112 protein-coding genes and 1 other RNA gene (2 of these 113 only partly in view) are annotated in these 115,343 nt (G+C 28.9%); 64 read left to right on the forward strand and 49 right to left on the reverse strand.

The genetic code is table 11. The annotated features are described in order from the left end of the window. Window positions 1–444, forward strand: partial view of a CocE/NonD family hydrolase gene (locus ACSIGC_RS15580; RefSeq protein WP_442265700.1) — the end only. Its footprint begins 1,488 nt before the window's first position; the window shows 444 of its 1,932 coding nt (coding positions 1,489–1,932); its start codon lies beyond the left edge, outside the window; it ends in the stop codon at window positions 442–444. A 99-nt stretch (window positions 445–543) separates the two neighbouring features. Here ACSIGC_RS15580 and asnB read toward each other — a convergent pair whose 3' ends face one another. Beyond that, window positions 544–2,205 carry an asparagine synthase B gene (asnB, locus tag ACSIGC_RS15585; RefSeq protein WP_442265701.1) on the reverse strand — a complete coding sequence of 554 codons (1,662 nt, stop codon included), beginning with the start codon at window positions 2,203–2,205 and terminating at the stop codon, window positions 544–546. Window positions 2,206–2,472: 267 nt separating this feature from the next. Between asnB and ACSIGC_RS15590 the strand changes: the two genes are divergently transcribed. From ACSIGC_RS15590 to ACSIGC_RS15635, 10 genes are all read left to right on the forward strand, one after another. Further along, a complete protein-coding gene (locus ACSIGC_RS15590; RefSeq protein ID WP_442265702.1) occupies window positions 2,473–4,149 on the forward strand; it encodes a glycoside hydrolase family 9 protein in 1,677 nt (558 codons plus the stop codon). A 179-nt stretch (window positions 4,150–4,328) separates the two neighbouring features. Then, the gene (locus ACSIGC_RS15595) at window positions 4,329–5,720 is read left to right on the forward strand and encodes an anthranilate synthase component I family protein (protein ID WP_442265703.1); all 1,392 of its coding nucleotides are present in this window, start codon (window positions 4,329–4,331) and stop codon (window positions 5,718–5,720) included. Between the two features lie 80 nt (window positions 5,721–5,800). Beyond that, window positions 5,801–6,382: an anthranilate synthase component II gene (locus ACSIGC_RS15600; RefSeq protein WP_442265704.1), complete on the forward strand. Its 582-nt coding sequence runs from the start codon at window positions 5,801–5,803 to the stop codon at window positions 6,380–6,382. A gap of 5 nt (window positions 6,383–6,387) precedes the next feature. Beyond that, a complete protein-coding gene (trpD, locus tag ACSIGC_RS15605) occupies window positions 6,388–7,374 on the forward strand; it encodes an anthranilate phosphoribosyltransferase (protein ID WP_442265705.1) in 987 nt (328 codons plus the stop codon). A gap of 155 nt (window positions 7,375–7,529) precedes the next feature. Further along, window positions 7,530–8,318, forward strand: a complete 789-nt coding sequence (gene trpC / locus ACSIGC_RS15610) for an indole-3-glycerol phosphate synthase TrpC (protein WP_442265706.1) — start codon at window positions 7,530–7,532, stop codon at window positions 8,316–8,318. 1 nt (window position 8,319) lies between these two features. Next, window positions 8,320–8,964 carry a phosphoribosylanthranilate isomerase gene (locus ACSIGC_RS15615; protein WP_442265707.1) on the forward strand — a complete coding sequence of 215 codons (645 nt, stop codon included), beginning with the start codon at window positions 8,320–8,322 and terminating at the stop codon, window positions 8,962–8,964. Continuing rightward, complete coding sequence (locus ACSIGC_RS15620) at window positions 8,964–9,722, forward strand: hypothetical protein (protein ID WP_442265708.1); 759 nt, start codon at window positions 8,964–8,966, stop codon at window positions 9,720–9,722. Before ACSIGC_RS15615 ends, ACSIGC_RS15620 begins: the two co-directional genes overlap by 1 nt. A 28-nt stretch (window positions 9,723–9,750) precedes the next feature. Beyond that, on the forward strand, window positions 9,751–10,926 hold the full coding sequence (trpB, locus tag ACSIGC_RS15625; RefSeq protein WP_442265709.1) for a tryptophan synthase subunit beta: 1,176 nt from the start codon (window positions 9,751–9,753) through the stop codon (window positions 10,924–10,926). A gap of 89 nt (window positions 10,927–11,015) precedes the next feature. Beyond that, a complete protein-coding gene (gene trpA, locus ACSIGC_RS15630; protein ID WP_442265710.1) occupies window positions 11,016–11,783 on the forward strand; it encodes a tryptophan synthase subunit alpha in 768 nt (255 codons plus the stop codon). A 174-nt stretch (window positions 11,784–11,957) separates the two neighbouring features. Continuing rightward, window positions 11,958–12,686 (forward strand): hypothetical protein, encoded by a 729-nt coding sequence (locus ACSIGC_RS15635; RefSeq protein WP_442265711.1) that lies wholly within the window; start codon window positions 11,958–11,960, stop codon window positions 12,684–12,686. A gap of 195 nt (window positions 12,687–12,881) precedes the next feature. Here the strand turns inward: ACSIGC_RS15635 and ACSIGC_RS15640 are convergent, their stop codons facing one another. Continuing rightward, the gene (locus tag ACSIGC_RS15640; RefSeq protein WP_442265712.1) at window positions 12,882–13,538 is read right to left on the reverse strand and encodes a DsbA family oxidoreductase; all 657 of its coding nucleotides are present in this window, start codon (window positions 13,536–13,538) and stop codon (window positions 12,882–12,884) included. 111 nt (window positions 13,539–13,649) lie between these two features. Between ACSIGC_RS15640 and ACSIGC_RS15645 the strand changes: the two genes are divergently transcribed. The 5 genes from ACSIGC_RS15645 to recQ all read left to right on the forward strand — a co-directional run bounded on the left by ACSIGC_RS15645 (window position 13,650) and on the right by recQ (window position 18,465). After that, window positions 13,650–14,072, forward strand: a complete 423-nt coding sequence (locus ACSIGC_RS15645; RefSeq protein ID WP_442265713.1) for a hypothetical protein — start codon at window positions 13,650–13,652, stop codon at window positions 14,070–14,072. 62 nt (window positions 14,073–14,134) lie between these two features. Continuing rightward, entirely contained in the window at window positions 14,135–14,917 is a 783-nt protein-coding gene (locus tag ACSIGC_RS15650; RefSeq protein ID WP_442265714.1) for a helix-turn-helix domain-containing protein, read from the forward strand. A gap of 80 nt (window positions 14,918–14,997) precedes the next feature. Next, on the forward strand, window positions 14,998–15,630 hold the full coding sequence (locus ACSIGC_RS15655; RefSeq protein WP_442265715.1) for an NAD(P)-dependent oxidoreductase: 633 nt from the start codon (window positions 14,998–15,000) through the stop codon (window positions 15,628–15,630). Window positions 15,631–15,739: 109 nt separating this feature from the next. Next, window positions 15,740–16,291, forward strand: coding sequence for a TlpA family protein disulfide reductase (locus ACSIGC_RS15660; protein ID WP_442265716.1), 552 nt, complete (start codon window positions 15,740–15,742; stop codon window positions 16,289–16,291). A 68-nt stretch (window positions 16,292–16,359) separates the two neighbouring features. Then, window positions 16,360–18,465: a DNA helicase RecQ gene (gene recQ, locus ACSIGC_RS15665; protein ID WP_442265717.1), complete on the forward strand. Its 2,106-nt coding sequence runs from the start codon at window positions 16,360–16,362 to the stop codon at window positions 18,463–18,465. 51 nt (window positions 18,466–18,516) lie between these two features. On the opposite strand, the gene ACSIGC_RS15670 is transcribed toward recQ, so the two are convergent. The 3 genes from ACSIGC_RS15670 to ACSIGC_RS15680 all read right to left on the reverse strand — a co-directional run bounded on the left by ACSIGC_RS15670 (window position 18,517) and on the right by ACSIGC_RS15680 (window position 20,130). Then, entirely contained in the window at window positions 18,517–19,134 is a 618-nt protein-coding gene (locus tag ACSIGC_RS15670; RefSeq protein ID WP_442265718.1) for a hypothetical protein, read from the reverse strand. Next, window positions 19,118–19,600 (reverse strand): RNA polymerase sigma factor, encoded by a 483-nt coding sequence (locus ACSIGC_RS15675; protein ID WP_442265719.1) that lies wholly within the window; start codon window positions 19,598–19,600, stop codon window positions 19,118–19,120. The genes ACSIGC_RS15670 and ACSIGC_RS15675 overlap by 17 nt, the downstream gene beginning before the upstream one ends. Before the next feature lie 71 nt (window positions 19,601–19,671). Further along, entirely contained in the window at window positions 19,672–20,130 is a 459-nt protein-coding gene (locus tag ACSIGC_RS15680; protein WP_442265720.1) for a hypothetical protein, read from the reverse strand. A 106-nt stretch (window positions 20,131–20,236) separates the two neighbouring features. Here ACSIGC_RS15680 and ACSIGC_RS15685 point away from each other — a divergent pair, with 106 nt between their 5' ends. The 15 genes from ACSIGC_RS15685 (at window position 20,237) to ACSIGC_RS15755 (ending at window position 30,201) form a co-directional block, all read left to right on the forward strand. Next, window positions 20,237–20,743: a GbsR/MarR family transcriptional regulator gene (locus tag ACSIGC_RS15685; RefSeq protein WP_442265721.1), complete on the forward strand. Its 507-nt coding sequence runs from the start codon at window positions 20,237–20,239 to the stop codon at window positions 20,741–20,743. A 38-nt stretch (window positions 20,744–20,781) separates the two neighbouring features. Further along, on the forward strand, window positions 20,782–21,123 hold the full coding sequence (locus tag ACSIGC_RS15690; protein WP_442265722.1) for a hypothetical protein: 342 nt from the start codon (window positions 20,782–20,784) through the stop codon (window positions 21,121–21,123). 21 nt (window positions 21,124–21,144) lie between these two features. Continuing rightward, entirely contained in the window at window positions 21,145–21,966 is an 822-nt protein-coding gene (locus ACSIGC_RS15695; protein WP_442265723.1) for a hypothetical protein, read from the forward strand. A 4-nt stretch (window positions 21,967–21,970) separates the two neighbouring features. After that, the gene (locus ACSIGC_RS15700) at window positions 21,971–22,315 is read left to right on the forward strand and encodes a hypothetical protein (RefSeq protein WP_442265724.1); all 345 of its coding nucleotides are present in this window, start codon (window positions 21,971–21,973) and stop codon (window positions 22,313–22,315) included. Window positions 22,316–22,317: 2 nt separating this feature from the next. Further along, complete coding sequence (locus ACSIGC_RS15705) at window positions 22,318–22,689, forward strand: hypothetical protein (protein WP_442265725.1); 372 nt, start codon at window positions 22,318–22,320, stop codon at window positions 22,687–22,689. A gap of 8 nt (window positions 22,690–22,697) precedes the next feature. Further along, complete coding sequence (locus ACSIGC_RS15710; protein ID WP_442265726.1) at window positions 22,698–23,591, forward strand: TIGR01777 family oxidoreductase; 894 nt, start codon at window positions 22,698–22,700, stop codon at window positions 23,589–23,591. 49 nt (window positions 23,592–23,640) lie between these two features. After that, window positions 23,641–24,111 carry an SRPBCC family protein gene (locus ACSIGC_RS15715; RefSeq protein ID WP_442265727.1) on the forward strand — a complete coding sequence of 157 codons (471 nt, stop codon included), beginning with the start codon at window positions 23,641–23,643 and terminating at the stop codon, window positions 24,109–24,111. A gap of 64 nt (window positions 24,112–24,175) precedes the next feature. Next, a complete protein-coding gene (locus tag ACSIGC_RS15720; protein ID WP_442265728.1) occupies window positions 24,176–24,883 on the forward strand; it encodes a YqjF family protein in 708 nt (235 codons plus the stop codon). A 36-nt stretch (window positions 24,884–24,919) separates the two neighbouring features. After that, window positions 24,920–26,200 (forward strand): NADase-type glycan-binding domain-containing protein, encoded by a 1,281-nt coding sequence (locus tag ACSIGC_RS15725; RefSeq protein WP_442265729.1) that lies wholly within the window; start codon window positions 24,920–24,922, stop codon window positions 26,198–26,200. Then, window positions 26,197–27,003, forward strand: a complete 807-nt coding sequence (locus ACSIGC_RS15730) for a hypothetical protein (RefSeq protein ID WP_442265730.1) — start codon at window positions 26,197–26,199, stop codon at window positions 27,001–27,003. Before ACSIGC_RS15725 ends, ACSIGC_RS15730 begins: the two co-directional genes overlap by 4 nt. A gap of 238 nt (window positions 27,004–27,241) precedes the next feature. Next, window positions 27,242–28,279: a helix-turn-helix domain-containing protein gene (locus ACSIGC_RS15735; RefSeq protein ID WP_442265731.1), complete on the forward strand. Its 1,038-nt coding sequence runs from the start codon at window positions 27,242–27,244 to the stop codon at window positions 28,277–28,279. A 398-nt stretch (window positions 28,280–28,677) separates the two neighbouring features. Then, complete coding sequence (locus ACSIGC_RS15740; RefSeq protein WP_442265732.1) at window positions 28,678–28,809, forward strand: hypothetical protein; 132 nt, start codon at window positions 28,678–28,680, stop codon at window positions 28,807–28,809. Window positions 28,810–28,929: 120 nt separating this feature from the next. Continuing rightward, window positions 28,930–29,178 (forward strand): hypothetical protein, encoded by a 249-nt coding sequence (locus ACSIGC_RS15745; protein ID WP_442265733.1) that lies wholly within the window; start codon window positions 28,930–28,932, stop codon window positions 29,176–29,178. A 292-nt stretch (window positions 29,179–29,470) separates the two neighbouring features. Further along, window positions 29,471–29,974 carry a Dps family protein gene (locus tag ACSIGC_RS15750; RefSeq protein WP_442265734.1) on the forward strand — a complete coding sequence of 168 codons (504 nt, stop codon included), beginning with the start codon at window positions 29,471–29,473 and terminating at the stop codon, window positions 29,972–29,974. Between the two features lie 35 nt (window positions 29,975–30,009). Beyond that, on the forward strand, window positions 30,010–30,201 hold the full coding sequence (locus tag ACSIGC_RS15755) for a hypothetical protein (RefSeq protein ID WP_442265735.1): 192 nt from the start codon (window positions 30,010–30,012) through the stop codon (window positions 30,199–30,201). A gap of 37 nt (window positions 30,202–30,238) precedes the next feature. Here ACSIGC_RS15755 and ACSIGC_RS15760 read toward each other — a convergent pair whose 3' ends face one another. The 12 genes from ACSIGC_RS15760 to ACSIGC_RS15815 all read right to left on the reverse strand — a co-directional run bounded on the left by ACSIGC_RS15760 (window position 30,239) and on the right by ACSIGC_RS15815 (window position 42,305). Beyond that, window positions 30,239–30,928 (reverse strand): DUF547 domain-containing protein, encoded by a 690-nt coding sequence (locus ACSIGC_RS15760; RefSeq protein WP_442265736.1) that lies wholly within the window; start codon window positions 30,926–30,928, stop codon window positions 30,239–30,241. A 67-nt stretch (window positions 30,929–30,995) separates the two neighbouring features. Beyond that, window positions 30,996–31,820, reverse strand: a complete 825-nt coding sequence (locus ACSIGC_RS15765; protein ID WP_442265737.1) for a mechanosensitive ion channel family protein — start codon at window positions 31,818–31,820, stop codon at window positions 30,996–30,998. A gap of 87 nt (window positions 31,821–31,907) precedes the next feature. Then, complete coding sequence (locus tag ACSIGC_RS15770; RefSeq protein ID WP_442265738.1) at window positions 31,908–32,468, reverse strand: glycoside hydrolase family 19 protein; 561 nt, start codon at window positions 32,466–32,468, stop codon at window positions 31,908–31,910. A gap of 11 nt (window positions 32,469–32,479) precedes the next feature. Continuing rightward, window positions 32,480–33,049, reverse strand: a complete 570-nt coding sequence (locus ACSIGC_RS15775) for a hypothetical protein (protein ID WP_442265739.1) — start codon at window positions 33,047–33,049, stop codon at window positions 32,480–32,482. Continuing rightward, window positions 33,049–33,417: a hypothetical protein gene (locus tag ACSIGC_RS15780; protein ID WP_442265740.1), complete on the reverse strand. Its 369-nt coding sequence runs from the start codon at window positions 33,415–33,417 to the stop codon at window positions 33,049–33,051. The genes ACSIGC_RS15775 and ACSIGC_RS15780 overlap by 1 nt, the downstream gene beginning before the upstream one ends. Window positions 33,418–33,498: 81 nt before the next feature. Beyond that, the gene (locus ACSIGC_RS15785; RefSeq protein ID WP_442265741.1) at window positions 33,499–33,867 is read right to left on the reverse strand and encodes a hypothetical protein; all 369 of its coding nucleotides are present in this window, start codon (window positions 33,865–33,867) and stop codon (window positions 33,499–33,501) included. Then, window positions 33,860–34,357 (reverse strand): hypothetical protein, encoded by a 498-nt coding sequence (locus ACSIGC_RS15790; protein ID WP_442265742.1) that lies wholly within the window; start codon window positions 34,355–34,357, stop codon window positions 33,860–33,862. Before ACSIGC_RS15790 ends, ACSIGC_RS15785 begins: the two co-directional genes overlap by 8 nt. A gap of 158 nt (window positions 34,358–34,515) precedes the next feature. Next, window positions 34,516–34,716 carry a hypothetical protein gene (locus ACSIGC_RS15795; RefSeq protein WP_095073506.1) on the reverse strand — a complete coding sequence of 67 codons (201 nt, stop codon included), beginning with the start codon at window positions 34,714–34,716 and terminating at the stop codon, window positions 34,516–34,518. Between the two features lie 209 nt (window positions 34,717–34,925). Further along, window positions 34,926–36,572, reverse strand: coding sequence for a serine hydrolase domain-containing protein (locus ACSIGC_RS15800; protein ID WP_442265743.1), 1,647 nt, complete (start codon window positions 36,570–36,572; stop codon window positions 34,926–34,928). Window positions 36,573–36,656: 84 nt separating this feature from the next. Next, window positions 36,657–37,793, reverse strand: a complete 1,137-nt coding sequence (locus ACSIGC_RS15805) for a helix-turn-helix domain-containing protein (protein ID WP_442265744.1) — start codon at window positions 37,791–37,793, stop codon at window positions 36,657–36,659. A 211-nt stretch (window positions 37,794–38,004) separates the two neighbouring features. Further along, the gene (locus ACSIGC_RS15810) at window positions 38,005–41,430 is read right to left on the reverse strand and encodes a methylmalonyl-CoA mutase family protein (RefSeq protein WP_442265745.1); all 3,426 of its coding nucleotides are present in this window, start codon (window positions 41,428–41,430) and stop codon (window positions 38,005–38,007) included. Window positions 41,431–41,504: 74 nt separating this feature from the next. After that, window positions 41,505–42,305: a M15 family metallopeptidase gene (locus tag ACSIGC_RS15815; RefSeq protein WP_442265746.1), complete on the reverse strand. Its 801-nt coding sequence runs from the start codon at window positions 42,303–42,305 to the stop codon at window positions 41,505–41,507. A 491-nt stretch (window positions 42,306–42,796) separates the two neighbouring features. On the opposite strand from ACSIGC_RS15815, the gene ACSIGC_RS15820 reads away from it, so the two are divergent. After that, on the forward strand, window positions 42,797–44,962 hold the full coding sequence (locus tag ACSIGC_RS15820; protein ID WP_442265747.1) for an alkaline phosphatase D family protein: 2,166 nt from the start codon (window positions 42,797–42,799) through the stop codon (window positions 44,960–44,962). A 43-nt stretch (window positions 44,963–45,005) separates the two neighbouring features. On the opposite strand, the gene ACSIGC_RS15825 is transcribed toward ACSIGC_RS15820, so the two are convergent. Next, a complete protein-coding gene (locus ACSIGC_RS15825; RefSeq protein ID WP_442265748.1) occupies window positions 45,006–45,896 on the reverse strand; it encodes a LysR family transcriptional regulator in 891 nt (296 codons plus the stop codon). Window positions 45,897–45,973: 77 nt separating this feature from the next. On the opposite strand from ACSIGC_RS15825, the gene hutH reads away from it, so the two are divergent. From hutH to ACSIGC_RS15850, 5 genes are all read left to right on the forward strand, one after another. Beyond that, entirely contained in the window at window positions 45,974–47,464 is a 1,491-nt protein-coding gene (hutH, locus tag ACSIGC_RS15830) for a histidine ammonia-lyase (protein WP_442265749.1), read from the forward strand. A 12-nt stretch (window positions 47,465–47,476) separates the two neighbouring features. Further along, window positions 47,477–49,471, forward strand: coding sequence for a urocanate hydratase (locus ACSIGC_RS15835; RefSeq protein ID WP_442265750.1), 1,995 nt, complete (start codon window positions 47,477–47,479; stop codon window positions 49,469–49,471). Window positions 49,472–49,483: 12 nt separating this feature from the next. Further along, on the forward strand, window positions 49,484–50,032 hold the full coding sequence (locus tag ACSIGC_RS15840; protein ID WP_442265751.1) for a DUF4136 domain-containing protein: 549 nt from the start codon (window positions 49,484–49,486) through the stop codon (window positions 50,030–50,032). A 106-nt stretch (window positions 50,033–50,138) separates the two neighbouring features. Next, window positions 50,139–51,032, forward strand: coding sequence for an ABC transporter ATP-binding protein (locus tag ACSIGC_RS15845; protein ID WP_442265752.1), 894 nt, complete (start codon window positions 50,139–50,141; stop codon window positions 51,030–51,032). Between the two features lie 16 nt (window positions 51,033–51,048). Continuing rightward, a complete protein-coding gene (locus tag ACSIGC_RS15850; RefSeq protein WP_442265753.1) occupies window positions 51,049–54,702 on the forward strand; it encodes an ABC transporter permease/M1 family aminopeptidase in 3,654 nt (1,217 codons plus the stop codon). Between the two features lie 41 nt (window positions 54,703–54,743). On the opposite strand, the gene ACSIGC_RS15855 is transcribed toward ACSIGC_RS15850, so the two are convergent. Further along, on the reverse strand, window positions 54,744–56,180 hold the full coding sequence (locus ACSIGC_RS15855; RefSeq protein ID WP_442265754.1) for a hypothetical protein: 1,437 nt from the start codon (window positions 56,178–56,180) through the stop codon (window positions 54,744–54,746). A gap of 140 nt (window positions 56,181–56,320) precedes the next feature. Between ACSIGC_RS15855 and ACSIGC_RS15860 the strand changes: the two genes are divergently transcribed. From ACSIGC_RS15860 to ACSIGC_RS15870, 3 genes are read left to right on the forward strand one after another with little or no spacing between them, the layout of a single operon-like run. Beyond that, complete coding sequence (locus tag ACSIGC_RS15860) at window positions 56,321–56,491, forward strand: DUF5522 domain-containing protein (RefSeq protein WP_442265755.1); 171 nt, start codon at window positions 56,321–56,323, stop codon at window positions 56,489–56,491. Between the two features lie 51 nt (window positions 56,492–56,542). Next, window positions 56,543–57,253 (forward strand): DUF4197 domain-containing protein, encoded by a 711-nt coding sequence (locus ACSIGC_RS15865; protein ID WP_442265756.1) that lies wholly within the window; start codon window positions 56,543–56,545, stop codon window positions 57,251–57,253. A 59-nt stretch (window positions 57,254–57,312) separates the two neighbouring features. Then, window positions 57,313–57,498, forward strand: a complete 186-nt coding sequence (locus ACSIGC_RS15870; RefSeq protein ID WP_442265757.1) for a Lacal_2735 family protein — start codon at window positions 57,313–57,315, stop codon at window positions 57,496–57,498. Here ACSIGC_RS15870 and ACSIGC_RS15875 read toward each other — a convergent pair. Both ACSIGC_RS15875 and ACSIGC_RS15880 read right to left on the reverse strand, forming a co-directional pair. Beyond that, a complete protein-coding gene (locus ACSIGC_RS15875) occupies window positions 57,478–58,278 on the reverse strand; it encodes an ABC transporter substrate-binding protein (protein WP_442265758.1) in 801 nt (266 codons plus the stop codon). The two genes, ACSIGC_RS15870 and ACSIGC_RS15875, sit on opposite strands and share 21 nt — an antisense overlap. 27 nt (window positions 58,279–58,305) lie before the next feature. Then, window positions 58,306–59,079 carry a LytR/AlgR family response regulator transcription factor gene (locus ACSIGC_RS15880; protein WP_442265759.1) on the reverse strand — a complete coding sequence of 258 codons (774 nt, stop codon included), beginning with the start codon at window positions 59,077–59,079 and terminating at the stop codon, window positions 58,306–58,308. A 235-nt stretch (window positions 59,080–59,314) separates the two neighbouring features. Between ACSIGC_RS15880 and ACSIGC_RS15885 the strand changes: the two genes are divergently transcribed. Continuing rightward, window positions 59,315–62,302, forward strand: coding sequence for a SusC/RagA family TonB-linked outer membrane protein (locus ACSIGC_RS15885; protein ID WP_442265760.1), 2,988 nt, complete (start codon window positions 59,315–59,317; stop codon window positions 62,300–62,302). Window positions 62,303–62,320: 18 nt separating this feature from the next. Further along, window positions 62,321–63,736 carry a RagB/SusD family nutrient uptake outer membrane protein gene (locus tag ACSIGC_RS15890; protein WP_442265761.1) on the forward strand — a complete coding sequence of 472 codons (1,416 nt, stop codon included), beginning with the start codon at window positions 62,321–62,323 and terminating at the stop codon, window positions 63,734–63,736. Window positions 63,737–64,002: 266 nt separating this feature from the next. Here the strand turns inward: ACSIGC_RS15890 and pyrF are convergent, their stop codons facing one another. Next, the gene (gene pyrF, locus ACSIGC_RS15895; protein WP_442265762.1) at window positions 64,003–64,812 is read right to left on the reverse strand and encodes an orotidine-5'-phosphate decarboxylase; all 810 of its coding nucleotides are present in this window, start codon (window positions 64,810–64,812) and stop codon (window positions 64,003–64,005) included. 64 nt (window positions 64,813–64,876) lie between these two features. Here pyrF and ACSIGC_RS15900 point away from each other — a divergent pair, with 64 nt between their 5' ends. The 8 genes from ACSIGC_RS15900 to ACSIGC_RS15935 all read left to right on the forward strand — a co-directional run bounded on the left by ACSIGC_RS15900 (window position 64,877) and on the right by ACSIGC_RS15935 (window position 71,551). Beyond that, entirely contained in the window at window positions 64,877–65,953 is a 1,077-nt protein-coding gene (locus ACSIGC_RS15900) for an ABC transporter permease (RefSeq protein ID WP_442265763.1), read from the forward strand. Further along, window positions 65,954–66,415, forward strand: a complete 462-nt coding sequence (locus tag ACSIGC_RS15905) for a TlpA family protein disulfide reductase (RefSeq protein ID WP_442265764.1) — start codon at window positions 65,954–65,956, stop codon at window positions 66,413–66,415. Next, complete coding sequence (locus ACSIGC_RS15910; protein ID WP_442265765.1) at window positions 66,416–66,901, forward strand: TlpA family protein disulfide reductase; 486 nt, start codon at window positions 66,416–66,418, stop codon at window positions 66,899–66,901. A gap of 158 nt (window positions 66,902–67,059) precedes the next feature. After that, a complete protein-coding gene (gene tpiA / locus ACSIGC_RS15915) occupies window positions 67,060–67,818 on the forward strand; it encodes a triose-phosphate isomerase (protein ID WP_442265766.1) in 759 nt (252 codons plus the stop codon). After that, on the forward strand, window positions 67,819–68,652 hold the full coding sequence (prmA, locus tag ACSIGC_RS15920; protein ID WP_442265767.1) for a 50S ribosomal protein L11 methyltransferase: 834 nt from the start codon (window positions 67,819–67,821) through the stop codon (window positions 68,650–68,652). Window positions 68,653–68,660: 8 nt separating this feature from the next. After that, window positions 68,661–68,936: an ATP-dependent Clp protease adaptor ClpS gene (locus ACSIGC_RS15925; RefSeq protein WP_299680178.1), complete on the forward strand. Its 276-nt coding sequence runs from the start codon at window positions 68,661–68,663 to the stop codon at window positions 68,934–68,936. Between the two features lies 1 nt (window position 68,937). Next, the gene (locus ACSIGC_RS15930) at window positions 68,938–69,210 is read left to right on the forward strand and encodes a hypothetical protein (protein WP_442265768.1); all 273 of its coding nucleotides are present in this window, start codon (window positions 68,938–68,940) and stop codon (window positions 69,208–69,210) included. Window positions 69,211–70,723: 1,513 nt separating this feature from the next. Next, window positions 70,724–71,551, forward strand: coding sequence for a M57 family metalloprotease (locus ACSIGC_RS15935; RefSeq protein ID WP_442265769.1), 828 nt, complete (start codon window positions 70,724–70,726; stop codon window positions 71,549–71,551). A 60-nt stretch (window positions 71,552–71,611) separates the two neighbouring features. Here ACSIGC_RS15935 and ACSIGC_RS15940 read toward each other — a convergent pair whose 3' ends face one another. From ACSIGC_RS15940 to ACSIGC_RS15950, 3 genes are all read right to left on the reverse strand, one after another. After that, window positions 71,612–72,007, reverse strand: coding sequence for a hypothetical protein (locus ACSIGC_RS15940; RefSeq protein ID WP_442265770.1), 396 nt, complete (start codon window positions 72,005–72,007; stop codon window positions 71,612–71,614). A 199-nt stretch (window positions 72,008–72,206) separates the two neighbouring features. After that, window positions 72,207–73,703, reverse strand: coding sequence for a S8 family peptidase (locus ACSIGC_RS15945; RefSeq protein WP_442265771.1), 1,497 nt, complete (start codon window positions 73,701–73,703; stop codon window positions 72,207–72,209). Between the two features lie 248 nt (window positions 73,704–73,951). Then, window positions 73,952–75,043 (reverse strand): M20/M25/M40 family metallo-hydrolase, encoded by a 1,092-nt coding sequence (locus ACSIGC_RS15950; RefSeq protein ID WP_442265772.1) that lies wholly within the window; start codon window positions 75,041–75,043, stop codon window positions 73,952–73,954. 64 nt (window positions 75,044–75,107) lie between these two features. Here ACSIGC_RS15950 and kdsA point away from each other — a divergent pair, with 64 nt between their 5' ends. Next, window positions 75,108–75,926 (forward strand): 3-deoxy-8-phosphooctulonate synthase, encoded by an 819-nt coding sequence (kdsA, locus tag ACSIGC_RS15955; protein WP_442265773.1) that lies wholly within the window; start codon window positions 75,108–75,110, stop codon window positions 75,924–75,926. 2 nt (window positions 75,927–75,928) lie between these two features. Here the strand turns inward: kdsA and ACSIGC_RS15960 are convergent, their stop codons facing one another. The 4 genes from ACSIGC_RS15960 to ACSIGC_RS15975 all read right to left on the reverse strand — a co-directional run bounded on the left by ACSIGC_RS15960 (window position 75,929) and on the right by ACSIGC_RS15975 (window position 81,517). After that, entirely contained in the window at window positions 75,929–76,804 is an 876-nt protein-coding gene (locus ACSIGC_RS15960; protein ID WP_442265774.1) for a DUF4846 domain-containing protein, read from the reverse strand. Window positions 76,805–77,086: 282 nt separating this feature from the next. After that, window positions 77,087–79,534, reverse strand: a complete 2,448-nt coding sequence (locus ACSIGC_RS15965; protein WP_442265775.1) for an ABC transporter permease — start codon at window positions 79,532–79,534, stop codon at window positions 77,087–77,089. Window positions 79,535–79,565: 31 nt separating this feature from the next. Next, on the reverse strand, window positions 79,566–80,243 hold the full coding sequence (locus ACSIGC_RS15970; protein ID WP_442265776.1) for an ABC transporter ATP-binding protein: 678 nt from the start codon (window positions 80,241–80,243) through the stop codon (window positions 79,566–79,568). A gap of 23 nt (window positions 80,244–80,266) precedes the next feature. Beyond that, on the reverse strand, window positions 80,267–81,517 hold the full coding sequence (locus tag ACSIGC_RS15975) for an efflux RND transporter periplasmic adaptor subunit (RefSeq protein ID WP_442265777.1): 1,251 nt from the start codon (window positions 81,515–81,517) through the stop codon (window positions 80,267–80,269). A gap of 206 nt (window positions 81,518–81,723) precedes the next feature. Between ACSIGC_RS15975 and ACSIGC_RS15980 the strand changes: the two genes are divergently transcribed. The 3 genes from ACSIGC_RS15980 to ACSIGC_RS15990 are packed head-to-tail and all read left to right on the forward strand — an operon-like array spanning window position 81,724 to window position 85,392. After that, the gene (locus tag ACSIGC_RS15980) at window positions 81,724–83,070 is read left to right on the forward strand and encodes a sigma-54-dependent transcriptional regulator (protein WP_442265778.1); all 1,347 of its coding nucleotides are present in this window, start codon (window positions 81,724–81,726) and stop codon (window positions 83,068–83,070) included. Continuing rightward, a complete protein-coding gene (locus tag ACSIGC_RS15985) occupies window positions 83,060–84,403 on the forward strand; it encodes a sensor histidine kinase (protein WP_442265779.1) in 1,344 nt (447 codons plus the stop codon). Before ACSIGC_RS15980 ends, ACSIGC_RS15985 begins: the two co-directional genes overlap by 11 nt. Window positions 84,404–84,447: 44 nt before the next feature. Beyond that, a complete protein-coding gene (locus ACSIGC_RS15990) occupies window positions 84,448–85,392 on the forward strand; it encodes a transglutaminase domain-containing protein (protein ID WP_442265780.1) in 945 nt (314 codons plus the stop codon). Between the two features lie 268 nt (window positions 85,393–85,660). On the opposite strand, the gene ACSIGC_RS15995 is transcribed toward ACSIGC_RS15990, so the two are convergent. Beyond that, window positions 85,661–85,975, reverse strand: coding sequence for a hypothetical protein (locus tag ACSIGC_RS15995; RefSeq protein WP_442265781.1), 315 nt, complete (start codon window positions 85,973–85,975; stop codon window positions 85,661–85,663). A gap of 70 nt (window positions 85,976–86,045) precedes the next feature. Here ACSIGC_RS15995 and ACSIGC_RS16000 point away from each other — a divergent pair, with 70 nt between their 5' ends. The 6 genes from ACSIGC_RS16000 (at window position 86,046) to ACSIGC_RS16025 (ending at window position 90,606) form a co-directional block, all read left to right on the forward strand. Continuing rightward, window positions 86,046–86,660: a hypothetical protein gene (locus ACSIGC_RS16000; protein WP_442265782.1), complete on the forward strand. Its 615-nt coding sequence runs from the start codon at window positions 86,046–86,048 to the stop codon at window positions 86,658–86,660. Between the two features lie 13 nt (window positions 86,661–86,673). Then, window positions 86,674–86,970, forward strand: a complete 297-nt coding sequence (locus ACSIGC_RS16005; RefSeq protein WP_442265783.1) for a winged helix-turn-helix domain-containing protein — start codon at window positions 86,674–86,676, stop codon at window positions 86,968–86,970. Between the two features lie 146 nt (window positions 86,971–87,116). After that, on the forward strand, window positions 87,117–88,526 hold the full coding sequence (creD, locus tag ACSIGC_RS16010; protein ID WP_442265784.1) for a cell envelope integrity protein CreD: 1,410 nt from the start codon (window positions 87,117–87,119) through the stop codon (window positions 88,524–88,526). Further along, window positions 88,519–88,911 carry a DUF2809 domain-containing protein gene (locus tag ACSIGC_RS16015; protein ID WP_442265785.1) on the forward strand — a complete coding sequence of 131 codons (393 nt, stop codon included), beginning with the start codon at window positions 88,519–88,521 and terminating at the stop codon, window positions 88,909–88,911. Before creD ends, ACSIGC_RS16015 begins: the two co-directional genes overlap by 8 nt. A 1-nt stretch (window position 88,912) precedes the next feature. Further along, window positions 88,913–89,563, forward strand: a complete 651-nt coding sequence (locus ACSIGC_RS16020) for a DUF1361 domain-containing protein (RefSeq protein ID WP_442265786.1) — start codon at window positions 88,913–88,915, stop codon at window positions 89,561–89,563. Window positions 89,564–89,703: 140 nt separating this feature from the next. Then, window positions 89,704–90,606 (forward strand): transporter, encoded by a 903-nt coding sequence (locus tag ACSIGC_RS16025; RefSeq protein WP_442265787.1) that lies wholly within the window; start codon window positions 89,704–89,706, stop codon window positions 90,604–90,606. 44 nt (window positions 90,607–90,650) lie between these two features. Here ACSIGC_RS16025 and ACSIGC_RS16030 read toward each other — a convergent pair whose 3' ends face one another. The 5 genes from ACSIGC_RS16030 to ACSIGC_RS16050 form a co-directional block, all read right to left on the reverse strand. Next, window positions 90,651–90,866, reverse strand: coding sequence for a DUF3820 family protein (locus tag ACSIGC_RS16030; RefSeq protein WP_095073421.1), 216 nt, complete (start codon window positions 90,864–90,866; stop codon window positions 90,651–90,653). Further along, complete coding sequence (locus ACSIGC_RS16035) at window positions 90,866–91,510, reverse strand: DUF2459 domain-containing protein (protein ID WP_442265788.1); 645 nt, start codon at window positions 91,508–91,510, stop codon at window positions 90,866–90,868. The genes ACSIGC_RS16030 and ACSIGC_RS16035 overlap by 1 nt, the downstream gene beginning before the upstream one ends. Next, entirely contained in the window at window positions 91,511–92,719 is a 1,209-nt protein-coding gene (locus ACSIGC_RS16040) for an NAD(P)-dependent oxidoreductase (RefSeq protein ID WP_442265789.1), read from the reverse strand. Window positions 92,720–92,911: 192 nt separating this feature from the next. Then, complete coding sequence (locus ACSIGC_RS16045; protein WP_442265790.1) at window positions 92,912–93,079, reverse strand: hypothetical protein; 168 nt, start codon at window positions 93,077–93,079, stop codon at window positions 92,912–92,914. A 23-nt stretch (window positions 93,080–93,102) separates the two neighbouring features. Further along, window positions 93,103–93,315 carry a hypothetical protein gene (locus tag ACSIGC_RS16050; RefSeq protein ID WP_442265791.1) on the reverse strand — a complete coding sequence of 71 codons (213 nt, stop codon included), beginning with the start codon at window positions 93,313–93,315 and terminating at the stop codon, window positions 93,103–93,105. 281 nt (window positions 93,316–93,596) lie between these two features. Here ACSIGC_RS16050 and ACSIGC_RS16055 point away from each other — a divergent pair, with 281 nt between their 5' ends. After that, window positions 93,597–93,758 carry a hypothetical protein gene (locus tag ACSIGC_RS16055; protein WP_442265792.1) on the forward strand — a complete coding sequence of 54 codons (162 nt, stop codon included), beginning with the start codon at window positions 93,597–93,599 and terminating at the stop codon, window positions 93,756–93,758. 18 nt (window positions 93,759–93,776) lie between these two features. Here ACSIGC_RS16055 and ACSIGC_RS16060 read toward each other — a convergent pair whose 3' ends face one another. Beyond that, entirely contained in the window at window positions 93,777–95,315 is a 1,539-nt protein-coding gene (locus ACSIGC_RS16060; protein ID WP_442265793.1) for a helix-turn-helix domain-containing protein, read from the reverse strand. Window positions 95,316–95,716: 401 nt separating this feature from the next. On the opposite strand from ACSIGC_RS16060, the gene ssrA reads away from it, so the two are divergent. Further along, window positions 95,717–96,114, forward strand: a transfer-messenger RNA (tmRNA) gene (gene ssrA, locus ACSIGC_RS16065). A gap of 389 nt (window positions 96,115–96,503) precedes the next feature. On the opposite strand, the gene ACSIGC_RS16070 is transcribed toward ssrA, so the two are convergent. The 11 genes from ACSIGC_RS16070 to ACSIGC_RS16120 form a co-directional block, all read right to left on the reverse strand. After that, the gene (locus ACSIGC_RS16070; protein WP_442265794.1) at window positions 96,504–97,487 is read right to left on the reverse strand and encodes a hypothetical protein; all 984 of its coding nucleotides are present in this window, start codon (window positions 97,485–97,487) and stop codon (window positions 96,504–96,506) included. After that, window positions 97,484–99,619, reverse strand: a complete 2,136-nt coding sequence (locus ACSIGC_RS16075) for an AAA family ATPase (protein WP_442265795.1) — start codon at window positions 99,617–99,619, stop codon at window positions 97,484–97,486. The genes ACSIGC_RS16070 and ACSIGC_RS16075 overlap by 4 nt, the downstream gene beginning before the upstream one ends. A gap of 5 nt (window positions 99,620–99,624) precedes the next feature. Beyond that, entirely contained in the window at window positions 99,625–101,496 is a 1,872-nt protein-coding gene (locus tag ACSIGC_RS16080) for an AAA family ATPase (RefSeq protein ID WP_442265796.1), read from the reverse strand. A 20-nt stretch (window positions 101,497–101,516) separates the two neighbouring features. Next, complete coding sequence (locus ACSIGC_RS16085) at window positions 101,517–103,220, reverse strand: restriction endonuclease subunit S (protein ID WP_442265797.1); 1,704 nt, start codon at window positions 103,218–103,220, stop codon at window positions 101,517–101,519. A 1-nt stretch (window position 103,221) separates the two neighbouring features. Continuing rightward, entirely contained in the window at window positions 103,222–104,652 is a 1,431-nt protein-coding gene (locus ACSIGC_RS16090; protein ID WP_442265798.1) for an N-6 DNA methylase, read from the reverse strand. Then, entirely contained in the window at window positions 104,652–107,021 is a 2,370-nt protein-coding gene (gene hsdR / locus ACSIGC_RS16095; RefSeq protein ID WP_442265799.1) for an EcoAI/FtnUII family type I restriction enzme subunit R, read from the reverse strand. Before hsdR ends, ACSIGC_RS16090 begins: the two co-directional genes overlap by 1 nt. A gap of 717 nt (window positions 107,022–107,738) precedes the next feature. Then, a complete protein-coding gene (locus ACSIGC_RS16100) occupies window positions 107,739–108,947 on the reverse strand; it encodes a primase-helicase family protein (RefSeq protein ID WP_442265800.1) in 1,209 nt (402 codons plus the stop codon). Window positions 108,948–108,952: 5 nt separating this feature from the next. Next, entirely contained in the window at window positions 108,953–109,273 is a 321-nt protein-coding gene (locus ACSIGC_RS16105) for a hypothetical protein (protein WP_442265801.1), read from the reverse strand. A gap of 1 nt (window position 109,274) precedes the next feature. Continuing rightward, complete coding sequence (locus tag ACSIGC_RS16110) at window positions 109,275–109,568, reverse strand: helix-turn-helix domain-containing protein (protein ID WP_253056035.1); 294 nt, start codon at window positions 109,566–109,568, stop codon at window positions 109,275–109,277. Between the two features lie 230 nt (window positions 109,569–109,798). After that, a complete protein-coding gene (locus ACSIGC_RS16115) occupies window positions 109,799–110,686 on the reverse strand; it encodes a hypothetical protein (protein ID WP_442265802.1) in 888 nt (295 codons plus the stop codon). Window positions 110,687–110,694: 8 nt separating this feature from the next. Next, window positions 110,695–111,939, reverse strand: coding sequence for a tyrosine-type recombinase/integrase (locus tag ACSIGC_RS16120; protein ID WP_442265803.1), 1,245 nt, complete (start codon window positions 111,937–111,939; stop codon window positions 110,695–110,697). 580 nt (window positions 111,940–112,519) lie between these two features. On the opposite strand from ACSIGC_RS16120, the gene ACSIGC_RS16125 reads away from it, so the two are divergent. Next, a complete protein-coding gene (locus ACSIGC_RS16125) occupies window positions 112,520–113,293 on the forward strand; it encodes a helix-turn-helix domain-containing protein (RefSeq protein WP_442265804.1) in 774 nt (257 codons plus the stop codon). 141 nt (window positions 113,294–113,434) lie between these two features. Further along, window positions 113,435–114,199, forward strand: a complete 765-nt coding sequence (locus ACSIGC_RS16130) for a hypothetical protein (protein ID WP_442265805.1) — start codon at window positions 113,435–113,437, stop codon at window positions 114,197–114,199. Window positions 114,200–114,334: 135 nt separating this feature from the next. Here the strand turns inward: ACSIGC_RS16130 and ACSIGC_RS16135 are convergent, their stop codons facing one another. Both ACSIGC_RS16135 and ACSIGC_RS16140 read right to left on the reverse strand, forming a co-directional pair. Next, on the reverse strand, window positions 114,335–114,769 hold the full coding sequence (locus tag ACSIGC_RS16135) for a heavy-metal-associated domain-containing protein (protein ID WP_442265806.1): 435 nt from the start codon (window positions 114,767–114,769) through the stop codon (window positions 114,335–114,337). An 18-nt stretch (window positions 114,770–114,787) separates the two neighbouring features. Next, window positions 114,788–115,343, reverse strand: partial view of an efflux RND transporter periplasmic adaptor subunit gene (locus ACSIGC_RS16140; protein ID WP_442265807.1) — the 3' portion only. The gene runs 1,145 nt beyond the window's last position; only the last 556 of its 1,701 coding nucleotides appear in the window; the start codon falls outside the window, past its right edge; the stop codon is at window positions 114,788–114,790.

Genomic DNA, 115,343 nt, shown 5'->3' on the forward strand with positions numbered 1-115,343 from the left:
ACATTAGCTGGAGATATTTTAGCAAAATTGAAAGTAGCTACAACTGGTACAGCAGCAGATTGGATTGTAAAAGTTGTAGACGTACATCCTTCAGATTTAAAAAATGATAATGAAGACATGCAAACGCATTTAAAACTAAGTAATTATCACATGATGGTGCGTAGTGAAGTAATGCGTGGTAGATTTAGAAATAGTTTTTCAAAGCCAGAACCATTTTCTCCAAACAAAAAAACAGATGTAAATATTACATTACAAGACGTTTTTCATACGTTTAAGAAAGGTCATAAATTACAGATTCAAGTGCAAAGTACTTGGTTTCCTTTGATAGATTTAAATCCGCAAACTTATGTGGATAATATTTATAAAGCTGAAGCAAAAGATTTTAAAACGCAAACACATACTGTATTTACAGATTCAAGTATTGAATTTTCTGTTTTAAAATAAAATTCAGGAGGATATATTAAAAAAAGAAAATCCCGAGCAAAAGGACAAAAACTTAGCTCGGGATTTATCAATCACTAAAATATAAAAATAAAAATTGTATTAATAAGCATCTTCATGAACCATCTTAATTGCTCTACCACTAGGTTCATTTTGGTTTCTAAAACTTTCATCCCAAGCTAAAGCAGTTGGTGTACTACATGCAATAGACGGTACAGAAGGCACTGTTAAAGCGGCTGTTTCACTAGGGAAATGTTCTTCGAAAATAGAACGATAATAATATTCTTCTTTAGCTCTTGGTGTTTGTACTGGGAATCTATGATGAGCACTCTTCATCATTTCATCTGTTACTTCTTGTTCAACCAATTCTTTTAAAGTGTCAATCCAGTTGTATCCAACACCATCAGAAAATTGTTCTTTTTGTCTCCAAGCTACACTTTCTGGTAAATAACTTTCAAAAGCTTTACGCAATACCCATTTCTCCATACGTTCTCCGTTGATCATTTTATCTTCAGGGTTAATTCGCATAGCAATATCCATAAATTCTTTATCTAAGAAAGGAACACGACCTTCAATTCCCCAAGCCATTAAACTTTTGTTAGCTCTTAAGCAATCGTACTGATATAATTTGTCTAGTTTACGAACTGTTTCTTTGTGGAATTCTTCTGAATCTGGGGCTTTATGGAAATATAAATATCCTCCAAAAATTTCATCAGCACCTTCTCCAGATAGTACCATTTTTATTCCCATAGATTTAATAACACGAGCCATTAAATACATTGGTGTAGAGGCTCTAATAGTAGTAATATCGTAGGTTTCTAAGTTGTAAATTACATCACGAATAGCATCTAATCCTTCTTGAATAGTAAATGTAATTTCATGATGAATTGTTCCAATATGATCAGATACTTTTTTAGCAGCAGCTAAGTCTGGGGAACCTTCTAAACCAATAGAGAATGAGTGTAATTGTGGGTACCAAGCTTCTTCCTTATCACCACTTTCTACACGTTTAGAGGCATATTTTTTTGCAATGGCAGATGTAATTGAAGAATCTAACCCTCCAGATAATAACACTCCGTAAGGAACATCACTCATTAATTGACGATGAACAGCAGCTTCTAAAGCATCTCTTAACTCATCTATACTAGTTTGGTTTTCTCGAACTGCTTCATATTCCATCCAATCTCTAGAGTACCAACGTTGTAATCCGTCTTCACGAGTATAATAATGCCCCGGAGGAAAAACTTCTACTTTATTACAAAAACCCTCTAAAGCTTTTAATTCTGAAGCTACATAAAAAGTTCCTTTTTTATCCCAACCAATATATAAAGGAATAATCCCCATATGATCTCTAGCTACTAAATATTCATCAGTTTTAGCATCATAAATAGCAAAACCAAAAATTCCGTTTAAATCATCTAAAAATTCAACTCCTTTTTCTTTGTATAAAGCAAGAATTACTTCACAGTCAGATTTTGTTTGAAAATCGTATTTATCTTCGAATTGTTTTCTTAACTCTTGGTGATTGTATATTTCTCCATTTGCAGCTAAAACAAATCTTCTATCGCTACTAAAAAGAGGTTGTTGCCCAGATGTTGGATCTACAATGGCAAGTCTTTCATGAGACATAATAACTTTGTCATCACTATAAATTCCACTCCAGTCTGGCCCTCTATGACGAATCTTTTTCGACATTTCTAAAATCTGAGGTCTTAATAGATCAGATTTCTCTTTTAAATCAAACGCACATACAATTCCACACATAATCTTTTATTTTTTTTATTTAGATGTTTTACTTTTAATTATGGAGCAAATTAATTTAATATACTTATTATTAAAAACAAAAAAATAAATATTGATTTTAATTTTTAATTATTTTGATATTTTTTGATTTTAAATGTAACTTTTTTAAGTAAAATGTTTAATTTGAATTAAAGTTTGCTATTTTTCAATTGTCTTTTTATGTTAACTTGTAATATTATTCAACTATATTAAGATAAAAGTGAAACAATGATGAAGGTGCTCCTTAAAATGCTATTACTTGTTGTTACGATAAAATTAGCTTCTCAAACTTCAGAAGAAAATCAACTTGAAATAAGAGTGAATCAAGTAGGTTATACTATTGGTAGAACAAAATTAATTGCTGTAAATGCGAATTCAAAAGTTAAAACTGTATATCAAATAAAAGATAAATCAAACAATGTGATTCAATCAGGGAAATTGAAAGTAGATAATTTTTGGAAAGATGCGAATGAATATGTAGGAATTATAGATTTCACATCTATAAACAAAGAAGGCAAATATACTGTGTCTGTTTCAGGAGTACAATCAAGCATTAAAATTCTTAAAAATCCATACAAGAAACTAGCTGATGATGTTTTTAAGTATTATTACTTTAATAGAGCTTCAACAGAATTAACAGAAGAATATGCAGGAGTATGGAAAAGACCAAGCGGTTTAAAAGATAACAAAGTGATTATACATAAATCTGCGGCAAGTAAAGAAAGACCTGAAGGAACAGTTATTTCTGCTACAAAAGGTTGGTTTGATGCTGGAGATTACAATATGTATGTTACTAATAGTGGAATAAGTACGTATACTTTATTAAGTGCATTTGAAAATTTTCAAGAATATTATAATAGGAAAAGTTATCAGATTCCAGAAAACACAAATGATATTCCAGACATTCTTGATGAAGTAATTTGGAATTTAGATTGGATGTTAGCTATGCAAGATCCTAATGATGGAGGAGTGTATCATAAGCTTTCAGGATTAAAATTTTCTGGAGTAATTATGCCTCATGAATACAATTTAGATAGATATGTAGTTAAAAAGAGTACTTCAGCTGCTCTTAATTTTGCGGCAGTTTGTGCGATTGCTTCTAGAACTTTTTCAAATGTAAAAGGAAAAGAAACCTATAGTAGTAAATTATTGACAGCAGCTTTAAATGCATATAAATGGGCGAAAAAGCATCCTAAAGATTATTTTACAAATCCAAAAGGTGTGCGCACGGGGCAATATGAAGATTTTGATTTAAAAGGTGAGTTTCAATGGGCCGCCACTGAATTGTTTGTGGTTACTGGAGGAGAAGAGTTTGCAAAAGATATTTCAGTTGAAACTATTTCCAATGAAGTTCCTTGGTGGAAAAATGCAAGTGCTTTAACATTATTCACTCTTGTAAAATATGGTGAGAATTTTAAGGATAGAATTCCATTTAAAAAAGCAAAAAGTAAGTTTTTAAGCAAAGCAGACGAATTAAAAGAAAGAGTTAGGAATTCTCCAATGCGAATAGCAATGAACGGAAAAGATTATGTTTGGGGAAGTAATGGAGTAGCAGGAAATCAGTTAATGTATGTTTTAAAAGCTTACGAGCAATCGTATTTAGAAGCCGTTTTTATTGGTTTAGATTATTTACTAGGAAGAAATGGAACAGGAATTTCTTATATCACAGGAGCAGGAACTAATCCTCCAAAATATCCTCACCACAGAACTTCTGAAGCAGATAAGGTAAATTTACCTGTGCCAGGTATGGTAGTTGGTGGTCCTCAATCAGGGCAGCAAGATAAATGCAAATACATGAGTAAAATGCCTGCAAAATCGTATTCAGATAGTTGGTGTTCTTATGCATCTAATGAAGTAACAATCAATTGGAATGCTCCTATGGTTTATGTTATAAATGCACTTCAATATTATCAAACAAAAAAATAAATAAATACTTGTTTAGGTAAAAAAGACTTTATAAATTTGTCGTAAATGAAAACGATACAATTAAATAACTGGTGGTGGAAAACTCATAACTTGCGTTAGTGAGACCATCTTGTTATATATAAATATTAACTAAAAAAGGCTTATCTCATGGATAAGCCTTTTTTTATTGACTAAATACAATGAAACCTATAAAATTTAAAACACTTTTTGAACAAAAAATCTCAGATACGGTTACACCTGTTGGTTTGTATTTACGTTTGAGAGATAAATATTCAAATACTTTATTATTAGAGAGTTCAGATTATCATAGTAAAGAAGAAAGTTACTCGTTTATCTGTATAGAACCAATGGTTTCTTTTAAAGCAGATAAAGATGAATTTTCAGTTTTTCACAAGAATAAAGAAGTGAAAAAAGATAAAATCGATAGAAACTTCAATGAATTATTTAATGACTTTACACAGTTAATAGAATTAGACTGTGAGCCAGAATTAAAAGCATTCAATGGTTTATATGGTTACACAACTTACGATAGTGTTCAGTATTTTGAGACTATCAAATTAAATAATCCAGATGCACCTTCTGCAATTCCTATGATGCAGTATAGTTTTTATCGTTTTGTGATTGCGATTAATCACTTCAATGATGAAATGAAATTAATTGAGAATTTAGAAGAAGGAGAAACTTCTCGATTAAGTGAAATAGAAACAATTATTGAAGCTCAAACATTCAATACACAGAAGTTCGAAATAGTTGGAGATGAAACTTCGAATTTAACAGGAGAAGAGTTTATTGAAAATGTAAAAAGAGCAAAATCACATTGTAAAAGAGGAGATGTATTTCAGTTAGTATTATCTCGTCAATTTCAACAACAATACAAAGGAGATGAGTTCAATGTGTATAGAGCTTTACGATCTATAAATCCATCACCGTATTTGTTCTATTTCGATTATGGAAGTTTTAAGTTAATGGGATCTTCACCTGAAGCTCAGATTAAAATTAATGAAGGAAAAGCTATTATTAACCCGATTGCTGGAACATTCAGAAGAACGGGTAATATGGCAGAAGATATTAAGCTGGGGAAAAAACTTTCAGAAGATAAAAAAGAAACTGCCGAGCATGTAATGTTAGTTGATTTAGCTCGTAACGACCTAAGTAAACACGCTGCTGATGTAACAGTAGAAGTATTTAAAGAAGTGCAATATTTTAGTCACGTAATTCATTTAGTTTCTACAGTACAAGGAGATTTAAATGGAGATCCAATAAAGGTTGTCGGAGATACTTTTCCTGCAGGAACATTAAGCGGAGCGCCAAAATATAAAGCAATGCAATTGATTGATAAATATGAAAATCAGTCACGTGGTTTTTATGGTGGAGCAGTAGGAATTTTAGGCTTAGATGGAGATGTAAACTTAGCCATTGGTATTCGTTCATTTGTAAGTAAAAACAATGTGTTGTATTATCAAGCAGGAGCAGGAATTGTAATTCATTCAGATGAAGAAAAAGAGTTGCAAGAAGTAAATAACAAATTAGCAGCATTAAAGAAAGCATTAACCTTAGCAGAAAAAATATAAACTAGCATCAAGTAATAGGTGAAAGGTTTGAAGATAATCAAGAATTTTTTACTGAAAACTTAGCTCAAATACTGAAAAAAATGAAAATATTAATCTTAGATAATTACGATTCGTTTACATACAACTTGGTGCATATGGTTGAAAAAATTACCGATAAATATCCAGATGTTTACAGAAATGACGAAATTTCAATAGAAGATGTTGGAGAATACGATTTAATCATGTTGTCACCTGGTCCTGGAATTCCAGATGAAGCAGGAATTTTAAAAGAAGTAATTAAAACTTACGCAGGCAAAAAGCCAATTTTTGGCGTGTGTTTAGGTTTACAAGCAATTACTGAAGTTTTTGGAGGAAAAATTATCAACATGAATGAAGTATTTCATGGTGTTGCAACAGATATGAAAGTTACAAAGCCAGAAGCTGTAATCTTTAATGGAGTTCCAGAGATTTTTCCAGCTGCACGTTATCATTCTTGGATTGCTTCAAACGAAGATTTACCAGCAGAACTTGAAGTTACTGCAATAGATGAAGAAGGTGGAATTATGGCTATTCGTCATAAAGAACATCAAATTAGTGCTGTACAATTTCATCCAGAAAGCATTCTAACAGAAGTAGGAGAACAGTTGGTGCGTAATTTTATTAATTCAGTTTCTAAAAATTAATTCAAATGAAATCGATTCTAAACGATTTATATCAGCATAAAAGATTATCGAAATCAGAAGCAAAAGAGATTTTAATCAATATTGCTAAATCAGCATATAACGATGCACATTTAGCTTCCTTTTTGACGGTTTTCATGATGCGTCCAATTACAGTAGAAGAACTTGCAGGTTTTAGAGAAGCATTATTGGAGTTAGCTGTAAAAGTTGATTTATCTGAATTTAATACTATTGATATTGTAGGTACAGGTGGAGATGGAAAAGATACATTTAACATTTCCACATTAACTTCTTTTATTGTTGCAGGAACTGGACAAAAAGTTGCGAAGCACGGAAATTATTCAGTGTCTTCTAAATCTGGATCTTCAGATATGTTAGAAAGCTTCGGGTATAAGTTTACCAACGACGAATCAGTTTTAAAATCGCAATTAGAAAAGGCAAATATTTGTTTTTTACATGCACCTAAGTTTCATCCGGCAATGAAAGCTGTAGGACCAATAAGAAAAGCTTTAAAATTAAAGACATTCTTTAACATGTTAGGTCCTTTAGTAAATCCTAGTTTTGCCCAAAATCAATTATTAGGAACATACAATTTAGAAGTGGCAAGATTGTATAACTATATCTTACAAGAAGAAGATACTAACTACGGTATTGTTCATGCGTTAGATGGTTATGATGAAATTTCTTTAACTGGAGGATTCAAATTATTTACCAAAGCGGGAGAACAATTAATTACTCCTGAAGATTTTGGAATTAATAGAGTTCAACAATCTGATATTTACGGAGGAGATTCTGTAGAAGCTGCAGCGAAAATATTTAAATCGATTTTAAACGGTGAAGGAACAGAAGCACAAAATAATGTGGTTTTAACCAATGCTTCTTTTGCCTTAACTATTGTAAATCCAGAAAAAGAATTTTCAGTAGCTTTTGAAGAGGCTAAAGATTCGTTATTTGGAGGAAAAGCAAAAGCGTGTTTAGAAAAATTAGTGAATTAAATAAAATGTCAGTTCGAGTATTTTTACGGATGATTGAGTAAAATCGAAATCAGAAGAAAAAATGTATTGAGAACAGTTTGTTAACTTCTCGATACAAAATTATTTTTCATTTCATTACAAATAATTTCACTCGAAGTGACAGAAAAAATAGAATAATGACAATTTTAGAGAAAATAGTAAACTTTAAAAAACAGGAAATAGCAAAAATAAAGGCAGAAGTTCCTGTTAAAAAACTAGTTGAAAGTCCGAGTTTTAAAAGAACTCCAATTTCATTAAAAGCATCTTTAACAGCACAAAATTCTACTGGAATCATAGCAGAATTTAAGCGTCAATCTCCTTCAAAAGGAATTATTAATGATAAAGTTACCGTTGCTGAAGTTACTAACGGATATTTAGATGCAAACGTAGCGGCGCAATCTGTACTTACCGATACTTCTTTTTTCGGTGGAACAATGGCCGATTTAATGGAAGCTAGAAATGTAAATTCGATTAAACCGATTTTGCGTAAAGATTTTGTTGTAGACGGATTTCAAATTGTAGAAGCTAAAGCAATTGGAGCAGATGTTATTCTATTAATTGCAGCTTGTTTAACTGCTGAAGAAATTAAGAATTACGGTCAGTTAGCCAACGATTTAGGATTAGAAGTTTTATATGAAGTACATAATCAGCAAGATTTAGACAAGATTTCAGATTTAGATCATAAGATTATAGGAATCAATAACCGTGATTTAAAAACATTTAAAGTAGATCTTGAGCATTCTATCAATCTAGCGAACCAAATCCCAAGTTCAGCAGTAAAAGTTTCTGAAAGTGGAATTAGTAACCCTAGAATTGTAACTGGATTAAAAGAATACGGATTCCAAGGTTTCTTAATTGGTGAGAACTTTATGAAAGAAGAAAATCCAGGAGAAGCTTGTTTAGATTTCATCAATCAAATTAGATAAAATGAAATTAAAAATCTGCGGAATGAAATATGTAGATAATATTCGGCAAGTTGCTGAATTAAAGCCTGATTATTTAGGTTTTATTTTCTACGAAAAATCAAAACGAAATTTTGAAGGTATCATTCCTGAAATTCCTAAAGGAATAAAAAAAACAGGCGTATTTGTAAATGAGTATTTAGAGATTTTAGTTTCTCTTGCTGAAGAATATAAATTGGAAGCTTTACAATTACATGGTGATGAATCTGTCGAATATATAAAAGAATTGAAAGGTCACCTCGAGAGCAGTCGAGAAGAAAAACGATTACCAAAAGTAGAGATCATCAAGGTTTTTGGAATTAAAGATGAGTTCGACTTTTCTGTTTTAGAACCTTATGAAGCTGTAGTCGATTATTTCTTGTTCGATACCAAAGGAAAGGAATGCGGAGGAAACGGAGTTACGTTCGATTGGAAAGTTTTAGAAGATTATAATTCTAAGAAACCATTCTTTTTAAGTGGCGGAATTGGATTACATGAAGTAACAAAGGTGGAAGAAATTATAAAAACAGATTTACCAGTTTATGCTTTGGATGTTAACAGTAAGTTCGAAAAAAAACCTGGTTTAAAGTCGGTAAAAGATTTGAAGAAGTTTATTAATCAAGTTTTATAATGAGAAAGTTAGGTCAATTTTTTATACTGTTTACTACAGTTCTAATTTCTTGTAAAAGTCAAGAAAAAGAAAAAGTAGAAAAGATAGTTGAAGAAAAAAATCAACCTAAAATTCATCAAATTAAAAATCTTCAAGAATTTGTTTTAACTGAAGATAAGACAAGAACATATCAGCAAATAAGAAATACAGTTCTTGAACAAAAAAGAAATTTGTTAGCGCGTAAGCAATTCGATTCTTTAAGTCAGTTTTTTGAAACAGCATTATTGCATAGAATTATTCCTCAATGGGAAGGAACAGTTTGGTCTTTTGAGGGGCATACATCAATGCCTAAAAAAGGAGAAATTGCATGTGGATATTTTATTTCAACAACATTAAAACATATTGGATTCAATATAAATAGATATCAATTAGCACAGCAAAGTCCCATTAACGAAGCTAAAACACTAGTTTTAGACAATAAAGTAATTGAGGTTTTTGATCATGAGACAGACAAAATCATTCAGAAAATAAAAGAAGTATTATCCGAAGGGATTCATTTTATTGGTTTTGATGAAAGTCATGTAGGATATATTCTTAAGAAAAAAGGAGAATTATATCTCATTCATTCCAATTATTTAGATGGAAAAGTAGGTATAGAAACCATACAGAAATCAACAGTTTTTGCTTCATTTTTTAAGTTTTATTTAGTTGAATTAAGTACGAATAAACAATTACTTGAAAAGTGGATTAAAAACGAAGAAATAATAGTTAAGAAATAACAAACACAACACACAAAATAAAAGTATCATGAAATATAATCCAGATGAAAATGGGTACTACGGACAATTTGGAGGCGCATTTATTCCAGAATTGTTACACCCAAATGTAAAAGAGATTGAAGATAATTATATTCAAATTATAGAATCAGAAGAATTTCAAGAGGAATATAAAGCATTGTTAAAAGATTACGTGGGTAGACCTAGTCCGTTATACTTAGCAAAGCGTTTATCTGAAAAATATGGAGCAACTATTTATTTAAAGCGTGAAGATTTAAATCATACTGGAGCTCATAAAGTAAACAATACGATTGGTCAGATTTTAATCGCAAAAAAATTAGGTAAAACTAATATTATCGCCGAAACAGGAGCTGGTCAACATGGTGTAGCAACCGCAACAGTTTGTGCTTTAATGGGATTAGAGTGTACCGTATTTATGGGTGAAATTGATATTGAACGTCAAGCACCAAATGTTGCTCGTATGAAAATGTTAGGAGCAAAAATTATTCCTGCAACTAGTGGAAGTAAAACTTTAAAAGATGCAACTAACGAAGCCATTCGTTATTGGATTCAAAACCCAGAAACGTTTTATTTAATCGGTTCAGTTGTTGGTCCGCATCCACATCCAGACATGGTAGCGCGTTTACAAGCTATTATTTCAGAAGAAATGAAATGGCAGTTGAAAGAAAAAACAGGTAAAGAAAATCCAGATACTATTATTGCTTGTGTTGGTGGTGGAAGTAATGCAGCGGGAGCTTTTTATCATTATTTAGAAGATGAAGAAGTAGAATTAATTGCTGTTGAAGCTGCTGGTTTAGGAGTGAATTCTGGTGAAAGTGCAGCAACTTCTCAATTAGGTGAAGTAGGTGTGATTCACGGAAGTAAAACAATTTTAATGCAAGATGAATACGGACAAATTGTAGAGCCTTATTCTATTTCTGCAGGATTAGATTATCCAGGAGTTGGGCCATTACATGCTTTTTTACATGATACAAAGAGAGCTAAGTTTATGAATGCAACAGACGATGAAGCATTACAAGCGGCGTATGAGTTAACCCGAATTGAAGGAATTATTCCAGCGTTAGAAACTGCTCACGCTTTAGCTGTTTTGCCAAAAATGGATTTAAAGCCAGATCAAACGGTAGTAATTAACCTATCAGGAAGAGGAGATAAAGATTTAGAAACTTATATCAAGCATTTGAAATAATAAAAAAATAGTGTTGTCACCTTGAGCGGAGTCGAAAGGTTTGACAATTAAATTAGTTCTCGACTCCGCTCGAACTGACATTATATATCATGAACTCAATTCAACAAATATTTCAAAAACAAGAACATAATTTATTATCTATATTTTTCACTGCAGGATTTCCAGAATTAAATCAAACTGCTGAAATTATAGATAAATTAGGAAGTAACGGTGTAGATTTTATCGAAGTTGGTTTACCTTTTTCTGATCCGTTAGCAGACGGACCAACAATTCAGCATAGTAGTACTGTTGCTTTAAAAAATGGAATGAACCTAGATGTTGTTTTTGAACAATTAATAGCGATAAAAGATACGAATACAACTCCATTAGTATTAATGGGATATGTAAATCAAATCATAAAATACGGAGAAGAAGCTTTCTGCCAGAAAGTAGTAGATTGTGGTATTGATACGTTAATTCTTCCTGATTTACCAATGGTTGAATACGAATCACATTATAGAGCATTATTTAAAAAATACGGATTAACAAATGTGTTTTTAATCACGCCACAAACTTCTGAAGAAAGAATTCGTAAAATAGACGATTTAACTGAATCTTTTATTTATATGGTAGCATCTTCAGCAATTACAGGAGCAAAAGGAGAAATTTCTCAACAACAAATTGATTATTTTGAGCGAATTAAAGCAATGAATTTAAAAAGTAAATTGATTATTGGTTTTGGAATTTCAGATAACAAAACATTTTCAAAAGCTTGTGAATATGGTAATGGAGCCATAATCGGTTCAGCATTTATTAAAAGCTTAGATAAAAATGGAGTTGATGGAATTGCAGATTTCGTAAAAGGAATTAAAGGATAAAACTATACCTTAATTTATAATTTTTAAAAACTGAAATATTTAAACTGAATTAGTTTGAATATTTCAGTTTTTTTATGAATAATTACTTGTTAAATTAATGTTACTTCATATTTATTAATGGTTGAGATAAAATTTTTGTGTATTTGTCGTAGATTGGAAGTTTTAAAAATAAATATGAAAAATTATATTACTAAAATTAGCTTATCAATATTGATTTGTTTCATGTTTTCTTGTAGTAATAAAAGAGATAAAATTATAAAGGATAACGATACTTTAGAATTTAGAAAAGATTTTACTATGACAGATTTTCATAGAAAACTTATTTTAATAGAACCAAATTCTTTAGAATTTTTAGCAATACAGAAATTAATAAATAATTTAACAGAACTAGAAGAAGTAGATGAACTAAAAGAAGCCACTTATTACAGAATTATAGGTAAAAATGTTAGAATCTTAATTAATAGGGATACGATTTATATCGTACATAAAAATCCTGAAGGTAGTATTAGAAAATTTCAAATAGGAATTGCTGATGATGAATATGATGTGTTAACAGATATTGATAGGTTTGATTGGATCTATGATTTTGGTAATATCTATGGACAAGGAAAGTTTGAACAAGCAAGTTTTACTTTTTGCGGTGTTGTACCAACGAATTATAATTATGAATATAAAGTTGGGAAGTGGAAGTTTTGGAATCTTAATCGTGAATTTTTAGGAGAAGGGACTTTTAAAGTAAATAAAGTAGCTATCACGGAAAATGGAGGATGTGATTATGAAGTTTACAAATCAAAAATGAATCATGACTGGCACTTTCTTAATGATAAAAATAAAGATAATTTGGATTTAATTTACAATATAGAAAATGCTAAAAAACTAAATTTTTATGATTTTCAAAATTGATCTGTGGTGTATAATTTTGGTAAAGTTTCTATTACACATTTTGGTTTAAACGCAAAGAAAAATTTAAGATGATTATTGTTTGATGATAAAAGTAAGAACGATAAGAAATTCAAAAAAGAAGTTAAAGAATAATTAAAAACCTCACTAACATAAAGCTAGTGAGGTTTTCGACCAAACATATAATTAATATCAACCTTAAATTGCTGAAGGTTGTGTAGTTAATTCTCTTAAAATATTTTTAAATACTCCAATAGGTTGTGCTCCAGTTACCGCTTCTTTTCTATTAAAAACAATAGTCGGTACAGAACGCACACCTAAGTTTTGCCAATTTTGTTTGTTACTTTGAACTTCAAAACGAGCGTTATCGTCATTTAATTTAGCTAAAGCTTCTTCTGCATTAAGTCCAACATCTAATAAAGCTTGTTTTAAAACTTCTTGTTTAGAAACATCTTTACGCTCACTAAAATAGGCTGTAGTTAAGCGCATTTTTAATTCTGTTTGTTTTCCAAATTGCTTAGCATATTCTAATAAAACATGTGCATCAAAAGTATTTACGATTTTCATGTTTTCATAAAAATCAAATTTAAAATCAACATTAGCTCCTGCTTCTACTAACCTGTTTCTAGATGCTTCATGTTGTTCTTTTGTTGAACCATATTTTTGAGTGATATGCTCTGTTAAATCTTGTCCTTCCTCAGGCATATGTGGATTTAACTCAAAAGGTTGCCATTCAATTTCTATTTGATCTGCAATACCTAATTCATCAATTGCCTTTTTTAAGTGTTTGTATCCAACTGTACACCAAGGACAAACAACATCAGAAACTATATCTATTTTTAATGTATTTTTCATAAGTTTATTTTGATCTTTTTTTATGATCTAAAAAATGATACTATTTTTTCTATTTGTAGGAAAAGATAGTTGAAACTTACACTATTTTTTAATGCTTATAATTATTACATAATGCAACTAGATAATCTATCTTTTGAATATTGGAACGAATTAGCAAGACAATTTATTCTTATATGTACTTTTTTAGGAGGTTTTTCCTTAACAACCGTTGTAACCTTATTAATTGGAAAACTTGATACAAAGCTAAAGCGTATAATTTTTAAAACTTCTGTAATTTCTTCATTAGCATTTTTAATAGCAATTTTTGGAATGACGAAAATCCTATTGATGACTACTAAAGGTTATCCTTTAGAAGCAAGTCATGAAAAAATTATGTTTCCTAGAATAATATCTTTTATCGCATTTATGATTGGTATTGCTTCTCAAATAACTGTTGTAAGTTTATCTGGTTGGACACAATCTAAATCTTTGGGTTGGTTTACAAGTATTTTTGGTTTTATAGCCGCTTTATTAATTTTTGTTTTTTTGAGTTAGATCTAATTTTAATACGAGTTTAAAAAAAACTTAAGTAAAATTTATATTTTTAGGATTTCCTAATGTATAAGACAGAATACATATTACCAAACGATATACTTCCTTATGTGAATTGTATTATGATTGGAAGTAATACAAATGAAAATTCTCATACGAACATTCCTTTGTATGCAGATGGTTACCCTGGCATTATGTATCAATCTTCTGATGAAGGTTTTTATTTATTTCCAAAAGAGAAAAAACTCTCAGAGTTGTTTTTATACGGACAAACATTACAGCCTATTTCTTTGGGTGTAAAAGGTGTTCACGAATATATTGTAGTTCAACTATATCCATTTGCTTCAAAATATCTCTTAGGAATTGCTCCAAAAGTTCTTAATGATGACTGTTACGATTTATTACAATTAGATCATGTAAATACGAACTTTTATCGAGACGAATTAGTAAAAACTTCTGAAATAAATCAGCAGATTTCAATTTTATTTAACTTAATAAGAAGTTTAATTAAGGCGAATACAGTTTCAGAAAATGCTATGATAGAACGAGTAATTCGAATTATTATAGAGAAAAAAGGCCAAATAAAAGTAAAAGAAATTCTAGAGATAGTTCCTATAACAGAACGAACCTTAGAAAGAAATTTCATCAATTATGTAGGTTTAACACCAAAACAGTTTGCCAGAATTATTCAGTTTCAAAGTTCTATTCATTTATTAAGTCAATCTAAATTCGATACTTTGTTAGATGTTGGTTTAGATAGCGGATTTTCAGATCAATCTCATTTTATAAGAACCTTTAAAAGTTACACAGGTCAAACACCAAAATTTTATTTAAATCAAATTGCTTAAATCTTCACTTTGTCGGTTTTGTTCAATTTTAAGATAGACATTACAAATAATTTTGTGGTGTAATTTTAAAATAAATACATATGAAACTTATAATATTTGGAGCAACAGGAACAGTAGGTAAGCATGTTGTAAATCAGGCGTTAGAACAAGGTTACGATGTAACAGCATTTTGTAGAGATAAACGTAAACTATCAGAAGTGAGTAATAAAAAACTACAATATTTCGAAGGAGATGTTTTTAATAAAAAAGATGTAAGTGAAGCCATTAAAGGAAAGGAAGCTGTAATTATTGTTTTGGGTTCTGGTAAGAGTAGAAAAAGTTCAGTTAGATCTTTCGGAACAAAAAATATTATAGAAGCCATGGAAAAAAATAATGTTAAAAGATTAATTTGTCAGAGTACTTTAGGTACAGGAGAAAGCAATAATAATTTAAATTTCTTTTGGAAGTATATTATGTTCGGATGGTTTTTAAAGCAAGTTTTTCTAGATCACGAATTACAAGAAAAATATGTAAGAGCAAGTAATTTAGACTGGACGATTGTAAAACCAAGTGCTTTTACTGACGGAGAAAAAACAGAACAATATTTACACGGATTTCCATCTAGTTTACAATCTTTAAAGTTAAAAATATCAAGAGCAGATGTAGCAGATTTTATTTTAAAACAGCTGAGAACCAATATGTACTTGTTAAAGTCGCCAGGAGTTTCTCATTAAGTTTAACTAAAGTTTTAGATTACTACATGTTAGTTTTTTTTAAATTGATAGACCAAGGGAAAAAAAGTATGAGTACTTTTGCTCGTACTTTTTCTTAATTTAAACAGATTTGAAGAAATACTTTACATTATCTAACGTCCTTTTTATAGGTTTGTTATTTTTAATTTTATATAAACCAAGTCGAGTTTGGTTCATAAGACAAATATCTTTTTCACCTACAGTAGAAAAGGTAGAAGGAAGTGCAAGAATATTTAATTATAACTGGAAGCTAACAGGTTTAAATACTTATGACGCCAATTTTTCTGAATTTAAAGGAAAAGTTGTTTTTTTAAATTTTTGGGCAACTTGGTGTCCTCCTTGTATAGCAGAATTACCTTACATTCAAGAATTTTATAATGATTACAAAGAAAAAGTAGAATTTGTATTTATAACTAACGATAGTGCTAAAGAACTAAACGACTTCTTTAAAAAACATGGATATGAGTTTCCTGTTTATCAATCCAATCAGGATTTTCCAAAAGAACTACCACCTGTAACTTCTATCCCAAGAACTTTTGTAATAGATACGCAAGGAAATATTAGGGTAGATAAATCAGGGTCTGCAAATTGGAATAGTAAAGGTTTTAGAGAAAGTATCGATAAATTGATAGAAGCAAATTAACTTTTTTTACCTTTAATTTCAATAAATATAACTAAAAATAAACGCCTCTTTATACCTATTTTTGCCGAATGGAATACCAAGAAGTAGAATTGTTAGAGAAGTTAAAAACTAACTTTGGTTATGATAGTTTTCGATTAGATCAACAAAAAATAATTACAAATGTGTTAAATAGAAAAGATACACTTGTAATTATGCCAACTGGAGGAGGTAAATCAATTTGTTACCAATTACCAGCTTTATTTTTTGAAGGAGTTACTTTAGTTATTTCACCATTAATTGCTTTAATGAAAGATCAAGTTGATAGTTTAAGAGCAAATGGTATTCCGGCGATGTTTTATAATAGTAGTCAATCTAAAGAAGATCAAGACGCTGTTTTTAGTGCTGTTGCAGAACGAAAAATTAAATTGTTATATGTAGCTCCAGAAAGTTTACCATTACTTCAAAATGTTTTAAATCAGACTTATATAAGTTGTATCGCTATAGATGAAGCACACTGTATTTCGTCTTGGGGACACGATTTCAGACCATCATATAAGCAACTTGCTTTTCTAAAAAAATCGTTACCAGAAGTTCCAATAGTTGCATTAACAGCAACAGCAGATAAGGCAACACAAGAAGATATTGTAGAACAATTGGTAATTACTCACGCTACACGTTTTATCAGTTCATTCAATAGAGCTAACATTAGTTTAGAAGTTCGTCCAGGAAATGAAAGAATTAAGCAGATTGTAAATTTTATAAAAAGAACTCCAGATGAAGCTGGAATTATTTATTGTTTAAGTAGAAAAGCAACGGAGCAATTAGCTAAAAAATTACAAGAACAAAATATAGATGCAAGAGCATATCATGCTGGATTATCTTTTGAAGAACGAGCAAAAACTCAAGAAGCTTTTGTAAAAGATGATGTTCAAATTATTTGTGCAACTATTGCTTTCGGAATGGGAATCGATAAATCGAATGTACGTTGGGTAATTCATTATAATATGCCTAAAAATATTGAAGGGTATTACCAGGAAATTGGACGTTCAGGAAGAGATGGTTTACCGGCTAAGGCTTTATTATTTCATAGTTATGCAGATGTAATACAATTGCGTCAATTCATAGAAAATACGACGAATAAAGAAGTTCAAGAAGCAAAACTAGATCGAATGAAACAGTTTGCAGAAGCTACAGTTTGTAGAAGAAAGATTTTATTGAGTTATTTTGGAGAGCTAATTGAAGAAAACTGTGGGAATTGTGACGTATGTAAAAATCCGCCTCAATTTTTTGATGGAACTGTAATTGCTCAAAAAGCCTTATCAGCGATTTTCAGGTTGAAAGGAAAAGAAGCGATGGGAACAGTAATTGATGTTCTTAGAGGAGCACAAAATGCTACAGTTTTAGATAAAAATTACAACACACTAAAAACCTACGGAGTAGGAAAGGATATTTCTTGGAGAGATTGGCAGCATTATTTAGTGCAATTGGTCAATCAAGGTTATTGTCAAATTGCATTTCATTTAAATAATGCTTTACAGTTAACAGATTTTTCTAAAAAGGTATTGTTCGATGGAGAAAAAATTCAATTAACATCACCTTTAGAAATCAAAAAAGAAGAAAAAAGAACAGTAGCTAAAACAACTAAGACTGTTAAAAAAGACAGTTTATTTGAGCGTTTAAGAGCATTACGTTATAAAATAGCAACGGAAGAAAATATTGCAGCTTATTTAGTTTTTAATGACGCCACATTACGTGAAATAGAAAAAGAACGTCCGTTAACAGATAATGAGTTTTTATCTATTAGTGGAGTAGGGCAGCGTAAACTTGAAGTATATGGAGGTGAGTTTATGGAAGAGATTAAAAACTTCCTTCAAGAAAAGAAAAGAGGTAAAAAAAACACAGCTTTAGAAACCTATAAATTATACAGTCAAGGTTTAACTATTGAAGAAATCGCAGAAGCTAGAGCTTTAAAAACGCCAACAATATTTTCGCATTTATCTAAATTATATCTAGAAGGAAAAGATATTAATTTAGACCAGTTTACTTCACCAGAAACAATAAAAGAAGTTGCAAATGCGAAAAAAGTATTGAAAAATGAAACTGCATTAAAGCCGTATTTTGAATTTCTTGGTGAGAAAGTTCCGTATGAACAAATTCGAGTAGCTTTAACTATTTTACAGAAGAAATCAATTTGATACTAAATAAAAATCGTCATCTTCATAAACTGAGATGACGATTATAGTTTATTAACTTTTTAATCCTTCGATTTCGTTAATTAGATCATCTAATTTAGAGAATAAAGTACCATATAATAACTTAGTTGAAAGTTTAAATGCCAGCATAGCAATTATTGAAAAAATAAGAGCTATCGATCCGCCAATTCCTATAATTTCTAAAAATGTAGTTCCTTCCTTAATAAATCGAGACAAGAAACTTTTTTCTTTTACAAAGAACGCTAAAATGAAAATTGATAAAACAACAAACGGAATTACAAAAATGAACATTCGTTTTGTTGCTAAAGAAACTGATTTTACTACTCTTCTGTAGTTTTTTAAATACGTTAAATTATCTGATTTTACATCTAAGTTAGAGAATCTACTTAGTAGTTTTGTATTATAATAATACAAGCATAGAATCAAAATAGTTCCATACAAACCAATAATGGTTTCCGATAATAATATTCCTCCAATTGCTACAATTCCAGCGATTGGTAATAAACCTCTATTATCAAATTCATAGGTTCTTTTAATTTTATTCACTATAGATTTTGATTTCTGATTGTATAAATTATTAATCCTCGGAGCAATTAAAGATTGTTCATCAATAAAAGCTTCATTCCATATCTTTTCAATTGATTTTTCCATCAAGTAATATTTTTAATTGTTTTTTAATTCTGTTAATTCGAACAGCAATATTGTTAGCGCTAGTTCCAATAATTGCAGCAATTTCTTTGTAAGGATTTTCTTCAAGATGTAATAAAATAATAGCTCTATCTACTTCAGAAAGCCTTTTAATAGCATCGTATAATAAATTCAAATGTTCATTCTCAAAAGCTTTATTTCCTTCAGATGGTTCTAAAAAATGATCACTATTTAAATGTTTTTTCTTATTTTTTTTTGTTAAGGTTAAACAAACATTTAAAGTAATTCTGTATACCCAAGTAGACCATTTCGATTTCTCTTGAAATGCATTTCTACTTTTCCAAATTTGTAAACAAGCCTCTTGATAGAAATCTTCAAAATCTTCTTCAGAATCTGTGTAGGCTCTACAGATTTTAATTATAATTCCTGAATGAGGTAATATTGATGTAATATAAAAATCGTTACTCAAAAATATATTCTTTACCTGATTAGTAATTTCAGGTTTAAAAATATTACATAGAAAGTAAAAAAATAATAAAATTAATTTGGACTTCTATAGAAAGTAGTAGTGTAGTACCTGGTTTCCCTATAATCGTGTCTTATTTCAGTTTCTATTACCATAATTTCATCAGTAAGTTCAATAACTCTTTCTTGTGAGTAATTTATATCAGTTACGGTTGTTGCGGTATTGTCGTTAGATCCTTCAATTATAACTTCACCTATAGTTAAAAAATCATAGTTTATTTCATTTCTTATTACTGTATAATTAGCAGTGCTTTCAAAAGTATTACTTTCGTTTGTAGCACATGTTTCATTAAAAGAATATCGATTTGAGTAAATTCCATTTTCAGAAAAAATCATGAAGTTTTGATCTTCACACCCTTTTCTAGTATACCATTTGCCATAAAATTTTTCCATTTCTATTGTAGGAAGGTTATTATCTTCATTCGAACAAGAAATAATGAACAAAATGAGTAAAATGTAGATGTATTTAGACATAGTTTTTTTTTCAAATTTACAATTTTAGAGATATTAAAAATATATTTTAATATTTTTAATTTTCAATATTTTTTGAAAGTTTAGAAAAAACATATATATTTGTCCCATGAAGTTAGAAGACGCAAAAATAAAGTACATACAAACTTGGGGTAGTTTAGCAACAAGTTGGGGCATAAATAAAACGATGGCTCAAGTACATGCGTTATTATTAGCGACTAATAAAGCTTTATCTGCAGATGAAATTATGGAAGCTTTAAAAATTTCTCGAGGAAATGTAAATATGAATGTTCGTGCATTAATCGATTGGGGAATTGTAAGAAAAGAGTTTGTAGCAGGAGAGCGTAAAGAGTTTTTTGTAGCTGATAAAGATATTTGGGAGCTGTTTAAACAAGTAACCAAAGAACGTAAGAAAAGAGAAATAGAACCTGTACTTAAAGTATTAGAAGAGTTGCAAAACGATGTAAGTGAAGATTCTGAAGATGCTGAGGTTTTTCGTAAACTAATGAAAGATATTTTATCAGTAACAGGTATGTTTAATGGATTATTGGAGAAAGCAATTAAAGCAGACGAGCACTGGTTATTATCTAATTTTACCAAATTAATAAAAAAGTAAAAAAATTTAAAAACAAACTTTCAATAATTTCTGAAACTATGAAATATATAAATAGAATACTAATGTTAATTTTTACGATTTTATTACTCTCAGGTATTTTTGATAGTAACAATTTAGGCTTTGCTGCTCTATTCGCTATTCCTTTGGGTTTTTTACAATTGTTATATGCTATTTCCTTGGGATTAAGATGGGAAACATTAAATATAAAAGGTAAATATTTTATAGGAAGTTATTTACTAATTGTTTTAGTTTATTTCATTTTTTTGATAAAAAATCCAAATTTCAATGGTCTTCTTTTATCAATATTTTTTATTAGGCTGCCTTTAATTCTAGCTTATAGTTTAACTGCTTTTATAGAGTTAAAAAAATTTGACTGTTAACTTTCAATAATTTTTGAAAATATGAAAACTTTAAATCAACATACATTATTATACGATACCGATTGTCCGTTATGTAACTTTTATACTAGCGTTTTTGTTAAAGCTAAAATGTTAGATACAGAGGGAAGAAAGTCTTTCGGTAAAATAACAGCAAAAGAGAGAAAGTTTATAGATGTAAAAAGAGCTGTAAATGAAATAGCTTTAGTCGATAGAGAAAATAAACAAGTTACTTATGGTATCGATAGTTTATTAAAAGTAATAGGAAATTCATTTCCAATTGTAGAAAAAATAGGAAACTTCAAACCTATTAAATATGGATTATCAAAGTTATATTCTTTGATTTCTTATAATAGAAAAGTAATTATTCCTTCAGAAAAGAAAGCATTTGAAGAATTAGAATGCACTCCAGATTTTAATGTGAAATACAGATTGTTATTTATTGTTTTAGGAACTTTAATAACTGCAATAACCTTATTTCAATTTTCGCATATGATTCAGGCTTTACCAAAAGCGAGTTTTACAAGAGAAATTTGGCTAGCATTAGGTTTAATAGTTACTCAAACTGTATTTATTATCAATAAAGATTTTAAAAGCATTTTGAATTATACCGGAAACCTCATTACTGTTTCATTAATCGGTTGTATTGGTTTGTTTCAATTAATCGTATTAAATAGTATAGTTAGTTTTCCACAATGGTTGATTTTATTTGCTTTTTCTGGAGTTGTTGGTTTCATGTTTTTTGAACATAAAAGAAGAATCAAATTATTAGAGTTACCAAATTATTTAAGTTGGACTTGGATTGGATATAGAGCGATCATTTTATTTTTCATCTTAAACGGATAATACTATGGATATTGTAACCTACATAGTTTACATTCTCATCTCTGGAATTACCATAGTTTATGTTGGAAATGAATGTTATCAAAACGGAAAAACATACATCACTAATTTTTTTCCAAACGATCTAAATTTCGCAAACGGAATCAATAAAGTTTTACGAACAGCCTATTATCTATTGAATTTAGGAATTGTTGTTTTCACGCTAAATAGTTTAAATAACATCGTAAATATTCAAGAATTGATAGAAGAAATTTCTGGAAGATTGAGTCTTATTTTATTACTCATTGCCTTTCTACACGGAATAAATCTAATCACAATATATATATCACACAAACATTTTAAAAACAAGTAATTATGAACACAACATTAGTATTAATAGCTTATGCCATTTATTTACCAATAAGTACTGGATTAACCACTTTTGTATCGCAACATTTATTTAAGAATAGTAAAATATTTATGCTAGATATTTTCAATCAGCAACAAGAAATTGCTATGGCTACAAATAAACTATTTAAGATTGGTTTTTACTTAGTAAACATTGGCTTTGCTTTAAAAATTATAAAAATTTATTCCTTAACAGATTACAAAGATTTAGTAGAAACACTTAGTGCAAAAATTGGAGGTTTTTCAGTCTATTTAGGTGTAGTAATGATTGTATTTATCATGTTTTTTTTAAAAGGAAGAAAAGCAAGTAAAAGAGAAAATTTAAGAACACAAAATTAGGGTTAGTTATGAAAATCGTTATCGCTGGAGGAGCTGGATATTTGGGGAAGTTGCTTACCGAATACTATAGAAAAAAGAAAGAAAATCAGATTTACATTTTAACTAGAACACAACAGTTAAATGTTGAAAATGTAAATTACTTACAATGGGATGGAAAAACAAAAGGTTATTGGACTAACTTTTTAGAAAACACAGATCTATTAATCAACTTAACCGGCAAATCGGTGAATTGTAGATATACAGCTAAAAATAAAGCTGAAATTTATTCAAGTAGATTACAAAGTACAAGCGTATTATGTGAAGTTATCCAAGAGTTAAAGTTTCCTCCTAAAGTTTTTATTCAGTCTTCTTCAGCAACGATTTACAGGCATTCAAAAGATAAATTAATGACTGAAGATGACGGAGAAATAGGAATAGATTTTTCTATGGATGTATGCAAGAAATGGGAACAAGTTTTTAATGCTTTTGAATTACTAAAAACTAAAAAAATAATTACAAGAACATCTATTGTTATTGGAAATAAAGGTGGAGCATTTCCAATAATGAAAAGAATGACAAAACTAGGGTTAGGAGGGAAGCAAGGTGATGGAGAACAATATATCAGTTGGATTTCAGAGCAAGATTATATAAACGCCATAGATTTTTTAATTACTCAAAAATCCGGAGTTTACAATTTGTGTGTTCCTAATCCTATTGAGAATAGAGCATTTCAAAAAGAATTGAGACAAAAATTAAAAGTTCCATTGGGTTTACCATCACCAAAATGGATGTTAAAACTAGGAGTACAATTTATTGGAACAGAAACGGAATTGTTATTAAAAAGTAGAAATGTGTATCCGAAAAAATTATTGGATTTAGGGTTTCAATTTCAAACGGATAATTTTTATGAATTTAAAATATGATGAAATAAGAAAAGTAGTAAATAGAAGTTGAACAATTAAAAATAAAATTATGCCAACAATCATGTTATTCACTAAAATAAAAGCTCCGAAACAATTAGTTTTCGATTTATCAAGAAGTATTGAGTTGCATAAAATTTCAACTCATGAAACAAATGAAAAAGTAGTAGCTGGAAGAAAATCAGGATTAATAGAATTAGGAGAAACTGTTACTTGGCGCGCAAAACATTTAGGAGTTTATCAGAATTTTACATCTAAAATTACAGGTTGTGTTCCGTCGAGCTATTTTGCAGATAAAATGGTGAAAGGAGCGTTTAAGAAATTTAGACATGAACATTTCTTTTCGTATCAAAATAATACCACATTATTGGTAGATGTTATGGAATATATTTCACCTTTTGGATTACTTGGTAAATTTGTAGATTATCTTTTCTTAGAAAAGTACATGATTCGCTTTTTAGTAGAAAGAAATAATACGATAAAGTCTTATGCTGAATCGGGTAAATGGAAAGAGATTATGTAATCTTAACGCGGCATTAAAATTCAGTTTAAAAAGTTGAGGTAATATTATTTAATACATTTGAAATATGAGTTTTTTAAAAGCAGAATGGCGAAAGTTAGTGATGATTAATTATTCAGTTAATCCAGAAATATTACAATCTTATGTACCAAAAGGAACATCGCTAGATTTCTTTGATGGAAAATGTTATGTGAGTGTGGTTGGTTTTATGTTTTTGAACACAAAATTATTAGGTATAAAAGTCCCTTTTCATGTCAATTTTGAAGAAGTCAACCTAAGGTTTTATGTAAAAAGAGAACACGAAGGAGAAACAAAAAGAGGAGTTGTTTTTATTAAAGAAATTGTACCCAAATCTGCAATTACTTTCGTAGCAAATACAATTTATAACGAACATTATGAGACGTTGCCAATGCAACATCATTGGAATATTACTAAGGAAAAGATAAATGTTGAATATAAATGGAAGAAGCAAAAAAAATGGAATCGTATTGCTGTAGAAGCTTCAACCAAACAACAAGAAATATTACCAGGTTCAGAAATTGAATTCATAGCTGAACATTATTGGGGATATTCAGAAAAGAATGTAAGAGAAACTACAGAATATGAAGTAAAACACCCATCGTGGCAGTTTTATCCAGTACATAAAACAGAAGTAGAATTAGATTTCAAAACAAATTATGGAGATGATTTTGAGTTTCTAAAAGATAAAAAACCAACATCAGTATTTTTATTAGAAGGTTCAGAAGTTTCTGTAGAAGGAAAAAAATCGCTGTAATTTTTTTAAGTTTACATTTTAAAACTATGAATAACTATGAAAAAGATATTTGCTTTATTTTTTATAATTACACTTAAAATTTTTGCCAATGGCGGACCAATAGATGGTTCAACGTTTCACAAAACTGGCGATATTATTTTAATGGAACATGCCAGTGTTAAATTAATCAATGAGGATTTAAAAATTAAGTTAGAAGGTGATTATAGCTATGTAATGGTAAATTATGTTCTAAAAAATATAGGTTACTCTAAAGAAGATATTACATATGGTTTTCCTGTAGAATTTATTACTGATTCAGATTGGGGGTTTGATGAAGATTTGTTATCGAATTTTAATTTTTCAATCAATGCTAAACAGTTACCATTTAAAAGTCAAATTGATCTTTCTGTTTTCGAATCTGAGACTAGAAATTTTGATAATGAAAAAGTTTCAGTAAAAAGAAAATGGCATGTGATGAATTTTTCAATAGAAAAAGATGAAATAATTACAGTTAAAGTAAGCTATAAGGTTAAAAACAGTTTTACAGATTGGTCTACAAGTAAAAGCTTTTTTGAAAATTATGATGATAGAAAATTTATTTATGACTTCAGTCCTGCTCATAAATGGGGAAATGGAACAGTTCAAACAATGAATATACAAGTAGATGCTACAGAAGTTATAAATAAAGGAGGAAAGTTAGAGTTTAAAGGAATTGAACTTCAAGAAAACGAAGGCGTTTACTCGCTTAGTAAAAGTAATTTTGATTTAAAGAAAGAATTACCACTATTTGTTTCTTATAGAAACGAATCCGAGAAGTATTCTAAGTTTTTGTTGAAGAATCGAATAGATAAAAAGTATCTTAAAAAGATAAAAGTTTCTTCTCAATTAAAAGGTAATTATAAAAAATCACACTTATTTGATGGTAATTTTAAAACTGTTTGGGTTGAAGGAAAAAAAGGAGCTGGAATAGGTGAAAAAATAGAAGTTGAGTTAGATAATTACAATTTAGCTGCGATTTGTTTAGTCAACGGCTATACTAAAAATGCAAGTACATATTTAGAGAATAATCGTTTAAAAAAGATAAAAGTTGAAATGGAGTTTGTTGATTATAATGATCCTAAAAAGACACAAACCTCAAGTTTCGAAAAAACTTTTGAAGACAAAAAATACTCGAGTATCAATACCAATAATTTTTATGATTTAGTAACCAAGGTTGGAGATTTTGGTGAAGGATATCTGAAAATAAAAAAAGTAACGATTACTATTTTAGAAGTGTATAAAGGAACTAAGTATAATGATACTTGTATTACAGAACTTTTTCTTTTAGGGTATAGATGAAAATAATAAGTTGTTATATATTTCTACTATTCATAGGAAAAAATTCATTTAACTCTAAAATACGAGTATCTATAAATCATAATCTTCCTGTTTATGAATCAACAATTCGAATAATTCAAGGAGATCATATAAAACTAGAAACAGATGCTCATGGAAAGTGGTATAATATCAAGCCAGTTCTAAAAGAATACGATAATTTATCAAGTAAGAAACAAAATATACTAAAGATAGATTATGAGGTTTCTGAAGTACAAAATAAGTCAGAAAATAAAATACTTGATTTATCAAACCTATCATCTGGAACTTATTATTACGGGAGGTTTAAGAATCCTAAAAGTTTAATAAAATCGAATAAACCAATTCATTTTGAGTCTGAATCGATTATTCAAATCATAGTTAGAAGAGATAATTCTTACACTGGTATTTTAACAGAGCTATTAAACTTACCATTTATTATTCCGCCGAAAACTATTCCAGATTATGGACACCAAACTGACTTAGCCATTGGTAGTGATTGCGCTGAATTAGCAATTTATGGTATGAGACAACTAGGACATAAAATTCCTTATTGCGGACCAAGAAATCTCTATAAATATGTAGAAGAAACAGATAATATTAAACCCGGTACAATTCTTCATTTTGGTTTTCAAGTATCGGTTTTATATGAAGACAAAGGTGTGATAGGAAAAATAGACGAAAAAGATCTTTTAATACACGCTTTTGAGAACAAAGTTGAAATTACACCTTTTGGTAAAACCAGTTTAATAAAGTCTCCTTTCAAACTTTATAATTGGAAACTATAATACTTGAATTTATTATTTAGCTTGGGATACGAAGTTGTCTAAATTTTCTTCCCAAGAATAAGGTTTGAATTTTATAAGATGACTTTAAATATTTTTATCTAATTGTGTTTTTCTAAACTAAAAAGATATTAAAAAAGGAATACCAGTTTTTTATTAGAAGTTTCTTAAGTTTCTGTGGAAGCTAAGGAATACTTTAGTAGGTGATATTTAATATATTTGTTTGTACCTATTTTAAAACATGAAAAAAATTCATATTACTGCAACAACAACAGAAGATACTGTTAAACAAATTCAAGAAATTATTGGAGGAAAAATCACTGAAAGATGGGGAGAATATATCTTGAATGTAAATAACGAAAATGCTTTTGGGAAAATTACTTTTATAACTTTTGAATGGGGAGGAAGTCTTTTAGAATATGATATTACTTTTTTTCATGATATTCATTTGATTATGGATACTACAATGTATAATCCTATTCATTTCGTTTACACTTTAGAAGGATATTCTCTACATCGCTTTGAATTAGAAGATAAAAAAAGAAAATTAGATCAGTTTCAACCAGTAATAATTACAAGTAAAAAAGGTGGATATAATTTTGGTTATTTTGAAAAAGATGTGAAAAATCACATTAACCTTATACAAGTAAGTAGAAAAGAGTTTATTAATAAGCGGTTAAATGATGCTTCAATTCTTAATCAAAAACTATATGAAGTATTTCATGATAAACAACATGAAAATACTTTTGCTTACTTTGGAACTTACAATTTAAAACTTTCTAATCTTGTAAAACAATTAAATAAGATAAAACAGAAAGGAATGATTCGCATTCTAATGAAAGAAGGAATCATTTACCAGATCCTATCTGAACATATGTTACAACACAATAAAGATGTTGAAAAACAAAAAGAGTTTGTAACAGATTTAACAAAAAAAGAGATTAAATTAATTCGAAAGCTAGCTGCCAAAGTCACAAAAAATGTTTCTGAAGATTATACAGTAGAACACATGGCAAATGAAATTGGGCTTACTCAAGTAAAATTACAAGAAGGTTTCAAATTATTATTTTCTAGAACTGTAATTGAATATTTAAGACATGTTCGTTTAGAAAAAGCAAGAGATTTACTTAATAATACAGACTATAACATATCTCAAGTAGTATATACCATAGGTTTTAGTAGTAGAAGTTATTTTTCAAAAATCTTTAAGCGTAAATATGGTTTAACTCCCAGTCAGTTTTTAAAAAACAAAAAAGAATCTAAAATTAAGATCGCTTAAAATTTAAAATTATAGCAAGGATTATAAAACCGATTAAAGCAATAACACCTAAAATAACTACAATATTATTGGCTTTATAATATTTTTGATCTATTGGTTTAGAACGTTTTCGTCTAATTTTTAAATATTTATTTATTTTTTTCATATTTCAATATTTACCTATTAAATATAAGTTTTAAATGAGAAAAAGTGATAATTTATATTGATTCATTTATTATAAATTTTTAAATAAATAAAGCTTTTTATTAAATGAGTTAAGAATGAAATTAAATGAGCTAAAGAAGAAGATAAAGCCTGCTTAATTTTGTAATGTATTTGTTTAAAAGCATAAATGCAAGATGTCAAATAGTAAGCATCTAAAAAGCAATTTACTACTCACTTTAAAAACAATATACATTATGAAAAAAGTATTTTTAACAGCTATGATTTTTAGTTTTGGAATGTTATTCTCTCAACAAGATATAGTTAAAACAGATTTTATTAAAATTGTTGAAGAAGGAAAAATAAAAGTTTTAGAAAACGATAAATGAACTTACAGAAATGTAAAAGTAATTACGTTAAAAGAAGCGCCTGTTAGGTTCGATAAAAAAGATCGCTACAAATTAAATCAAGATCGAATAGATACTCCAATAGAAGTAACTAAAATAATTATGACAGATTTTGATAAAGATGAGTATTTCGACCATGCTTATATGGTAAATTATGAATTAGATAAGGAAACTTCATTACTCGCAAAGAAAAAGGCAAATCCAGATATGATATTAATGGATACGACTACGCTAAATAATTTAGATAATTTAACTGGAGAAGTAAGGTTAAATGAAAATCGAGATTTTAAAATTACAGCAATAGACGATAATAACGAGGAGTTTGAGTTTATACTTACAACAACAGATTAAAATATTCAATTACTTTAATACCTAGAGCGTTCTAACTCTTTTGTAATAAACTCGATATAAAGCATAGAGTTTTTATTAAAAATAAAAGTAAAAATAATTTTTACTAAGGATAAAGAAGAGGGATTCAAATTCAATTTATTTACCAATAAAGATTTTCAATAGATTTTGGTTTCCCCAATAATCAGAGTAATACCATTACTCTACTACAAGCTCTGTACATAACAGTGCAGGGCTTTTTTAAAAAACTACGAATAGCAATCCATATAGTGATTGCGCAAAAAACATTAAGATAATGAATTATTTAACAAGAAATAAAGAAGAAAATTTATTAGTAGCTAAACAGTTAAACCAGTTATTAGCAGACTATCATATATACTACCAAAAATTAAGAAATTTTCACTGGAATATTGTAGGAGAAAACTTTTTTAAGTTGCATGAAAAATTTGAGGAAATGTATATCGACGCAAGAGGAAAAATAGATGAAATAGCCGAACGGATTTTAACTCTGCAATTTCATCCAGTCAGCAGATACAGTAGATATTTAAAAATATCATCAATTTCAGAAAATTCGCCATTTCAAACAGATAGAGATATGGTAATGATTTTACTAGAAGATCATAAGAAGTTATTATATCAAATGAATATAGTAATTAAGAAAGCTGAAAAAGTACACGATGAAGGAACAATAGATTTAATCGGAGGATACGTTAAAGATTTAGAGAAAACAAGCTGGATGTTAAATGCTTGGACTAAAAGTAAAGTATCTCAATTAAAGGCCGATATTGTATTAGCCTAAAATTTATAATCAACATAATAACATAAAATATATACATGAAATTATTTCACATTAAAAGAAAAACAAAATTAGAAAACAGATTTTCTCCTAAAATGGGAAGATTAATGACGAAAGTAACATACATCAAAAAATATTTTTTATTTCTACCAATAGCTACGTTACACAAATACAGAGAAACGTATTATGGAGAGGTTAAAATGTGCGATGACTGTCATTTATATATTTAAAAAGAAGAACCTTATGTTTAGAGCATAAGGTTTTTTTTTATTGTGTGAAATTATTCAGGTTCTCTTCCCAAGAATAGGGTTTAAATTTTATTGAATAATCAGAAATATCTTTATTCAACTGTGTTTTATAAATCTTTTTAATTCCCTTAAAATTTCCAAAATCTTTTAAAAACCATTTGAAAAGCATTGTTGTATGAACTTCTTTTTTAGCATGAATATATTCTGTTTCATACTCTAAAAAAGATTGTGTAGCCAAATCGAGTTGGTTATTTATATTTTCAGTATTATAAAAAGCGATAGGAGGACAACTTTTTGCTCCGCAATTTAAAGCAAAATGAATACGATAATCTATTGAATTTACAGCAAGTTGTTTAATTAATTTTGGAGCAAATAAATTAGCTATAAAACCCAATGAATATTTGTAACGATACTTTCTTAAAATCCCGTGTTCTATATCATCTAAACTGAAATAATGTTCAGCTATTTTAATTATTTTTTCAGTATATATTTTAGGTTTAGATATATTAAACTCTTTCCTTAAAATTAAAAAGTAGGCGTTATAAATATTAATCCAAAACGCTTTTTTTTCCTCATCATTTTTTAAGCTATTTATTAATTCATTGAAAGGAGTGAATGAAAGTTCTAACTTTAGCTTCGTCGTATCTTTGTTTTGTTTAACAGTTAGTAAAAGTTGCTCAGAAATATGGTTTAAAGAATAATACTCCATTAGTCTAATTCATAATTAATTATAATATTAGACTGATTCTTCCTAAATGCTTACAAAGTCATTTCAATTATTCACCTATGTTACCAAGTTCAACACCTTCAGAATAAGCAACCTGAATTTTATTATCACTAAAAGCTTTTTTCACGGCCTCATGAGTGTCGAAAGTCACTTGCCAAAAATCTTCAGGATGAACATACGGACGAATCGTTAATTCTATACTGTGAGAATCAAAAGTTTCGATTCCAATTTCAGTTTCTGGTTCCGTTAATATATTATTTACATTAACTAAAGTCGATTTTATAATCTCTTTTACTCTTGGAAAACTTTCAGCATAAGGCATAGTTACGTTAATTTCTAAACGAACCATTCCTTTTTTAGAGTAGTTAGTTACAACTCCATCAGTAATTTTAGCATTAGGAATTATTAATGTTTTATGACCTGGAGAAACTATAGTAGTACTAAAAATCCCAATCTCTTCAACTTTTCCAAACTTTTCTTCAACTTGAATCCAGTCTCCAGACTTATAAGGTTTTAATGTTAAAATTAATATACCAGAAGCAAAATTCCCTAAACTTCCTTGCAAAGCCATACCAATAGCGAAACCAATAGCAGCAAGTAAAGCAACTAAGCTAGATAGGTTTACACCTAAAATAGAAGCAACAATAAGCAATAAAGCTCCTTTCAAAATAAAACTAAGCATAGAAACAAGAAATGGACGAATGGTATCATCGAAACCTGCCTTTTCTAATACTTTAGTTAAGAAATTTACCAATCGGTTTGCTAGTTTCATTCCAATCCATAAAATAAGTCCACCTAAAAGTAATTTAGGGAAATATAGTATGGCTTTTTCTTGAATAAGTTTTAAAACCTCATTGAAATCAATAGTTTCCATATATTGATTTTATTTAAAAGTTAAAGAAATATTTATACAACAGTTAAATTTAATTAATTGAAATGAGATGTCAAGAAAATGATAAGGCTATAAAATATAATTGAACGAAATAGCAGCAAAAAACTCTTTGCCATAATCGCCAATAGTATACATTTTATCAGTTCCGTTAACAATTCTTCTTGCGTTATACCAATCAGATTTATTTTCGTTGAAATAATCTTTTAAAGATTTTCCTGTAAAAACCCCATTAATCATTCCATGGAATAGAATTTTTGTAGCAATTTCTTGATCTAAAGCTAAATCTGGATTGTTAACTAAATCAATTTCTAGGATATCTGAATATTTCTGATAATTTTTTCTCCAAGTTAATTGTACATAACCTCTACCATAATATGTTTGTCCATTTTCTGAATCTGGAATCCCATATTTTCTACCTCTACCTTTTCCATACTCTCGCAAAGGTTTTATCGTTTTATCAGTTTCATGATACGTGGTAGCAAGAACATAAGCGAGCCACCTTACATCTTTTAAATTTTCGTCTTCCCAATAATCTAAAATCTGATTGTAACCATTTACCTGACTTTGTTTTAATCGACCAAAATGTAGTCTTTGTTTTACATAATCAAAGAAGAATTTTCTATTTATCATAACATTATTGTTTAGTTAGCAATTAATAAACCTAAAAGAAGTCCCATTCCAATACCGCCACCAATTAATCCGAAGTTTTTCCAAAATTGTCTGCGTTGAGCGCTTTCTATTTGTTTCATGCTTAACTCCAAAGAAGTATTGGCATTATCTAAGGATTTTTGAGTTAAACTTAAGGTACGATCTGTTTCATCTAATGAAAGTTTTAATTCATTTATTGTTTTTTGAAACAAATCAGATTGCGTTTTAGATTTTAGTTCTAATTGATTGAATAAGTTATTATTTTCTTCTACAATACGTTCATATTTTAAAACAATATTTTCAATGTCTTTACCGAAATCATTTTTAAATAATTCTTTTCGCAATTCTTCATAATAATGAAATCGAATTTGATTTACTAAATGAAGTGAATCGATCTGGTTTATAATAACGGTTCCTTTATTAACAGTGATTGGAAGTTTACGAGAACGAGCATATTCTTTACCAATAGTAATGGTGTCTTTTACTTTATTTTGAGCATAAACACTACTAAAAGTTGATAGTATTAGGGAAATGATGAAGGTTAATTTGATGATTTTTTTCATTATTCAAATTCATTATTTTTTTGACGTAAGTATTCTAATCGGGCAGTAATTTCTTTTTGTTTCTTCTTTATACTTTGGCGATCTGCCCAATCTTTAGGAGCTTTGGCTCTTTTAGTTAAAACAATAGAATCAATTTCTAATTGTAAGGCTTCATTTTTGAATTCATATTTTTTTATAGCAGTTTTTAAACCTTGTATTTCTTTTTGTGCTTTATTATTTAGTTGTTGGGCATTTTCTACTTCACCTTGAGCCTTTTGTAAAGATTCTTTAGCACTTTTTAAATGGCTATCTAAAGTAAAAACTTTTATCAGGTTAAAAACCCCAATAATACAAAGTACTATGAGTAAGACAATGTTTGTTTTTTTCATGTAAAATAGGAGCTTTGGTCGTTTAAATTTAGGGTTAAATTACTCAAAAATCTTGAGGATTTAAGTAATAATATTAAATATTTAAGTATGTTTTTTACGATATAGTAGTAAGCTTAAAATGATAAGAAATGGAATGAAAACACAAATAACTACAGAAGCTTGAGTATAATTTAAACCTATAATTTCGAACCAGTTTAAAAAGTTTACAGATTGTTTAAAGAGATTATCAGAAAATAATTTAAAATCTTTTATAAAAAATAATGTGACGATAACAAAAGCAATAAAGCCTAGAACTACAGTGTAATTTTTTATTATTCTACTAAGTAAATAAAGAAACAAAGAAGGAATAATAATGTAGTACACAATAATGTTGATTTCATTGTAACTGAAGCCCGTAACTTTAGCCATCCATTTTAAGAGTTCGTATACCCATTGAAAGATTTCATTCATTGTTAGTTTTTAATAATTGATTTGTTCTGAAGTTAAATATATCAATAAATTGTCCTATAACTTTGTTATATTGATCTGAGCAAGTATGACAGAACTTAATGATCATTACTTCTTTATTTTGAAAAGTTTTTTTAGCTATAGGAGATTCATTGCAACCAGAATATCCGCCATAATATTCAATTAGAATGGGGTTGTTTTCTAAATAAAAAGAGAGTGAAAGTTGATCGATTCTTTCTTCTAATTCATGTATTTGGTTTACAGTTAATTTTAATTTTTTTTGAAATTGATAAATTCGACTTAATAATGCTATAGAACTCAATTTCCCTTCATATTCACTTGGAAAATATTTAAAATTCGTAATAGTTTTAAATTCTTTAGGTGTATAGTTAATTATTTTATTGAATAACTCATATTCTGATTTAAAATTTTGAGAATATAAATATGAAAAGCTAAGTATAAATTTAAAAAAGGGAAGGAGAAAAAACTTCATAGTTTTACATAATAACAATAGGAACAAAAAATATAAAATAAATTCAAAACTTATAAATAACAGCTTGTTTTTGAGAATTATTTAACTAAAAAAATCCTGAGTAATGTTTACTCAGGATTAAATTTTATAAGTTTCTAAAGGTTAGTTGTGTTGTGGTATTATAATGTATTTTGAATTTTATAATTTTCAACATAAGCTTTTAGAGAATAACCCACTCCAAAACCTAATAATAAACCTGTTATACTACCAAGTAAAATACCTACTGAAAGATTTCCAGTTAAAGTTCCGAAATTAACTCCTAAAGAAGTTCCTAAGCCTGTTGCGAAGATTAAACTAAAAATAAAATACGTCTTACTCATTTATTGTTTTTATAATTTTGATTACACATATAAGAAGAATAATAAGTCTTTTTGTTACAGTGTTTTACGAAATATTTTGTTTTTAGTTATTCTCTAGATTTAAATTTTATCAGATTTTATAAGGCTTACAAATCTATTTTTAGAGATGTAATTTTTAGGGATAATTTTTTCAAATTTTCAGTTTTTGTATCAGAAATATTCAATAGTTTTTATTTGTCGTCAATTACAGCAGGAAGTATATATTCTTGTATTATTTTATCTGCATTAGAATGTGCATTAGGAATATCATATGCAGAAGATGTAATAACTATTACAAAAGGAATATCTTTAAAAATGAAAATTTTATTCCCACCTCTACCACTACAATATGAAACTTCATAACTTTTTTTGTTTATAGTGTATGTTTTATTCCAAAAAAGAAAACCATAATATTCGTGTTCTAATCCAATATTAGTGAGAGAAACTTTTTTTGATAAGGTTTTCTCTATCCATTTTTCATTAAGAATTTGTTTACCTTTCCAAACTCCTTTGTTCTTATATAATTGTCCGTATTTAGCAAAGTCGATAGCTCTTAATTGAATTCCACCAGCTGTGTTTCCCACTTTTTGAGGTGTATATTGCCATTTGTAATTAGTAATTCCAAGAGGTTTAAATAATTTTTTGTGAGTATAAGAAATTAAACCTTCAGGAACTGATTTATGAATTATATCACCCAAAACAACTACTCCAGCAGTAAAGTAAGTGAAATCAACACCTAATTTTTTATCTTTTTCCATGGGTAAGTTCAATGTGAAATTAACCCAGTTTTTAGTTGGATACATTTTTTCTTCATTTCCTGGGCTATTATAATTTGTGTCGTCGCCAAGAAAACCTGAACTCATAGTTAACAAGGATTCTAAAGTGACACTGTCTTTCTTCTGAGTATAGTTTTTAAATGATTTTAAATCGTAAAAATCTTTTAAAAGGGCTTTTTCATTATTAATATAATTTTCTTGAATTGCTATTCCTAATAGTGTAGAAGCAAAAGATTTTCCTACAGATCTAGCATCGTGTAAACTGTTTCTATTTGCACCATTAAAATATTCTTCAATTAAAAGTTCATTGTTTTTTATGACAACAATTCCATTAATTTGATTAAATCTTTTCTCAGCAATTTTTCTATTTAAAGCTTCAATCTTACCCTTATTATAGTTGGCTTTTGAAATTTTCCAATCATTAATTGTTTTTATTTTTTGAACAGGGACTAAATTTTCGTCAATTTTAATTCTAGCGACTTCAATTTTAATAGTTCCTTTAGATAAAACAGGTCCTGTTTTTAATTTTTGATCCTTCAAATAAGGTCTTACTTCTACAGTCAGCGAATGTTTCCCTTCTGTTAAAATATCTTCACCACCACTTAATTTCATAAACTTTAACCACATAAACCAACTCCAAAAATCAATTTGCTCAGGGTAAATTAATGGGAGTATATAGGTAAGTTGATTGGTTTTAGTATCTAAAGTACCGGAACCTTTATTTAAGTTTTCGACATGTACTTTTTTATCATTTACTAAAAAAGTAAATTGAAAATTTCCATTGTCTAATAATTGTTCATCAGTTAAATGAGGAGCTAATTTTTGAAGACTTTTTATAAGTGGTTCTTTTAACGTAAAGTGAATATTTAAAAATTGATCTTTATGTAATGTGAAATCATCTGTATAATTATCTGACGTGATTTTATTAGTTTTGAAATCAGCCTTAGAAAAAAACAAGGTGTTTTCAGGTGTTTCTAATTGATTTTTTTTCTGAGAAGAACTTATAGTATTGCAAGCAATAAAGAGATAAACAATACACAGTAAGTTAAAATTTAATTTCATGTTTATTAGTGTTTTATTGCTAACAAACATAGGTTTAACAAAAAAGTCAAACGCTCCAATTTATAAAATGGGACTCATTTAATACTATTTAGAGTTGTTTTCTATGGACTTTTTATATTGCAAAGGAGTAATCCCTTTTATATTTTTAAATACTCTATTAAAAGTCGTTTTTGAATTAAAACCACATTCAAAAGACAATCCCAATAAAGTAATATGATCATAATTACCACTCTCTAATTTTTTTATAATTGCATTAACACGATATTCATTAATAAAGTCTGAAAAATTTTTATCTAATCCGTCATTAATTACTTTTGATAACATGTTAGGATGCATATTAAGATTATCTGCAAGAGATTTTAAGGTTAATTCAGAATTTAAGTAAAAACGATTCTTTTTCATTTCCTCTTTTAACCAAGATGCTTTTTCAAGAATTTCTTCAGTCGGATCTTCTTTTTTGTGGAGAACCTCTTTTCTGTTTGCTTCTAGGAAAACAATTTCAGATCTTAAAAAAGCTTCAGTGCTAATCCAAATTGTAATTATAGAAAGGGCTATATAAATAGGATAATAATCACTAATACCTAACTGAAAATTAAACACTAAATAATCTATAAAAGTATATGGAAACCATAATATCCAAATTATAGCGAATATGACGATTAATCGATATAACCATTTTAAATTATATGCATCGTTGTCACTATAATTCTCGTTAAGCCAGTTGTGATAAATTCTGATTTCTTTTAAAGCAAAAATACTGTACGAAACAACGGAAATAATAGCAAGAAATTGAATAATTGGAATTATTTGATGAAAAATAGCTGTCTCAATACTCGTTTTTTGATCTGTAAAAGCCTCTATACTAATTAGAAAATGGACACTAAGTTCTATAACTACTGGTAAAAAATGAAGGAGTTCTTTTTTAGAGAAATGAAAACTAAAATTAGTGATTCTTTTTACATAGAAATATACTAATGGACCAAGAGCTAAAGAGTAGTGTAGCGGAATTAAATAAAAATAAGTGAAATAACGAGTGAACTGAAAATCTAAACTTATAACCCAAATATTCCACAAAACGATAATAAAAACAATTAAGCCAAGAAGTAAGTTAGCTTTTTTATTGATACGTTTCGTAAAAATTAGTAAAGTTCCAAATGTCGTACCTATAAAAATCGACGCTACTATAAGAAGATTAAAAATGTTTAAATTTAGTTCACACATTAATTTTAGGTTTGGAATGTATTTTAGTTCAACAATATAATTTCTTTACAGAAAAAGAGCAGTAAAAACTTAACATTTCTACTGCTCTTAATTTTATATATAAATATCTGGTTTTGCGTCATTCTGAATTTATTTCAGAATCTCATAAAGCTATTTAAGAAATAGTTTATAAATGAAAACCTGAAACAAGTTCAGGTTGACGTATATATTATTACATATTTCTTCTGTATTGTCCACCAACTTCAAATAATGCTGATGTAATCTGACCTAATGAACAAACTTTAGCAGCTTCCATTAAACATTCAAAAATGTTTTCGTTTTGAATGGCAGCTTGTTGTACAATTTTTAATTGATCTTGTACCTTTTGCTTATTTGCTTTATTTAAGTTTTCTTTAGTGTTGATTTGGAATAATTTTTCCTCTTCTGTTGCACGAATAACTTCTTGTGGAGTAACCGTTGGAGATCCTTTAGAACTCAAGAACGTATTTACACCAATAATCGGGAATTCTCCTGTGTGTTTTAAAGTTTCGTAATACAAGCTTTCCTCTTGAATTTTAGAGCGTTGATACATTGTTTCCATTGCTCCTAAAACTCCACCACGTTCTGTAATTCTATCAAATTCAGTTAATACCGCTTCCTCAACTAAATCAGTTAATTCTTCAATAATAAATGAACCTTGAATTGGATTCTCGTTTTTAGCTAATCCTAATTCTTTATTAATAATCAACTGAATTGCCATTGCTCTACGAACACTTTCTTCTGTTGGTGTTGTAATAGCTTCATCATAAGCATTTGTATGTAGCGAATTACAGTTGTCGTAAATTGCATATAATGCTTGTAACGTAGTTCTAATATCATTAAAATCAATTTCCTGTGCATGTAAAGAACGTCCAGAAGTTTGAATGTGATATTTCAACATTTGTGCACGTGCATTTGCTCCGTACTTATATTTTAAAGCTTTTGCCCAAATCTTACGAGCTACACGTCCTATTACAGCATATTCTGGATCGATACCATTTGAGAAGAAGAACGATAAGTTTGGACCAAACTTATTAATATCCATTCCTCTAGATAAATAATACTCTACATAGGTAAATCCATTAGCTAAAGTTAAAGCTAATTGAGTAATTGGATTTGCACCAGCTTCAGCAATATGATATCCAGAAATAGAAACAGAGTAGAAGTTGCGTACATTTTTCTCAATAAAGTATTCTTGAACATCTCCCATTAAACGTAAAGCAAATTCTGTAGAGAAAATACACGTATTTTGTGCTTGATCTTCTTTTAAAATATCTGCTTGAACTGTACCTCTAACCTGAGATAATGTATTGGCTTTAATTTCTGCATATACGTCTGCGGGTAAAACCTGATCTCCAGTAACACCTAAAAGTAATAAACCTAAACCATTATTTCCTTCTGGTAAATCACCGTTATATTTTGGTCTAGCAATACCTTTATCGTCGTATAACTCTTTTAATTTTGCTTCTACTTTCGATTCTAAACCGTGTTCCTTAATGTATTTCTCACAGTTTTGATCAATTGCAGCATTCATAAAGAACCCTAATAACATTGGAGCCGGACCATTAATAGTCATTGATACAGAAGTCATAGCATGACTTAAGTCGAATCCAGAGTATAATTTCTTAGCGTCATCTAAACAACAAATAGATACTCCAGCATTTCCAATTTTACCATAAATATCAGGTCTATGTCCAGGATCATTTCCATATAAAGTAACTGAGTCAAAAGCAGTAGATAAACGCTTTGCTGGCATTCCCAAACTAACGTAATGGAATCGTCTGTTCGTACGTTCTGGTCCACCTTCTCCAGCAAACATTCTGGTTGGATCTTCTCCAGTTCTCTTGAAAGGATATAATCCTGATGTATATGGGAATTCTCCAGGAACATTTTCTTGTAAATTCCAGCGTAATAAATCTCCCCAAGCTTGATATTTAGGTAAAGCTACCTTTGGAATTTGACTGTGTGACAGCGATTCGCTGTGTGTTTCAATTTTAATTTCCTTATCACGTACTTTAAACGTATAAATAGGATCTTTATATTTTTTAACCTTAGTTGCCCAGTTTAAAATGACTTCCCAGTTATATGGGTCTAAATTCATTTTTACGCGATCAAATTCAGCGATTAATAATTTTAGAAAATCACTGTTTTCGTCTGTTTTTTGAATTGAAGTTTCATCAATTCCTGATTTATCTAAAGCGACAGTTCCTTCAGAAACACTTTCAATGGTTTTGAAGATTCCATATAACTTTTGAGCAACCTTTTCTTGGTCATCTACTTTTTTATCGTAAGCTCTGTTATTTTCTGCAATTTCAGACAAGTAACGTGTTCTGGCTGGTGGAATTACAAATATCTTTTCAGACATTTCTTTAGTAATTTCAAAAGTAGATTTTAAATCAGCTCCTGTTTTTTCAACAACTTTATCCATAATCGCTTTGTATAGCGAGTTCATTCCTGGATCGTTGAATTGAGAAGCAATAGTTCCATACACAGGCATATCATCCATGTGTACATCCCAAAGATTATTATTACGCATGTATTGTTTTTTAACATCGCGTAATGCATCTAATGCACCTCTTTTATCAAATTTGTTAATAGCAACTAAATCAGCAAAATCAAGCATGTCAATTTTTTCTAACTGAGTTGCAGCTCCAAATTCAGGAGTCATAACATATAAAGAAGCATCAGAATGTTCTATAATTTCAGTATCAGATTGTCCGATACCAGAAGTTTCTAAAATAATTAAATCAAACTCAGCAGCTTTTAAAACTTCAACGGCTTCATTTACATATTTAGATAAAGCTAAATTAGATTGACGTGTTGCTAAAGAACGCATATATACACGTTCATTATTAATAGCATTCATACGAATTCTATCTCCTAATAAAGCTCCACCTGTTTTTCTTTTAGACGGATCAACAGAAATTAAACCGATAGTTTTTTCTGGGAAATCAATTAAAAAACGACGAACTAATTCATCTACTAAACTCGATTTACCAGCACCACCAGTTCCTGTGATACCTAATACTGGAGTTTTAGAAGTCTCATTTTTCTTATGAATAATATCCATAGTTTCTTTTGAAACTTCAGGGAAGTTTTCTGCAGAGGAAATTACACGAGCTATACTTCCGATTTCCTTTTCAGCTAAATGATTAACTTCTCCGTTTAATTTATCACCAATGGCAAAATCAGATTGTTGTACAAGATCATTAATCATACCTTGTAATCCCATTTCACGACCATCGTCAGGAGAATAAATACGAGTAATTCCGTAATCCATTAATTCCTTAATTTCTTCAGGAAGGATTACTCCACCACCACCACCAAAAATTTTGATATGACTTGCTCCTTTTTCTTTAAGCAAGTCGTACATGTATTTGAAATATTCGTTATGACCACCTTGATAAGAAGTCATAGCAATTGCATTAGCATCTTCTTGAATAGCACAGTTTACTACCTCTTCAACACTTCTATCATGACCTAAATGAATTACCTCTACACCAGTAGACTGGATAATTCTACGCATTATGTTTATTGCAGCATCATGACCATCAAATAATGAAGCAGCAGTTACAATTCTTACTTTATGCTTGGGTTTATAAGGAGCTATTTGTTCCATTCGTAAATTTAGTTGTTATTTTGAGTTGCAATTTACGAAAATCTCAAAAAAATTAAGCAATGTTTAAGAAAAGCTTAGGGCTTATAAGTCAATATTTTTGGGTTTATTCCATTTACATAATTGGTAATCATGTGAATGTCTTTTGCAAACTGTGAACCTTGAAATCCTGTAATGTCTTGATGTGTAATGTTTTGGTTGTAAAATTCTAAGTAAATTGATGATAATGGAGCATAAGACCAGTGCCATTTTTCTTCGTTATATCCAGTTCTTCCGTTATCTTTTGATGTATAAACTAAATAGAAACCAAAACTGTTTGCGTGTTTCATTAACCATTCGTATTCTTTTTTACCTTTTCCTTGTAAAAAATATTCATCTTCTAAATCATTAATATCAACATCAGTTCCCCAGTGATGTCTTGAAGTTCCTGGCATAGAACTGTATTCTAAAATTTTTAAAGCGCGTTTGTCTTCTGGGTATTTTTTGTATTTGTCTGTCCATTTATAATCCCAAATTCTTTTTTGGTGTGGAAAATTTCGAGTTGCTGAAACTGCTTTTAATTTAATACCTTCTTTTTTTGCGGCATTTACCATATTAAGAAATTGTTCTAACACTTCTTTTCTTAAATACATTTCGCTAGAAGACAAATTCTTCGGTATTTTACCAAAGTCAGGGTGCGTTTTATAATCAAATTTACCTAATACATATTCTTTTGTTAAATACTTTGGGTATTTTGGAGTAGTGTCTTTTTTAACGATAGCTGCTTTAGCTATTTCGATAACTTCTTCTTTTTTAATTTTCTTTTCAGTTTTACAGTTAAAGAAAATGCTTAAAAATAGTATTGATGAAAATTTTATAGATGTTTTATAAATGCCCAAAATTTCCTGTTTTTTAAATAATTGATGTCTGTTTCAAATGAGTAAGCTTCTCGCTCAAAGCTTAAATTTCGATAAGCAAGATAACTATTTTTATATTTTAAAAATTTAAAAAACCATTCAATTCCATAGAAAATATAAAAAGGAATAATAAGCATTTCTATTTGTTGTCGCAGATGAATTTTCTCATGATTAATCGTGATTTTATCATTTTTAATTGAAGAGTTTTTAAGAAAAATAAACGGATATAAAGTAATACCAGTAAAACCTTTAGGAACGATATATTTAGAGATTATAATCAAAGTAATTTATCATTATTTACAACTGGCTTACATTTTTTATGTAAAGAAATTATCATTGAAATGTTAGTTGTTAGGTTATTAAAAATATAAAAATGTTAACAGAATTATCATTGAGTTAATTATTATGCATGCATAGCAAGTTAGCGCTTTAAAAATTAGTTTCGCAACAGATTAACAAATTAACCCCGAAAAATGAAACAAATTAATTTTTTTGTGCTTGTTGCACTATTTATTACGACTCCTTTTTTTACACTTTTAGCTCAAAACTCAGCAATAGTAACTAAAATTGATCGTTTTAGTTCAGATAATATTGAGAGTTTTTTCAATGCGAGTTTAGTTCCTTTTTATCATGGAGTAGCATCAGGAGACCCGTTAAAGGACGCTGTCATTATCTGGACTAGAGTTACGACAAATCAACCTGATGTTAACGTTACATGGAAAGTTGCTACTAATCCAACAATGTCTGATGTAATTCAACAAGGAGAAGTTACTACAGATGAACGAAAAGATTATACGGTAAAAGTTGATGTCACAAATTTAAATCCAAATACAACTTACTATTTTCAATTCGAAGCTTTAAATAAAAAATCAGAAATAGGAAAAACTAGAACTTCACCAACAGGAAATGTAGACAATGTTAGGTTTGGAGTAGTGTCATGTTCAAATTATCAGAATGGATATTTTAATACTTACGAAGAATTAGCAGAGAGAACAGATATTGATGCTGTTATTCACTTAGGAGATTATATTTATGAATATGAAACTGGAGGATATGGATATAGTGATGAAGTTGGAAGAGGACATTTACCCAAAAATGAAATTGTTTCTTTGAGTGATTATCGTGTCCGTTACTCGTATTACAGATTAGATCCGATGTTACGCAGGATACATCAGCAACATCCTTTTATTTTAATTTGGGATGATCACGAGTTTTCCAATGATGCAAATAAGTTTGGAGCAGAAAATCATGATCCTTCTACAGAAGGAAGTTGGGAAGTAAGAAAAAACAACGCTTATAAGGCTTATTTTGAATGGATGCCTGTAAGAGCAAATTCGATTCAAGAATACAGGTTGTATAGAGATTTTTCTTACGGAAATTTAGCTGATTTATTAATGTTAGACACTAGAATTGAAGGAAGAGGAGAAACAGTTACTTCACAACGTATTACGTTAAAATCTAAAAAAGAATTAAAATATAAAGTAAAACAAATTATAGCAGAAGATCCTTTAAATTCAGTAAATGATTTTAAAAAAGCTATTCATAAAATTGCTCCATATTTTATTCAAGAAGAGAAATTAACGAAGGAAGAATTAGATTTTGTGATTGAAAAGTTTGCAACTATTGCTTATAACTACAAGAATTATGGAAATAGAAATTTAGCTTCAAGAAAAAATCAAGAAAAATTAGAAAGTCTTTTAATTAAAGCAACATCAATTATTTCTCAAGAGAAACTAGCACAAAGAGCAACATATGTATCGATTTTAGGAGCAACGCAATTTAGTTGGTTATTAAGTAAATTATCTGCTTCCTCAGCGACTTGGAAAATTATAGGTAATCAAGTAATGATGATGAGTTACAACGGAGTTCCAACAAATGATGCTTGGGATGGTTTTAAGAAAGATAGAGAACGTTTATACAAGCATATTAATGATAATAATATAAAAAATGTAGTTGTGTTAACAGGAGATATTCATAGTACTTTTGCGGGTAATTTAAGATATAACAGAGAGTGTATAGGTTCTGAATTTGTAGTACCAAGTGTAACTTCTCAAAATTTAGATGCCTATGGAGGAATTGCAACTGGTTTAGCTGAATTTTATACAAAATTACTTAACAGACATATTAAAGAAGTTGATTTAGATGCACATGGATATTTTATTTTAGATGTAAAAGAAAATAAAGTACAAGCAGATTGGTTTTATATTAATGATATAACTCGTCCAAATTCAGGAGAGTTTTTTCATAAAGGATATTACGTGAATAAAAACGATTGTGGAATTCAGTCGACCAATACTCCTGCGAAAAGTAGTTCTAGGGTTGTTTACGGAGTAAAACCTATTGAAATAGGGACAAATGTATCTAATGAAGAAAACGAAAATTTAGTAATTTTAGGAGTTTATCCAAATCCTATGAGTCAATCTGGTAATATTCATTATTTACTTCAAAATAAAACTCAAGTTTCAATTTCTGTGTATAATACAAATGGACAAAAAGTAAAGAGTTTATTAAAAACAAAACGTCAAGGAAAAGGAATTTATAATATCAATTTTGATGTAAATTCTTTGTCTAGTGGAAACTACTTTTTAAAAATAGATACTCAAAAACAGCAGATTATAAAACAGATAATTATTCGTTAAATAAAGAAGGAATTATATAAAAAGAAGCGTGTTTAAATTCATTTTAAACATGCTTTTGTATTTCTTGTAGTAAGGATTGAAGTATCGGATTTCTATTTTTTTTATTCCAAACAATAGATAAGGTTGTACGTTGTGATATTTCTGTTAATTCAATAAATTTTACATTAGAATCATAACCTTGTTGCAATGATTTTGGAACTATAGATAATCCAAATCCATTTTCAACTAACTTATAAATGGAAGCTGCATGAATTGTATTGTGTGATACGATAGGAGCAAAACCACTTTCATCAAATATTTGTAAAACTTTTTCATAATAAGATGGACTGTAAGATGGATCAAACAGAATGAAAGATTCATCTTTTAGCTGTGATAAATTTTTATAGTTCAAATTATTTATAATATGTTCTTTTGGTAATACAAGACAAAAAGGTTCTTTTAAAATAGGTTTAATAGCAATATCTCTAGGCACACGATCTAAGCGCACAAATCCAATGTCAATTTCTTGAGAAAGTAGGTGTTCAATTTGCTTTTGGTTATCCATTTCTTTAAAACCAAATTTAACATCTAAAAGAACTTCTTTAAATTGAATTAAAATATCTGGAATAATTCGTTGCATAGCAGAACCTACATAACCAAATTTTAATTCACCTAATTTACCATCTTGCAACAGTTTTGCATATTTTATGCTATTACTAATACTTGTTAAATGTTGAGTGAATTCTCTTTTTAAATAGTTTCCAGCAGAAGTTAAAATAACTTTTCTGTTATTTCTAATAAATAATTGAATTCCTAAATCATCCTCCATTTGTTTGATTTGTCTGCTTAAACCAGGTTGAGAAATAAATAGTCGTTCAGCAGCTTTTCTAAAGTGCAGATCTTCAGCAACAGCTAAAAAATATTTAATATGTCGAATTTCTATTTGATAACTCATAGTTATTAATTGTTGATTTAAATGATGTTGTTTGTTATCAAAAGTAAAAATAACTTTGTAAATAGAAAATGATTATAATGTTTAAATACGGTATAGATAATTTAACAGTAGATGCAGTTATTTCAATTGCCAAGGGTGAATTGAAAGCAGAGATTAATAATGAGGCCAAGGCTAAAGTGCAATCATGTAGAACTAAGGTAGAAAAAATGGCAAATTCAGATGTTGCTGTTTATGGAATTAACACAGGTTTTGGACCTCTATGCGATGTGCAAATCACACCCGAAGAAACAAGTAAGTTACAAGAAAATTTACTAATTACTCATGCTGTTGGAGTGGGAGAACCAATAGAAAGTTTTTTGTCTAAAATCATGATGATTTGTAAAGTTCATGCTTTATGTCAAGGGTTTTCTGGTGTACGATTAGAATTGATTGAAAGAATTATTTACTTTATTGAAAATGATTTACTACCTGTTGTGCCAAAGCAAGGCTCTGTTGGTGCTTCAGGAGATTTAGCGCCGCTTTCTCATTTGTTTTTACCTTTATTAGGAGAAGGAGAGTTCTGGATTAATAATGAGATTAAATCGTCAAAAGAAGTTTTAAAAGCTCATAATTTAACTCCATTACAATTACAAGCCAAAGAAGGTTTAGGACTAATAAATGGAACCCAATTTATTTTAGCACACGCTATTTTAGGTTTAAAGAAAATGGAATATGTGTTAGATTTGGCAGATTTAGCAGGAGCAATGAGTTTAGAAGGTTTTCAGGGAAGTGCTTCACCTTTTAAAGAAGCGTTGCATAGTATTCGACCTTTTAAAGGGAATTTAAAAGTAGCAAATCGAATGCGAATGTTTTTAAAAAATTCACAAAATGTAGAAAATCATTTAGAATGTGATAGAGTTCAAGACCCATATTCTATACGTTGTATCCCTCAAGTACACGGAGCTTCTAGAAATGCATATCAGCACTTAAAAGAATTAGCAGAGATAGAAATGAATTCAGTAACTGATAATCCAATTGTTTTAAGTGAAACAGAAGCTATTTCTGGAGGAAACTTCCACGGACAACCATTAGCTATGGCCTTAGATTATGCATCAATTGCAGCTTCTGAATTAGGAAATATTTCTGACCGTCGTAGTTATTTATTATTGGAAGGAAAATATGGATTACCAAGATTATTAACAGAAGCGGGAGGTTTAAATTCTGGATTTATGATTCCGCAATATACAACAGCTGCTTTAGTCACCGAAAATAAGTCATTGTGTTTTCCTCCGTCGGCAGATAGTGTTCCAACTTCTTTAGGTCAAGAAGACCATGTGTCTATGGGCAGTATTTCAGGAAGAAAATTCAACCAGATTTTAGGAAACATAGATAAAATTTTAGCTATTGAATTAATGTATGCCGCACAAGCTATGGAGTTTAGAAGGCCGAATACATTTTCGGAAATAGTTGAAGAAAACTTTAAGTTAATTAGAGAGAAAGTAGCCAAATTAGAAGAAGATCGTGTATTGAAAGATGATATTAATGCATTGGTATATATGGTTAAAACGCAACAATTTATAGTGAATTAAAAAAATAGGAAGATGACATTTAAAGAGCAAATAAAACAAGGTATTCCTTCAGTTTTACCTTCAAAAAAAGAATACGATTTAACTATAAATCACGCACCAAAACGTAAAGAAATTTTATCTGAAGAAGAGCAAAAATTAGCTTTACAAAATGCGTTACGTTATTTTAAAAAAGAACATCATACAGAGTTACTTCCTGAATTTAAGGAAGAATTAGAAAAGTATGGTCGAATATACATGTATCGTTTTCGTCCTGATTATAAAATGTATGCTCGTCCTATCGAGGAATATCCAGGAAAATCTACTCAAGCGAAATCTATTATGCTGATGATTCAGAATAATTTGGATTATGCTGTCGCACAACATCCTCACGAATTAATTACTTACGGTGGAAACGGTGGCGTTTTTCAAAACTGGGCCCAGTATTTGTTAACGATGCAGTATTTATCTGAAATGAATGATGAGCAAACATTAGTAATGTACTCTGGTCATCCAATGGGATTATTTCCATCGAATAAAAATGCACCAAGAGTTGTGGTTACTAATGGAATGATGATACCGAATTATTCAAAACCAGATGATTGGGAGAAGTTTAATGCTTTAGGAGTTACTCAATACGGACAAATGACTGCTGGAAGTTACATGTATATTGGTCCACAAGGTATTGTACATGGAACAACAATTACAGTACTTAATGGATTTAGAAAATTAGGAAAGACACCTAAAGGAAATTTATTTGTAACTGCAGGTTTAGGGGGAATGAGTGGTGCACAGCCTAAAGCAGGTAACATTGCAGGTTGTATCACGGTTTGCGCAGAAGTAAACGAAAAAGCTGTACATACTCGTCACTCTCAAGGTTGGGTAGATGAAGTAATTTCAGATTTAGATGAGCTTGTTGTGAGGATTCAAAGAGCGAAAGAAAATGAAGAAGTGGTTTCTGTTGCTTACTTAGGAAATGTTGTTGAGGTTTGGGAAAAGTTTGATGAAGCTAATATTCATATAGATTTAGGTTCAGATCAAACATCATTGCATAATCCTTGGGCTGGAGGATATTATCCAGCTGGATTATCTTTCGAAGAAGCAAACCAAATGATGGCAAATCAGCCTGAAGAATTCAAAGAGAAAGTACAAGAATCTTTAAGAAGACATGCAGCAGCTGTAAATAAACATACAGCCAAAGGAACGTATTTCTTTGATTATGGAAATGCATTTTTATTAGAATCGAGTAGAGCGGGAGCAGATGTAATGAATCCTAATCCAACAATTGGAAGAGAGTTTAAATACCCGAGTTATGTACAAGATATTATGGGACCGATGTGTTTTGATTATGGTTTTGGACCTTTCCGTTGGGTTTGTACTTCAGGAAAACCGGAAGATTTAAAGAAAACAGATGAAATCGCTTGTAAAGTGTTACAAGAAATTATGGAAGATTCTCCTGTAGAAATTCAACAACAAATGGCGGATAATATTCAGTGGATTAAAGGAGCACAAGAAAATAAATTAGTAGTAGGTTCTCAAGCAAGAATTCTATACGCAGATGCTGAAGGAAGAATTAAAATAGCTAAAGCTTTTAATAAGGCAATTAAGAAAGGGAAAATAGGACCAGTTGTTTTAGGAAGAGATCATCATGATGTATCCGGAACAGATTCTCCATATCGAGAAACTTCTAATATATATGATGGATCAAGGTTTACGGCAGATATGGCAATTCATAATGTAATTGGAGATAGTTTTAGAGGAGCAACTTGGGTTTCAATTCACAATGGTGGAGGAGTCGGCTGGGGAGAAGTTATTAATGGTGGATTTGGCATGCTTCTTGATGGAAGTAAAGGAGCATCAAAACGTTTGAAGTCAATGCTTTTTTGGGATGTAAATAACGGAATAGCTAGACGTAGTTGGGCAAGAAATAAAGAAGCTATCTTTGCAATTGAACGCGCTATGAAAGTAGAAGAAAATTTAAAAGTAACATTGCCTAATATTGTTGATGATGCATTATTTGATAATATTTAAACGTTTACTATTATGAAGTTAACTAAACTCTTTTTACCGCTACTTTTTTTAATTTTTACTTCATGCAATTCTATACGAGTTGTTTCAGATTATGATACAAAAGCAAATTTCGATGATAAGAAAACTTTTGCTTTTTACAAACCAGGTATAGATAAAGCTGAGGTTTCAGATCTTGATAAGAAAAGAATAATGCGAGCTATAGAAGCAGAGCTATTAGCTAAAGGAATGCAAAAGTCATCTAACCCAGATGTTTTGATAAGTTTATTTACGAAATCTCGTGAACGAGTTAATATTAATGATAATTTTAATTATGGATTTGGTTATGGTTGGGGTTGGAACCCATGGATGTGGGGAGGAGCTGGTCGATTAAATGTAAACCAATATACTGAAGGAACTTTATTTATTGATGTTATAGATGCTAAGGAGAAAGAGTTAATTTGGCAAGGAATAGGTTCTGGAGCATTAGCACTAAGAAATGCAGAAAAGAGAGAAGAACGAATTAAAAAATTTGTAAAAGATATTCTTGCTAAGTATCCTCCAGGAAGTAAAAAAAATAATTGATAAAATAATACAGAAGGGTTAAGCGTCAAATTAAGAATTTTCTTAATTTGACGTTTTTTTTGTAACAAAACTTCTTTTTAATCTACTTATTATAAAATTTATCACAATGAAACTAACCATAAAAAATTTAACTAAAACTTACAAAAACGGTGTAAAAGCTATTGATAACCTAAATTTAGAAATAGGAAAAGGAATGTTTGGATTATTAGGGCCAAACGGAGCAGGAAAATCTTCTTTAATGAGAACTATTGCCACATTACAAAGTCCAGATAGCGGTTCAATTACTTTTGATGGAGTTAATATTTTAGAAGATAAAATTTCACTTCGAAAAGTATTAGGATATTTACCGCAATCATTTGGTGTTTACCCAAAAATGTCTGCAGAAGAACTGTTAGATTATTTTGCTAGTTTGAAGGGGATTGCATCGAAATCGGATCGCGAAAAGTTAGTAAGAGAAGTTTTAGAGATTACAAATTTATATGAGGTTAGAAAAAAATATGTAGCAGGATATTCAGGAGGAATGAAACAACGGTTTGGTATTGCTCAATTATTATTAAATAACCCTAAATTAATTATTGTTGATGAACCAACTGCAGGTTTAGATCCAGCAGAAAGACGTCGTTTTTTAAATGTGTTAAGAGAAGTAGGAACAAATAGTACTGTAATTTTTTCTACACATATTGTTGAGGATGTTAAAGAGTTGTGTAATGATATGGCCATCTTAAATGGTGGAAAAATTTTAAAACATTTAACTCCAGAAAAAGCTACTAGTGAGATTGAAGGTTTTATTTGGACCAAAAAAATAGATCGTGATGATTTAGAACAGAGTGAAAAAGAGTTTAATGTATTGTCATCTACTTTTAATCAAGATAATACTTTAAATATTCGTGTTTATGCAGAAGAAAAACCTTCAAACGATTTTGAAGCTGTAGCGGCTCAATTAGATGATGTGTATTTTATCGCATTAAAGGCAGATGAACCTCAAGTTACTTTAGCTTAACTAATACTATTAAATTATGTTTTCTACAATATTTAAACACGAAGTAAGGTATTGGTTTAAGAAACCTGCCTTTTATATATATTTAGCAATACTTTTTTTAATATCTATATTTTTTTCAGCAGCTAGTGCTGGAATTTTCGATAGTATAACAGTAAGTACAGGAAGTCATAAAATAGTAAATTCACCTAAAGGAGTTAATGATTTGTTTAATGGAATGAGTCAGTTAATCTTCTTTTTATTGCCTTCTATAATTGGTGTTACTATTTTTAGAGATTATAAGAGTGAGATGCACTCTATTTTATATTCCTATCCTTTTACTAAAACTAATTATCTATTTGCAAAGTTTTTAAGTGGTTTAACCATTGTAACCCTGGTTGTTTTTGCTATTGGTTTTGGATTAATTATTGGATTTCGATTGCCTGGAACAAATCCTGAAATAGTTGGCAGTTTTAGTTTTATAGCTTATTTACATTCCTATTTTGTTTATGTTATTCCTAATTTAATATTATTCGGAGCTATTGTTTTTGCAATAGTAACTTTTAGTAGAAATATTGCTGCTGGTTTTATTAGTGTGTTAGCAGTAATGCTTATTCAAGGATTAATGGTATCTATGGTTTCAGAACAGGATAATAGATTATTAACTGGTTTGATAGATCCTTATGGGTTTGGCGCATTAGATTATTACACACGTTATTGGACTATCGCAGAACAGAATGAGGCTCAATTACCAATTGGAAGTGTAATTATTTATAATAGACTTATCTGGTTAGGTGTTTCAGCTTTAATTTTCGGATTTGTATTTAAAAAGTTTTCTTTTAGTCAAAGTCCGGTTACATTTAATTGGTTTAAAAAGGAAAAAGAGATACGTGCAATTAAAAAGAATTTTGGAGGAATTACGAGAATAAATTTACCAAAAGTTACTCACGATTTTTCTTTCAAGCATAGTTTAAAAAATGTTTGGAAACTTTCTACGATAGATTTTAAATATGTAGTGAAATCATTGCCTTTTATTGCAATAGCTTTAGTTGGTGTTATTATAGCTATTTTAGGTTTATCACAAACAGGATTGGTGTTTGGAACTAAAACTTTACCTGTAACATGGAAAATGTTACGAGTTAGTATGAATGGTTTTAATCTTTCTATGATTATAATTACTTTCTTATATGCAGGTTTACTTGTACATAGAGGAAGAATGGTTAATGCAAACCATTTGGTAGATGTTACACCAACTCCAAACTGGGTTTTATGGTTATCTAAATTAACTGCTTTATTAAAAGTTCAATTAGTAATTTTAACATTAGTAATGTTATCTGGTGTAATATATCAAACTTATAAAGGATATTATAATTATGAGTTTGGGCACTATTTTTATGAACTATATGTTTTGAAATTTTGGCATTTCGCAATTTGGGCAGTTTTAGCATTGTTTGTGCAAACAATGTTAAGAAATCCATATGTTGGATTGGTAGTTTTATTAGTTTTAAGTATTGGTATACCTCTTTTAGGAAGTATAGGTGTAGAGCAATCGATATTTAAATTCAATCAAGGAGCTGGATTTAATTATTCAGATATGAATGGTTACGGATCTTCATTGGGAGGATATTTTACTTACAAAATTTATTGGAGTTTATTTTGTTTAGTTTTATTGATATTAACTAGTTTGTTTTGGGTACGTGGAATTCCACATTCTATAAAAGAACGTCTGTCTATTTTTATGCAACGTTTTAATTTCAAGAAAGGATTAATATTAACAGTTGCTTTGATTGCTTTTGCAAGTTTAGGGGGAAGAATTTATTATGAAAATAATATAAAAAACAAACGATTTTCTAGTAAAGAAAATGAAGAACTTCGAGTAAAATGGGAAAAAAATTATAAGAAGTATCAAGGTAAAGCACAGCCAAGAATTGTAGCAGTTAATGTAAATATGGATTTATATCCAAGTACTTACGATTTTAATTCTTCTGGTACTTATAAAATGATAAATAAAACGGAGGAAGTAATTGATAGTCTCTTTTTAAATCATAATAATTATCCAAGTACTTTTAAATTTAATAAAGAAGCAGATTTAATATTAGAGGACACTATTCAGAACTTTGATATTTATAAGCTAAAGAGTCCTTTGCAACCTGGAGATAGTTTAGAATTAAATTTCACTGTAAAAAATAAACCAAACACATTTTGGAGAAAAAACTCTCCTGTACGAGAAAACGGAACTTTTATGAATAGTGGTATTTTTCCTTCATTTGGTTATTCTGACGGAAGTGAATTGAAAGATGATCAGGTTAGGAAAAAGTATGGTTTGCCTAAAAATGATTTGAAACCTCATCCTTCTGATAGTACAGCCTTAGGAGATACTTATATTTCAAAAGATAGTGATTGGATAGATTTTGAAGCTACTGTATCTACAAGTGAAGATCAAATAGCAATAGCTCCAGGATATTTACAGAAAGAATGGAAGAAAGATGGTCGAAGGTATTTTAATTACAAAATGGATAGTAAAATTTTAAATTTCTATGCATTTAACTCAGCACGATACGAAGTTAAAAAAGATAAATGGAAGGATGTAAACCTTGAAATTTATTATCATAAAGGACATGAGTTTAATTTAGATCGAATGATGGAAGGTATTAAGGCTTCTTTAGATTATAATTCAAAAAACTTTAGTCCGTATCAACACAAACAAGTTCGAATTATAGAATTTCCTAAAACAGCAGGAAGTTTTGCACAATCATTTCCAAATACAATCCCTTATTCAGAATCTATTGGATTTATTGCAGCTGTAGACAAAGAAGATCAAGGAGTAGATTATCCTTTTGCTGTTACAGTTCATGAATTAGCACATCAATGGTGGGCACATCAAGTAATTGGAGCAGATGTTTTAGGAGCTACAATGCTTTCAGAAAGTTTATCAGAGTATGTGTCATTAAAAGTATTAGAGCATAAAGCAGGTAAAACAGAAATGCGTAAATTTTTAAAGAAAGCTTTAGATGGTTATTTAACGCAAAGAACCTTCGAACGAAAAAGGGAAAAACCTTTAATGTATAATGACGGACAAGGTTATATTCGTTACCAAAAGGGATCTTTAGTCTTTTATGCATTAAGTGACTATATTGGAGAAGAGAATTTAAATAAAGCTTTAAAATCTTATGTGGAAAAGGTGAAGTTTCAAGAAGCTCCATATACAACCTCAATAGAAATGGTTGATTATATAAGAGAGAAAACACCAGATAGCTTAAAATATGTAATTAAAGACATGTTTGAAACAATTACATTATATAGAAATAAAATAGTGAAAGCTTCTTCAAAAGAACTAGAAAATGGGAAATATCAAGTAGATATTACATTTAATGTGAGTAAGTATAGAAATGATGATTTAGGTAAACGTTATTATGGAGAAAAAATAGGTGATACTATTTCTTACAAATCCGAAAAAATGAAAAAACCAGTACTTTCTGTTCCTTTAGCAGATTATATTGATGTAGGTGTTTTCACAGAGGAAGAAGTTGACGGAAAAAAGAAAAAAGTTGAATTGTACTTAAAGAAACATAAGATTACTCAAATAAACAATACGGTTTCTATTATTGTAGATAAAAAACCGATTGAAGTTGGAGTAGATCCATACAATAAGTTAATAGATACTCAATCTGGTGATAATAGAAGAAAATTATAAATTTAAAACCTCCTTTAAAAAGGAGGTTTTTTTTAGTTTTATTACGGATGTAATCTTGCTCTTGAATCTACATAAAATGTTATAGTTTTGCTTATAGTAGTGTTATTACAGTCGTTAGCTACCATTTGTAAAGTGTATTCATTTCTTATGTATTGAGGAGATAAATTTGTTCCTATATACATATTAAAACGACTTTTTAAATCTACGGCAAAGTCAAAACCACTCAAATTTAAACCTGTTAAAGTTTCTGTTATTCCTGTAGAAACTTCAGTAAGTGTTAAACTATATGAAGAAATTCCTTTAGATAGCCAAGGGTTTAGAGTAATAGGTTCATTGTTGCCATGAAAAACTCTAGTTACAAGATGAGTATTGTTATTCAACGAGTGCAAATATTGTTGATGTCTGTAAACACTATAATCTAAATTTTCTTTGGTTTCATAATGCATAAAAAGTTCTAAATGAGGGGTGTTGGTTGTAGAGATACTAAAGTAATTGGTTCCTCCTATAATATTATTGTAATTTATAACAAGAATATATCTATCTGTAGTGTTTATAGGGTTGTTGTCTGTGTAAGTAAAAAATCTATTTGAAGAATCTAAAGTTAAATTTCCAGTTCCTCCTGCGTTATATGTAGCTTTTACAACTCCACTTAAGGTTTGCAACTGAGCAGAACTAATATTAGTTCTGTAATAATAATTATTCAATACATTTTCTCCATCTTTAATAAGAGTTAAACGTACACTATTAGGATTAGTACTGCTACCATTACAAATTGGTGTACTATGAATACTAACATTGGTTAAAGGAAAATTCATATTACTGTTGTAGCTACTTAAATAAGATTTATTAGCGCTAAAAAACAAATTAGGATATTTTTCCATTACATAATTAAATTCAATGGTTTGATCCTCGTATAAAAATTTAGAAGTTTCATTAAAAAGTTCTTCAAAAGTTATTGAACGCTCTCCTTCAATTCTAATTCGATCATTTACTGTCTTTATGTTCATCATAATATGATTTTCAATTATATCATTGTTGGAAAGCATAATAATATTATCTTCAAAAACCCAATTAGAATGTATAATGAAATTATTATTTAAAACATCTTCATTTGGTTCTTCTTGGTGAGTTTTTTTAAATTGGCTGTTATACAGTAACATAACATGGTCTTCAGTGACAAAATCCGAATATAAAAGAGAATGATTTTTAAAAGTTGATCCTTTTAAAGTAGCACCATTATATGTAGGGATTTTTTCTTGGGTTAAAGAAAATAAAGCTTTTTTAACACTAGGGTCCAAAAGCATTTTGTCGAAAATAGTACCTATTTTTTGAGTAATAGAAAGTTGTTCATTCGATGTCTTTTGTGAAATTTTAGTTGAAAATTGTGAGTCATTTAGTAGTTCTGTGTTGTTGTCTGAATTACAACTGTTGCATAATAAGCTGAGGCATGTCATAGCCAAAATAAATCTTTTTTTCATTGGTTTGAAATTTTAATAATGAGTGTTAATTTTTGGCTAAGTTGGTGATAATCATTATAAAGTATAAGGCTAACTTTATGAAAGATGTTAAAAAGTTTCTTAATTGTTTAAAAATCTTTCTAAGTGTTATTTTTGCATTTATGAGAAATAAAATTTTAAAAGCTAACCCAGACGAATATTATATAAACGAACAAGGATATAGAGTTTTTAAAGAAGAGTATCATTTAAGAAGAGGATATTGTTGTAAAAACGGATGTAAACATTGTCCATATGGTTATGATAAAAAAACAGATAGTTTTAAAAAAGAGTGACCTTATATAAAATGATGTATCTTAATTAGGAAGTAAATAAATTTTTAAAATATGATAAAAAGACTTTTAATAATATGTATAGCGTTACAATTTGTAGGGTGTGATGAATTACAGAAAATAGCAAGTCAACTACCTCAAACAGGAGGTTTAACACAGGCTCAAATAGGAGAAGGACTAAGACAGGCTTTAGATAATGGTATTCAACATCAAGTAACAAAACTTACAGCTAAAGATGGTTTTTATAGAAATGAATTAGTTAAAATTATTTTACCAAAAGAATTAAAAGCAGTAGATGATGGTTTAAGAAAGATTGGTTTAGGTAAGTTAGCGGATGAAGGAATAAAAGCTTTAAATAGAGCAGCAGAAGATGCGGTAAAAACAGCTACACCAATTTTTGTTACTGCGGTTAAAGATATTACGTTTAATGACGCTAAAAACATATTATTAGGAAATGATAGAGCTGCAACAAGTTATTTAGAAGGAAGAACCCAAACAGCATTATATTCTAAATTTAATCCTGTTATTAAAAAGTCTTTTGGAAGAGTTGGAGCAGATAAAATTTGGGCAAATTTAATATCTAAATACAATGCTATTCCTTTTGTAAAAAGGGTAAATCCAGATTTAACAGACTATGTTACTACAGAAGCATTAGATGGAGTGTATACTATGATTGCAGTAGAAGAGAAAGGAATTAGAAATAAAATAGGTTTGCGTAACACAGATTTATTAAGGAAAGTGTTTGCTTTACAAGATAATAAATAAGTTTAAATGTTTGTTTTTCAGTAATTTATTCTTATATTTAAAAGTAAATATGAAAAGCCATGTCGCGTTTAATTCAATTATCACAATATAAAAAACATTTAGAAGAGCGCTATCTTAAACTGATAGAGCAATCTAATGATTATAAATATGTGGATGAAGTTAAAAGTGACATGGCTTTTTATAAAGCTATGAAAGTTTTAGAAAAAATTAATAGAGTAAAATACTTAGACAATTCTCTGGTGTAATTTTTTGAAATATTCAAAAGATTTTAAAAGCCTACTTCCATACCAAGAAAATAATTCACCATCCACAAAAACAGTTTTTGCATGATGTGTAAATCGTCCAATTTCAAATGCATGTTCTTCTTTAAAAGGATAAGGCTCAGAAGATAAGAAAACAAGGTCAGGATCTCCTTCTAATCTTATTTTTTTTAATTCTACTTCAGGATATCTTTCTTTATTTTTATAAATATTTTCGAACTTATTAAGTTCAAGAATATGATTTATAAAAGTGTTATTTCCTGCTGCCATCCATGGATTTCGCCATATAAAATATGCTGTTTTTTTGTGTTCAACATCTTTCATAAATTCTTTAAAATCAGAAATTTTAAATTCTAACTTTTGAATGATTTTTTGGGAGTCTGTTCTACATGCTAATAATTCACCATATTGTCTAATTAATTCAATGGCGTCGTTAAGTGTAAAAATATCAGAAACATGAACAGGAGCAATTTCTTCGCAAATTTCAACAATTTCTTTAGTGTTTTCTTCTTTATTACATAAAATAATATCAGGCTTTAATTGCTTTATCTTATCAACTTTTATATTTTTTGTTCCACCAACTATAGTTTTTGTTTGTTTCAAATGATACGGATGTACACAAAATTTAGTTAAGCCAACAATATTATGTTCTAAACCCATATCGTAAAGAAGTTCAGTCTGACTTGGAACTAAAGAAATAATTCTTTGAGGAACTTTTTTTAGTGTAACTAATCTATTAAGTTGGTCTGTAATTTCAATATTCATTTAATCGAAAATAATAAATAATTTAGATTATTTTATTCCCATTAACTCTTGAAATTCTTTTTTATATCCTTTACTAACTCTAAAGGTTGTCTTTACACCTGTTATTTTTACATCTGTTTCTCCATAATTTGAAACTATTATTTCATCTATAAAATTAGAATTAATAATAGTAGATCTATGAATACGCATAAATTTAGGGGAATTTAATCTACTAATTAAACTAGATAAAGATTCTCTTAATAAATGCATTTTGTTGTCTGTAGTAAAAATTTCTACATAATAACCTGAAGCAGAAATATGTTTAATAGTGTCTGTTTCTACAAATAAAATCTTATTACCAGATTTAATACTAATCTTTTTATTTTCTGGAGATTCTTTTTGTTGAATTATAGATAGTATATCTTTAATACTAGATTGTATATTTAATAATTCATCCTTTTTTTTGTGATTAACTATGTTGTTTATCGATTGATAAATTCTATTATCACTAAAAGGTTTAACAATATAATCAAAAGCTAAAAAATCAAAAGCTTTGTGCGCAAATTCACCATGTTCTGTAACAAATACAAATAAAGGCTTTGTGTCACTTGTAGTGTGTTCTATGATATCGAAACCAGATACATCACCTATCTGAATATCCAGAAAAACAACATCGGGTTTCAGATAATTAATATGATCTATAGCGTCAGTACCATCAGAAAAGCTACCTATTAATTCAAAAGAGGGATAATTATTTAGCAATTTTTCTATTCTAGTTCTGGCAACTTTTTGATTATCAACTATAATGTACTTTATGTTCATGTTAACTTCATTATTATTGAGTTGATCGGCTAGCGAAATTATAAAAAGTAAATGAGGTTTGAGCTAAATTATTGTATTCTTTAACACTCATATAACTAGATTTTAACATTTGTAAATTTTATCCGTTAAAAACGATTACTTACATCAAAAAAAAGGTGTTTTACTTCAAAAGAATCTTAACAAAGAAGGATACGGGATAAATTTAACCCCCTAATCAATTAAATTAAATAATTTTATGAAATTTCGTTTTAAAAATGCAATGTACTTGCTATTGTTTTTGAGCGTTATACTTAAAGTAAATGCACAAGAGAAAACAGTAAGTGGAGTTGTATCAGATGATGTTGGTCCATTACCAGGGGTTAACATAATTATTAAGAATACTTCTAAAGGAACTGAGTCAGATGCAGAAGGTAAGTATTCTATCAAAGCTAAAACTGGAGATGTTTTAGTGTTTAGTTTTGTAGGAATGAAAACTGTTGAAAGACAAGTAGGAGTTTCTAACAAGATTGATGTTACTTTAGAAAATGATAATTTCCTTGAAGAAATTGTTGTAGTAGCTTATGGAGCTCAATCTGAGAAAAAAGTTATTACGAGTGTTTCTAAGGTAAATCAAGAAGCTATTAAAGATTTAGTTACTGATTCTCCACAAAATATCTTACAAGGTCAGGCTTCAGGTGTGCAAGTTGTATCTTCTTCTGGTGTTCTTGGTGCTGCTCCTGAGTTAAGAATTCGTGGAACAAATTCTATTGGTACTAATGTTAGACCTTTGTTTGTTGTTGATGGAGTAATTTTAGGTGATAGTTTCTTAACTGGTGCTCAAGGTGGTGGGCAAGGATTAAACCCATTATCTAGTATTAATCCTAATGATATCGAGAATATTTCTGTATTAAAGTCTGCTGCTGCAACAGCTTTATATGGTTCACGTGGAGCAAATGGTGTTGTAATTATTACAACTAAAACAGGTTCTAAAGATGGTAGTGTTAAAGTAAATTTAGATTTTTCAACATCTATCTCTAGTGTAACTGATACTCCAGAGTTATTAAATGCTCAACAGTTTAGAGAATTTAGTGCTATAACAGCTCCTACAAGAACTATTTTTGATGGTAATTTTGATTTTATTGATGCCGTTTTTAGAAATGCAGTTTCTCAAAGCTACAATCTAGGAGTAAACGGAGGAAATGAAAAATCTAGTTTTTATATAGGTGTTACAAGAGAAGATCAAGAAGGTATCTTAGTAGGAAATGAATTAGAAAGAACTAGTTTTAGAGGGAATATTAAAACTAAAGCTAACGACTGGTTGACTTTAGGTTTAAACACAAGTATTTCTGTTAATAAATTTGACAGAACACCTCAAGAGAATGCTTTTGCTGCACCTTACACAATTGCAAACTTACAAAGACAAGATGTTAATCCTATCGATGAAAATGGGAACTTTACTACTGCTGGAAACGTTGGTGGAGGTAATGTAATTGCTCAAGAATTATTAAACTTAAATTTAGCAACTGAAACTAGAATTACTGGTAATGCTTTTGCTGATATTGATTTTTCTACTCTTTTAAACGGATTGTCATTTAAAACAGATTTTGGAGTTGATAGAAGATTTGTTGAAGCTCAAACTCGTGAAGTTGATTTGTTAACTCCAGGTGGAGAGGCTTTTAACGGAATTTCTCAACAGAATAGATTTACAATTACTCCAACTTTCTTATATAATAATAAGTTAGGAGAAAAGCATAATTTAAGCTTATTAGCAGGTTATTCTTACGATCAAAATGATATTAGAAATATTGATGTAGCTGGTACAGGTTTCTTAGATGACTCATTTATCAATGTTACTTCAGCATCTACTTTCACAACAACAAGTTCAGATGGTACTACTTCAAGATTAGTTTCATATTTTGGTAGAGCATCTTATGATTATGACAATGGGAAGTATGTTTTAGAAGCTTCTTTAAGAAGAGATGGTTCTTCAAGATTTGGATTTAATAATCAATTTGGTACATTCTGGTCTGCAGCTTTCGGATGGAATATTTCTGATGAAAACTTTATGGCTGATGTAAACTGGATTAGAGACTTAAAATTAAATGTTAGTGCAGGTACAGCAGGTAACGATAGAATTGGAAACTTTGCTAGCTTAGGTACTTTCTTTAACTCTCCTTATAATAATAATCCAGGTTTAAGACCTAATAGTTTAGCTAACCCTGATTTACGTTGGGAAACTACAACAGGATTTGATGCTGGTATTTCTGCATCTTTCTTAAATAGAAGATTAACTGTAGGAGTTGAATTCTATAAGAAAATCACTGATGATTTAATCTTAAATGTGCCTGTTGATCCAACATTCAATTTAGGTTTAAATGCTGTAGCTACAAATATTGGAGAAATTCAAAATACTGGGGTTGATGTAGATATTACTTCTGTTAACTTTGATACTGAGAGTGGTTTCAAATGGACAACTAATTTAAATGTTGGATATAACAAAAATGAGGTAACTAAATTACCAGATGATAATATTGATGAAAGAGGAAACAGATTTGTTGCTCAAGGAGGTAGTTTCTCTGGTCAGAGAGCAATAGAAGGAGAATCTGCTAACTCATTCTATTTAATTAGATATGTCGGAGTTAATCCTCAAACTGGTGATGCTGAGTGGTTAGATGCTAATGGTAACATTACGAATAATCCAACTCAAGCAGATAGAGTTGTTGCTGGTAAAGCAAACCCAGATTTTGTTGGTGGTTTAACAAACACTTTCAAATATAAAAACTGGAGCTTGAGTACTTTATTTAACTTCTCTGTTGGAAATGATATTTTCTTAGCTTCAAGAAGTTTTTCAGAAAATCCAAGATCTGGATTTAATAAAACAACAAGAGTTTTAAATATTTGGCAAAATCCTGGAGATAATGCATTTATCCCTTCTACAAGTAGTAGTACTTATGGGGTTTTTGAACAGGATTCTACTTTACAATTAGAAGATGGATCTTTTGCAAGACTTAAAAATGTAACTTTAGCTTATAGTTTACCTCATAGCTTATTAGATAACATTTTCTTAAGTAACGTAAGATTCTATGCAACAGCTACAAACTTACTTACAATTAAAAGTGATGGTTTAGATGGATATGATCCTGAAACTTCAAGAAACGCTGATGGAGCTGGAGCAATTGGAGAGGAATTCTTTAATATTCCTCAAGCAAGAACTTATACTTTAGGTGTAAATATCACTTTTTAATTTTAACTAACGTAAATCATGAAAAATAATATAAACATAATACTAAAAAGAGCAGGGATTTTAAGTCTTGCAGTATCGTCATTGATTTTTACGTCTTGTGAAGATGAATTAAATGTATTACCTGAAGATTCTCCCGTAACTGAGCTTGTTTTCTCTAATGGAACATTAGCTTTAGGAGCTTTAGAAGGAATGTATAGTGCTGCTCAGCAAGATGATGTATTAAATGGTACATTACAATTAAGTGGAGAATGGCAATCTGATAATGTTGATTTTGAAGGAACATTTCCTACATTTAATGAAATAAGACAGTATACTACATTATCTACTAATACCTCAATTAATGGTATGTGGGATGATAATTACGAAACTATTGCATCAGCAAATTTGGTAATTGATAATGTTCCTTTAGTAGAGGATGAAACTTTTACTCAAGCACAAAGAACTCAAGCTATAGCAGAGGCTAGATTTATGAGAGCTTTAGTATATTTAAATATCTCATCATTCTTTGGTCAGCCTTTACAAGTAGCTGAAGGAAGAAATAATTTAAGTGTACCGTTAGTAATTAGTTCTGAGATTGGTTTAGAGGTTAATAGAGCTACTTTAGGTGAAGTACACGATTTTATTGAATCTGAATTATTAGCTATTATTCCTAGTTTAGGAGCACCTACAACAAGAATTAAAGCAACTTCTGGTGCAGCCAAAGCTTTACTTGCTAGGTTGTATTTATATCAAGAGAGATTTGCTGAAGCTGCTCAAATGGCAAATGAAGTAATTAATGATGGTTTTTATGCTTTAGCTACAGATTATACTTTTTATAATCAAAGAGGTTCTATGGAACATATCTTTACGTTAGCAAATAATGCAGACGATGCTCAAGATAGTGGTGAAGGTTTTTCTGGATTAACTAATCCAAATCCATTAGGTAGAGGAGATGCTCCTTTCTCTGATGATTTATTAGCAGCTTATGCTGCAGAACCAGGAGATTTAAGATTTACTACTTTAAATCAAACAGGTAATGACGCACAAGGAAATGTGAGAACGTTTACTAGTAAATTCCCTGATGGTAATAATAATGCAGATGACGCTCCTGTAATTAGAATTACAGAAATGTATTTAACTAGAGCAGAAGGTAACTTTAGAGCTGGTTCTACTGTTGGAGCTACTCCTTTAGCAGATATCAATACATTAAGAACTAGAGCTGGTTTACCTAATTTAACTACTGTTGATTTAGATATCATCTTAAATGAAAGAAGAAAAGAATTAGCTTTCGAAGGACAAAGAAGAATGGATTTAATGAGAAATAGAATGGATTTAAGAAGACCAGGGCAGCCAGATGCAAATTTATCTGCTCCAGGTATGGATCGCACAATTTTCCCAATCCCTCAAGCGGTTAGAGATTTATCTCCTTTCTTAGCTCAAAATCCAGGATACTAATTTAAAGTATAAATTTGTTTTATAAATTTTAGTATTAATTAGTAATTAATTGAAGCTGTCTTTTTAGACAGCTTCAGTTTTTTTATAGAATGATTTGAAATCAATTTTCGATCATTTAGTTCAAAATTTAAGCAACTTACATCAAAACTAATTTAAGGCACATTTTTAGTGTTTATCTTTGAATTAACAACTGTTTTTATGTATAGTTGTTTGAATTAATCAACCAATAAGTCAAGGAAGTTTGTTAACCTTGACTTTTTTATTTTTTATAAGATAGCATTCATTTGCAATTGTAATTCTTTAGCCTTTTTTGAAGCTGCTTCTGCGAAGTTTTCGTCGTTTCCGGCATAAATAATTCCTCTAGAAGAATTGATTAATAAACCAACAGAAGAATTCATGCCATATTTACAAACCTCTTGTAAATTTCCACCCTGAGCACCAACTCCAGGAACTAATAAGAAACTGTCTGGTATAATTTCACGAATATCTTTTAAATACTCAGCTTTTGTAGCTCCAACTACATACATTAAGTTATGAGCATTTCTCCATTTTCTAGATGTGTTTAAAACATGTTTGTAAACTTCTTTCCCTTCTACTTTTTGAGTTTGAAAATCAAAAGCCCCAGCATTAGAAGTTAAAGCTAATAAAATGGTATGTTTGTCTTCAAAAGCTAAAAAAGGTTCAACAGAATCTTTCCCCATGTAAGGAGCAACTGTAACTGAATCAAAAGATAAATCTTCAAAAAAAGCTTTAGCATACATTGTTGAAGTATTTCCAATATCTCCTCTCTTAGCATCAGCAATCGTAAAAATATTAGGATGATTTTCGTTTATGTATTGTATTGTTTTTTCTAAAGATTTCCATCCTTTAATACCATAAGCTTCATAAAAAGCAGTATTCGGTTTATAGGCGACACAAAGATGGTGAGTAGCATCTATAATTGCTTTGTTAAATTCAAAAATAGGATCTTCTAACGCTAATAAATGTTTGGGTATTTTATTTAAATCTACATCTAACCCAATACACAAAAACGATTTTTTTTGTCGTATTTCAGCTACTAATTGTTCAGTTGTCATTGTTTGTTGTTAAAAAGTTAGGCAAAAGTAACTATTTTAAAGTTTCTGTTATCTTTGTTTTCAAATGTTTCAGTATATAACAACTAAGATTTTTTATGGTTTTCTAACACTTTTAGGAGTAGTAACCGTTGTTTTCTTTCTTTTTAATATTTTACCTGGTGATCCAGCTCGAATGTTAATGGGACAAAGAGAAGATAGTGAACAGCTAGAGATTATTAGAAAAAAGCATGGTTTCGATCAATCAGTTGGAACTCAATATTTATATTATTTGAATGATTTGTCACCTTTGTCTTTTCATAGCAAAAATGAAAATCATTATACTTCTTTAGCTTCAGAAAAATATACATTTAAAAATATTTTTTCCATTGGTGATTTAAGTATAGTTGTAAAATATCCTTATTTAAGGGAATCTTTTCAAAAAAATGGAAAATCTGTAACTTCAGTAATTAAAGAAACATTACCTAATACTATAGTTCTTGCAAGTTTTGCTATCATAATGGCTATTGTTTTAGGAATTTTATTAGGAGTGTTTTCTGCAGTTTATAAAAATTCTACTTTAGATAAATTAATAGCTGTTTTAAGTACATTAGGAATGAGTTTACCTTCCTTTTTCTCGGCAATTTTATTCGCTTGGTTTTTCGGATTTGTACTTCATGAATTTACAGGACTTGAAATGACAGGAAGTTTATTTGTCGTAGATGATTTTGGTGAAGGAACACATATACAGTGGAAAAATTTAATATTACCATCAATTGTTTTAGGAATACGACCACTAGCTGTTGTAAGCCAATTAATGAGAAATTCCTTGTTAGAAACTTTAAATCAGGATTATATAAGAACAGCTCGGGCAAAAGGATTATCTAATTTTAAAGTGATTAAAAATCATGCTTTAAAGAATTCGTTAAACCCTGTTGTTACTGCAATTTCAGGTTGGTTTGCTTCAATGTTAGCAGGAGCAGTTTTTATTGAATATATTTTTAACTGGAATGGTTTAGGAAAAGAGATCGTTAATGCTTTAGATACTTTAGATTTACCAGTTATTATGGGAAGTGTATTAGTGATTTCAAGTATATTTATAATAATCAATATTTTGGTAGATATCATTTATGTTTGGTTAGACCCAAGAGTAAAATTGAATTAAATGAAATATTTTTATTTGGTAATTATAGTTTTCTTCGCAAGTTGTACTTCACCGAAAGTGTTTTCAGAATCTGCATTAAATGAGAAAATTCAAACTTTAAATAGAGAAACAATAACCTTTAAAGAAGTTTTAGAACGTAATAAAGGGAAAAAGATTTTTGCTCAAATATTCGCTAGTTATTGTCCTGTGAGTCAGGATAGTTTTGATGATGTTTTAAAATTTCAAAAAGAAAATCCTGAATTCAGTTTTGTTTTTTTATCGGTAGATCATTCATATTACGATTGGAAGCGAGGTTTAGCGTATGTAAAACCTAAAGGACAATTTTATTACATCCCTGAAAAAGGAGAAGGAAGTTTAGGGAAATTTCTAAAATTAAAAAGTATTCCTAGATTTCTAAAAATAGATGAGCAAGGAAATATAGAAGTTTTTAAAACATCCAAAGTATCAGATAAATTAAAATAAATGAAGTTACTTTCTTTATTATTTATTTTGATGGTGTTTTTAAGCTGTAAGCCAAGAATAGAATCTTCGTTTTCTGAAAAGGCTTTGCAAGATCAATTGGTAACATTATCAAATGATTCAATTACTTTCAAGAATGTTTTAAATCAATATAAAGGAAAAAAGATTTTAATTGATGTTTGGGCTTCTTGGTGTTCAGATTGTATTAAATCTATGCCTAAAGTTTCACAACTTCAAAAAGATAATCCAGATATAGTTTTTTTATTTTTATCTATAGATGATTCATTAACTGATTTACAGAATGGAATAAGTAAATATGGAATTAATGGAGAACATTATTTGTTACCTTCAAGTTGGGATGGAGATTTAGGTGAATTTTTAGATTTATCATGGATTCCAAGATATTTAATTATAAATGAAGTAGGAGGTATTGAAGTCTTTAATGCGATTAGAGTTAATGACTCTAGGGTTTTAAATGCCCTCAAATAATTATTACGTTTTCGTAAAAAAACTAAAGCTTAATCTTTAAACTTCGTTATTAAAAAAGTAGTTTTGTGTGATTGCACTACAAAGTTTTTTTAAAATAAATGTGCTAATAAACTAATAATAATCAACCTTCAATAACAGAAGTATTTATAACAAAACCAATGAGACAAAAAATTGTAGCAGGTAACTGGAAAATGAACAACACTTTAAATGAAACTAAAGAGTTGCTTAAAGGGTTAAAAAAAGAATTAAAAGGAGTAAAGTTAGATAATACCCGTGTAATTATTGCTCCAACATTCGTGAATCTACAACATGCTGTAAAGAAAACAGCGAAGAGTGTTTTAGAAGTTTCTGCTCAAAATTTACACCAAGCTAAAAATGGAGCTTTTACAGGAGAGATTTCTGCTGATATGTTGTTAGATATTGGAGTAAATGTTGTTATTTTGGGGCATTCGGAAAGAAGAGCTTATTTTAACGAAACAGATGAGGCTTTAGCTCAAAAAGTAAATACAGCAGTAGCAAAAGGTTTAGATGTTATTTTTTGTTTTGGAGAACAATTAGAAGACAGACAAAATGAAAATCATTTCTCAGTTGTAGAAAGCCAATTAAAAAAAGCGCTTTTCGGGTTACAGGCAGAAGTATTTAAAAATATCATTTTAGCTTATGAGCCTGTATGGGCAATAGGAACAGGACAAACAGCGACAGCAGATCAAGCTCAAGAAATGCATGAGTTTATTAGAGGTTTATTGGCTAAAGCTTATGATGCTAAATTGGCTGATAGTGTTTCTATTCTTTATGGAGGTAGTGTAAAACCAAATAATGCAGAAGAAATTTTTTCTAAACCAGATGTTGATGGAGGTTTAATTGGAGGAGCTTCATTAAAAGAAAAAGATTTTTCTGCTATTGTAAAATCAATTTAATTGGATAATATATATATAGAGTATTCTTTTGTAGTAGAACCGAAACAGCCAGCAATTGAAATTTTAATAGCTGAATTAGGTGAGAAAAATTTTGAAAGTTTTGTTGAAAATGAAACGGGTTTGTTAGCTTATATTCAAAAGAAAGATTGGAAAGAAGATGTTTTAGAGGAAATCTTTATACTTGAATCAACGGAATTTGAAATAACTTACGAATTCAAAGAAGTTGAACAAACTAATTGGAATGAAGAATGGGAAAAACATTTTAACCCAATTCAAGTAGAAGATAAGGTGAGTATTAGAGCTCCTTTTCATGAAAATCCAAATTTAGAATACGATATTGTTATTGAACCTAAGATGAGTTTTGGAACAGGTCATCATGAAACAACATACATGATGATACAACATCTTATAGGTTTAAATTTACAAGATAAAAAAGTATTAGACATGGGATGTGGTACCGGAGTTTTAGCAATTTTTGCTGAAATGAAAGGTGCTAACCCTATAGATGCTATAGATATTGATAATTGGTGTTATGTAAATTCTTTAGAGAATGTAGAGCGAAATTCTTGTAAAAACATTACTGTTTTAGAAGGAGATGCAGAGTTACTAGTTAATAGAAAATATGACGTCATTATCGCAAATATTAATAGAAATATTCTTTTAAAAGATATGAATGCTTATATGAGTTGTATAAGTGAGAAAGGAATATTACTTTTAAGTGGATTTTATAAGGAAGATATTCCAATTATAGATAAAGAAGTATCTAAATACGGAATGACCTTAGATGTAGTTATTAAAAGAAATAACTGGGTGTCGTTAAAGTATATTAAGTAAAATTGAAGATGAGTACGATAGAAAAAATACAAGAAGAATTAGATGTGCTAGTACAAGAAACTAGTCAGCATGAAATTATTTTGTATAATGATGATGTAAATACATTTGACTTTGTAATAGATAGTTTAATTGATGTTTGTGATCATACTTTAGAACAAGCAGAACAATGTACAATACTTGTGCATTATAAAGGTAAGTGTGCTGTTAAAACAGGAGAATATAAAGATTTAGAACCAAGATGTTCTAAATTGTTAGAATTAGGTTTATCTGCTGAAATAGTATAACATGGAGAATGTACTTAAGTACTACGATTTTTCAGAATTTTCTGAAGATCAATCAAACACTTTTTCTGGAAACGAAATAGCTTTTACAGAATTGAATAGCGAACATTTTTTAATTTTTGAAAAAAAAATAGATGGCTATAATTTATATGTTTCCAAATTCTTGTCTAAGAAAGAAGTAGGGGTGAAGCCCCCAGAAATACTAGAGTTGTTGGTAGAAAACTACGATAAATCTATACCCGAACATAGAATAATTTTAAGAAAATATCTTCACTAAAAACTCAATTAAATTGAGTTTTTTCTTTTTATAGTGACCAATCAAAAAAAGATGTGTCTTATTTAATGTAACAGTATAATAACTGTTTTAAAATTAGATAAGTTCATTGAAAATATATAGTAATTCCCAAATTACAATTTTATAATCCCTAGTTATAGAAATATAACGGCACTTAAAGTATAGTAGTTAGTAGTAGTTAAAAATAGTAGTAGTTAGTTTTTATACTAAGTTTGGTTAGACAAGGAGATTTAAAATATTTTATTTCGAATCTCCTTTTTTTGTGACCAATTAAAAAAAAGTGTGTCAAATAAATGTAACAGTATAATAACTGTTTTAAAATTAGATAAGTTCATTAACAATATATAGTAATTCCCAAATTACAATTTTATAATCCCTAGTTATAGTAATATAACAACACATAAAGTATAATAGTTAGTAGTAGTTAAAAATAGTAGTAGTTAGTTTTTATACTAAGTTTGGTTAGACAAGGAGATTTAAAATATTTTATTTCGAATCTCCTTTTTTTGTGACCAATTAAAAAAAAGTGTGTCAAATAAATGTAACAGTATAATAACTGTTTTAAAATTAGATAAGTTCATTAACAATATATAGTAATTCCCAAATTACAATTTTATAATCCCTAAGTTATAAAGATGTAAAAAACACAAAAAAGTGTTTAAATAGTTAATAGTAGTTAAAAATAGTAGTAGTTAGTTTTTATACTAAGTTTGGTTAGACAAAGGGGCTTTGACTTTTAAAGTCCCTTTTTTAATAACTATAATAAAAGAATAATGATTTTTAAATTTTCAAGAATATAAAATAAAAATAGTAGTAGTTAGTTTTTATACTAAGTTTGGTTAGACAAGGAGGCTTCAATTAATTTTGAAGTCTTCTTTTTTTGTTTAGTAGTGACTTTTTATGTTTAAATGTGTCATAACTATATAAAAATATAATTAAAATAAAACTAGGTAATCCCCAATACCTTAATATAATCCCCAAAACCAAGAGCTTCTTCCCCCAGAGAATTTCTCTTCTAAAGAAGAAGCTCATATTGTAATAACAAGAGTAATAGAAAAAAGTATAAATAATTTAAGTTTGGTTAATTGTTAAAAGATCTCATTTTGAGATTTTTTTTTGCTTTTTATGAATTTTAAAGTAGAGTTTTTTATTTATTTCCTATTTTTTTGATAGGTTTTATAGGATTTGTTTTAGTGATGCTTTTTAATGTTTGTATCGTTAACTAAATGTTAATTTTAAATATTAGTGTTAATTTAAGTTGCAAAATGAAATTGAAAATGAATAAGTTAGTTGTCAAATTATATACTATTGTAGGATAATTGATTACTGTTTTTTTTAGATAAAAATGTTAAATTTTTATCTATCTTGTTGTTTTATTAACATTTAAGTAAATCTTGTGAAATAATATATAGATGTTAAAATGGTAAAAAAAAAGTTATAATTTCGTTAAAAATTTAATTATTAACCATTAAAAAACAATTTAAAGATGAAAAAAATGAAATTCTCCCGAGTTGCATTATTATTAATTGGTGCGAGTTTTTTCGCATGTCAGTCAGAAGACAATAATCAGCCAGAAGCTGTAGCTGATAATGGTATTTCTTCTACTCTTGTATCAAGGTTAGCAAATTTTGATATGAATACAAATAACGTAAAGAAAGTTGATTTTGTGTTGCCTTCTGGTGAAACTACTCCTATGTACCAGGTTGAAGGTGATATTCATATGACTGAAGAAAAAATCAACAGTCTTCCTAATTTACAAGATCTTTCAGGAAGAAATTATTACACTAACAATTTAGTGGCTCAAAATACTGTTATTGATATCATCGGGTACACTGGTGGTGGAGGTTTTGGTTTGTCTAGTAAGGCAAGAACAGCTTTACAATGGGCTGTGAACAATTATAACAGATTAAATTTAAGTATTAGATTTAACTTAACTTTTGGAACTAATTATCAACCACAAGACATGGTAGTTTACAATAATCCTAACGAAAATGGTTCAGGAGGTTCTGCTGGTTTTCCTTCTGGAGGAAACCCATTTAAGTTTGTTCAAATTTTCGGCTTAGATGGTTTTACAACTAATGTAAATGAGCATGTAATTACTCATGAAATAGGTCACTCTGTAGGTTTCCGTCATACAGATTATCAAACAAGACAAAGTTGTGGGCAAAATGTAAATGAAGGTAGTGCTGGTGTTGGAGCTAATCCAGTACCTGGAACTCCTGCTGGATATGATCCTACTTCAGTTATGATTGCTTGTTTTAATTCAAGTGATGATGGTGAGTTTGGTCCAAACGATATTATTGCATTACAGTATTTATACTAAGTAGTAATTTATATTATTTATAAAAAAAATCCTGAGAATTATTTCTCAGGATTTTTATTTTTAATAAAATACTTTTTGTGAATAATCTACTATTCTCAGTAGTTTATCTAATAATTTAATGTTTATTTGAGGGTACTTAATGTCGTTATATTCATTTTTAATAGATAAGTTTATGTCCTCAGGTACGACTTCTTTTTCTGTATTATTAAATTTTAAATAGTATTTTCCTTCTCTTAATGCTAATTCAGCTGTTTCTACGACTAACTCATTCTTATTTTCATCAACAAGTTCTATCTTAATAAATTCAACCTTTTCCACTTCATAAATGTCTACGTTAATTTTATATTCAGAGTCTGTTTTTTCAACAAAAGAATAAAATATAGATCCTTCTCTGTTTTGACTAAAAAGTCCAATAGAAATGAAAAGGAAATAAATGATAAAAGTAATTTTCTTCATTTTGATTTAATTTATTTATGATGCAAATTTATAAAAGTTATTTATACATCTGTTTTTAGATATATAAAACTATAAGCTAACTTCATGCCAAAGTAAAATTGATTTTTCTGTTTGTTGTAATTTAATAGAAAAAAGTCTTGCTTTATATAAAGCAAGACTTTTAAGATAATTATTAATAAAGAAAGTATAAAATTTGTTTTTATTGTACAGCTTTTAATGCGTTGATATTTCCATAACCAAAACTAGAGTTTCTGTTAGGATAAAATTCTCCAGCTCGTTTCATTTTATCTAATACTTGTGCTCTAGTCCATGTAGGATTTTTAGACCATACTAAAGCCGCAATACCAGCAGTTGTAGCCGTTGCTACAGAAGAACCTCCTACATAATTTGCAGCATTATCGTAAGAACTTAATACAGGAACAAAATTTCCTGAATTTCTTTCCATTTCAATTGTGAAATCTATTTTAGAACCAGAATGACAGTTCCCACATCTTTCATATCTTCCTTCTTTTAAACCAGTAACAGCAACTGTTTCATCCATACTAGCAGGAAAAATTACTCCGTACCAAGTTGTTAAAGAAGTAGAAGTACCACCAGCAGCTATAATCATTTTTCCTCTATTATAGGCATATCTAACTGCATCTTTTACTCTTGAAATACTAAAAGGAGAACCTATTGACATTGAAATTATTTTCACATCACTTCTATTACCTAAAGCAGTTAATGCTTCAGCAACACCTCTTTTTTCATGATAATCATCTATCAATACATTTTGTACAGCTCTATAACTAACTAAGTTCGCGTTATATGCAACTCCAACAGGTAAATTATTACCATTTCTAGGAGCTGTAGCCACAGATGCCATACTAGTACCATGTCCGCATTTATCGTTAACACCATCATAATTATTCGACCAAGGCCAAATTGAATCTACAAAAGTTCCATATTTTTGTACTGTTCTACCAGAAGATTGTCCTGTGTTGAAGTTTTGATTCATAAATCTTTGTCCAGAAGATAAGCCAGAATCTATAACGGCAACTGTTATTCCTCTACCAGTGCTATAATTCCAAGCAGAAGGAATATTGTGAATGTCAAAATTCCAAGGTACTCTAGCAGCAGGAGATACGGTTCTATAATCAGCAGAAGCAATACTTTGTGATCTGAAACCACACCCAAATCCTTCACCAGATCTTGCGCTTAATCCGTTATCTTCTTCAAGTTTATAAGAAGCAGGTTCCAAATAGCGAACAGTTTGGTCAGCTAATAAAGCTTCTATAGTTGCAATATTTTCAACCTTAATATCTATTACATTAATATTATCATCAATATATAAATCGTCTGTAGCTCTAGAAGCAGTAGAGTTATCTTTGCTTTCAATAGATCTTACTAGATTGATAAGTTTATCTTTAATATTTGTAGAAGCAGTGCTTCTCTGAAATTGTCCAGGATCACTACCATATCCAATGGTTAATAAGTTATTACCATGCTTAACAGCACTCCAGATAGTTTGTGCATTAGTGTCCATCCAGTCGAAATCACCTTTAGTTTCCAATGATTCTTGAATGATTGTGTTGATTTTACTTTTAGAAAGTAATTCTGTTTGTTGTTCAGGAATTGGTTGATCTATAGTTTCGTCATTTTTAGAGCACGAAACTATAACCCCAGCTACCGCTAGGGTAAATAATAGTTTTTTCATTCTTTGAAGGGTTTTTTAATTTGTTGACACGAATATATTAAAAAAATCATAAAAAAATTATCAAATATTTATTTTGAGTATGTTTTTTTGTGTTTTTTGATAAAAAACTTTGTTAAGTGAATGCTTTTAGCTATTGTGTTTATTGATCTAGATGTGTTTTTGTGTTAAAAAAGAATATTTAATAAAAAAAGCATATCTACATTGTTAGATATGCTTTTTTTATGAGTTGTAATTAGTAATATGGTATTTTATTTTTCAAGTTTTACTCTGGTTGGTGTGTCTTTTCCATTTATAATAGATGCAGTTCCTACAAAAACAGCTTTAATAGTTTCAGTTAAAATAGATACGTCTAAAGTTTCGGCTTCATCTGTTACTTTATGATAATCAGGATCAATATCAATTGGTGTTGTAGAGAAAGTATGAGAAGGAACTCCTAATCGAGCTAAAGATGCATTATCAGATCTAAAAAAAAGATTGAAACTTTTATAAGGATCTGGAAATAATTTATAACCAGTACCTTTTAAATTTTTCTGAATAATTTCCCCAAAATTAGATCGTTCAAAACCAGTTAGCCATGCTGTTTTTGGTCCAGTTTTAGGTTCTTTAGCTATTAATTCTAGGTTTATACCAGCTACAAATTTTTTAGGATCAATTTGCTTTCCAAAATATTTTGAACCTATTAACCCCATTTCTTCTGCTGTAAAACATACAAACAATATACTTCTTTCATTATTGTTTTGTTCAGCAAAGTATTTAGCTAAAGTCAAAACTCCAACAACTCCAGAGGCATCGTCATTTGCACCATTATAAATACGATCTCCATCTCCACTTTTTTTAACACCTAAGTGGTCGTAATGTGCAGATACAATAACAATTTCGTCTTTTTTACTTTTTCCTTCTAAAAGACCAATTACATTAAACATTTTTATGCCTTTTTGCTCAAAATTTTGACGGTATGTTTTAAGGTTTTGAAATGTTTTGAGACCAATTTTTTTGTATTCATTTTCTATATACTGGGCAGCTTTTTCAATTCCAGGAGTTCCTGTAGCTCTTCCTTCCATTTCATCAGAAGCTAAAGTATATAAATGATTTCTTACTAATGTAGTATCAATATTTGGTGTTTTTGTTTTTTGTGTGTTTTGTTCTGGAGATTTAGAAAGATTAATTAAAGCTTGATCTTGACCGTTTTCTCCGTTTCCTCCGTTTTTTCCAATTTTTCCATTAGTAGCATTTTCTCCTTTAGTTCCATCTGCGCCATTAGCACTTTTCAAATTAATGGCGCAACTAACCAAAATAGATAAAGAAAATATGAGAGGTAATTTTAAAAGAATAGATTTCATAAGTAAATAAATTAAAAGCTAAAGATAGCTAATATTATTCCTTAAATTTGCCAAAATTTTGATCATGGATTTAAATCTTATACCTAAAATAAAGCATACCCATTCTAATAATTTCTTTTTACTGGCAGGTCCTTGTGCAATAGAAGGAGAGGAAATGGCTTTAAGAATAGCAGAGAAGATTGTTGCTATTACAGATCGATTAGAAATTCCTTACGTTTTTAAAGGGAGTTTTAAAAAAGCGAATAGAAGTAGAATTGATAGTTTTACTGGTATAGGTGATGATAAAGCTTTAAAGATTTTAAGAAAAGTTTCTGAAACTTTTGATGTACCAACAGTTACAGATATTCATGAAATTTTAGATGCTGATAAAGCAGCAGAATATGTAGATGTATTACAAATTCCTGCATTTTTAGTTCGTCAAACAGATTTAGTAGTCGCTGCAGCAAAAACTGGTAAAGTAGTAAACTTAAAGAAAGGACAATTTATGAGTCCAGAAGCTATGGAGCACGCTGTTAAAAAAGTAAAAGATTCTGGAAGTGAAAAAGCTTGGATTACAGAGAGAGGAACAATGTTTGGATATCAAGATTTATTAGTAGACTTTAGAGGAATTCCTACGATGAAAAAATTTGCTCCAACGGTATTAGATGTAACTCACTCATTACAACAGCCAAATCAAAGTTCTGGAGTTACAGGAGGTAGACCAGATATGATTGAAACTATTGCTAGAGCAGGAGTTGTAAATAATGTTGATGGTTTATTTATTGAAACACATTTTGATCCTGCTAATGCTAAATCTGATGGGGCTAATATGTTACATTTAGATTATTTAGAACAATTACTTTCTAATTTAGTAGCAATTAAAAAGCTTGTAAATACTTTTTAATTTTATTTAAATCGAACAAAAACTGGTTTTTCAAAATAATAACTTGGAGTATAAACTGGTGCGTTTGAAGAAAAATTATACCAAGGAGAGATATCTGTATCTTCAAAGTTTTTAAGTAAACAAACACTCTGTGCAGGTGTGTTTCCTTGGGCTAATAAAAAAAGTTTTTCGCCTTTTTCATTACTTACTTCATCTACAATAATTTCGATATGTCCTGGAAATCCAGGTTTTACCAACATATCACCAATTTTAATGTCTTTAATTTTTACTTTTTCAAGTTCATTATGCAAAGAAGCAGTTCCTGAATAGGTATAAATTAAGTTTAAATATTTGTAAAAGTTGGTTTTAGAATAATCAGGTTTCGCTGTTTTATGAAAATTTACCTTGTTACCTTTGATTTTTGGTCTATAACCAGCAGCGTATTGTTTCCAAGAACAATAATGACCAGAAGTAAATTTAAAACCTATTTCATCTTTCCTGTTTTGATTCCATAAATACTCAGACCTAATTCTCATTAAAGCATCTGCACATTGTTGCAAACCATTTTTAGGAACTGGAACCTCTAAAATAGCATCGTGCCAATCTTGAGCAAAATATTTAGAACCATCGTAATTAATGATTTCAGAACCGTGTTTCTTTAATTTATAGTTTCTTAAGTAGTATTGAAAAGAGTTGTTTTTTATAGTATTTCGCTCATAACCTTTAGGTGGTTTTATACGAGATTTAATTGTTTTTCCATCTTTATTAATTAAATTTTCTTTAGGTAATGAAATAAAGGCTTCAATTTGATTAGTGTATTGTTTTCCCTTCGGATTCATTCGCATTAAAATAAATAGTATTAGTACTGATGCGACAATTAAAAGAAGATTTTTTTTCATAGCTTATTAAGATTCATTTTTGCTTTCTAAATTAAAGAATATTTTTGCATCCATAATTTAAAACAGAATGAAAATAAAAAATATTGTAATATTCATCGTTGTAAATTTCCTTTTCCTTAGTGTTTATGCTCAAAAAGAAAACGCTGAAATTATGCGTTATCCGAGTGTATGGAAGTTTGAAAGAATTTAAAAGAGAATTTGAAATAGTAAATAGTCGATAGATAAACAATCACCTGTAATTGCAATTACAGGTGATTGTTTATCTATAAAATTATATAGCATTTATTCGGATCGTAATGATTTTACAGGATTAGAACTTGCGGCTTGAATAGTTTTTATGCTAATTACTATTAGAGCAAATACAATCATGGTAAAACCACTCACAAGAAAAGTTACAAATCCAATGTCTGTTCTGTAAGAAAAATCTTGAAGCCATTTATGAATCCCGTACCAAGCTACAGGAGAGGCCAATACAAAGGCTATACTAACTAGTATTAAAAATTCTTTACACAAAAGCGTGTTGATTTGTAGTATAGATGCTCCTAAAACTTTTCGCATTCCAATTTCTTTAACACGTCTATTGGTAGTATAAATTACAAGTCCCCATAAACCTAAGCAGCTTATTAAAATAGAAAGTCCAGTAGCCCAGCTTAATAGTTTAGAAATCTTATTTTCTTTGTTGTAAAACTTTGCAATTGTTTCGTCCATAAATTCAATTCGATAATCTTCAACTTCTGTGTATACCTCGCTATAAATTGCTTTAACTTTAGTTAAGGTGGTTTTTAAATCTTCAGCAGATAAATTATGAAATGCTACATGAACAGCCATAAACCTACTATATCTGGATCTATACCAATCTCCTGTAAGAGCTAAAGGAGTAATATTTGATCGAAGCGATTGCTGATTGAAATCAGACATAACACCAACGATAGGAGTTTTTGACCCTCCAAAATCTAAGGATTTTCCAATAGCATCTTCTGGTGTTTTAAATCCGAATGTTTTTCTAGCTGTTTCATTAATAACTAATTCTCTTACAGTGTCATTTCTAAACATTTTACCTGCTAGTAATTTCAGTTCAAATAATTCACCATAATTTGTGTCTCCAAAAATAAATTGAATGTCAGACTGTATTTTTTCATTTCCCTCAGTATACGTTGCAGTAGAAGTGTTATAACTATTAGATGCTGGGGGTACACCACCAATACTTAATTTATTAATCTGCGGAATAGCTTTTAGTTTTTGTAAGTACAGTTCTTTTTTTGCTAATTCTTGTTCTCCTCTTGGATTATAAATAGAAGCAACAGCTTCAGTTTTAAACCCTACATCTTTACTCAATAAGAAATTGATTTGTTTTCCAACCAATAAAGTAGCTATAATAAAAATTTGAGCAATTGTAAATTGAAATATCGTTAAGAATTTTCTTAATAAAGCCTTTTTTTCTCCCGATCCTAAGTTGTTTTTCAATACAGCAATTACATTGAATTTAGATATCACCAAAGCAGGATAAAATCCAGATAAAAAAGTAACAATTAGTAATAGTATAATAATTGCTATTATAATTATAGGGGTTGCAAATAAAGAGAAAGTTAATCCATCTTGAACAAAGTCTGAAAATACTTGAATTAACCATTTAGATAATAATAGTGAAAGCATACCTGACAAAAAAACCAGTAAGAATGTTTCCCCCATGAATTGTATAATTAACTGTTTTCTTGAACTTCCTAAAGCTTTTCGAATACCAATTTCCTTTGAACGTTGTGTAGCTTGAGCAGTGTTGAGGTTAATAAAATTAATACAACCTAACAATAACAAGAAAATAGCAACTAATCCTAGGTTTCTTAATAAAGGTTTACTTGGTTGACTTCTTTCCCAATCATAAATTCCATAACTATTATTAAAGTGAATATCGTTTAAAGGTTGTAATACAAACTCTTTAGATTGATTGTATTTACGAGAAAATTCATCTAAATGTTTTTCTGCTAAATCGTTTAATTCTTTTCGTATCTGTTCTAGGTTTGTACCAGAATATACTTTTAAATATAATTGAGAACTTGAGTTTGTTGCATTCCAGTTTTTGTTTATAAAATCATCTCTTAAACGAGTATTTAAAACTGTTGGTCTTGATATAAATTCTTGGAAAATAAAGTCGGTTCTACCTTTTAAGTTTTCTACAATTCCACTAACTTTTATTTGTAAAGAATCATTATAAACTAAAGTTTTTCCAATTATTTGAGATGGATTTAGCTTTGGAAAATATTCTTTGGCTCTTGTATCTGTTAAAATTACCTGATTAGGATTAACCAAAGCTTCATTTTTATTTCCCGCTAGAAAATTATAGTCAAAAATATCGAAGTATTCAGGTGTGGTGAAAATGACATGATTTGGCCATTTTTTAATAATATTTTCTTCTTTGTTTTCTACAATAGAAGGACGTTCAATTGTAAAACCATTAATAACTTCAAAGTTAGAATTTTCTTTAATAGCATCTTCTAAAGCTAGAGTAACTCCAGAATTAAAAAACTTTCCGTTTGGACCGCTAAAGTTAGAAACGACTCTATAAATTCGATCACTGTCTTTATGAAAATTGTCAAAAGTAAAATCATAATAAATCATTAAGCCTATAATAAAAGAGGCGCTTAAACCTATGGTAAGTCCAATAACATTTATAAATGAAAACACTTTGTTTTTCATAATATTTCTCCATGCTATTTTAAAATAATTTTTAAGCATAACGTAAGGCTTTGTTTTTAAAGGTTAATAATTAAGCTAAAATGTTTTCAGTTATTTTTTGTCCGTCTAACATTCGAATAATTCGATGACTATATTTAGCATCATGTTCGCTATGTGTTACCATAACTACTGTAGTTCCAGACTCATTTAAATCAATAAGTAAATCCATAACTTCATTACCATTACTACTATCTAAGTTACCAGTAGGTTCATCTGCTAGAATTAATTTCGGATTATTTACAACGGCTCTAGCTACTGCAACACGCTGTTGTTGTCCACCAGATAATTGCTGAGGAAGATGATTTCTACGATGCATGATTTGCATTTTTTCTAAAACTTCTTCAACTCTTTTTTTACGCTCCTTAGCTTTTACTCCGGTGTAGATTAAAGGCAATTCTACATTTTCAAAAACAGTAAGTTCATCAATTAAGTTAAAACTCTGAAAAACAAAACCAATATTATGTTTTCTTAAGTTTGCACGTTTACGTTCGTTGTAGTCAGAAACTTCTATTCCATTAAACTTAAAGCTTCCACCATCTGAATCATCTAATAAACCAAGAATGTTAAGTAAAGTAGATTTCCCACATCCTGAAGGTCCCATTATAGCTACAAATTCACCTTCTTTAACTTCAAAAGATAATTTGTTTAAAGCAATAGTTTGTACTTCTTCGGTTTTGTAAAATTTTTGTAAGTCAGTAATCTGTATCATAATACTTTCTATTTAATATTTTTTTATTGTAAAATCAATTCTTCTACGTCTTTATAAGCTTCATAACTAGAGGTAATTACTTTATCACCTGGAGTTAAACCGTTTAAGATTTCGTAAAATCTGGTGTTTTGACTACCTAATTGTGTGGCTATTTTGTAAGCTCTTTTTCCGTCTTCACTAACTTTAAAAATCCAATTTCCATTAGTTTGCTGATAAAAACTTCCTTTAGGAACAAGTAAAGCTTGTTTTTCTGCACTTAAAGCTACTTTTATTTGTAGGTTTTGTCCTCTTCGAATCCCTTTAGGAACTTCCTTTTCAAATTTCATATCTACTTGAAATTTTCCATTATTAACTTGAGTAAAAACTTTTTTAATGACTAAGGTATATGTTTTATTATGAAGGATAACACTTCCTTTTTGCCCAGGATATATTCTAGAAATATAATGCTCATCCATAGCAATTCTAACTTTATAATCAGAAGTAACATCAACTTGGCCTAAACGAGTTCCTTTATTAATTGATTGTCCGATTTCTGTATCAAAAGAAGTAAGTTGTCCATCAATAGGAGCACGAACAATTAAATCACCTACTTTTTTACGCATCAGTTCTAAAGCATTTTGAGTTCTTCTGTAGGAACTTTTGGCTTTGTTGATTTCTAAACTTGAAGCAATAGAATCCTCAGATAAAACTTGTTTTGCTAATTTTAATCGTTCTTTTTGATAGTTGTAATTATTTTCAGAAGATTCAAAATCTTGACGAGAAATTACTCCTTTTTCATATAGTTTCTTGTTCAATTTGTATTCTCGAGTAGCTTCAATATGACTACTTTCTACATCAGTATATCTATTTTTTCTATTGATGGTGTTTTGACGAGCAGCATTTTGAGAAATTTGCATTTGCGTTAATAAATTGTATACAGAAGTTTCTTGGTTAATCAGGTTTAATTCTAAATCTGTATTAGAAAGTTTCAAAATAGGCTGTCCTTTTTTTAGTTTAGCTCCGTCTTCAACAAATTTTTCAACAACATTACCACCTTCTAAAGCATCTAAATAAATAGTTGTGATAGGTAATACAATTCCGTTAACAGGAATATTTTCTTGGAAAACATCATTAATTACAGTACTCACAGCTATACGTTCCTTTTTTACATTTAATTTAGTAGTTCCAGATGACTGCTTAAAAATGTATAATAGTAATGCAAGAAACATAATCACACTAGCTACAATAGCGATATGTTGATTTGAGAATTTTTTCTTTTGAAGTTGAATGTCCATTGTAATAACTTTTTCGTTATTCGTTTCATAGTCAATATGATGCCAAAAACAAAATTACCTGTATATCAGTGGTTTAAGTTTTTTTATTTTCTTTTAAGTGTTCGTTTTTGATACACTAAATGTTCAAAAGTGTACACTTTTATAAATCAAGTTTTTTTGTTTTTCTAATTTTTAAAACCTTAGTATAAAATTGTAATATTGTGGTAATGGTATTAAAAAAAGCTACAGTTTTAGTTATAGATGATGATGCAGATGTACTTACTGCAATACGTTTGCTACTTAAACCTTTGGTGAAAACAATAGTCACTGAAAAAAATCCGAGTAATATAATTTCACAAATAGAAAAAGCTAGTTATGACATTGTAATTCTTGATATGAATTTTAATGGTTTAGTAAATACTGGAAATGAAGGGATTTTTTGGTTACGAAAAATAAAAGAATATCAACCAGAAACAGCAGTTATTTTAATGACAGCTTATGCTGATATTGATTTAGCTATACGAGGTTTAAAAGAAGGAGCATCTGATTTTTTAATGAAACCTTGGAAGAATGAAAAATTACTTGATGCAATTGCTACAATTGTAGATAAGAAAAAGGTGAAAAAAGTTCTTCCTTTACAAACAAATACTACTGCTATTATTGGTGAAAGCGAAGTCATGCAAGATGTTTTTACTAAATTAAAAAAAGTAGCACCGACAGATGCAAATGTTTTAATTCTTGGAGAGAATGGAACAGGAAAGGATTTAATTGCAAGAGCACTTCATGATAATTCTAATAGAAAAGATAAGCCATTTGTGAAAGTTGATGTTGGAGCATTAACTACAACGCTTTTTGAAAGTGAATTATTCGGATATAAAAAAGGAGCCTTTACAGGAGCAAATGAAGATAGAATTGGACGGTTCGAAGCAGCAAATGGAGGAACCTTATTTTTAGATGAAATTGGAAATATTTCTTTAGGTCAACAAGTACGATTATTAACTGTTTTACAAAATAGGTGTATCACTCCTTTAGGGGCTAATAAGGAAATTCCAATAGATATTCGATTGATTTGTGCAACCAATGTAACTCCTGCTGAGTTAGCAGATGAAAGCAAGTTTAGAAAAGATTTAATTTATAGAATTAATACAGTTGATATTATAGTTCCTCCATTAAGAAGAAGAGGTACAGATATAACAATGTTATCTAGGCATTTTGTTGCACATTATTCAGAAAAGTATAACAAAAGTACTTTTACTTTCGATCCAGCTTTTATTAGCAAGCTTAAGAGCCACGATTTCCCTGGTAATGTAAGAGAATTACAGTATGTTTTAGAACGTGCAGTAATTATGACAGATGGATCTGTTTTAAAACCTGAAGATTTGGTATTTTCTTCTATAGAGCGATCTGTAACCCAAAAAACTAGTGAAAATGAAAGCTTGAATTTAGAAGAAGTAGAAAAGAAAGCAATTCTTACAGTTTTAGAAAAACACCAAGGTAATATTTCAAAATCAGCAAAAGAATTAGGAATTACTAGAGCAGCTTTGTACAGACGATTGGCTAAATATGAATTATAAAAGTTTCATTATAAAAATATTCATTAGAGTTATACTTATGGTAAGTTTAATTCTAACGCTAGTATATTTCTCATATAGAAATGAGTTTACTTACGCGATTGTCTTAGGTATAGGATTATTCGTGATTATATATAACACATATACTTTTATAAAACGTCGTTTTTTAGTTATTGAAGACTTTTTTAATGCGGTTAAATATCGTGATTTTTCTAGAGGTTTTTCTGAAGATGTAGCCGCTAAAGATATTCGTTTTTTGTATAAAGGTTTTAATCAAGTTCATCAAACGATCAAGGAAATTAATGCGCAAAACCATGCACAATATGTATATCTTCAAAAGATATTAGAAATGGTAGATATTGGTATTATTGCTTATGATTTAGAAACCGGTAATGTATTGTGGAGTAACGATTCTTTTCTTAAGATTTTAGATGTTCCTTCATTTAAAAATATCAGTTTTATAGAACGAAGAAAACCAGAGTTATTCACTACAATTTTTGAGACTTTTCACAGAGAAGGAGATTCAGTAATTATAACTTCTGAAAATGAAAAAATAAAGACATTAGTTTCTGATACAATTTTTGAAGTTGAAGAAGACACATTTAAACTTTTGGTAATTCAAAATATAGATGATACACTAAATAAAAATGAGTCGGAATCATGGAAAAAATTACTGAGTGTAATGACACATGAAATCATGAATTCTATTACACCGATTGCATCTTTGGCAAATACTTTGGAGAGAAATCTTGAAGATTTAATTCTGAAAGAAAAAGATGAAGCTACAGAATTGATAGATTTAAACGCTGGAATTAAAACCATAAAAAATAGGAGTGAAGGTTTATTAAAATTCGCAAAAACTTATCGTAGTCTTAATAAAGTAACCAATCTAAATAAGCAAAAAATAAGAGTTACAGAGTTGTTTACAAATATCGAATTATTAATGCAACCTTCTATCGAAGCTAAAGGAATACAGATTGATTTTATCAATACAAATGAACGTTTATCATTACAAATCGATGTTCATTTAATAGAACAAGTATTAATCAATTTATTATTGAATGCTGTCGATGCTTGTAAAGAAAAAAAAGGTGCACATATTCGAGTAGAAGCTATTGAAAATGTAAATAGAAGTATAATTATTAAAGTTTACGACAACGGAATTGGAATTTCTGAAGATATACAAGAAAACATCTTTGTACCATTTTTTACTAGTAAGGAAACAGGTAGTGGAATAGGATTAAGTTTATGTAAACAAATTATGTTATTACATAAAGGACGAATACAAGTGAAAAGTAATTTAGGAGAAGGAACTGTTTTTTCTTTGTACTTTTAATGAAGTTTTCTTTTTAAAGGTATAGTTATTGATAAGTGAAGTTTATGATGAGATTATTTACAATTCTTTTTTTTTCAATTTTAGTTGCTAAAGCCCAAGATTTTTCTGAAATAAAAAAAATAACCGATACATATTCGGGTTTAATGACAGCTGAAAAATTAGCAAAAAATATAAATAGAGATTTTAATACAGATGAATATAAAACTAAAGCTTTATATGCTTGGTTAACAAAAAATATTTGTTATGATTTAAAAGAGTTTTACAACCCGAACAGACAAACTAGAACTTCATTTAGATATCGAACAGAAGAAGAAAAACAGCAGAAAATTAAAGCTATTAACGAAAGAATAGTGAAAAAAACATTGACTTCTCGTAAAGCTGTTTGTGAAGGTTTTGCTAGAACATTTGCTCAAGTTTGTACACTTTTGAATATTGAAAATGAAGTTGTACCAGGGTATGTGAGAAATTCATTTCATGACATAGGAAAGCCTCAAAGAAGTGCAAACCATGCTTGGAATGCAGTTAAAATTAATAAGAATTGGGTTTATATAGATGCAACTTGGGGAGCAGGAGCAGAGTTTAATGGAAGATGGATTAGAAAATTCAATCCGTATTATTACAATATTCCTAAAGAAAAGTATTTCAAAACACATTTACCAGAAGAAAGTATTTGGAGATTGCGAGTAGGAAGAATTACAAAAGAGGATTTTTATAATCAACCTATTTTGAGTAATAAGTTTTTAAATTCAGGAATGGATTTAGTAGAACCTGAAGGTATTTTAAAAAGAGATGAAAAAGGAAGAGTGCAAATTAAATTGAATACGATTAATCAACGTTATTTTTTATGGATGGGAGAAGGTTCTCCTTTTATTCCTACACCAATAAAAAAGGAAGGATATTATATTTTAAGAACTAAACCTTCTGTGAATGCAGATAAAATATTTTTCTTACTCGGAAAAGATGTTGCAGCAGAATTTTTAATACAATAAAAAAATCCCCTTGACGAAATCAAGGGGATTTTTATTATTATTTCTTTGCAATAAAATCTTCTTTACTAAGTAGTTTAATTTGCTTTTTATCAGTTTTCAGTTTACGCTTTTCGAATTTTGAAACCTCTTTATTTTTGATTTTTTCGAAATCCTTTTTAGCTTTTTGTAATCGAGTTTCTAGTACTTCTTTATTCTCAAGTTGAGATAAAGAAGGTTTTTCACTTCAATAGTATTTACATACTCTTTTCTTCCTTTTTTAAGTACAACTTTATACCTTCCTTCCTGCAGGTACACCAGGTGCTGTAAAACCACCAAAAGTAAAGTTTTTACCAGCAGCAACTTTTGGGTTTTTCTGTCTGAATCCCCAGTTTACAACATTGATACCTTTTGATTTACCAGGCACAAGAGTAATTAACTCTTTATCATTTTGATCTTTGATAGTTAACGTCATTTTTCCGAGTGTATGACGTTTTTTCAAGTAGTAAATGATTTTAGCAGTAGTACTCGGATTATTACCAACAAATTGCAATTCTGTACTTCCACCGCCAAAACCAACTTGTTCTTTAATAACTGCAGGTTTCATAAATTAAAAGAAACTTTTTTTTGTGTAAGTGTTTTTTTTATTTTTACTTTGTGTTTCAAAGTACTTTAATATGAGTTCAGAAGAATATTTAAAAGACATAACAGAAATCAAGAAATTGATGAATAAATCTTCACGATTTATTTCGTTAAGTGGTTTATCTGGAATTTTAGCGGGAACTTATGCACTAATTGGTGCAGCTTATGCTTATTGGTTAGTTGCAAATAGTGATAGGGGATATTTAATTTTAGACGGTAAAGTTTTTAAGTTAGTCTTATTAGATATGTTTTTAGTGTTGTTTTTTAGTATTGCAACGGCTATTTATTTAACTACACTAAAAGCTAAAAAGAATGGAGAACGTATATGGGATGCAACAACAAAGAGACTACTGTTAAGTTTTCTTATTCCTTTAGTTGCAGGAGGCATTTATACACTCACAATTTTAAATCAACAACGTTATGGACAAACTGGTGCTTTAATGTTGTTATTTTATGGTTTGGCATTAACTAATGCTTCGAAATATACTTTAGGCTATGTTAAATATTTAGGTTATACCGAAATAATTTTAGGATTACTGTGTGCTATTTACCCAGGATACGGTTTTTGGTTTTGGGTTTTAGGTTTCGGAGTAATGCATATTGTATATGGCATTTTAATGTATTTTAAATACGAAAGAAAACAAGAATAGTAAAACTGCATCTTTGAAGAATTTATTAAATAATATAAATAAAGCTTTCGATCATCGAATACGACTAGGAATTATGTCGGTTTTGGTGGTAAATGAGTATGCAGATTTTAAAACACTTAAAGAACTTTTAGGTGCTACGGATGGAAATTTAGCAAGCCATTCTAAAGCATTGGAAAAAGTAGGATTTATAAGAGTTGAAAAACAATTTATAGGTAGAAAACCTAATACAAAATATTACGCAACCAAATTAGGAAAGGAAGAATTTAAGAAGCATGTAGAAGCTTTAGAAAGATTACTCAAAGGAGAGTAAATTTTTTTTGAATTTAAACTTTGAATTTCAAAGTACTTTAAATAAATCGCCAACGGGGAAATTGCTAATAAACTACCCAACTATAAAAAATAGAAGGGTAGTTTTTAAAAAAAGAAAACACATTATTAAAATAAAATAGAAATAAAATGGAAAAAGTAGAAAATCAAGCAAGTCGAGTAGGAAAGTGGGTAAAAGAATCAATTTCAGCAAGAATGTTAATGATTGGAGTATTAATATTGGTTCTTTTAATCCCATTATCATACGTGAAAGATTTAATTAGGGAACGTAAGTACAGGCAGAAAGAAGTTATAGCGGAGATCAATCAAAAGTGGGGTGGAGAAGTGTTGTTATACGGACCAATGTTAAAAATTCCATATAAAACATATAGTGTAAAGAAGATTTATAATCCAGATACCAAATCACATCAAGAGGAAACAATTACGCATATCAACTACGGATACTTTTTTCCTAAAAAATTAGATATTCAAACTACAGTAAATCCTCAGCAAAAGAAGAGAGGAATTTATGAAACTGCTGTTTATGAAAGTGAAATCAATTTAAATGGAAGTTTTACAAAACCTGATTTTAGCGAAGTTGATATTAAAGAAGAGGATATTTTATGGGAAAAATCTCGTTTAATCATAGAAACATCAAATTTTAAAGGAGTAAGTAGTTTAGTAGAAATTATGTTTCATAAAAATACCTATGCTTTCGAATCTAAATATGATGGTAAAAGAAATGTATCTAGAGGAAAAGTTTATGAACATTCAGCAAACGATTATAGTTATGTTGGTTTACATAAGTTAGAAAGTAAATCTATCAAAAAAGCAGATTTACCTGTGAGTTCAGATGTGAGTTTTAGTTTAAAAATGAATGTAAACGGAAGCAAACAAATTCGTTTTATTCCTATAGGAAAAGAAACTAGTGTAAATATCAAGTCGAATTGGAAAACAGCCAATTTTCTTGGAGAGTATTTACCTTATAATCCTGATAAAATTAAAGATGATGGTTTTGATGCTAAATGGAAAGTGTTAGATATTAATAGACCATTTCCTCAACAATCATTTAGTGGAATTTTAAATTTAAAAGAGTATGCTTTTGGCGTAAATTTTATGATTCCTGTAGATCAATATCAGAAAAGTGAACGCACAACTAAATATGGATTTTTAGTAATCGGACTTACTTTCTTAGTGTTCTTTTTAATACAAACAATGAGTAAAATTTTAATTCATCCGTTTCAATATTTAATGATTGGTATTGCCTTAGTTATGTTTTATACTTTGCTAATTTCAATATCAGAACACAGTAATTTTTTAAATGCATATTTAATAGCATCTACAGCAGTAGTTTTATTAATTTCTTTATACTCTAAATCAATTTTAAAAGTGCTAAAATTTCCTCTTTTTATAGGAACTTCGTTAACGATACTTTACACTTTTATCTTTGTAATTATTCAGTTAGAAAACTATGCTTTATTAGTAGGTAGTGTAGGGTTATTTGTAATTTTAGCATCAGTAATGTACACTTCAAGAAAAATAGATTGGCAAAATGGATAAGAATAAATTTCGTTTCGATGGTAAAAGTTTTATAATCTGTATAATTCTCTTTTTAGTAGAATTAGCGATAGCAAAAACATCAGGATTTATAAGACACACGTTTGGAGATTTCCTAGTCGTGATTTTACTCTACTATTTTGTAAAATCATTCATAAATGTTGAACCTAAAAAAATAGCTATTGGAGTTTTATGTTTTTCATTCTTAGTTGAAATATTACAGTATTTCAAAATAGTTGAAATTTTAGGTGTACAGGATAACAAACTAATGCGAATAGTAATAGGAAGTACTTTTTCTTTTGGAGATTTAATAGCGTATACATTAGGAATAATCACAGTCTATTTTATTGAAGTGAAAAGAGAAAAATATTTTAAGGAAAATAAATAATATGATTACAAAATATTTAACAAGACAGCAAAATGGCGTTTTAATGCTAGTGATAATGTGTACTTTTTTAGTTTTATTAAGAGTGCAAATCACACAAAGTTTGCTTTTTACATTTATGCTCTGGAATATCTTTTTGGCATTAATTCCGTTTTTTATCACAGAATATGCGGTTAAAAGGGATATTGAAAATAAATCAAAAGCGAAACAATTAGTACTGTTTGTAATTTGGTTATTTTTCTTACCCAATGCACCATATATTATCACTGATTTTATTCATTTAAACACAAGTAGAAAAAATCCACTAGGATGGTTTGATTTGTTGTTTCTGTTTTGTTCGGCAATAACAGGTCTTATGATAACTATGCTAACATTAAAAGATGTATATCAAATTATTGTGAAAAAATGGAGCTTGAAAATAGCAGATGTTTTTATACCAATTGTTTGTTTTCTTTCTGGTTTCGGAATTTATTTAGGACGTTTTCTACGTTTTAATTCTTGGGATATAGTTACAGCACCAATTTCTTTAGTAGAAAAAACAATGTACAGCTTTAAATTACCTAAAGCTTGGTACGTTACTATAGGTTTTGGTATGTTTTTATGGATCTTTTTTTATGCTTTTTTAAGTTTTTTTAAAACTAAAAGAGAAAGTTAAATTATTGTATGTTAGAGTTTACTAAGAGAATAATGATTTACTCAACGTTTTAAGAATGAGAAATAGATGTTAAAAAAGAGATTTAATTGTAATGCTATGTTTTTTTATCGACCAAAGACCGATATTAAAAAACTCAAATAATGACAAAAAACCTTCGATTAGCACTATCAGTTTTAGGGATGGTAGGCTTATCAACAATGGCCAATGCACAAGGAATGTTAGATGGTTTCACACCAAAAAAAAGATCACTTTCTGTTACAGCTTCTTACTCTAGAAGTCAGTTTGATGAATTCTATTTAGGAAAAGAAAAAGTCGATGCAGTTCCAGTACATGAAAAAATTAACCAAAACATTTTCTCTTTGTATGCAAAATATGGAATCACAGATCGTTTATCTGTAGCGGTTAACTTACCTTTTATTTCTGCAGATAATACAAGTGGTTTGGGAGATCCTATAAATGGAGAAAACTCTATTTCAGGTTTACAGGATATTTCTATTGCTTTAAAGTTAAATGCACACAAGTTTAATTTTAATAAAGCAGATTTAAATATTATTACAGGTGTTACAGCTGTAATTCCAACAGGTTATGAGCCTAACGGAATTTTAAGTCTTGGTAGTGGAGCATTTGGAATTGATGTTACAGCTGGTTTACATTTAAACACAGATGTAGGTTTTTTCTCTACTATTTTAGCTGGATATAATTTCAGAGGAGATGCAGATAATGATTTAACTCCAGGAGGAGAATTTGGTGTTCCAAATGCATTTGTAACTACAGGTAAAATCGGATATTCTAGTAGTTTTATTTATGTTGAAGCTTGGGCAGATTATTTAAATTCTGAAGAAGGAGTAGATATTGCTTCTCCAGCATTTAGAGGAAATTTCCCAGAAACTAATGTAGATTATAGTAGAGTAGGAATTACTGTTTATAAAAATATTATTCCTTCTTTAGGTGTAAGTGTTGGTTATGGTAGAGTAATTGATGGAAGAAACTTAGGTGATTCTCAAATTTATACTGCTGGATTAACATATAATTTATCGATTTAAATTATTACCATAAAATAAAAAAAGGCGTTTTAAAACGCCTTTTTTTATTTTCTTATTTTTCTTAAAATATCTTCTAATCCGTTTAGTTTTAATTCATAAACAAGTCCCATCATTTGTCCGAGTTTTCCTTTAGGAAAGCCTTTGTTTTTATACCAAACCATGTAATATTCAGGAATGTCAATTAAATATGTTCCTTTATATTTTCCAAAAGGCATTCGCATATTGGCTGTGTCAACCAAAAACTGTTTATCGGTTTCCATTATTTTTTATACTTGTTTAGTAATCCAAAATCAAATAAAGTCCAGTATGAAGCTTTCATTCCACTACTTTTAAAACCATCATTTACCCAAGTATTACAAGTCTTTAAAGGAGAATAAGAACCTTTAGCTTTATACAGTTTAGAATTTGGATACATTGTTTGTGTAAGTATGATTTTTTCTTCTTTTTGATTTACTTGAAAAGTTTCAGAAATGAATATATTGAGTTTAAAAAGTTGGGTTTCATTCACAGGAACTTTAACCCATTTTTTTTGTTGAAATCGATGAGAAGAAACTTCTATTAACGTTGGATTATCTAAAAATAAAGCTCCAAAAGCATATTTAAATTTAAAGTCTGCCCAAGTAGGCGTATTCATATAAAAATTTTCATCACCCCAACCAAAACGAACAAAATTATCAGTTGAATTTAGCTGTAATTCATTATTTAAATCAAGAGAAAGATTTTGCTTAGGAATAATAATACTCAAATGGATTCCATTAGAACTTAAATACACAAACTTTGTTTGATTTACCAAAGGTTCATCATTTACTGTAATGAAACTAATAAGAATAGAAACACCGATATATAAAAGAATACCCAATAATGAGTATGCAGTATATTTCAGTATTTTCTTAACATATTTCATCTATTCTTTACCATCAACGTAATCTTGTAAATAACTATAACGTTCAGTTAATTCACCTGAATTTGTTGTCATTTTTGCACGAGCCAAAATTCCGTTTTCATCATTGTTATAAAATGCAGGAATCACATGATTTAAGAACATTTCCCCGAAACCTTCACTAGCATCTTTTGGAAGTTCACATGGTAAATTATCTACAGCCATTACAGTGATAGCATTTTTATTTTTATAATCGATTTCTGTTTCTGAAGCAGCATCGTAACCGTAAATAGGATCAGCAATTGTAGATGCTCTTAATGTGGTTGCAACTGGGCCATCTACATCACAAGAAATATCTGCCACGTATTTAATATTAAAATCTTTAGATTTCACATCTTCTCTTGTGTATAAATACGGAGCACCGTCACCATAAAAATGACCAGCAATAAAGAAATCTGTTTCTTTTGCATACGGCATGAAATTACTTTCGTATCCGGTAGGGTCTTTATAGAATTCAAATTTGTTACCTACTTTCCCATCAGATCTTTTTGCATATTCCATAACATCTACCATACAATATACAGGTTCTGTGAATTTTGAAGTTAAATATAAAGCATCACTTACTTCTTTAATTTTTAAATGATCTAAAATCTCTTTGGCTCCATAAGCCACTTTTCCTGTCCCAGAAAGTAAAATTTTAATATTAGGAAGTGTAATTTTATTCAATTCTGCTTTTACAGCATCTAAATCTTCTAAAGATTCTACTTTTGGTAATTCAAAAGTGTTTTCCTTTAGTCCGATAGCTCTAAAACCATTATAAGCACCAACTAATCCAGCATATCTACCAAAACCAATTAAACGAGCTCCATTTTCTTTAATAATAGTTTCATGATCGAACATTTCAATGTTCTTTTCAAGCATTGCTTTTAATAGTTTTCTATTATAAGGTTGCTTTTTTATTGTATGACTAAAGAAAAAGTATTTTTTATTTGGAATTAAGTTTTCAACTGGTACTTCTTTAACGCCTAACAAAATATCACAGTCAGAAAGATCAGTAACAATTTCAAAACCAACATCTTTATATTCTTGATCGGAAAAAACTCTAATATCAGAACTCTCTACAACGATTTCAGCTTGAGGAAATTGTTGTTTAAATTCTTTTAATTTACTTGGAGAAAATACAACTCTTTTATCTGGAGGGTTTTTACGTTCTTTTATTATTCCAAATTTCATGGGTGATTATTTAAAATTTAAACAATTTAAGTGTTAATTGTTGTAAATTACAACAAAGCAATGCAAAAATAACGATTTTAATCAGCCATACAAGTAGTATTTAACAGTAAACCAAATAAAGATTTTTTTTAATAAATAATAAAAAAACTCCTATTATATAATAGGAGTTTATGTCCGAAAAAAAGAAAGTAATTAGTTTCTTGGAGTAGTGTTAATAGCTTCGCAATGACAACCAACTAATGGATGGCAAGAAAGTTGTTGTCCATCTGGGCAATCTGGAATTTTTTTATTTCCTCCATTAATTTTTAATTGATCTACTTTATTTAAAATAGTACCTATTTGAGTGATTGATTTTAACATGATTATTCAATTTTAATAGTTGATTATAAATCGTAAGCAATATCCTTACATACACAATATCCTAAGTTATAGTCGTAAACAGCTTCTTGATTTTGATGACAAGCATAATGTTTATTTTTAGGCCCCCAGTTATCTCTATTTTTACACCAGTTAGGGTCGCCAGGACCTCCACCTTTAATAGATTGTTGTGCTTTTTTTGTTAAAAGAGTTCCAATTTTTGAAATTGATTTAATCATAATCTAAAGTTTTATAGTTTCCCTTACTCTATTTTAATGCTTTTCAGGTTTCGCATTTTTAAGTTAACTCAATCCAAAGTTGGCTTGTTTTTAGAAGAAAAAGAAATGTGAATAGATGTTATTTATAAAAAATGGAGGTGTAATTTTTAAATTGTACCCATGTTTTATTTGTTTAAGTTGTTGTTTATTAGTGTTTTGTTTGTTTTGTGGTAGACGATGGATAAAAAGTAAGAAAAGGAAAGATAAATAGTTTAATTTTAGAATATCAAAACAATAGTCATATGAAATCATTATCAATTGAAGACCTAAAAAAGTATAAACTAAGTAAAAAAGCCTTAATTAGTATTATGGCAAAAGAAGGTAAGTTGGATACCTCTGGAGACGAAGATTGTTATCCTACAGCAGATAGGCCTAAGAAAAAAAGTAACGAAGATTGTTTGTAGTAAATTAATTGACTAAGGTTAAACTTCCGTATTAATTTTTTCTATAAATTGATACGGGGTAATACCTGTGTGTTTTTTGAAAATTCTTGTAAAAGATTTTGCATTTTTATAACCTCCAATTTCACCAATAGCTTGTGTAGTATAAGCTCTTACCTTTTTGTCTGTACTTAATATTTTTACGATGTGATTTATTCTAAGATGATTGGTATATTCACTAAAACTCATTTTCTTATATACTTTAATTACTTTAGATAAATATGTAGTATTAGTACCAATTTTTTTAGCAGCATTGTACAAATTAAATTCCTCTTTCAAGAAATATAAATTATTTTCAATTTTTTTAAGCCCTTTAATAATCTCTTGATGTTGTTTATCATTTATAGTAATATTTGAATTACTTTCTTTTTCGATATTTTTATTTGTAACACTTAGAAGTAATTCTTCTAATCTCAGTCTTGTCTTTTTCTTTTCTTTATTATTTTTAGCTATTAAAAAAATACTTAAAATAAGTAGAGCTATTAAAAAAGATATGGCAATACTGTAATTTTGATTTTCGTTTGAAAGCTTTTTAATTCTTTTTTCTAAATCATTAAATTGAATTAAATTTTTAGTTGTCTTTTTTTGAAGTTGTTCATTTTCTGAAACTATAGTGAATATTTTTTTGTATTTTTTAAAATAATATCGAGCAGAATCTATATTACCTTCTTCTAAATAAATTTGAGAAATGTAATTATGAGCATTAACTAAGTTAGTATCTAAATCATCGTTTTTTTTAACTTTAAAAAGTTCTAAGAGGTTTTGTTTAGCTTTATTTAAATTACCTGAATTAAAGTAGTTAACTCCTAAGTTGTAATGTGTTTTATAAAGGTCTGATTGAGATTTTTTATTTTTAAAATATGATAATGCTTTTTCAAAAAAATCAGTTGCTTGAACATATTCTTTTCGCAAACTATAGGTTGTACCTAAGCATAAATCTATTTTAGCAGTTTTGTCAGCAGTAAGTTTAAAGTTTTTATCGTTAAGAATATTACGAAAACAATTTAATGAAGAGTCTAAATATACGTTATTAGTATTTTTTTCTTGATAAATAGTATTGTATACGTTTCCAAGATTAGATAAAGTCTTAAAACGTCTTTGATAATATTTTTCGCCTAAACTTTTCTTATGATCATCTAAAAAATTAAGAGCCTTTTTTAATTGAAGAACAGATTTGTTTAAAGAACCTATATCTTGATAAATTAAACCAATATTTGATTGAATTTTAACCATTCTTTCAATGTCTTCTGCTTTATTAGCAAAAGTTTCAGCTGTTAAATAATATCTTAGTGCTTGTTCTAGCTTTTTTCTTCTTTTATTGGTGTTACCTAAAAGAATATAAATATCAAAAAGTATAGAATAGTTCTCTGGTGAAATTGCAATTCGGGGTAAATATTTGTAAATACTATCTTTAAAAAATTGTTGATTTAGTTTCCTTTTTTCTTTTGTTTTTAAATATTCTGTTGCAGCATAACCATAAGTTTTATATGTAATACTTTTAGAATTTATAAGTTCATTCATGTAAAAAAGTACACTATCTATGCCTATATTCTTTCTTAAATTGAATTTTTGTTTTTTAGCTTCTAGAGGATTTTTGAGAGTTTTTGCATTTTGAGAAAAAATGTAAAAACATGAGAATATTATAGATATTGTTAGGTAATATTTTCGCATAGTATTTTACTATAAATATTTACAGAAGATGATCAAATGTATAAAAAAGTGTTTAATAAAAAAGAATGCATTAATTTTATGTATTAATAAATTTGATTTACTAGTTTTCTAAAAGTTTGTTTTTTTATCTTTGCCACCTGCATTTTTTGAGAAGAATAAAAATTTGAAGAAATATGTATTAAATGTCAAAAAGTCTGTACTTAACTACTGGTACATTTTTTGTTGGTATTAAATTAATTCTTTGACATATTGGGGACGACTGGTTTTGACAGCAAGATTAGTGAAATTGTAAGCATACCGAGGACTGAAATGATGCTCGTTAAACTTATTTCAACAATTTAAATGGCGAAAATAATTACGCTTTAGCTGCTTAATAATCTGAATTATAGTAAGATTCAAGCCTCGGTACACAAGGTGTACAAGCTAAATGTCCACGGAAAGCCTTGGTTTACGGCGTTTCATTTCTGGGCATCATAAAAGTAAACATAGAAAACTTAGTACTTCGATAAGTTTTCGAAACTTAAGAAGATAAGCTAAAAGTGGATTGTTTTTAGTCAGCTTTTAGACGAAAATTAAATAAAAACTAAGTATGTAGAAAGCTCTTGAGCTACTTGTTTGGACCCGAGTTCGATTCTCGGCGTCTCCACAAATAAACCCTGTAAGCATTATGTTTACAGGGTTTGTTGTTTACGGGTGTCAATTTAGGTGACAGTTAAAATCACTATTAAACCTTTCTATTACCTCAATTTTCACTACTCAAAAACGCATAAAACATCGGATAAAATTTTATGTTCTTTATAGAATATAACATATTATTTTAATGAAGTTTCAAAACAACATTCATTTGGGAGTTATCGTCTTTCTTAATAATAGATACTTTTGTTCAAAATCCCATTGAAATATAAGTAGTTTTTGTATTATTTTTCAATTCATAAGTGGTTTTTACTAACCTATTAATTATTTCTGCTTCACAAATACAAGTTTATGAATCATCTAGTAAAATACCTGTTTGGTTTGTGCTTTAGTCATTTTCTTTAACTAATCGTTTAACATACCTAATTCTTCTAAAATATCACGCTTCATCCTACTTAAAGGTCTTTTTTGAAAGTCTTTTTCATCTAATGAAGTACCAAATGCTAATCTATATATTTCCTCGTTTGAAATTTTTTGATCCACTTTAGACAATAGCCCCCTTAATTTTACGAGATAATCCACCGAATAGAGCTTTCTTAAATTAACTAAATCATGAATCTCATCTTTATGTGTCTCATAAATTTCTTCCAATTTAAAAGCCTTAATTGTGTTATCCTCTTTTGAATTAGGTATTCTTTTTATTTGAAACTTATACTGGTTTAAACCTTTTATCCAATAACTAAATTTTAAATTGGTATCTTCTTTTATATAAGGATGTAAAAAATCAGTAGTATTCATTTCAATTGACCCCTTAACACTACTGTTACAAATATGACAACTTGGTATTAAGTTATAAAAAGACAAAGCCAATAATGGATATGTTTCTTTTGGATACCAATGGTCAAATTCTGGTCTTGTAATTTTATTAGGGTTTATAACCGTTTTTGTATAAATTCTATTACAATAAACACAAGTTTGAATATTTAAAGAGTTTGCTAAATCATAAGTAGAATATTCAGTTTCTTTTTTACCAAAACTACCTTTATATTTAAAAATAGAATTAATATTAAATATTAATTCTTTATACCTATCAAAAACATGATTTTCGGCAGTATTTCTATTTTTAGCCCTTTTTTTCTTTATCCTCAAATAATCTTTCCATTCTGTAGTATTTACACCTGTTATTGCATACAATAACGAATAATGATGATAACTCAAATCTTTTGGTAAATCCGTTAATATTCTTTTAATTCGTGCTTCATTAAGGAACGTTTTCAACTCACCTGTTGGTAAATCATTAACTCTTTTTTTTACTATTGGAAAAAGTTTTTCTAAATGCTGTTCTTTAGCAGTTAATATATGTGGTGCGTATGGATCTAAAAAAATCATTCGTTTCTATTTAAAATGTCTCGTAGATATTTTGTCTGTTTATGAATCATATCATTAATAAAGTTTTCATCAACTTCAATCTCACTAAGCATTTCAGTTAGCTTGTTCCTTAAAACAGGTTCTTCTATAAGCTTAATTATTTTTTTTACTCTAACAATTCCTTCTCTATCATAACCTTTGCCTTCTTTGTGATTTTTGTCATTCTCATTAATCCAATCAATGACTTCTTCAATTTTTTTCTTAGCAAATACCCCCATAGAGCCATCTGCTAAAAAAAAATTACTAGCCAATAAGTCATGAATATTTGCTGCAAATGTTTCACCCATTGTATTATTTATATTTCCATCTTCTAATTTTAAAATATTTGTAACAGGTATATCAGAAAGAATAAATGGCGAATGTGTAACAAAAATGCAATTGATACTTTCAATATCATTAAGATTACATCTTTTAATAGCTTCTAGCAAATCATTAATAAAACTACGTTGTAATTCTGGGTGATAATACAATTCTATTTCGTCGAAGATTAGATTTATGTATTGGTATTTGTAACGAACCTTGTCTCCGTCAACTGAATTTAAGTATCTTAGATGATACATTATAGAACTAATAGAATATATATATTGTTTTTCACCTGAACTTAATCTTTTTAAAGAATTGTTCTCATCATTATTATCAAAATAAATTTCTGTTTTAAAAATTGGAGGAGGAATACAGTGTATTAACCATTCTCCGTCACTATTTTCTTTGATAAACTTTGACAAACTAATTACATTATTATATCCTTCGTTTTTGTCATTGTAAATAACTAAATCTTTAGCATAATTATATTTTAGAAAATTTACAGCTTGAAAAAATTTATATGTAATATGGGAACAATCAATATTTAAGGCATCTAAATACCCCTCTATATTTAAAAATTCATCACCCTTACAAAATTCACCATATTGAGAATACTTGTCAGACATACTTATTAACTTATCAATAATGTATTGTCTTGCATATTTATCATAAATGGTTTTAGTTCTTATCGAACTCTCCAATGAAAAAGTATCTTTTATAAATGCCCATTCTTTTTGGTGTGTTGTATTTTCTAATACTTCTTCTTTCCCAAAATCATTTTCAAACTTTTTAGTATTAAGTTCTAACTTCAACCTAGTTGCTAGATGACCACTAGCTAACTGCCTCATACTATTTTCTGGAGATTCCCCATTTAAAGGTTCCAAAATATTAGCTAGTAAACGCTGACGCGCTAAATTGTTTTCAGTATTGATATCATAATTTCCTCCTGTTCGCATTGGATTGATAACGATTGGTGTTTGATACGCATCATTTTTATGAAATAGTTCTTGAATCCAAACACCAGTTTCTTCTGAGTTTAATGCATATTGTGAATAATTCAACACTAATGAATAAAAGAAATAATCTATAAAATTTTCTTTAATACTATTTTTACCAGATTTATTTACAGGTTTAAATTGGCTATTTCCATTTCCATCAAAACTGAATTGTATAATATCGCCATCTATTTGATAATATATTTCTACCTTAAGTTCTTTTTTTATTTGAAGAATCTCTTTTTCTAAATCGGTTAGATACCTTAAGTGGTTTTCGTTCCAATTAAGCTGAGAAATCTTCTTTTTAAGTTTTGAGAGCGTTTCTACCGTTTCTGTAGTTTCTAAAACTTCTTCGCGTAATTTTGAAATCAATATCTTAGTGTTCGATTGCGCTTCGTATATTCCTTTTTTTCTATCTTTTACATTTTTTGAAATTTCATCTTCATGAATACGGTGTTTTAAAATCTCTTTATCCAACGCTAATAAATACGCAGCTACAAACAACAATTCTATCAACGTACTTTTTCCACTTCCATTTTTACCAACAATAGCTGAAATATTAATTTTTAAATCTGAATTAATTGGAGAATATAAATCAAATTCATCTTCAGGTATTTCAATTTCAGCTACATTACTGTTTTTGTTTTTAGAGTTAAATTGAATTTTATCACCAGTTTCATCCAAAAACTGATATTCTTGGTAAAACTTGTAAATTTCTCCTTTATTTAGATTTTTACTAAACCTTGTGTCACACCCTTCCAAAGGGCGTATTGCTAATAACTTAAATCCCTTCATATCATCTAAATTTTATCTATAATAAATTCAAACATGGGTTTAAATACTTCAAAATGAATATCATCTATTGTTGGCACAACCTCTTGTGCAAAAACCATTTTTTGAGAGTCACTTATTTCTAAAACTTGACCACCACCAACTTTGTTTTTAGTGGTAAATTTATCACTTGTTTGATCGCAATAAAAAAGATGTTCCATTTCTACTTTTGATTGATATCCGTAGGTTTCATTAGTTCTTTCATTAGCTATAACTTGTTTTTTTATTTCAGATATATTGGGAACTGGAATTAAAAAAGCATAGCTATTTTTAGTTTCAACTTTTTTACAAATACCCTTGTAAGGATCTGCTTCCAATAAAGCTCCATCGCTTTTAAGAGAATTCCAATGATTATAAGCTTCATCAAAGTCAAACAAACCAAAAATAGGTTTACCATTCATTTCTGTTTGAAATTTATCACTACTTAATATCTTTCGAAGATATTCGCACCCAAATCCAAAACATATATCAAATGGAGGTTCATAATCATATAAACGATTCCAAGCTTCATATAGCACAATAGGATCTGAAAAACCTTCTGTAAACAGAATTGGTTTATTTTGACTATGCGTATGCATAATACTTAGTAACTGTTTATCGTAATTCACTTTAAAGAGTTCACTTGATAACTGGCTTACTGCAAAGTTCTTTCCTACTTTATGACATTTCAAATCATTTTCTTGAAATCTGAATAAGTTTACTTTTTTTTCTAAATCACCAACCAATGTTACTGCGCTATGACTGCTCATTAAAACGTGATTAGTTTTAGCAGAAGCCTCACTAATTTCATTTACTTGACTTAAAAATTTATGTTGCCATTCTGGATGTAAAAAAGAATCTGGTTCGTCTAATAAAGTGATACAGTTTTTATCTTTAAACAGCTCAGTTAATGCATAGATATAAATGGATTGAAATTGACCATCACTAAATTGGTCAATTTGTATCGTTTTACCTGAGTTTAAAGTAATATCAATTTTAATATCTTTTAAGTATCCAATAGTTTTTAAATTATCAAAAGCAATAAATAAATCTAGAGGACTATAGTGATTGAATGATTCCTGGAATTTGCTAAAAGATTTATATAATATATATTCATCTTCATTTATATTTCCTTCGTTTCTAGCTCGTCCTTGATAATCAAATTTAGTAACACTCCAAATTTTATTTAATAGAGCTTTAAAGTAACCTTCTGGAGACCAAAACCTTTTAGTCTCATCAAACTCATCAAATTGAAATTTATCCTTACTATTGGCATAATTAGGTCTTTTGAAGTCTATCCTTATTTCATTTCCAATAGTTTCAATGCCCAATTTTTCTTTTATAAATATTTTGGCTTTATTGGTGTCTTCTTGTAATAATAACACACTCAACAATAAAGATTTGTATTGATTATCAATACCAGTAAAACGTCTAGTTACCTCGCTTAATAAGTTTTCATTTTTTCTTTTAGTATCTAAAAGCTTTTTATGATTTTCATTGGATGTTTTTAAAAGACTGCTTATAGTTTTATTATGACCAGAATAGTAAACTAGAATGTTTTCAGGCAGTTTTAATTTATCTGGTGTCGTATCTTGTTGTTCTTCATTTATCCATTTAACATCTTTCCATTCTAAATAAATGGTTTCTCCTTCTATTTCATAGATTATTGAATAATTGAAAGTCATCGGATAATCCTCTTCTGATAAATGCTTAAATATTTCTAAAATGGCTTCGAAGAAATTAGATTTACCTGTTCCATTTTTACCAACAAATACTTCTAAAAAATTATCGCCTTCAAACCTAACTTTAAAATCCTGTAAATTTTTATAGGTTCCTTTTATGTGAACTTCTTTTAACCTCATAGTTAATTTATATTATTAGGTTAAAAAACCTCCCTCAAAACACTCTGCATTAACATCTCACTATGTTCTTGGCTTTGTTGTACTTCTTCCTCTAAAGCATCACATAAACCCATTAAAGCATTTACTTTTTCTACAATGGCTTTTTGTTCTTCTAGTGGTGGAAGTGGAAGAATTGTATTTTTAATTTTACTAACGTTTAAATTGGGTTGTGCTCCACCTTCTGCTAAAAGTCTAATTTCATCATAAATTTTTCTAAAGAAGTATTTAATATATTCTTTAGAGTCTTTCGAAGTTTTGTAGAAAACCATTGCTGCAACAGCTTGATTAGTTGCTCCAGGAATAACTAATTCACTTATTTGTCCACGTGTTTTTCCTTGACCATACATAGCTATAATTAAAGTCCCTTTTGGGAAAACTTTACAATTCGTTTCCTGTAATGCTTTTTCTGTAATTAACTTTTCTGATTCTTTTGCATATAAATCATTTGTAGCAGAGCTTGTATACCAAGGTATTGTACCATCATAATAAGAAGAGTTTGATTTTGCTGGTGTTGAACCAGTTCCAACATTTACTAAATCCTGTAACCTACACCAAACCCAACCATTAGGTAATTCATAAGGAATTTTATCTTCGGTAATAGGAGCTAAGATTTTTTTCCTTTTAATTTTTTTGTCTTTTATGAGTTGTGCTTTCTCTTCTTGTATACGTTTTAATAAAATAGAAGCATCTTCTACTTTGGCTCCGCTCAATGATTGTTGTTGACGCCAATCTGCTGTGAGTTTACCTTGTACTGCTAATTGTAAAATCGTTTCTCGTAGCTTTTTAATGTTGGTGGTTTCATTAAAGAAACTTTTAAAATGGTCTTGTAAAAAAGCCCATACTTGTTTTGCGTTATTGGTAGTAAGTTGGTGTAATGCAGACGTCACAAAATCTTCTTTTAAACCAATACGTTGTACCGTTAATTGCTCTAATTGTTCTACTTCCTTAAAAAGGGTTTCTACTACTTTTACGATTTCTTTTTGTTCTTCTAGTGGTGGAAGTGGGATTGGTAACGCTTCCCATTTTCCTTTATTAATTATTGGCGTTGCGGAACCTGATGCTTTTCCTAAAACATTTTTTTGAAAAAATGGTGACTGGCAAACAGCTTTAATATAAACAGAAGGAATAAATATTGGTGTAACGGTATTTATTTGCTGATTACAACTAACATCAATTTGATTAATGTTACATTTTCCAATACTTCCCCCAATGCAAACCATCATTAACGAGTTTTTTGGAATTAATCTCCCAATCGAAATTCCTAATTTGGATAATCCTGCAACTGGATATTTCATTAATTGATTTGAAATATCAGCAGGTCCAATAAAAGGAATGAAATTTCCATAATTCTCAGGGTTCTTTTTAGGAGGTGTACTTCCAGTTTGTGTAAATCCTGTTTCTCTAACTCTACACCAAACCCAGCTTTTAGGCACTTCGTAAGGGATTTCTTCTTCAGTTAATTTAGGTAGTACTTTTTCTTTTTTTATCTTTTTTTTCTTAACAAGTTCCGTCTTTTCTTTTTGAATTCTTATTAATAATTCTGAAGCAGGTTCAATAGCAGGATTTTTTTCTCTCCAATTCGCAGTCAACTTACCCTGAATTGCCAATTGTAAAACCAACCCTTTTAATTCTTCAGTATTTTTAGGATGAATGGTTAGTTCTTTAAAGTGTTGTAGTAGTTGCATATTACTTTAAAGCTTCGGTTAATACATTAATAATTTTGTCTTGTATGCTACCTATTTTTTTTTCCGTAGTCCTAAATTTTTCTAAAATAAGTTCTGGGCTTTCTAAAGTGTCAACTTCTTGGTAGGGGTTTTTAATATCTAGGTTGTAATTACGTTTTTTAATCTCTTCAATAGAAACTTTCCAAGCATATTTGTTTTCCTCACGTTTGTTCCACCACGCTTTTTCTACATCAAATTCTTTAATGTTAATCGGTTTACTTTTATTGTAGCTTTTAGCACCTTTAGGGTATTGATGTTCGTAATACCAAATTTCTTTAGTAGGTGTTCCTTTTTCAAAAAACAACAAATTGGTTTTAATACTGGTGTAAGGGTTAAATACACCATTAGGTAAACGTATAATAGTATGTAGGTTACATTTGGTCAACAGTTCTTCTTTTAGACGTGTTTTCATTCCTTCGCCAAACAAAGTACCATCGGGTAATACAATAGCGCAACGTCCGTTATTTTTTAGAAGCTTTATGATTAAGGCTAAAAATAAATCGGCAGTTTCTTTGGTTCTAAATTTTTTAGGAAAGTTGGTTTCGGTACCATCTTCTTCAACACCTCCAAAAGGCGGATTAGAGAGTATAATATCTAGCTTGTCTTTTGCTCCCCAATCGGCATAAGGCTTACTTAGTAAATTATCTCTACGCACTGCTGGTAAGTCAAAACCGTGTAACATTAAATTGGTAGTACACAATAAGTGTGGTAAAGGTTTTTTCTCAACACCTCGTATAGATTTTTGTAAAACGTCTCTTTCTTTAGAATCGTTTACTTGTTTTCTTACATAGTCAATTGTACAAGTTAAAAAACCACCAGTACCACAGGCTGGGTCTAATACGCTTTCTCCCAATAAAGGGTTAATCATATCTACCATAAACTGGGTTACTGCTCTTGGTGTGTAATACTCACCTGATGAACCTGCAGACTGTAGTTCTTTTAATATGCCTTCATAAATATCATTAAAAAGATGGCTCTCTTTAGAGTCATTAAAATCTATTCCATTAATAACATTTATTACTTGACGGAAGAGTGTCCCGTTTTTCATATAATTATAAGTGTCGTCAAAAACAGAGCGTATAATTTTAGCTTGCGGACTTATGGAGATATCTAAATCTTTTAAGGTAGGAAATAAATCTGTTTCTATAAATTCCATTAAAGCATCCCCTGTTAAGCCTTCATCATCTGCCGCCCAGTTTTGCCATTTTAAGTTTTCAGGAATTGGAGATTCGTAATTGTCAATGGTAATTTCCCATTCTTCTTCTTTATCGGCAAATATTTTCATAAAAAGCATCCACACCATTTGAGAGATACGTTGTGCATCTCCATCTACTCCTGTGTCTTTGCGCATTATATCGCGAATGCTCTTTATGTTTGTTGTAATGTTACTCATTAAGCTATGTTGTATATTTCGTTTTCTAATTCTTTAATGGCTTGGTAAAAATCTTTCTTTTTACCAAAAGCGCGTACCAATTCTACAGCTGAACCCATTTGACTTAAAGGTTGCACATTTAGTATGGATCCTTGTTCTATAGACACAATACCTTCTTGTTCATATTTATCAAGTAATGATAATAATACTCTTTGAGCCGTATCTCCATATTTTGTGAAATAATTGCGCTTACGAACATTATTAGCACGCTCTTTTCTGGTTAAGGCGGGTTTATCATATGCTACGTGGCAAATTAAATCAAAAGCATCCATATCTTTTCCTATTTCTTCTTTAAGTGCCTCTATAAGAATTCCCTGTTCAGCGAGTTCAGTAATTAGTTCTTCTTTGCGTTCAGTAGTTTGCCATTTTTGTATAAAGTCATCAATAGAACTAAACTCTTTTTTAATATTAGTTTTGGTATAATCTTTTAATGATTCAGTAATTAACTTTCCGTTTTTACCATAATACTGTACACGTTCATTAGCTACCGATACAGGTATTTTATTAACATAGAATTTTCTTATTTTTTCCTCATCGTCATTTATGTCGATGTTAGGAATAGGAGATGAAAACTCGGTATTTTCTTCAATTAAATTTTCAATAATTTCTGATGACTCTTCATTTTCTGGTGGCAAAACTGTTTCACTTTCTAAAGGTTCGTAAATTTGTACTGGATCGCCATCAAAATCAGGGTCTGCAAACAAGTTGGTTGCTTTTCTAAAATCCATTAATGTAAAAAATACTTTTCCTTCAGCTTCTCTAATTCTTGTTCCACGTCCAACAATTTGTTTAAACTCAGTCATTGAAGCTATATTTGATTCTAGCACAATAAATTTTACCATTTTGGTGTCAATACCCGTGGTTAACATTTTAGAAGTGGTAGCAATTACAGGGAAACGTTCTTCAACATCTGTAAAATTATCTAATTCTTGCTTACCTACTTCATCATCACCTGTAATCTTAACACAGTAGTTCCAATGCTTTGCAACTAAATCAGCATTTTCATTAATTAATGCTTGTCGCATTCGATTAGCGTGGTCTATATCTGTACAAAACACTATAGTTTTAGCAAAGCGATCAGTAGCTTTTAAATATTCTGTTATTTTTTTAGCAACTACTTGTGTACGTTCATCAATAACAAGTGTTTTATCATAATCTTTAAGATTATAAATTCGGTCTTCTATTTCGTTACCATATTTATCCAGTAAACCAGCAGTTGGTCTCCAGCCTTCGTCTACATTCATTGCAATTCTAACTACTTTATATGGAGCTAAAAAACCATCATCAATACCTTGCTTCAAAGAATAGGTATACACAGGTTCGCCAAAATATTCCATATTTGAAACATCCTTGGTTTCTTTTGGTGTAGCAGTTAAACCAATATGTGTAGCAGAATCAAAGTAAGTTAATACATCTCTCCAGGCAGAAGCTTCTGATGCACTTCCTCTATGACACTCATCAATGACTATTAAATCAAAGAAATCTTTACTAAATTCTTTGTATGCATTTTTAGTTTCATCATTGCTAGTTAAACCTTGGTATAATGCAAAGTATATTTGATACGATTTATCAATCTTTCTATTTTTAATAATGTGCATAACATCATTACCAAAAGGTGAAAAATCTCCATTTTTAGTTTGCGTTAACAATGCGTTTCTATCTGCTAGAAACAAGATGCGTTTTTTTATTCCGTTTTTCCAAAGTCGCCATATAATATTAAACGCAGTATAGGTTTTTCCTGTACCAGTAGCCATTACTAATATAATTCGGCTTTGTCCTTTTGCTATGGCTTCAACTGTTCTGTTTACAGCATTTTGTTGATAGTATCTTGGTGTCATACCACTATCATCAGTATAGTAGTCTTGAGTTACTACATGTTGTACTTCTGGTGTATCTAATCCTTTAAACTTTGAATACTTTAACCATAGTTCTTCAGGAGAAGGAAATTGATGAAGTCCAATTTCTTGTTCTACCTGTGCAGATAACCCTGTTTTGTCATGAAAGACAAAACCATCACCATTAGATGTAAATATAAATGGTATTTGTAGTATTTCTGAATACTCCAAAGCTTGTTGCATACCATCACCAATTTTATGCTTATTGTCTTTAGCCTCAATAATTGCAATAGGAATATTTGGTTTGTAGTATAAAATGTAGTCAGCTCTTTTTTGTTTTCCACGAGCATATAGTTTTCCTTGAACAATAATTCGCCCATCTGTAAATGAGACTTCCTCTCGTATTTGTGTGCGCATATTCCAGCCTGCTTGTACAATTGCAGGATTAATAAACTTTGAGCAAATGTCTCTTTCTGATAAGCTTTTTTTATTCATAGGTTTTAAAAATAATAAAAGCAATTGATTTAAGCCATATTGAGCTTAAATAAAATTCTCCTATAAATCTCTATAAAACTGATTAGAAACATATAAAAACACAAACAATAATTAGCTTTTTTTATTCTATTTACGTTTTTACGTTACTCAAAAAAAGCTATACTATTCTATTTAATATAACGTAATGTAAAAAACAATTACTACAATTATGGATTTACCTCGTTTTTTTTTAAAAAAAAAGAAATTTTATTACATAAAAAATGCCTTAAATGGTAGGCGAAAAGCTCCTATTGCTTCCTCTCCAAATAAAGCATATTACAAACATATAGTTTTATTATTAAATATAATTAAGTCAAACTGGTATATTAAAGCATTTCTTACTAATTGCGCTTTCTACGCAAAAGCGCAATTAAAAGAAAAAAAAAACAGTAGAACAAAAATCTCTTACAAATAAGCTATCTAGTACACATTTATTCTTTATTACTAATTACACTTAAAATAACGCAAAAAGCGCAACGTATAAACGCAAAATTGTAATATTGATAAAAACTAAAAAATACTAGTTTCTGTCACTCTGTTGAACTATTACTTTAAAAGCAAGTAAAACAAACGGATAAAGAATCAACAAAAAATCAACAGTTAGTCAACATACGCATTTTGTGTTTTGTGTTGACTAACTGTTGAACTCTTGTCACCCACTGAGCATTGCTTTTTCACTCATAAATGGGATGTTTTATCAACAGTCAACGAATTTTCTAAAAAATCACTTTTTTTAAACTCATAGTATCTCCCTTTTTTGGTTTCAAAATCAACAATTGTTTTTTGTGAAGTGTTTAGCGTAAAAAAATATTTCTTATAACTACCATTATATGGTTCTAGTTTATAATCATCTTTTAAACATTTAGAAATTCTTGAACGATTAGTTCTTACTCCTTTATTTAGTTTTTCAAACAAATCTGTTGCGGTATAACGCAAAACATCAGCTTCAAACGCAACAAAATCGTCAATTATAATTTCTTTAATTTCTTGACTTAAATAGGTCTTGTTTCCTTTTACAACTTTGTCTAAAGCAGGCGTATAAATTTGTTGTTTCGTAAACCACATTCTAGTTTTTCTTTCCGATACTATTTTTCGATTATTTAAATAATGTAAAAAATGAGGAATTTCTTTGGTTAACTTTTCTAGCATATCAACATCTTCAATTTGAAAAGAATTCACTTTAATTACCCAGTAGCGAATTTCGTTTTCGTCGATTTGAATGAAATTTTCTTCATTATTAGAACATAAAATAAACTTTCCGAAAAAATTAGTTTCAACTTTGTCCTTTCCTTTAGATTCCAGTTTATAAGTTCCTGCTGTAGATAAGTTCTTAATTCGCTCGCTATCTTCTCGTTTATCTAAAAGAACTTCATCAACAGAAATAATAAGTTTAGATGCCCAATCGCTATTAAATCTACTTCTAAAATCTTCATTTTTATTTATAGTCATATTACCTTGAAATATCAATTTTAACCATTTTAAAAATGAAGTTTTACCTGTGTTTCTAGAATTACTCACTAGGCATAAAATAGGTAATATCTGAGTTGGTAATTGCCATAAAATAGTAAGGTAATCTATGCCTAATTCATATTGATCTTGAAAAATATGTTTCAAAAACCCTTCGGTTATTTGAAATGAACCTTTTGAGAGTTTATGTTCGATTTTTTCATATTGATTATAGAAAGAACTGATTTCTTGTTGATAATTTTGATGATCTGGAATTGTGATAAAACCATCATACTTTTTTATAGTATTTAAATAATCTTTTCCTTTATCTGTAATAAGTTCTCCTTTTGTCCACTTGATTAATGTTTTATTTGTATCACCGCTAAATAATGGTACGTTACAAATCTTAAAATAATCTGTTCCTATTCTAACATACTCCATAAATCTTATAATTTTAACTTAATTAAAGGTCTGTTAGGAATAGATGTTTCTTTCCAATCAAAAACAATATTTATACCGGTAACTGAATTATCCGATTTGAAACAAGAATCTATTTCTTGTTCAATAAGTTGCCATTTAAAACGCGGGTTATATACAGCTAAATCTTTGATTTTATCTATTTCTTGTATATAGAAATCCAAATGCTTGTTTAGTAAAGAATCCGCAAATCTGTTAATCTTTAATTTGTAAATTTCTGATTGTATATTATCAGCAATGAGAATTAAATTATTAGTAAAACTCTGATTTTGTAAGTTTAAATCCTCCATACTAACGTCTATATTTTAAAGATTTAACTTCCTCCAATGTATTATCCAAACTTTCTAGATTGATGACAATTCTTCTACCAATTTTAGAAGCTTCAATAGTACCTCTTTTAATATAGTTTCGAATTGTTAACTCTGAAACATTAAGTCTTTCAGCAGCTTCTTTTACAGTTACATTTTCTTTTTCAGGATTTAATTTTTTGTTAATTAAATTTTCAAGAGAACTCATTCTAGTTGAAACAGCTGTATCAATTATTTTTGTAAGCTCTTCCTGTGTTGTTACGATTATACTTTTCATAATATATTTTTTTAATAAATTAAAAACACATCATATTCAGTAATTAGTAATATCCATGGATTGAATATTTATGTTTTGATATCACAAAGATTATGTGTTTAATGATAAAATAAAAGGTATAATCGATGGTTTAATGGTAGTCTAATACCATTAAACATATATTTAATTCGTTTATTTTTAAGTAATTAAAAATCATCTTGCGCTCAATACCACCTATACTTTGCTGGTAATTATTTTGAGTTTTTATATCGAACTAAAGCTCTTTTAAACTTTTCAATATTCTTAACTGTTTCTATCTTCTTTAAAATTTCATCTATCATGATACTTTTTTCAAAAGAAGGTTTATCGGAAGCATTAACTCCCTTATAGAAGTAATTATATTTAGTATGGTTTGTGTTGGCTTTTTGAACATCTTGTTCCGTCAAACATTCTGAAGTTAAAGATAAAACTCTGAAATACTCAGTACTTAAACTATGTAACCCTGAATCTTTAAATTCATGTAAAAGAACATGAAGTAAAATCATTTTTTCATTTTGTGTTAAATGATAAACAGATACTTTTTTCTTCTGTATGACTTTATTTTTGGGATCTATTTTTTGAGAATCTTTTTTTTGAGGCTCTTTTTTTAAATCATTAAGTTTATACAACTCATTGTTAGCTTTAACCACATTAAAGAAATTACCTATTTTTTGATTATCAAATATTTTTGTCAACTCTTCTTTATTTTTTTCTAAAAAAGAAAAGTAATCATATATGGCTTTCCTGTTTGCGAATACATATATGAATTCCTCGTAATTCACCTTTTCTTTACTCTTTGAAGTAAACTGATCAAATATCTCATATATTTCATCATTAATTAAAGATAAAGTAACCTCTGAAGTATAATGATTTCTACTTCCTCTAATTATTCTATCACAAGTTTCATATATTTCTCTTTCTAAATTATTTGACTTTAATAATTTATCAATCTCTTCTACTAATTGTTTTATAAGAACTTTTTCTACCTTAACAAAAGAGTAATTGGTATTATAGTAACTCTCAAATTGCGTTTTTGCGTTTAAACAAATAGACGCAAATTTTTTATTATATATCTCAACAAATTGTTCTCCGTAATTCATAGCTGTTTTTATATCTCTATATTAAATGTATCATGTACTGCATCTTTAACATCTTCATTTGAAATTTGATAATACTGATTAAGTGTTTTCATATCATTATGACCAGATATTTCGGCGATAAGTTTATCACTTTTTCCGTTTCTTTTCATCATTGTAATGAATGTTCTTCTAGCTGTATGGGAGCTTATTCTTTTATAAAAAGGCATTTCTTCTCGAAGTATTTCTTTGCCTCTTGTAGATGTTTTTACAACATTATGTGTATATCCAGCTTTTTCAAAAACTTCTTTTACATAGTCATTAAATTTTTGATTACCTATTAGAGGTAAGGTATAATTATACTTGTTTAAAATATGTAAAGCGATATTGCTAAGTGGTATCTCTCTGCTTTTTTTACCAGAACCTTTTTCTTCTTTAAGTAATAGTACTTTACCGCTAATGGTATTTTTTGAAACAAACTTTAACTCACCAAAACGCATTCCTGTTACACATGAAAAAATGAATATGTCTTTAACTCGTTCTAATTTTTTAGATGGCATTTCAACTTTTAATAAAAGTTCTAAATCTTCTTTTCTTAGTGCAATTTGATTGGTTATTACTTTTGGTTTCTTTTTAAATTTTATAAAATCAGATTTATAGGTATGACCATTTTTTAAAGCCCAGTAAAGAAATGTTTTAACTAATCCAACATTTCTAGTAAAAGTATTATTGATATGCCCTCTATGAACCATACAAAAATCTGTAAACTCAGTATAAAATTTTTGATTTATGGTATTAAAAGTGATTTTATAGTTTTTTGTTTTTTCAAAATCTTCAAGCAATGACTTAATATTATAATATCTCTTAATAGTAGCCTTAGACCATTCTTGATTTTTTTGCTTGAATAACATAAACTCATCATAAGCTTCATAAAACTTATTTTTTCCTTTAGCTACTCTTTTGAATTCCTTGTCAAATTCTTTTCTTACTTTTTCAACAGTTAATTCTTGATTGGTGTTTTTGAAAGTTTCTGTTACTTGTATAAAAAAGTTAGAATATCGATCAAGTTGTCTTTTTATTGTTCGATGAGAATCGGCTTTTGAAGTTCTTCCTGTAAGGTTATTTGGTTGTCTGTTTTTTATATCCCATTCTTTTGGATGGATAAATTCTCCTGTTGAGTATACAAATCTTTTACCCTCGTTTTTAAAATAGGCTTTCAAATAGATTAGTGTTAATCCATCTTTACTTTTTTCTTTTAGATTGAATGTGTATGTCATAGCTTACAGGTGTCAATTTAGGTGTCAATAAAGGTAGTGTTTAACATCTATTTCAGCATAAAAAGAATTATAAAAATTTTACAGAATCAGTATTTATAGTAGTTGTAGCGCGGATTAAGGTATAGTAAAGCAAAAGAAGGTCTATTCTCGGCGTCTCCACTAATTAAAACCTCAATTAGTTTAAAAATAATTGAGGTTTTTTTATCCATATAGAATAACAGAATAATGTAATTTCGCTGAAATTATTGATGATATTATGGATGTTTTAAATAAAATACAGACTGTAGTTTTTATCTTAGGACTTATTCAAGGACTTATTTTTAGTTTACTTTTAATTTTTTTAGATAAAAAGAAAAATAATCCAACTTTACTTTTAAGCTTGTTTATTTTTTTGTATTCAATAAATTACCTTAAACCAATAACTAATCTTTTAAGTTTAGATGAAAATTTTACCTTTCTAAATAATTTGCCTTTGAGTTTTGATTGGCTACTTTTTGCTTTGTTTTATTTATATATAAGAAACCTCTCATTACTTCCTAAATCAAACAGAATCTATATTTATTTAATTCCCGGAATTTTAATGTTTGTAATAGACTTACTGATATATTTTAATGTATCCGAAGAATTAGAAAAGTTTAGGTTTTCTGAAAGTTTTGGTTTTATTCATCATATTGGAGGGCACATATATACTGTGTTTATTTACTTTTTAACACATGTTTTTTTAAAAAAGCATACAATTGAAATTAATAATCAATATACATCTACAATAGGAAAAGAACTTTATTGGGCAAAATCGTTTATGTTAGTAGGAGTGTTCTTTACACTTATAATTCATTTTACTTCAAAATTTAACAACTATTATTTAGATCTTACTGAAGCAATTATTAATGTTGGATTGCTGTATTGGATATGTATTCATGGAATTAGACAACAAACCGTTAAAAACTTAGTTCAAGAAAGTGATTTTATTACAGAAAAAAGAAGTAAATCTAAAAATGAAGTTGAAATTAATGAAACTGATAAAGTTCTTTTTAATCATATTGAACAAATGATTATTTCAAAAAATATATATAAAAACCCTGATTTAACTATTATAGATATAGCTAATCTTACTAATAAACATCCTAAAAAAATATCTACAGTTATTAATGAAGTTTCTAATAAAAATTTTAAAACTTTCATCAATGGTTTTAGAATTAATGAAGCTAAAGACATTTTGAAAAATGTTAATTCCAATGATTATAGTATTGAAGGAATTAGTTTAGAGGTAGGCTTTAAAAGTAAAAGTGCTTTTTATGATGCTTTTAGAAAAGAAACAGGTACGACCCCTACAAAATTTAAAAATCAACAATAACAAGCCTTACGATTTATACTTAAAAAGAAATAATGAGTTCTGAAATCTGATTTCAGAACTCATTATTTCTTTTTAATACTATTACATTCATCACTATTACAGATTTTTGCAAAAAATTTTAAAACTCAAAATATATTATTTATGAAAGTAAAAGATGTAATTAAGTCAATCGTTTTAGTATTTGTTTCTTTAATTTTTTTTAATTGCTCTTCAGATAGAAATGAACCTGAAATAGTAGATAAAAGAAGTTTTATAACAAACACGACTAACGACTTTTTTATTAATAAAGATGGAAGTGTAAATGTAAATTTAATTGCAACTTATGTTGAGGATACTTCTTTTGGAAATGTTATTGAAAAGGGGTTTGTTTTTGGTAGAACTTCTAATCCAACTGTATCAACTTCAAACACATCAAATGTACATGATGCAAGTGCTAATGCAACAGGGTATATTGAAAATTTAATTAAAGACGAAACATATTTTATTAGAGGTTATTTTAAATATGAAAATGGTACTTTCTTTTATGGTAATGAAGTTCAGGTAAGTACGAATGTTGATGTTAGTAGTACAAGAACCATTACATTAGAAATAGAAGATACACCATTCTTTAGATCTCAAACTGAAATTACCCCAATACTAAACTTATCAAATCTAACTAAAGAGATGCCTAAGGAAATAGGGTATGAGTATAGTATAAACCAAGATTTTTCTAATAGTACTTTTAAAGCAGATTCTGATTATGATGGAATTCATAATAAAGGAATTGTTTTAATTACTGAATTTACAGAAGTTATTTCTGGTTTAACCGCTGGTACTACTTATTATTTTAGGCCTTACGCTAAATATAATGATAATACTGTTACTAATGGAGGTGCAAATACAGTTACTCTAACAACAAGTAATTAAACTTAATAAAAAGTATTGTTCACTGTTTATAAATCTTTTATAAACTAGAGAAGATAAGACTTCCTATAAATAAACCCCGTAAGCATTATGTTTACAGGGTTTGTTGTTTTCTGTTAAAATAGATAGTAAATGATTTTAATGATTAGAATTTTCATCCGCTTTCACATCGCTTTTTAAACTCATTTCCATTTCATGATCATATTTACAACAAGCAGGTAAATTTTCATAAGCAGATTCGCTCCCCATAATTTTATCCGTATCATATCCAGAAGCAGCAATAGCGTTATGAATTGCATCTAAATTAGTTTTGGCTTTATCAAAAGAAACATTTACTTGTTTTCTTAATTTATCCCATTCTACAGATTTTACCCCGTTTATTTTATTAACTGCCTTTTCAATGGTATTTTTACACATACCACAGTTACCACGTACACCAAATGTTGAGTTTGTAGAAGCTAATTCATTACTAGTTGTTTTTTCTGTTTTAGTAGATTCCTTTTTTACTTCGTTTTTGCAACTAACTAAACCAACAGTTGCAATAATTACAATACTTAAAATTACTTTTTTCATCTTTTGAAAAATTATTTATTATTTATTATTTATTATTTGTTTTACTTCTCCACATTTCAACATCATATCACCGAAATATGGATTTAATATTTGTTTTTCTTTACTTAACCAAAATGCGCCTTTATCATTATCTGCCATCGGACAATATTGTTTATAACTAATCTCGTTTATACCAAAAGATTGAACAGTTGAAATAAAATGTTCAGATAATTCTTTAAAATGCTTACGTTGTTCTTTTATGTTTTTAGAGTTTAAGATAGCATTACTACTTAATTTTAGAGTGTTAAAGAACATTATCCATTGTTTATGGGCGTTATTGTTTACTAATAGTTTTGCGTCAATTTCTTTTAATGCTTTTTGAAAGTTTAATGCACTTTTCTTAGATAAGTTAAAATCTGTTTTTACTAAATTATCCTTTAGGTTAATGTATGTGTTGTAAACTTTTTGTAATTGTGAAGTGAATTTTTCATTAACATCAAATTGCTCACTAATCATCTTTTGATGGTTCATCATAGATTTTTTACCTTGTAATTGGGCTGATGCGTCAATAGTAAATACACCGTTTGTTACTATT

The sequence above is a fragment of the Tenacibaculum aquaeponti genome (genome assembly GCF_052084715.1).
GTDB lineage: Bacteria > Bacteroidota > Bacteroidia > Flavobacteriales > Flavobacteriaceae > Polaribacter.

Bases quoted from the DNA above. Each gene is read 5' to 3' on its own strand.
- ACSIGC_RS15765 (WP_442265737.1), bottom strand. From the start codon at position 31,820: ATGGAAACTATTGATTTCAATGAGGTTTTAAAACTTATTCAAGAAAAA.
- ACSIGC_RS16130 (WP_442265805.1), top strand. From the start codon at position 113,435: ATGAAAGTAAAAGATGTAATTAAGTCAATCGTTTTAGTATTTGTTTCT.
- ACSIGC_RS16060 (WP_442265793.1), bottom strand. From the start codon at position 95,315: ATGAATGAACTTATAAATTCTAAAAGTATTACATATAAAACTTATGGT.
- trpC (WP_442265706.1), top strand. From the start codon at position 7,530: ATGACAATTTTAGAGAAAATAGTAAACTTTAAAAAACAGGAAATAGCA.
- ACSIGC_RS15760 (WP_442265736.1), bottom strand. From the start codon at position 30,928: ATGGAGTATTATTCTTTAAACCATATTTCTGAGCAACTTTTACTAACT.
- ACSIGC_RS15750 (WP_442265734.1), top strand. From the start codon at position 29,471: ATGAATTATTTAACAAGAAATAAAGAAGAAAATTTATTAGTAGCTAAA.
- ACSIGC_RS15905 (WP_442265764.1), top strand. From the start codon at position 65,954: ATGAAATATTTTTATTTGGTAATTATAGTTTTCTTCGCAAGTTGTACT.
- creD (WP_442265784.1), top strand. From the start codon at position 87,117: ATGGAAAAAGTAGAAAATCAAGCAAGTCGAGTAGGAAAGTGGGTAAAA.
- ACSIGC_RS16085 (WP_442265797.1), bottom strand. From the start codon at position 103,220: ATGCAACTACTACAACACTTTAAAGAACTAACCATTCATCCTAAAAAT.
- hutH (WP_442265749.1), top strand. From the start codon at position 45,974: ATGTTTAAATACGGTATAGATAATTTAACAGTAGATGCAGTTATTTCA.
- ACSIGC_RS16100 (WP_442265800.1), bottom strand. From the start codon at position 108,947: ATGGAGTATGTTAGAATAGGAACAGATTATTTTAAGATTTGTAACGTA.
- ACSIGC_RS15960 (WP_442265774.1), bottom strand. From the start codon at position 76,804: ATGAAAAAAAATCTTCTTTTAATTGTCGCATCAGTACTAATACTATTT.
- ACSIGC_RS16050 (WP_442265791.1), bottom strand. From the start codon at position 93,315: ATGATTAAATCAATTTCAAAAATTGGAACTCTTTTAACAAAAAAAGCA.
- ACSIGC_RS16090 (WP_442265798.1), bottom strand. From the start codon at position 104,652: ATGAGTAACATTACAACAAACATAAAGAGCATTCGCGATATAATGCGC.
- ACSIGC_RS15800 (WP_442265743.1), bottom strand. From the start codon at position 36,572: ATGAAATTAAATTTTAACTTACTGTGTATTGTTTATCTCTTTATTGCT.
- ACSIGC_RS16030 (WP_095073421.1), bottom strand. From the start codon at position 90,866: ATGGAAACCGATAAACAGTTTTTGGTTGACACAGCCAATATGCGAATG.
- ACSIGC_RS15720 (WP_442265728.1), top strand. From the start codon at position 24,176: ATGAGTTTTTTAAAAGCAGAATGGCGAAAGTTAGTGATGATTAATTAT.
- ACSIGC_RS15785 (WP_442265741.1), bottom strand. From the start codon at position 33,867: ATGAATGAAATCTTTCAATGGGTATACGAACTCTTAAAATGGATGGCT.
- kdsA (WP_442265773.1), top strand. From the start codon at position 75,108: ATGGATTTAAATCTTATACCTAAAATAAAGCATACCCATTCTAATAAT.
- ACSIGC_RS15710 (WP_442265726.1), top strand. From the start codon at position 22,698: ATGAAAATCGTTATCGCTGGAGGAGCTGGATATTTGGGGAAGTTGCTT.
- ACSIGC_RS15705 (WP_442265725.1), top strand. From the start codon at position 22,318: ATGAACACAACATTAGTATTAATAGCTTATGCCATTTATTTACCAATA.
- trpA (WP_442265710.1), top strand. From the start codon at position 11,016: ATGAACTCAATTCAACAAATATTTCAAAAACAAGAACATAATTTATTA.
- ACSIGC_RS15970 (WP_442265776.1), bottom strand. From the start codon at position 80,243: ATGATACAGATTACTGACTTACAAAAATTTTACAAAACCGAAGAAGTA.
- ACSIGC_RS15855 (WP_442265754.1), bottom strand. From the start codon at position 56,180: ATGAAAAAAAGATTTATTTTGGCTATGACATGCCTCAGCTTATTATGC.
- ACSIGC_RS15690 (WP_442265722.1), top strand. From the start codon at position 20,782: ATGAAATATATAAATAGAATACTAATGTTAATTTTTACGATTTTATTA.
- ACSIGC_RS15910 (WP_442265765.1), top strand. From the start codon at position 66,416: ATGAAGTTACTTTCTTTATTATTTATTTTGATGGTGTTTTTAAGCTGT.
- ACSIGC_RS15940 (WP_442265770.1), bottom strand. From the start codon at position 72,007: ATGAAGAAAATTACTTTTATCATTTATTTCCTTTTCATTTCTATTGGA.
- trpD (WP_442265705.1), top strand. From the start codon at position 6,388: ATGAAATCGATTCTAAACGATTTATATCAGCATAAAAGATTATCGAAA.
- ACSIGC_RS15640 (WP_442265712.1), bottom strand. From the start codon at position 13,538: ATGAAAAATACATTAAAAATAGATATAGTTTCTGATGTTGTTTGTCCT.
- ACSIGC_RS16075 (WP_442265795.1), bottom strand. From the start codon at position 99,619: ATGAAGGGATTTAAGTTATTAGCAATACGCCCTTTGGAAGGGTGTGAC.
- ACSIGC_RS15825 (WP_442265748.1), bottom strand. From the start codon at position 45,896: ATGAGTTATCAAATAGAAATTCGACATATTAAATATTTTTTAGCTGTT.
- ACSIGC_RS15770 (WP_442265738.1), bottom strand. From the start codon at position 32,468: ATGATAAATAGAAAATTCTTCTTTGATTATGTAAAACAAAGACTACAT.
- ACSIGC_RS15890 (WP_442265761.1), top strand. From the start codon at position 62,321: ATGAAAAATAATATAAACATAATACTAAAAAGAGCAGGGATTTTAAGT.
- trpB (WP_442265709.1), top strand. From the start codon at position 9,751: ATGAAATATAATCCAGATGAAAATGGGTACTACGGACAATTTGGAGGC.
- ACSIGC_RS16120 (WP_442265803.1), bottom strand. From the start codon at position 111,939: ATGACATACACATTCAATCTAAAAGAAAAAAGTAAAGATGGATTAACA.
- ACSIGC_RS16015 (WP_442265785.1), top strand. From the start codon at position 88,519: ATGGATAAGAATAAATTTCGTTTCGATGGTAAAAGTTTTATAATCTGT.
- ACSIGC_RS15880 (WP_442265759.1), bottom strand. From the start codon at position 59,079: ATGAACATAAAGTACATTATAGTTGATAATCAAAAAGTTGCCAGAACT.
- ACSIGC_RS15870 (WP_442265757.1), top strand. From the start codon at position 57,313: ATGTCGCGTTTAATTCAATTATCACAATATAAAAAACATTTAGAAGAG.
- ACSIGC_RS15930 (WP_442265768.1), top strand. From the start codon at position 68,938: ATGGAGAATGTACTTAAGTACTACGATTTTTCAGAATTTTCTGAAGAT.
- ACSIGC_RS15875 (WP_442265758.1), bottom strand. From the start codon at position 58,278: ATGAATATTGAAATTACAGACCAACTTAATAGATTAGTTACACTAAAA.
- ACSIGC_RS15755 (WP_442265735.1), top strand. From the start codon at position 30,010: ATGAAATTATTTCACATTAAAAGAAAAACAAAATTAGAAAACAGATTT.
- ACSIGC_RS15775 (WP_442265739.1), bottom strand. From the start codon at position 33,049: ATGAAAAAAATCATCAAATTAACCTTCATCATTTCCCTAATACTATCA.
- ACSIGC_RS15820 (WP_442265747.1), top strand. From the start codon at position 42,797: ATGAAACAAATTAATTTTTTTGTGCTTGTTGCACTATTTATTACGACT.
- ACSIGC_RS15935 (WP_442265769.1), top strand. From the start codon at position 70,724: ATGAAATTCTCCCGAGTTGCATTATTATTAATTGGTGCGAGTTTTTTC.
- recQ (WP_442265717.1), top strand. From the start codon at position 16,360: ATGGAATACCAAGAAGTAGAATTGTTAGAGAAGTTAAAAACTAACTTT.
- ACSIGC_RS15835 (WP_442265750.1), top strand. From the start codon at position 47,477: ATGACATTTAAAGAGCAAATAAAACAAGGTATTCCTTCAGTTTTACCT.
- ACSIGC_RS15900 (WP_442265763.1), top strand. From the start codon at position 64,877: ATGTTTCAGTATATAACAACTAAGATTTTTTATGGTTTTCTAACACTT.
- ACSIGC_RS15805 (WP_442265744.1), bottom strand. From the start codon at position 37,793: ATGTGTGAACTAAATTTAAACATTTTTAATCTTCTTATAGTAGCGTCG.
- asnB (WP_442265701.1), bottom strand. From the start codon at position 2,205: ATGTGTGGAATTGTATGTGCGTTTGATTTAAAAGAGAAATCTGATCTA.
- ACSIGC_RS15965 (WP_442265775.1), bottom strand. From the start codon at position 79,534: ATGCTTAAAAATTATTTTAAAATAGCATGGAGAAATATTATGAAAAAC.
- ACSIGC_RS15995 (WP_442265781.1), bottom strand. From the start codon at position 85,975: ATGAAACCTGCAGTTATTAAAGAACAAGTTGGTTTTGGCGGTGGAAGT.
- tpiA (WP_442265766.1), top strand. From the start codon at position 67,060: ATGAGACAAAAAATTGTAGCAGGTAACTGGAAAATGAACAACACTTTA.
- ACSIGC_RS15715 (WP_442265727.1), top strand. From the start codon at position 23,641: ATGCCAACAATCATGTTATTCACTAAAATAAAAGCTCCGAAACAATTA.
- ACSIGC_RS16135 (WP_442265806.1), bottom strand. From the start codon at position 114,769: ATGAAAAAAGTAATTTTAAGTATTGTAATTATTGCAACTGTTGGTTTA.
- ACSIGC_RS15650 (WP_442265714.1), top strand. From the start codon at position 14,135: ATGTATAAGACAGAATACATATTACCAAACGATATACTTCCTTATGTG.
- ACSIGC_RS15700 (WP_442265724.1), top strand. From the start codon at position 21,971: ATGGATATTGTAACCTACATAGTTTACATTCTCATCTCTGGAATTACC.
- ACSIGC_RS15645 (WP_442265713.1), top strand. From the start codon at position 13,650: ATGCAACTAGATAATCTATCTTTTGAATATTGGAACGAATTAGCAAGA.
- ACSIGC_RS15980 (WP_442265778.1), top strand. From the start codon at position 81,724: ATGGTATTAAAAAAAGCTACAGTTTTAGTTATAGATGATGATGCAGAT.
- ACSIGC_RS16055 (WP_442265792.1), top strand. From the start codon at position 93,597: ATGAAATCATTATCAATTGAAGACCTAAAAAAGTATAAACTAAGTAAA.
- ACSIGC_RS15680 (WP_442265720.1), bottom strand. From the start codon at position 20,130: ATGTCTAAATACATCTACATTTTACTCATTTTGTTCATTATTTCTTGT.
- ACSIGC_RS15695 (WP_442265723.1), top strand. From the start codon at position 21,145: ATGAAAACTTTAAATCAACATACATTATTATACGATACCGATTGTCCG.
- ACSIGC_RS15840 (WP_442265751.1), top strand. From the start codon at position 49,484: ATGAAGTTAACTAAACTCTTTTTACCGCTACTTTTTTTAATTTTTACT.
- ACSIGC_RS16045 (WP_442265790.1), bottom strand. From the start codon at position 93,079: ATGTTAAAATCAATCACTCAAATAGGTACTATTTTAAATAAAGTAGAT.
- ACSIGC_RS15860 (WP_442265755.1), top strand. From the start codon at position 56,321: ATGAGAAATAAAATTTTAAAAGCTAACCCAGACGAATATTATATAAAC.
- ACSIGC_RS15620 (WP_442265708.1), top strand. From the start codon at position 8,964: ATGAGAAAGTTAGGTCAATTTTTTATACTGTTTACTACAGTTCTAATT.
- ACSIGC_RS15865 (WP_442265756.1), top strand. From the start codon at position 56,543: ATGATAAAAAGACTTTTAATAATATGTATAGCGTTACAATTTGTAGGG.
- ACSIGC_RS15845 (WP_442265752.1), top strand. From the start codon at position 50,139: ATGAAACTAACCATAAAAAATTTAACTAAAACTTACAAAAACGGTGTA.
- ACSIGC_RS15615 (WP_442265707.1), top strand. From the start codon at position 8,320: ATGAAATTAAAAATCTGCGGAATGAAATATGTAGATAATATTCGGCAA.
- ACSIGC_RS15670 (WP_442265718.1), bottom strand. From the start codon at position 19,134: ATGGAAAAATCAATTGAAAAGATATGGAATGAAGCTTTTATTGATGAA.
- ACSIGC_RS15945 (WP_442265771.1), bottom strand. From the start codon at position 73,703: ATGAAAAAACTATTATTTACCCTAGCGGTAGCTGGGGTTATAGTTTCG.
- ACSIGC_RS16115 (WP_442265802.1), bottom strand. From the start codon at position 110,686: ATGAATTACGGAGAACAATTTGTTGAGATATATAATAAAAAATTTGCG.
- ACSIGC_RS16020 (WP_442265786.1), top strand. From the start codon at position 88,913: ATGATTACAAAATATTTAACAAGACAGCAAAATGGCGTTTTAATGCTA.
- ACSIGC_RS15725 (WP_442265729.1), top strand. From the start codon at position 24,920: ATGAAAAAGATATTTGCTTTATTTTTTATAATTACACTTAAAATTTTT.
- ACSIGC_RS15810 (WP_442265745.1), bottom strand. From the start codon at position 41,430: ATGGAACAAATAGCTCCTTATAAACCCAAGCATAAAGTAAGAATTGTA.
- ACSIGC_RS16040 (WP_442265789.1), bottom strand. From the start codon at position 92,719: ATGAAATTTGGAATAATAAAAGAACGTAAAAACCCTCCAGATAAAAGA.
- ACSIGC_RS15990 (WP_442265780.1), top strand. From the start codon at position 84,448: ATGATGAGATTATTTACAATTCTTTTTTTTTCAATTTTAGTTGCTAAA.
- pyrF (WP_442265762.1), bottom strand. From the start codon at position 64,812: ATGACAACTGAACAATTAGTAGCTGAAATACGACAAAAAAAATCGTTT.
- hsdR (WP_442265799.1), bottom strand. From the start codon at position 107,021: ATGAATAAAAAAAGCTTATCAGAAAGAGACATTTGCTCAAAGTTTATT.
- ACSIGC_RS15795 (WP_095073506.1), bottom strand. From the start codon at position 34,716: ATGAGTAAGACGTATTTTATTTTTAGTTTAATCTTCGCAACAGGCTTA.
- ACSIGC_RS15595 (WP_442265703.1), top strand. From the start codon at position 4,329: ATGAAACCTATAAAATTTAAAACACTTTTTGAACAAAAAATCTCAGAT.
- ACSIGC_RS15685 (WP_442265721.1), top strand. From the start codon at position 20,237: ATGAAGTTAGAAGACGCAAAAATAAAGTACATACAAACTTGGGGTAGT.
- ACSIGC_RS15850 (WP_442265753.1), top strand. From the start codon at position 51,049: ATGTTTTCTACAATATTTAAACACGAAGTAAGGTATTGGTTTAAGAAA.
- ACSIGC_RS16125 (WP_442265804.1), top strand. From the start codon at position 112,520: ATGTTTGTAATAGACTTACTGATATATTTTAATGTATCCGAAGAATTA.
- ACSIGC_RS16070 (WP_442265794.1), bottom strand. From the start codon at position 97,487: ATGATTTTTTTAGATCCATACGCACCACATATATTAACTGCTAAAGAA.
- ACSIGC_RS16000 (WP_442265782.1), top strand. From the start codon at position 86,046: ATGAGTTCAGAAGAATATTTAAAAGACATAACAGAAATCAAGAAATTG.
- ACSIGC_RS15950 (WP_442265772.1), bottom strand. From the start codon at position 75,043: ATGAAATCTATTCTTTTAAAATTACCTCTCATATTTTCTTTATCTATT.
- ACSIGC_RS16025 (WP_442265787.1), top strand. From the start codon at position 89,704: ATGACAAAAAACCTTCGATTAGCACTATCAGTTTTAGGGATGGTAGGC.
- ACSIGC_RS15735 (WP_442265731.1), top strand. From the start codon at position 27,242: ATGAAAAAAATTCATATTACTGCAACAACAACAGAAGATACTGTTAAA.
- ACSIGC_RS15730 (WP_442265730.1), top strand. From the start codon at position 26,197: ATGAAAATAATAAGTTGTTATATATTTCTACTATTCATAGGAAAAAAT.
- ACSIGC_RS15740 (WP_442265732.1), top strand. From the start codon at position 28,678: ATGAAAAAAGTATTTTTAACAGCTATGATTTTTAGTTTTGGAATGTTA.
- ACSIGC_RS15985 (WP_442265779.1), top strand. From the start codon at position 83,060: ATGAATTATAAAAGTTTCATTATAAAAATATTCATTAGAGTTATACTT.
- ACSIGC_RS15790 (WP_442265742.1), bottom strand. From the start codon at position 34,357: ATGAAGTTTTTTCTCCTTCCCTTTTTTAAATTTATACTTAGCTTTTCA.
- ACSIGC_RS16110 (WP_253056035.1), bottom strand. From the start codon at position 109,568: ATGAAAAGTATAATCGTAACAACACAGGAAGAGCTTACAAAAATAATT.
- ACSIGC_RS16035 (WP_442265788.1), bottom strand. From the start codon at position 91,510: ATGAAATATGTTAAGAAAATACTGAAATATACTGCATACTCATTATTG.
- ACSIGC_RS15635 (WP_442265711.1), top strand. From the start codon at position 11,958: ATGAAAAATTATATTACTAAAATTAGCTTATCAATATTGATTTGTTTC.
- ACSIGC_RS16080 (WP_442265796.1), bottom strand. From the start codon at position 101,496: ATGAGGTTAAAAGAAGTTCACATAAAAGGAACCTATAAAAATTTACAG.
- ACSIGC_RS15655 (WP_442265715.1), top strand. From the start codon at position 14,998: ATGAAACTTATAATATTTGGAGCAACAGGAACAGTAGGTAAGCATGTT.
- ACSIGC_RS15885 (WP_442265760.1), top strand. From the start codon at position 59,315: ATGAAATTTCGTTTTAAAAATGCAATGTACTTGCTATTGTTTTTGAGC.
- ACSIGC_RS15975 (WP_442265777.1), bottom strand. From the start codon at position 81,517: ATGGACATTCAACTTCAAAAGAAAAAATTCTCAAATCAACATATCGCT.
- ACSIGC_RS15590 (WP_442265702.1), top strand. From the start codon at position 2,473: ATGCTATTACTTGTTGTTACGATAAAATTAGCTTCTCAAACTTCAGAA.
- ACSIGC_RS16105 (WP_442265801.1), bottom strand. From the start codon at position 109,273: ATGGAGGATTTAAACTTACAAAATCAGAGTTTTACTAATAATTTAATT.
- ACSIGC_RS15745 (WP_442265733.1), top strand. From the start codon at position 28,930: ATGACAGATTTTGATAAAGATGAGTATTTCGACCATGCTTATATGGTA.
- ACSIGC_RS15925 (WP_299680178.1), top strand. From the start codon at position 68,661: ATGAGTACGATAGAAAAAATACAAGAAGAATTAGATGTGCTAGTACAA.
- ACSIGC_RS15780 (WP_442265740.1), bottom strand. From the start codon at position 33,417: ATGAAAAAAACAAACATTGTCTTACTCATAGTACTTTGTATTATTGGG.
- ACSIGC_RS15600 (WP_442265704.1), top strand. From the start codon at position 5,801: ATGAAAATATTAATCTTAGATAATTACGATTCGTTTACATACAACTTG.